This window comes from Streptomyces longispororuber, from assembly GCF_014656095.1.
Classification (GTDB): domain Bacteria; phylum Actinomycetota; class Actinomycetes; order Streptomycetales; family Streptomycetaceae; genus Streptomyces; species Streptomyces longispororuber.
In genome coordinates this window covers 1-114,138 of record NZ_BNBT01000003.1, presented here as the reverse complement: position 1 = coordinate 114,138, position 114,138 = coordinate 1, and the positions used below count along the sequence as shown (strand labels likewise).

The following is a 114,138-nucleotide window of genomic DNA, read 5'->3' as shown; positions in this document are numbered from 1 at the left end:
GTGACCTGCCACGTCCTGGCTGTCCGGAATCGTCCGGAGGCCTCGACGGCAAGCCGCCGCAGGAGCGGCAGCGGCCGTCGAAGCCACTGCCAAGGCGTGCGCTCGTCCACGACGACCTGCCCCTTTCGCGATCACACATCTGCGTGAGGGACACTTAATCACCCGAAGTATGTGCTGATCATGGAGGAGCCACCCGTGGAGTTCGACGTCACCATCGAGATCCCGAAGGGTTCGCGGAACAAGTACGAGGTCGACCACGAGACCGGCCGCATCCGCCTGGACCGTCGACTCTTCACGTCCACCAGCTACCCGGCGGACTACGGCTTCGTCGAGAACACCCTGGGCGAGGACGGCGACCCGCTGGACGCCCTGGTGATCCTGGACGAGCCGACCTTCCCCGGCTGCCTCATCAAGTGCCGGGCGATCGGCATGTTCCGGATGACCGACGAGGCGGGCGGCGACGACAAGCTGCTCTGCGTGCCGGCCTCGGACCCGCGCGTCGAGCACCTGCGCGACATCCACCACGTGTCCGAGTTCGACCGCCTGGAGATCCAGCACTTCTTCGAGGTCTACAAGGACCTGGAGCCCGGCAAGTCCGTCGAGGGCGCCGACTGGGTCGGCCGCGCCGACGCCGAGGCCGAGATCGAGGCCTCGTACAAGCGCTTCCAGGCCAACGGCGGCCACTGAGCCACCCCCGGGGGCCCGTGGCGGCCCCCGCGCACACGCGAACGGGCCGCGTGACCCCCTTCCGGGTCACGCGGCCCGTTCGCGTGCCCCGGGGCACGCGGCCCGGTCGCGGACCAGGAGCGAAGACGCCCGGACCGGGTATACGGCCGGGTGCGTGCGCACACCGACCTACGTAAGGTGCGCACGGGACCGTACGTAAGAGGAGCGAGGCGAACCGGTGGCTGACCCGGAGGAGGACGACCGCAAGCCGCAGTCGGACGAGGCGCGCAGCGCGTTCGCTCCGGTGGGCGGCGTCGAGCAGGCGGCCGCGCCCGAGGAGGACCACCCGTCCTCGGAGTTCACCATCCCGACGGGCCTGCGGATCCCCCCGGCGCCCGAGGAGAAGGAGACCTCGGCCTTCACGGCGCCGCACACCTACGACGCCCACCAGCCGCCGCCCGCGTTCACCCCGCCCGGCGGGGTGCCGGTGGTCCGCCTCACCAAGGAGGCGCCCTGGCAGGACCGCATGCGCACGATGCTGCGCACGCCGGTCGCCGAGCGGCCCGCCCCCGAGGCCACGCAGCGGTCCGAGGACGACGCAGGGCCCGCCGTGCCGCGCGTGCTCGACATGACGCTGCGCATCGGCGAGCTGCTGCTCGCGGGCGGGGAGGGCGCCGAGGACGTGGAGGCGGCGATGTTCGCCGTCACCCACTCGTACGGTCTGGACCGCTGCGAGCCGAACGTCACCTTCACGCTGATCTCCATCTCGTACCAGCCCTCGCTCGTCGACGACCCCGTGACGGCCTCGCGGACGGTGCGCCGCCGGGGCACCGACTACACGCGCCTCCAGGCCGTCTACCGGCTCGTGGACGACATCAGCTCCGAAGAGGTCGACGTCACCCTGGAGGAGGCCTACCGGCGGCTCGCGGAGATCCGCCGCAACCGCCACCCCTACCCGGGCTGGGCCCTGACGGCCGCGGGCGGGCTGCTCGCGGGCTCCGCCTCCGTGCTCGTCGGCGGTGACCTGCTGGTGTTCCTCGCGGCGGCCGTGGGCGCGATGCTCGGCGACCGGTTCGCGTGGCTGTGCGCCGGGCGGGGGCTGCCGGAGTTCTACCAGTTCGTGGTCGCGGCGATGCCGCCCGCCGCGATGGGCGTGGCGATCAGCCTGCTCGACCTGCCGGACGTCCGGGCCTCGGCGGTGATCACCGGTGGCCTGTTCGCGCTGATCCCGGGGCGGGCGCTGGTCGCGGGCGTGCAGGACGGCCTGACCGGCTACTACATCACCGCCGCGGCCCGGCTCCTGGAGGTCGGGTACCTGATCGTCGGGATCGTCTGCGGCGTGCTGATCGTGCTGTACCTGGGCGTCCAGCTCGACGCGGGCCTCAACCCGGAGACGTCGATCCACTCCTCCGACCGGCCGGTGATCCAGACCCTCGCGTCGATGGCGCTGAGCTGCGCCTTCGCGGTGCTGCTCCAGCAGGAACGTTCCACCGTGCTGCTCGTGACCCTCAACGGCGGCGTCGCCTGGGTCGTGTTCGGCGCCCTCGCCCGCGCCGGGGACATCTCGCCGGTCGCGGCCACCGCCGTGGCGGCGGGGCTCGTGGGGCTCTTCGGACAGCTCCTGTCGCGCTACCGGTTCGCGTCCGCGCTGCCGTACGTGACGGCGGCGATCGGCCCGCTGCTGCCCGGCAGCGCGACGTACTTCGGGCTCCTGGAGATCGCCCGCAACCATCTGAACCCCGGGCTCGCCTCGCTGTCCAAGGCGGCCGCCCTGGCGCTCGCCATCGCGATCGGCGTGAACCTGGGCGGGGAGCTGTCGCGGCTCTTCCTCAAGGCGCCGAGCACCGAGACGGCACAGGGACGCCGCGCGGCCAAGCGGACGCGCGGCTTCTAGGACGTCCTGGCGCGGCGCCGGTCCCGACCCCGGTGCTAGTACCGGGGGTGGCCGTGCCGGGGCTCGTCGGGGTGCTGCGGCTGCTGGTCCTGGTACCGGCCCTGCTGGTGCGGGGGCTGCGGGTGGTGACCCTGCTGGTGGTGACCCTGCTGGCCCTGCTGGTGCGGGTAGGGCTGCTGGGCCTGGTACTGCTGGTCGTCGGCGTACTGCTGGTCGTCCGCGGGGGCGCCGTACTGGTTCCGGGCGTCGTAGTGGTGCTGACCCTCGTACCGGTGCCGGCCGTCGTACTGGTTCCGGCCGTCGTACTGGCCCTCGTACTGGTTCTGGCCGTCGTACTGGTTCTGGCCCTCGTACGGGTACGCGGTCCGGGACGGGTCCCGGTACGCCTGGGCGTCGTACTGGGGCTGCGGGGTCTGCTGACCGGGGTACGGGTACTGCTGCTGGTGGCCGGGGTACTGGGGCTGCTGGGCCTGGTACGCGGACTGGTCGGGGTACTGCTGGTGCTGCCGGCCCTGTCCCTGGCCCGGGTACTGGTGCTGCTGGTGGTTCTGGTGGTTCTGCTGCGGCTGGTACCGGTGGGCGGTCTCGGGGGCGGGCTGCTGGGTCTCCGGGGCGGCGGCGGGCGCCTTCTTCTTCTGCGCGCGGGCCCTGAGGAGCTCGATGATGATCGGGACCACCGAGATGAGGACGATCAGGATCAGGATCGCCTCGATGTTCTTGTGCACGAACTCGTGCTTGCCGAGCCAGGCGCCGAGCAGCGTGACGCCCGCGCCCCACAGGACGCCACCGAGGATGTTGAACGTGATGAACGAGCGGTAGCGCATGCCGCTGACGCCCGCGATGATCGGCGTGAACGTCCGCACGATCGGCACGAAGCGGGCCAGGACCAGGGACTTCGGGCCGTGCTTCTCGAAGAACTCGTGCGCCTTGGTGACGTTCTCCTGCTTGAAGAGGCGCGAGTCTGGCCGCCTGAACAGCGCCGGGCCGACCTTCTTGCCGAACAGGTAGCCCGCCTGGTCGCCGAGGATCGCGGAGATCGAGATCAGCACGCAGGCCAGCCACAGCGGGACGTCCAGCTTGTCCGTCGTGATCAGCAGGCCCGTCGTGAACAGGAGCGAGTCACCCGGCAGGAAGAAGCCGATGAGCAGGCCGGACTCGGCGAACACGATCAGGAGCAGGCCCCAGAGCCCGAACTGGTTCAGGAGGTAGTCCGGATCCAACCAGCTTGGTCCGAGCGCAAGCGTCTGCACGGTTCCGGGCTCCTGTGGGTGTGAGGCGTACGGCGGAGGGCGGGGCGGGCCGGGCGTGGTGATGGGCTTCGGCGTCGCCGTCCCAAGCTATCAACGTGGGGCGGGAGGCAGGGGTTCCACCGGGTGGAACCCCGGGCCGCCGGGCCCGGCCCCCTCCATAGTGCCTGGCCCCCTCCGGCCCGGGCCCCGGACCCTGCCCCTAAAGCCCCCTGTTGCACGGCTGGGCGGCACCTGGGCTGTGCCCACCCGTCCCGCCCTGCGGGACGTCTGCCCACAGGGGAAGCCGACAGCGGTTAAGCCGTTGCTCGGGCGGCGTTGGCCTTCATGGCGTCGCGCATGTAGGTCGCCAGGCCCGGCTTGATCGACTCGTACGTCGCCGTGAAGCGGGGGTCCGTCACGTACATCTCGCCGAGGCCCGTGTGGATCTCGTACGTGCAGGTGTAGTAGTGGTCGGAGAGGAAGCGGCGGTGCTCCTCGGCGACGTCCGCCGCGCGCGGGGAGTCGGCCGGGACGCCGGCCGCGAGCAGGTCGGCCATGCGCGCGTGGATGGCGTCGAAGGCGTCGCGCAGCCGCTTCCAGTCCTCCTTCGTGTACGCGGCCGTGCGGCGGCGCGACGCGGCGTACGCCTCCGTGCCGCCCCAGCGGCGCTGTGCCTCCTCCTCGTACCGGTCCGGATCGGCGTCTCCGAAGACCTCGAACTTCTCCTCGGGCGTGAGGTTGATGCCCATGCGTCTCGCCTCCATGGCGGTCTCGACAGCGGCTGCCATCTCCTGGAGCCTGGCGATGCGCCCGGTCAGCAGCCCGTGCTGGCGCCGCAGGTGCTCCTGGGGGTCGGCCCCGGGGTCGTCGAGCAGGACGGCGACCTCGTCCAGCGGGAAGCCCAGTTCGCGGTAGAACCGGATGCGCTGGAGCCGGTCGAGGTCGGCGTCGCCGTAGCGCCGGTGGCCCGCGCGGCTGCGCTCACCGGGCACCAGGAGGCCGATCTCGTCGTAGTGGTGCAGGGTGCGCACCGTGACCTTGGCGAGGGCCGCCACCTGTCCGACGGAATAGCTCACCGCTGTCTCCTTCCGTTGCGACACCGACCACCCTGGGTCCTCACGTCGCGTGAGGTGCAAGCCGGTCAGGGGCCGCTACTTGCTCAGGGCCGTGAACCTCCGGATCGCCAGCGGGGCGAAGAGCGCCGCCAGGGCCAGGGGCCAGAGGACCGCCAGGAGGGCGGCGTGGTCCGCGGCCCAGGAGGTGGCCGGGACCCCGGGGTCGTTGCCGAACAGGTCGCGCACCGCCGCGGCCGTCGCCGACATCGGGTTCCACTCCACCACGGCCCCCAGCCAGTCCGGCATGGTCTGCGGCACGGTGAACGCGTTGGAGAGGAAGCCCACCGGCCACACCAGGATCTGCACCGCCATCACCAGCTCGGGCTTGCCCGCGACCATCGCCAGGTAGATGCCGAGCCACAGCATCGCGAAGCGCAGCAGCATCAGGAGGCCGACCGCCCCGGCCACCGCCGCGAGCGAGCCGTGCCAGCGCCAGCCGATCGCGAGGCCCACGCCCATCATGACGAGCAGCGAGGCGAAGGACTGGAGCATGTCCGCGACCGACCGGCCGACGAGGACCGCGCCGTTGGTCATCGGCATGGAGCGGAAGCGGTCCACCACGCCCTTGTTGAGGTCGCCGGTGACCGCGACCATCGTGGCGTCCAGGCCGAACACCATGGTCAGCGCGAACATGCCCGGGACGAGGAACTCCACGTAGTTCCCGGCGATGCCCTTGCCGCCGCCGATCAGGTAGTTGAACATCAGCAGCATCATCACGGGGAAGGCCAACCCCACGAAGACCTGCACGGGCTGGCGCGCCCAGTGGGCGAGCTCGCGCCGGGTCATGGTCCAGGAGTCGGCGACCGCCCAGCCCGCGGCCGTGCCCGCCCCCACGCCCGTCCCCGGGTCCACGCCTGCGCTCGTGGTCACGCTCATACGGTCTCCTTCACGTGCTCGTCGGCTCCGGTGTGTTCCGTACGCCCCGTCAGGCGCAGGAAGACCTCGTCCAGCGTCGGCCTGCGCACCGCGATGTCCTCCGCCTCGATGCCCTCCTCCTGGAGCGCCCGTACGACCCGGGTGAGGGCCTCCATGCGGTCGCTGACGGGGGCGCTGGCCAGGCGGCGGTCCGCGTCGACCGTGACGTCGCCGGCGTGCCCGGGGAGCAGCCGGGCCGCCCGCACCAGGTGGGCGCCGTCGCGGACGACGACGTCGATGCGGTCGCCGCCCAGCCGCGCCTTCAGCTCGTCCGCCGTGCCCTCGGCGATCACCCGGCCGCTGTCGATCAGCGAGATGCGGTCGGCGAGCTGGTCGGCCTCCTCCAGGTACTGCGTGGTGAGCAGCACCGTCGTGCCGCCGCCCACCAGGGAGCGCACCGCCTCCCACACCTCCGCGCGGCCGCGCGGGTCGAGCCCCGTCGTCGGCTCGTCCAGGAACAGCACCCGCGGCTCCGTGATGAGGGACGCCGCGAGGTCCAGGCGGCGCCGCATGCCACCGCTGTACCGCTTGACGGCCTTGCGGCCCGTGTCGGCGAGGCCGAAGCGCTCCAGGAGCTCGTCGGCCCGCACGCGCGCGTGGCGCGCGCCCAGGTGGTAGAGCCGCCCGAACATCTCCAGGTTCTGCCGGCCGCTCAGCTCCTCGTCGAGCGCCGCGTGCTGGCCGAGCAGGCCGATGCGGCGGCGCACCTCCCCCGCCTGGCGCCGCGCGTCGCAGCCGGCGATCTCCACCCGGCCCTCGTCCGCCGTGAGGAGCGTGGCCATGATCCGCACCGCCGTGGTCTTGCCCGCGCCGTTCGGGCCGAGCACGCCGTGCACCGTGCCGCGCGCGGCCACCAGGTCGAGCCCGTCCAGGGCCCGCTTCTCGCCGTACCGCTTCCGTACGCCTTCGAGGACGATCGCGTCCGTCATGCGTCTCCCTCCGTGCCCCCAGCCGTCCGCTAGTCAATGTTGACTAGCTGGAGGAAGGTACTGCCCTTCGGGGCGGTTAGTCAAACTTGATTAATGCGACGTGCGGAGGGGACCTTCGGTCCTGGAGGTGGGGGGACGGTCGGCTAGCGCTGATCCCCGGGGTGCTTCTCCCCGGTCGCGTAGGGGTTCTCCGCGTCCTCGGCGAGCACCCCGACGAACGGTTCGCCCTCACCGGAGAAGGTGTACGCGCCGTTCTCGATCCGCTCGACGAGGCTCTTGGTCCACTCCTCGCCCGCGTCGGCGGAGTGCACCCACAGGTTCATGATCTCGCCGATGTGGCCGAGCTGCCCGGGGCCGTCCTCGGGGATGTAGTACTCGGTGACGGAGTGGCGCCAGTCGTCGATGGCGCGCAGCCGCTGCTTGAGGAGCGAGACGACCTCCTCGCGCGGCAGGTCCACCATGAAGCCGACGGCCGCCGAGAGCACGTCCGGCTTCTGGTCGTGGGCCACGGCGGTCAGGCCTGCACGGAGAAGGGCGAAGTACTCCTCGGTGCCCTTCTCCGTGATCTCGTACTCCGTGCGCGGCGGACCGCCCGCCGTGGAGGGGGCGGTCTCGTGCTCGTGCAGCAGGCCCTGCTTCGTCATCTGCCGCAGCGCGTGGTAGATCGAGCCCGGCTTGGCGTTGGACCACTCGTGGGCGCCCCAGTACTCGAGGTCGTTGCGCACCTGGTAGCCGTGCGCCCGCCCGTGCATACGGACGGCCCCGAGGACCAGCATCCGGATCGCCGACATTCACCGCACCCTTCAGCCTGCTGTTCCGTACCATTCATCAACTTTGACTAGGGTACGGCCCGGGCGGCCCCCGCGTCCCGGCGGCTCACCCCCAGGACTGGCCCGACTCCTGCGCCACCAGCTCGAACGCCGTCTTGCCGTCCAGGGACTCGCGGATGATGTCGGCGTGGCCCGCGTGCCGGGCGATCTCCTCGACGAGGTGCAGCATCAGCCAGCGCATCGACACCGAGCCCTTGGGGAACCAGGGCGCCTCGGGCAGCGGGAAGGTGTCGTCCAGGCTCGGCACGGACCGGATGAAGGCCTCGGTCTCGGCGGCCACCTCCGCCCAGAAGGCCAGCACGCCGGCGAGCGTCTCGCCCTCGACGAGCCGGAAGCCGTCGCCCCAGGTCTCCTCGGTGCGCTGCCGCTCGTTCGGCTTCTGCTGGGCGAGGCGCAGCCAGTTCAGCTCCACCTCGGCGACGTGCTTGACGAGGCCGGCGAGGGTCAGCTCGCTGGCGCTCGGGCGGCTCGTCGCCTGCTCGTCGCTCAGGCCGAGCACGGAGCGGCGGACGCCGCCGCGCTGCGCCTCGACGAAGGCGATCAGCGCCCCGCGCTCGTCGCCGTGGGCTTCCGCGTTCACGTGAGTGGGCATGAGGTCCGCCTCTCCAGGGGTGCGCCGGGCTTTCCGACACCACAGACGTTACGGACCCTTGAGGACAGCTACGGTCCTCAAGGGTCCAGGGGATGGGTGCCGGGCCCGGTGTCCGGCGGCGGGCCTCAGAACGGGAAGCGGGAGCGCCCGTGCTGCACCGAGATCCACTTCGGCGTGGTGAAGGCGTCCACGGTCGAGTCGCCGTTCAGCCGGCCGACGCCCGAGTGCTTCTCGCCGCCGAAGGGCACGATCGGCTCGTCGTGGACGGTGCCGTCGTTGATGTGGATCATGCCGGTGCGGATGCGCCGGGCGAGGCGCACGCCGCGCTCGGTGTCGGCGGTGTGGACGGCGCCGCTGAGGCCGTACGGCGTGTCGTTGGCGAGGCGCACGGCCTCCTCCTCGCCGTCGAAGGGCAGGATGAGCGCCACCGGGCCGAAGATCTCCTGGCGCAGCACCGGGGCGTCGTCGGGCAGGTCGGTCAGGACGGACGGGAAGACGAGGTTGCCCTCGGTGCGGCCGTGCAGCAGCGCCTTGGCGCCCGCCTGGACGGTCTGGGTGACGAGCGAGGTCACGCCGTCGGCCTGCGAGGAGTTGATGAGCGGGCCGATGTGCGTCTCCGGGGACGCCGGGTCGCCGACCTTCAGGGTCTTGGCCTTGGCGACGAACTTCTCGGTGAACTCGGCCTCCACGGCGCGGTCCACCAGGATGCGGTTGGCCGCCATGCACACCTGGCCCTGGTGCACGAAGCGGCTGAAGACGGCGGCGTCCACGGCGTAGTCGACGTCCGCGTCGTCCAGGACGATCAGCGCGCTGTTGCCGCCCAGTTCGAGGACGCAGCGCTTGAAGTGCTGGGCGCAGACGGTGGCCACGTGGCGGCCCACGGCGTCGGAGCCGGTGAACGAGATGACGCCGGGCACCGGGTGTTCCAGCAGGGCGTCGCCGATCTCGGCGATGTCGGTGATGACGACGTTGAGGACACCGGGCGGCAGCCCCGCGTCCTCGAATATCTTCGCCACCAGGCTGCCGCCGAGGACCGGCGCGTTCTGGTGCGGCTTGAGGACGACCGCGTTGCCCAGCGCGATGGCCGGGGCGACCGACTTCACCGACAGCAGGAACGGGAAGTTGAAGGGGCTGATGACGCCGACGACCCCGACCGGGACGCGGTAGAGGCGGTTCTCCTTGGTGTCGTCGGGCGACGGGATGAGGTGGCCCTGCGGGGCGAGTGCCAGGTGCACCGCCTCGCGCAGGAACTCCTTGGTCAGGTGCAGCTCGAAGGCGGCCTTGACGAGCGTGCCGCCGAGCTCCGCGACGATCGCCTCGGTGATCTCCGCCTCGCGGTCCTCGATGATGCGCAGGGCGCGCTCGAAGACCTCCCGGCGCTTGTACGGGTTGGTCGCGCCCCAGGACTCCTGGGCGCGCTGGGCGGCGCGGTAGGCCTGGTCCACCTCGTCGGCCGTGGCGACCGTGATCGACGCCAGCTTCTCCCCGTCGTACGGGTTGAAGTCGATGATGTCCCAGGAGCCGGAGCCGGCCTTCCACTCACCGTCGATGTACTGGTGAGCGAGATCGGTGAAGAAGGACATGACGGGACCCCTTGCCGCACGACAGCAGACACCTGAATTTCCGTCATCCTACTGACGATTCAGGTCAGTTGGAGTAGACCACGCAGAAGGTCACGGCTGTCGGCCGGATCCGGACAGTCGTCCTGGAGCTCCGCCATCGCCCGCTCGTACTGGGCCACTTCCTCCCGCTTGTCCAGGTACAGGGCGCCGGTGAGCTGCTCCAGGTAGACGACGTCCGACAGGTCGGACTCGGGGAAGCTCAGCATCGTGAACGCCCCGCTCTCGCCCGCGTGGCCGCCGAAGGTGAAGGGCATGACCTGCAGCGTCACGTTCGGCCGCTCGGAGATCTCGATGAGGTGCTGGATCTGCCCGCGCATCACCTCCCGGTCGCCGTACGGCCGCCGCAGCGCCGCCTCGTCGAGGACGCACCGGAACTGCGGCGCGCGCTCCGACACGAGCAGCTTCTGGCGCTCCAGGCGCAGCGCGACGCGGCGGTCGATGTCGGCCTGGCTGACCTTGCCGCCCCCGCCCCGGCCTGCGGCGGCCTTCAGGCCGCGCTCGACGACGGCGTGCGCGTAGGCCTCCGTCTGCAACAGGCCGTTGATGAACTGGACTTCGTAGACCCGGATGAGCGAGGCGGCGCCCTCCAGGCCGATGTATGTCTGGAACCAGCCCGGCAGCACGTCGGAGTAACTGTGCCACCAGCCGGTGAGGTTGGCCTCCTTGGCGAGCGAGAGGAGCGCGGCGCGCTCGGCCTCGTCCGTGACTCCGTAGAGCGTGAGAAGGTCTTCCACGTCCCTCGACTTGAAGCTCACCCTGCCCAACTCCATGCGGCTGATCTTCGATTCGGACGCGCGGATCGAGTATCCGGCCGCTTCACGGGTGATGCCGCGTGCTTCCCTCAGGCGCCTCAGTTGCGAGCCCAGCAGAATGCGCCGTACCACCGAGCCGCTCGACTCCCCAGCGGTCACTTCGCTCAGTCCTCCCCAAGGTCTTGAGACTCGCAGTGTGCCATTAAACGCTTCGGGCGGTGCTCGTTCGGTTACGGAAAGGGAAAGCGTAAGGACAGTCTCCACAAGAGGCCGTAGGAAGAAATGGGCAAGAAGCGCCCTAGGAACGGTCAAGTCCGGCGCGTGCACGTGCATCTGCCCTTGCATCTGCTGTACGCATTCGGAACCATGGTCGGCGCGTCACTTGTTGTGCCCTTGCTGTACCGACCGCTGTACCGACCGCGCCACCGCTCGCTCGCTTTGTACCGCGAACCGCGAAAACCGGGGAGTGCCTCGCATGGGGACGAATGGATCAACCATGCTCGAGCCCTTGCGGCAGGGGCTTCCTCCGCTCGACCCCTCAGGGGTCTCCAGCGCGGCCTCCTGCTCCCTCCCGCCCCGGTACGAAGCGGTCGGCAGCGCACGGCAGTTCACCCGGAAGACGCTTTCCTCCTGGGAGCTCGACGACCGCTTCGACGACGTCGCGCTCGTGGTCTCCGAACTCGTCACCAACGCGCTGCGGCACGCCCTGCCCGCCCACGGCGCGCACGCCGAGGTGCACTGCGTGGTCGGCGAGGACGCGCCCGTGCGGCTGCACATGATGCGCTGGTCCTCGCGCCTGGTGTGCGCGGTACGGGACCCCAGCGACGAGAGCCCGGTGACGCGGGCGCCCGAGGACGCCTTCGACGACTTCTCGGCGGAGTCCGGGCGGGGCCTCTTCCTGGTGGACTCGTTCAGCGACGGCTGGGGCTGGCACCCGCTCGCGGGCGCGCTGAGCGGCAAAGTGGTGTGGGCGCTGTTCCAGCTCGCCTGAGGCGGCTCCGGCCGGCCACCGCATACCCCCGGGCCCTCACCGACACGAGGAGCCGACGGGGCACACGTATGTGATCAGCCACGCGACGTCCACACGCGCTCGGCCGCGAAGCGTACGGACGGACGCGGTCACCCTCCGGGGCGCACGCGCGTGATCAGCCGCTGAGCAGGTCGTCGAACTCGCCGTCCTTCATGCCGAGCAGCATCGCCTCTATCTCGGCGCGCGTGTAGACGAGCGCGGGACCGTCAGGGAAGCGCGAGTTGCGCACGGCGACGTCGCCGCCCGGCAGCTTCGCGAACTCCACGCAGGCACCCTGGGAATTGCTGTGCCTGCTCTTCCGCCAGACCACCCCGTGAAGATCCGTGGCCGCCATGCCGTTGAACACGTGGTGCACAGGTCGCTCCCCGGTGGTGCCGTGGCTGTTGTTGTAGCCGTCAACTGTCCCGGATCATAGCTGTGTTCATGTGCCGATGCATGGGCAGATGCACGTGCACGCGGTGTGGTGAGCTGGTTACAGCTCCTCCGGCCACCGCGTCGAACCCCGCATGACATGCGAACGCCAGCCCCCGTCCATGATCTTCCCGCGGTGTTCCCGCGCCGGGTCGTCCGGATCCGATTACCTCGTGCACTAGGTACAGACGCGTTCGGGGGCCATCTGGTGGCAGGCGTACCGGGAGGAGTTCACGACGACGGCAAGCGCTTGCCCCGGCACCGGGGGCGGCGGCCGTGTCAGCGGGGCGCGTACGGCAGCAGCGCCATCTCCCGGGCGTTCTTGACGGCACGGGCGAGCTGCCGCTGCTGCCGCACCGTCACACGGGTCACGCGACGGGAGCGGATCTTGCCCCGGTCGGAGAGGAACGTCCGCAGGAGTCCGACGTCCTTGTAGTCGATGTACGTGATGCCCGCCTGATCCAGGGGGTTGGGGCGGGGCTTCAGGGGCTTGCGGTCGGCGCGGCGGGGGGACACGGGTCAGACCTCCAGGAGGGAGTCGAAGGCGGGCGGCAGGTTCTTCCAGGCGTCGCGCCCGGCGGCGTACTCCTCGTCCGTGAGGAGGCAGGACTCCAGGACCCCGGCGAGCGCGTCGCGGTCGAGGCCGGGCGAGGTGAACACGAGGTGCTGGCAGCGGTCGCCGTGCTCCGGGTGCCAGTCGAGCGCGGCGGCGGCGCGGCGTACCGGCGGCACCAGCTCCCAGGCGGCGTCCGGCAGGGACGCCAGCCACGGCCCGGCGCTCTCCACGCACAGGGCGCCGCCCGCCGCGTCCCAGGCGAGCAGCGTGTCGGGCCGGTCGGCGAGCCAGAAGCGGCCCCTGCTGCGCGCGGCGGCGCAGGTCAGGTCCTCCAGGGCCGCGTACAGCCGCTCCGGGTGGAAGGGCCGCTCGCGGCGCCAGACCAGCGTGGTGACGCCGCTGTCGTCGGCCTCGGCGGGCAGCAGCGCGCACGCCGGGTGCTGCGCGGCGGCGGCCGCCTCCACGTCGAAGCCGGCGCGCGCGGCGCCCGCCAGGTCACCGTGGCCGATCGGGACCTGGCGGGCCGTCGGGTGGAGCTGGGCGAGCAGCGCGCGGTCGGCGTCGTCCACGGCCGCGGCGGTCCCGGTGTCGAGGACCGCGAGCACCGGCGGGTACTCGAGCTGCCGCGCCCAGGTGTCGGCGACGGTGCGCCGGTCGGCGGCGGCCGCGGCGAGCCCCGCCTCCGCCAGGTCGTCGCCGTTGGCGAGGTAGGGCAGCAGCAGGCTCGGGTCGACGGCCGTGAGCACGCCGCTCAGGCGCAGCGCGCGCGAGCCGTGCCCGGCGATGACCTCGGCCATGGCCTGGGGCTCGACGGAGTCCCACAGCTCGACCACCGCGAGCCGGGTGAGGCCGCCGGCGGCGAGCCGCTCCAGCTCCGGTACGAGGTCCTCGCGCAGGGCGCAGCAGGCGCAGTCGTTGACGAGCGGCGCTTCGCCCTCGGACAGGGGGCCGTTCGCGTCGCGCACGGTCCGGGTGACGCCGCCGCCGGGCGCGGCCGAGAGGTCGTGGTGCAGGGCGACGCTGTCGGGGACGGTGGCCAGCAGCCGGTCCACGGCCGCCGCGCGGGCCTCGGCGTGCAGCCCGGCCACGACGACCACGTCGAGGGGGGCGCCCATCAGCGCGACCCGCCCTCGGCGGCGCGGGAGCCGTAGCGGCGCTCGAAGCGCTCCACGCGGCCCGCCGTGTCGAGGACGCGCTGCTGCCCCGTGTAGAAGGGGTGGCTCGCGGAGGAGACCTCGACGTCGATGACGGGGTACGTACGGCCGTCCTCCCAGTCGATCGTCTTGTCGCTGGTCGCCGTCGAGCGGGTGAGGAAGGCGAAGCCCGCGGCCTTGTCGCGGAAGACGACGGGGCCGTAGGGCGGGTGGATGCCGGGTCGCATCGGGATCAGCGCTCCTCTCGGAAGTCGACGTGGCGGCCGGCCACCGGGTCGTACTTGCGCAGGGTGAGGCGGTCGGGGTCGTTCCTGCGGTTCTTGCGGGTGACGTAGGTGTAGCCCGTGCCGGCGGTGGACCGGAGCTTGATGACCGGGCGGAGTTCGTTGCGAGCCATGACGGCTAGTATATGAAAATGAATCCCGTTTCCAAATGGACGGGAGCGATTCCGACCGAGAGGTGCGTCACCGTGTCCGCCCACTGCCAGCTCACCGGCGCGAAGCCGGGCTTCGGCAAGAAGATCTCCCACTCCCACCGGCGCACCTCGCGCCGTTTCGACCCCAATGTCCAGAGCAAGCGCTACTGGCTGCCGAGCGAGGGCCGGTACGTGCGCCTGCGGCTGAGCGCCAGGGGCATCAAGACCGTCGACGTGATCGGCGTCGAGGCGGCCGTGGCCCGGATTCGTGCGCGCGGGGTGAAAATCTGATGGCCAAGAAGAGCAAGATCGCGAAGAACGAGCAGCGGCGCGCGACGGTCGCGCGGTACGCAGCACGGCGGGCCGAGCTGAAGGAGATCATCCGCCGTCCGTCCACGCCGGAGGCCGAACGCCTGGCGGCACGGCAGGAGTTGGCGCGCCAGCCACGTGACGCCAGCGCCACGCGCGTACGCCATCGCGACAGTGTGGACGGGCGGCCGCGCGGCTATCTGCGGACGTTCGGGCTCTCCCGGGTGCGGCTGCGCGAGCAGGCGCACGCCGGATTCCTGCCCGGCGTGCGGAAGTCCTCCTGGTAGCTTTGCGCGCGATTCCGGGCCGGTGGCCTGGGACGATGCTCGACAACAGCTCTGACGAGGGGGACTTCGTGCGCAGGCACGTCCGCGGGACGACGATCGGTGCGACGGTGGCGGGGCTCGCCGCCGTGCTCGTTCTGACCGGTTGCGGCAGCGACGACGGCGACAAGGGGGACGAGGGCGGCGACAAGGGGGCGGCTTCGGACAGCGCGTCCAAGGGGCCCGGCTCCGGCGGCTCCGGGGAGTCGGACGCCAAGGGCGGCAGCCTCGAAGGCAGTTGGATGACCCAGTCCAAGGGCAAGCCGGTCGCCCTCGTCATCCGGGGCGGGAACGCCTCGCTGGCCTCCGCCGGGCAGGTGTGCAGCGGCACCGCCAAGGAGGAGAGCGGCACGCGGATGATCAGGCTGAAGTGCAGCGACGGCTCCGCGGACCGCTCCGAGGGCCGCGTCGAGTCCGTGGACGGCACGAAGCTGAAGGTCGCCTGGGAGGGTTTCGGCACGGACGAGTTCAGCAAGGCCGAGGGCGGTCGCCTGCCCAAGGGGCTGCCGACGGCGGACCTGCCGCAGGGCTGACGTACCCGGCGGGCGCCGTCAGCGGGCCGTGGACCCCCCGGGGGGCCGCGGCCCGCCGCTGTCGGTGCCGTCCACCAGCATCGGCGGGGGCGTGACGTCCAGGGCGTCGGAGAGCTCACCGAGCGCGCCCAGGAGGAGGCCCGCGCCGCGGCGGACGACGCGGTCCGGGGCGCCCTCGTCGTCCCAGGCCGCCAGCGCCTCGCGGACCGGTTCCCAGGTGGGCACGCGGCGCTCGCGTACGGCCCTCGCGGCCCGGTCGGTGGCGGCGCTCAGGGCGTCCGCGAAGCGGGCGGCGGCCGGGACCGGGGGCGCCCCGCGCTCGGGCAGATGGGCCTCCATCAGCATGGCGACGCGGCCGATCTGCACCAGGGCGCGCTCGGCGTCCTGCGCGGCCGCGTGGGACAGGCCGCGGTGGCGCACGGGCTCGCGCTGGGCCCGAGCGGCGGCCTCCTGCCAGGCGATCCGCGCGTCGCGGGCGGCGAGCAGGGCCTCGCGCACGTCGGGGCAGGCCTTGCCCGCGGGGTCGGCGTAGTGCCGGACGACGGCGGCGGCGTACCGGCCGTCCGCGGCCAGCCAGTCCGCGAGCCGGGTGCGCAGCCGCGGGGTCTCCCAGGCCGGGAAGAGGGCGTACGCGAGCATCGCGAGAGCCCCGCCGAGCAGGGTCAGGACGGCGCGCTCGGGCACCGTCTGCGTCCACTCCTCGCCACCCATCCCGAGCAGGAACACGACGTACGCGGCGACGCAGGCCTGGGCGGCGACCTGGCCGGTGCGCATCAGCAGGTACATGAGCCCGGCGCAGACGACGGCGAGGGCCGCGGAAAGGTGCGTGCCGGGGTGCACGAGCTGGACCAGGCCGGTGGCCAGCGCCACGCCGACCAGGGTGCCGGCGAAGCGGGCCACCGCGCGGGAGTAGGTCTGCGAGAAGTCGGGGCGCATCACCATGACCGCGGCCATGGGCGCCCAGTAGGCGTGCCCGAGGGGCAGGCGCGTGGCCAGGAGGTAGCCGGTGACGGTGACCGCGGTGACACGCAGGGCGTGCCGGGTGACGGCGGAGTTCCGCTTGCGCAGTTCGGTGCGCATGGCCTTGCAGGCGGCGGGGATCAGGGCCAGCAGGCTGGGGCGGACGAGGTGGGCGGGGCTGCTTTCGCGGGGGGTCGCGGGTGGGGGCGGGGCGGTGGCGCGGTCGCCCGGCGTCTCGGGGTGCGCTTGCCCGCCCTCGGGCCTGCGCCCGCCCTCGGGCCCGTGGCCGTCCTCGGGTCCGTGACCGTCCTCGGGCCTGTGGCCGTCCTCGGGTCCGGGCCTGTTCCCGCGTCCGTCCTCGGGTCCGTGCCCGTGCCCGTCCTCGGGTCCGTGCCTGTTCCCGCGTCCCTCCTCGGGTCCTTGCCCGTCCTCAGGTCCGTTCCCGTTACCGTCCTCGGGCTCGCGCCCGCTTCCGTCCTTGTGGCCGCCCCTGTCCTTGTCCCTCCCGTCCCTGCCCTCGTCCTCGCTTCCGTCCCCGCCCGTGTTCCCGTCCCTGTTCCCGTCCCCGTCCCCGTCCCCGTCCCCGTCCTCTCCGCTTCGCCCGGACAGCGGGGACTCCTGTGGCCCCGCGGGGCGCTTGCCCGGGGCGGGGACGCCCGCGACCTCGACGACGTCGCGCAGGAGGGCTCCGAGGCGGGTCGCCGCTCGGTGGGGCGGGCCCGTGAGCAGGTCCTCCGCGTCGGCCGAGTCGAACGTGGCGGCCGCCGCGGGCAGGCGCGGGACGGGCGTGCCGTGGCGGACGGCCCGGGCGGCGGCGTCGACGACGTCGGCCGCCGCGTCCAGCAGCTCCCGGACGCGGTCGCGCTCCGGGCCCTCGGCGGGGACGCCCATCGCCGGGTCCGCGAGCGAGGCGAGCACCGGGCGGACGCGTTCGGCGAGGCCGCGGGTGCCGTGCAGGGCGGCCGGGCGGGTGCGCGCCTGGCGGGGTGTGATGGTCGCGGCGTCGCGGGCCGCCATCAGCGGGACCGGGTCGAAGGGCGCGACCGGGTCGTGGCGCAGGCGGCGCGCGTAGTCGGCCTCGGCGGCCAGCGCGTCGGCGAGGGCGTCGCGGTGGGGGCCCCAGCGGCGTACCGGGAACAAAATCACCAGGGCCGCCTGGACCAGGCCGCCCGCCACCATCATCGCGGCGTGGCCCGCGGCCTCCGCGAGCGAGCCGGGGAGCGTGATCGTGACTAGCATGATGGCCACGTTGGACGTGGCGATGAGGCCGATCGTGGGGCCCGCCGCCCAGCTCAGGCCCGCGAGGAAGGTCCACACGGCGAGCAGCGCCAGGAACAGGGGCTCGTGGGCGCCGGTCACGTAGCCGAGGAAGGTCGACACGGCGAGGCTGGTGCCGGAGGCGACGGCGAGCTCCGGGCGGGGGCGCCAGCTCCGCTGGAACGTGGCGATGGCCGCCTGGTACGCGCCGAACGCGGAGCTGGCGGCGACGGCGGGGCCGAAGAGGGCGAGGGCCGCGGTGATCACCACGGCCAGACCGGCGGCGCCGCGGAGGGCCACCAGGGGTTCGAGGCGGCGGCGCTCCACGGTCAGGCCCGTGCGGGTCGTCTGTCGCAGGGCTCGCCACCAGGTCACTCCGTGATGGTACGCGGGGATTTGGGGCATTTCTTCGATGAGGCCCTGGTGAGGGTGTTCCTGGTCGGGGCCCTGGTGGACGGTTGCTCGGCACCTGGGGCTGTGCCCACCCGTTCCGCCCTCTGGGCGGACCCGCTGCCCACAGCGAGGGCGGCCGGGGGACGGCACCCGCGGAGAGGACGGCGGACCCGCTGCCCACAGCGGGGGCGGCCAGGGGACGGCACGAGAGGACAGTGGGGGCGGCGCCCACAGCGAGGACAGCCAAGGGACGGCACCCGCGAAGAGGGCGACGGGGCGGCACCCACAGCCAGGACGGCCAGGGGCGGCGCCACAGCACGGGCGGCCGGGGGACGGCGCGGGCGGCACCCGTGGCGAAGGCGGCCAGGGGCGGTGCCCGCGGTGACGGGCGGGGGCGGTGCCCGTGGTGACGGGTGGGGGTGGTGCCCGTGGTGACGAGTGGGGGTGGGGTGTGCCGCCGGGGTTACGCGGGTTGTCGTGCGCGGGTCGCGCGGACCTCGTTCAGGTACTCCGCTATGGCGTCGCGGTTGCGGGTCAGGCAGGCGACGCGCTGGGTCATGCGGTCCCGTTCGCGTTCCAGGGTGGCGAGCATCTCCGGGGTGGCGTCCTCGAAGTGGATGGCGCGGGGCTTGTTGAGGCAGGGCAGGATCTGCTTGATGAGGCGGGTGGGGAGCCCCGCGTCCAGGAGGCCGCGGATCTGGAGCACGCGGTCGACGTTGGACTCGTCGTAGTCGCGGTAGCCGTTCGGGGCCCGGTCGGCGACGATCAGGCCCTGTTCCTCGTAGTAGCGCAGCAGTCTGCGGGACGTTCCGGTGCGTTCCGACAGCTCTCCGATGCGCATGTCACTCCCTCCGGTCCGGGTGGGTGTGCGGAAGCCTCACACGAGCGTGAAGGTTAGCGCCCGACGCGGCCGCGGCGCCCTCGGCCCAGCCCGCGCCGTCGTGGGCGCCGCGCACGCGGGTCGTGGTGGTCTCGGGGAACATGCGCTCCGCGCGGTCGGTGACGGCGACGTCCCGCGCGGCGAGGACCGGGAGCAGCGCGCCGTGGCCGCCCTCGTGCGTGACGGGCGCGGCCGCCGCCTCCAGGCGGGCCCCGACGCGGTGGGCGTACGCCAGCCAGAAGGCCTGGCGGAACGTCTTCGTACGCCGGCGGCCGCCCGCGCGCTGCTCCGCCTCGGCCGTGGCCAGCGCGGCGGCGCCCTGGACGAGCAGGGAGGTGTACAGCAACTCGGCCACCTCCAGGTCCGGTTCGAAGCCGACGAGGGTGGAGAAGGCGAAGGGCTCGTTCCACACGGCGCGGCAGCGGTTCGCCGTGGCCACGGCGTCGAGGAGGATCGCCTTGGCCGTCTCGTACGGGGCGTCGACGCCGACGCGGCAGGCGCCGGGCGCGTCCGCCGCGTGCGTGCGCGCGGCGAGCAGGGCCTCGTCGACGCTGTAGCGGGCCATCAGCTCCTGCGCCTTCGCGGTCAGCGCCTCCGCCTCCGGCGGGTACGCGGTCGCCTCGGCCTTGGCGAGCAGCGCGCGGACGCGGGTGAGGGCGCGCGGCTCGTCGTGCGCGGGCGCCGCGGTGAGCCGGGTGCGCGCGCTGCCCGGCGGCGGCCCCACCGGCTCGATCGGGGGCAGGCGCAGCAGGTAGCGGTAGAGGGTGAGCAGGGCGGTGGCCCGCGAGAAGCGGTCCGGGGCCCGCCAGGGCTCGTACCCGTCGAGGGCGGCGAGCTGGGCGGGCCAGCGGGCGGGCAGGTCGTCGGGGCCGTAGCGGCGGGTCTCGGCGCGGATCAGCTCGGCGGCGAGGCGTACGTGCTCCTCGTCGAGGTCGCGCCGCACCAGCCGCAGCACGTCCGCGGGGAGCCAGCCGCGCTCCCAGGCGCGGCGGACGAACTCCTCGCCCCGGCGGGCGACTTCGGCGTCGGCGGCCGGGTCGGCGGCGATCAGGGAGGCCGCGGTGTCCAGGGCGTGGTCGGGGGCGTGGGCGGCGTACCCCCCGCGCCCGCCACCACCCCCGCGCCCCCCGCGCCCGCCGCGGCCGCCGCGCCCGCCACGACCCGCGCGCCCCTCCCGGCCCCGGCTGCTCCGGCCGCCCCTCCTGCCCTGACTGCCCTTACGGGACGCCCCGTCCGGGCTGTCCTCGTGATCCTCTCCGGCGGGCGCCGCGCCCTCGTACAGCGCTGTCGCGAACGCCTTGTCGATCACCGAGTCCATACCCCTAAGGGTAGGTCTGGCCCTACCCTCGATCCGCCCGCCAGGGGGCGTGAGGCGGACAGCGGCGGAGGGTTCGCTGGGAGCATGATTCTCGCTTCGCTGCGTTCTCGTTGGGCCGGGTTCCTCGGGGCCTTCGTCGCCGTCGCCCTCGGGGTGGCGCTCACCGCCGCGGCGGCCGTGGGGCTCGCGGCCGCCGCGGGCGGGGCGGACCGGGCCCCGCAGCGGTTCGCGGACGCGGCCGTCGTCGTGGCGGGGCGGGACACGCTCAGCGTGCCGGTGCGGCGCGGGCCCGAGGGCGACCGCGTCACGAAGCGGCTCGCCCATCCACACCCTGTGGACAGCGCGCTCCTCGACGACCTGCGGGAACTCGGGACCGTACGCGTCCGGGAACCGCTGGACGCCGTCGGCGTGGACGCGCCGGAGCGCGCGGTGCGGGCGGCGGTCGCCGCCTCCGGCACCGGCGCCCGGGTGCTCACCGGCGCGGACCGGCGCCGGGCCGACCCGGAGGCCGAGGAGGACGGGCGGGCGCTGGTGGCCGTCACCGCGTTCCTCGGTACCGCGGGCGGTGTCGCCGTGTTCGTGTCGGCGTTCGTGACCGCGTCCACGTTCGCGTTCGTCGTGGCGCTGCGCCGCCGGGAGCTGGGGCTGCTGCGGGCGGCCGGGGCGAGCCGGGGCCAGGTGCGGCGGTGGCTGCTCGGGGAGGCGCTCGCGGTGGGCGCGGCGGCGTCGGCGGAGGGGTGCGCGCTCGGGGCGTGGGCGGCGCCCCGCTGCGCGCGGGCGCTGGTCGCGGTGGAGGTGGCGCCGCCCTGGTTCCGGGTGGCCGAGGGGCTGCGGTGGACCTGGTGGCCGTACCAGCTCGCCTTCTGGTCCGGGCTGCTCGTCGCCCTCGCCGGGGCCGGGAGCGCGGCCTGGCGCGCGGGGCGCGTGAGCCCCGTGGAGGCGCTCCGGGAGGCCTCGCTCGACACCGGCGTCATGCCGCGCGGGCGCCGCGCCGTCGGGGCCGCGCTGCTCGCCGGGGCGCTCGGGCTGCTCGCGTGGACGCTGTGGTCGGACCCCGCGGACCTGCTCAAGCGCAAGACGTACACGACGCAGCCGATGATCCTCGCGACGGCCGTCGCCGCCCTCGCGCCGCTCCTCGTACGCCGGGTCGTGGCGCTCTTCCGGCGGCCCGCCGCGCTGCGGCCGGGGCGGACCCGCCCTGCGGTCGCCCTCGTCCGGGTGGCGCGCGCCAACTGCGGTGCCGGGGTGCGCCGTACGGCCGCCGTGGCCGCGCCCGTCCTGGTCACCGTGGCACTCGCGGGCTGCTTGTTCGGCTCGGCCGCGACCGTCGGCGCGGCCGGGGCGGCCGAGGCGCGGCGGCAGACCGCCGCCGACCTCGTCGTCACCGGGGACGCGCTGCGCCCCGTCGGCTCGGTGCCGGGCGCGACCGTGTCGGCCTCCGCCGCCACGGCCGTCTTCGTCCGGGAGGACGACGGTGCCGCCCTTGTCCGCTCCGAGGCGCGGGCGGTCGCCGACCCGGCGGCGTTCGCGGCGGTGACCCGGCTCCCGGTGGTCGCGGGCGACGTCCGCGACCTCGACGACCGTTCGATCGTCGTCAACGAGGAGTGGCAGCGGCACCGCGTCGGCGAGCGCGTGACCGTGTGGCTCGGCGACGGGCGCCGGGCCCGACTGCGGATCGCGGCGGTCCTCGCGCGCGGCACCGGCGACAACGGCGCGTACGTGACCGCGCGCAACGCGGCCGCCCCCGTGGACCGGCTCGACGTACGGCTGCGCCCCGGAGCCGGGCGCGCCGCCGTGGCGCGGGCGCTGTGCGCGAGCGGCGGCGAGGTGCGGCCGGTCGCGGACTGGCTCGCCGCCGCGTACCCCGGCATGAAGGAGCAGACCCGTCTGGGGCTGCTGATGCTGCTCGCGATCTGCCTCGCGTACGCGGTGATCTCCCTGGCCGCCACGCTCCTGATGACCGCTCCGGTACGCGCCCCCGAGCTGCGCTCCCTGCGCCTGGTGGGGGCGACCCCCGCGCAGCTACGGCTCGTCGCGGCCGGGGAGGCGCTGCTCGCGGTGGCGGTGGGCGCGGTCCTGGGCCTCGCGGTGACGGCGGTCGGGCTCGGGGGCCTGGCGGCGGGGCTGGCGCGGCTCTCGGTGCCGGTGGGGGTTGGGGTGCTTGTGGTGCCGTGGGATGTCGTGGGGGTGTGCGTGGGGGTGTGCGGGGTGGTGGCTGTGGGGGTGGCGGTGGTGGGGGCTCGGGTGGGACGGGCGTGAGCCGGGGCCCTCGCGGGGCGCCCCAACCCCACCCCTTCCCGAACCCGGAGGCTGCCGCCCCCGACCCCCCGCCCATCTCATCTGGGGCTCCGCCCCTCTCCCCCTTTGTTGGCGCTCCGCGCCTCGTCCTCAAACGCCGGACGGGCTGAAAGTCCCCCTCGACTCGCCGTCATCGGCCGGAGGGGCTGGGGTGTCCTCGACTCGCCGTCGTCGGCCGAACCGGCTGGGGTGTCCTCGACTCGCCGTCGTCGGGTGTCCGGCAGCCGACGACGGCGCCCGGCGGACAGTCTCAGCCCGTCCGGCGATTGAGGACGAGGCCGCCAGGCCGATGGAAGGGCGGGTGGGTGGGGAACATCCGCCGCGCAGCGGTGGATCACCGGCAGGCGACGGCGGCGGGAGGCGGGCAGTCCCAGCCCGTCCGGCGTTTGAGGACGAGGCCGGAGGCCGATCGAGGCCCGGGCGGGGGTCGCGCTGAAGGCCCAGGGGCCAGAGCCAGTGTCAGTGGTGGATGCGATCGTCGTAGACATGGACGCGGAACGGTGGGTGGTCGGCGACGGCGGGGACGGAGGTGTCCTGGTCACGGCGGTGGGCGACGACGGCGTGCCCGTCGGTCCCGTGGAGCGGGAGCCCGGGCTCGTCGAGGCGGTGCGGCGGCGCCCCGGCGTGGGGCGGTGGGTGTGGCGGTCCACCGCCGACGCGTATCCGCGGCTGCTCGCGGCCGGCCTCCGCGTGGAGCGGTGCTACGACGTGGAGGCCGCCGAGGCCCTGCTCCTCGCGCACGAGGGCCGGCACGGCGAGCCCCGTTCGGCGGCGGCCGCCTGGGCCCGCCTGGAGCGAAGACCCGTGCCGCCGGACCCGCCGCCGCGCGCGGCCGAGCCCGGCGCGCAGGACTCGCTGTTCGACCCGGCCCCTGCGGCCCCACTGCCCTTCGAGGCGCTCCTCGCGGTCTACGCCGAGCAACTGAGGCGGCACGGGGCGGCCGAGCACCCGGGGCGGATGCGGCTGCTCACCGCCGCGGAGTCGGCGGGCACGCTCGTGGCCGCCGAGATGGACGCGGCGGGGCTGCCGTGGCGCGCCGACGTCCACCGCGACGTCCTCACCGAGCTGCTCGGCGAGCGGTACGGCGGCAGCGGCGAGCCCCGCCGCCTGGCCGAGCTGGCCGAGGAGGTCTCGGCGGCCTTCGGGCACCGGGTGCGTCCCGACCTGCCCGCCGAGGTCGTGAAGGCCTTCGCGCGGGCGGGCGTCAAGCTCCGCTCGACCCGGCGGTGGGAGCTGGCGGAGGTCGACCACCCCGCCGTCCGCCCCCTCCTGGAGTACAAGTCGCTGTACCGCGTGTGGACCGCCCACGGCTGGTCCTGGCTCCAGGACTGGGTGCGCGACGGCCGCTTCCGGCCCGGGTACACCCCGGGCGGCTCCGTCTCCGGCCGCTGGACGACCAACGGCGGCGGCGCCCTGCAGATCCCCAAGGTCATCCGCCGCGCCGTGGTCGCCGACCCCGGCTGGCGCCTGGTCGTGGCGGACGCGAACCAGCTCGAACCGCGCGTCCTCGCCGCGATCTCCCGCGACCGGGGCCTGATGGAGGTGGCGGGCAGCGCGGAGGACCTGTACACGCGCCTGTCGGACCGCGCCTTCTCCGGCGACCGCGAGCACGCCAAGCTGGCACTGCTCGGCGCGATCTACGGCCAGACCTCCGGCGACGGCCTGAAGAACCTGGCGGCCCTGCGCCGCCGCTTCCCGCAGGCCGTCGCGTACGTCGACGACGCGGCCCGCGCGGGCGAGGAGGGCCGCCTCGTACGGACCTGGCTGGGCCGGACCAGCCCGCCCGCCGCCCGCACCGGCGACGACGCGTACGGGGAGGCCGGGATCCCGCAGGAGGCCGCGGCCGACGCGGAGGGCAGCGAGGCCGAGTTCACCCCCGGCTACGCCTCCACCGACGCCCGCGCCCGCGGCCGCTTCACGCGGAACTTCGTGGTCCAGGGCAGCGCCGCCGACTGGGCGCTGCTCATGCTCGCCGCGCTGCGCCGGGCGACCGCGCACCTCCGCGCCGAGCTGGTCTTCTTCCAGCACGACGAGGTGATCGTGCACTGCCCTGCCGAGGAGGCCGACGAGGTCGCGGCGGCGGTGCGCGAGGCGGGGGACGTGGCGGGGCGGATCGCGTTCGGCGAGACGCCGGTGCGGTTTCCGTTCACCACGGGGGTTGTGCGGTGTTATGCGGAGGCCAAGTGAGACGCCTGACGCGGCCGCCGCCCGGGTCTCATCGCGCTGCGCGCTCGTCCTCAAACGCCGGAAAGGGGGTCCAGGGGGCGGAGCCCCATGGTTTCGGGAAGGGGCGGGGTCGGGGAGCCCCCGGCGAGGCCGCGCGAGGCTGCCTCACGTCACCGGCAGCCGGAGCGTGAACCGCGTGCCCCGGCCGACCTCGCTCTCCACCTCCACCTCACCACCGTGCGCCCGCGCGAGGTTCCGTACGATCGCGAGCCCGAGCCCGCTCCCCCCGGTGGCCCGCGTCCGCGACTTGTCCGCCCGCCAGAACCGGTCGAACACGTGCGGCAGGTCCCCGGCGGCGATGCCCGTGCCCGTGTCGGCCACCTCGATCGTCACCCAGCCCTCCCCGGCGGCCCGGCACGTGACGGTCACGCTGCCGCCCGCCGGGGTGTGCCGGATCGCGTTGGAGACGAGGTTCCCGACGGCCTGCCGCAGCCGCAGCGGATCCGCGGTCAGCCACGGGTCGCCCTCCGCGCGGGCGGTGAGCCGTACGCCCGCCGCGTCCGCGCGCGCCTGGTGCGCGGCCACCACCTGCTCGGCGAGCTCCCCGGCGCAGGCGGGCTCCCGGTGCAGCCGCAGCGTCCCGGCGTCGGCGGCGGCCAGGTCTTGGAGGTCGTCGACGATGTGCTGGAGCAGCAGCGCCTCCTCCAGGAGTGAGGTGACCAGCTCAGGATCGGTGGCGACGACACCGTCCTCGGCGGCCTCCAGCCACCCCCGGATGTTCGACAGCGGCGTACGCAGCTCGTGCGCCACGTCGCTGACCATCGCCTTGCGCTGCTCCTCCAGGGCCCTGCGGTGCGCGGCCATGTCGTTGAAGGCGGCGGCGAGCTGGCTGATCTCCCCGGCCGACCGGGCGGGCACCGGCTCGGTGGCCTCCCCGGTCTTCATCCGCTGCGTGGCGGTGGTCAGGGCCCGCAGCGGCCGGGTGAGGCGGGTCGCGGCGAACGCGGTGACCGCCACCGTCACCGCGAGGATCGCCGCGGCGAGCCCGACGAGCCGGGCGGTGTTGGCCCCGGAGAGCTGGAAGCCGCTCTCGGAGGGACGGCTGCCGTCCTGGCTGGTGATGAAGAGCAGCGCGGGCGACGAGACGTACTGCCCGAGCTGTTCGCGGCGCGCGCTGTCCACGCAGCTCGTGGCGAGGGCCTCGACGGGGTCGGGCGTGGCCTCGGCGGGCGGCTCGCTCGGGTCCGCGGGGGCGGGCTCGGCGGTCGGAGGGACGAGGGACGGCTTCTTGGGCGCGCCCGGCTCACCGGGCGCACCGGGCTGCCCCGGCGCGGTCTCCTTCGGATACGGCACCGCCGCCGGTCCGTCGAACCCCAGCGCGGCGAGGCGCGGGACGCCGCCGCGCGACATGGTCAGGCGCAGCACGGAGGGCTCGGTGCCCTTGCGGCGCATGCACGCCTCGGCCAGCCTGGTGATCTTGTCGAGCGCCCTGCGCTCGGTCCGCGTGGGCACGTTCAGGTGCATGGCCCCGCACTGCGGGTCGGTGAACTGCTCGCCGCGCCCGTCGGTCGTCTCCAGGTACGGGCGTCCGCTCGGGCCCTCGACGGTCTTCACCGTGACCCCGGTGTCCCGTACGCAGCCGACGTACTTCTCCGCCATCGAGCGCAGCTCCTCCCGCTCCTTCGCGGGCAGTCGGAACGGCCCCACCGCCCGCGGGTCGATGCGGTCCACCGCGCCCGTGCCGGTGCCGACGCCCGACGTCGCGCCGAGGCCCTCCGCCGTGTCGTCGTCCCGCCCCGCGGCCAGTGTCGAGTCGACGGCCAGCGGGTCGACGACGGCCGAGGCCCGGGCGGGCAACCGGGCCCCGCGCTCCCCTTCGCCCTCGGCCGAGTCGGCGATCACCTTGCGGTCCTGCGTGGTCAGGGCGATGCGCCGCCCGGTGTCGGCGGACAGCTCCCGCACGGTGCGGTCGGCGCCGCGCCAGTTCGGGGTGGTCGCGGCGAGGCCCAGGAGCCGGTCGTAGATCCGCGCGTCGTCCGCGAGCACCTGCCCCTGCTCCTGCCGGATCGCCCCGGACGTGGTCTGCGCGGCGAGCCAGGCGGTGGCGGCGATGGACAGCACGGACACGAGCACCGACACGACGAGCAGCCGCGACAGGAGGCTCTTGCGTACGGGGACACGCGTCGGGCGGCTCTTGCGCTTGGGGACGCGGGGGCGGGTGGGGCGGACTGGGCGGGTGGGCTTGGTGAGTCTGGCGGGTCTGGTGGGTCTGGTGGGTCGGGCGGGTCGGGCTGGGGGTGCGTCGGGTTCGGGGGACGTGTCGGGTGCGCCGGGCTCAAGGGACGTGTCGGGTGCGCCGGATGTACTGGATGCGCCGGACACATCAGGCATGCCGGACGGGTCCGTCACGGTGGACGGGTTCGTCACGGTGGATGAGTCCCGCGCGGTGGACGAGTCCGCCTCAGCCGTGCCGTCCGACCGGCCGCGCTCACGCCCCACGACGCCCCGCCGTCTCCCCCGTCGGCTTCGCCGCCCGGCCTCTCGTCCTGGTCCTCGGCCCCGGTCCCGCTCCCGGCTCCGGCCCCGGCCCCGGGCCCGGGCCCCGGTGGGCGACCAGCTTGTACCCGACCCCGAACACCGTCACGAGCCGTCGCGGCGCCCGCGGGTTCGCCTCGATCTTCTTGCGGAGGTTCAGGACGTGCACGTCCACCGTGCGCGCGGATATGTACCCCGACGACCCGTGGATGCGGTCCAGCAACTGGGGCCGGGTGAAGACCCGTTCCGGCTCCGCCGCCATCGCGGAGAGCAGTTCGAACTCGCCCGGTGTGCACTCCACGCGACGCCCGTCCACGGTCACCTCGTGGCGCAGCTCGTCCACGACCAGGCCCCCCGCGCGCAGCACCCGCGCCTCGGGGTCCGGCGGCGGCCGGTGCGCGGCTCCGCTGGCGCGGCGCAGCAGGGTGCGGACGCGGGCCATGAGTTCGCGGGGGCTGTACGGCTTGGTGAGGTAGTCGTCGGCGCCCAGGTCGAGGCCGAGCAGCAGGTCGTCCTCGGTGGAGCGGGCGGTGAGCATGAGGATGGGCAGCGTACCGGTGTCCCGCCCGGTCGCCGGGGCACCGGGCGGCGGGGCCGAGCGCAGCACGCGGGTCACCCCGAGCCCGTCGATCTCCGGCATCATCACGTCGAGGATGAGCAGGTCGGGGTCGTGCGTCCGGACCTGCTCCAGCGCGGTGCGCCCGTCGTGGGCGACGCCGACGGTGTGCCCCTCGCGCTCCAGATAGCGGCGGATGAGGTCGGCCTGCTTCTCGTCGTCCTCCGCGACCAGGACAAATGCGCACATGCGCCTGAGCATAGGCCGCGGCCACCCGCCCACCGGACTGTCAGCCTCCGCCCTGACAGGATCCTCATAACCTCAGGCGTCGGCGAGCAGGCGGCGCGGTCGCGGTCTCGGGGGGATGCGGGGGTGGGCTCGGGGTGATCGCGGGTGCGGGCTCGGGGGTGGTCTCAGGGGTGGTCTCAAGGGTGCGGTACGACGACGACCTGGACGTCGTCCTCGTAGACCACCCGCCCCGGATCGGCGGACCGCACCTCCTGGCACTCCACACCGTGCGCGGCGAGGATCTCCAGGTACCCGGGGACCCGCTCGACGAGGTGCGTGGCGGTGGTCCTGAACCAGGCGACGGCGCCGGGGTTCCGCTCCGGGTCGTAGACGGACGCGTCGGGCGTCGGGTAGGCGGCGTCGTACCAGTCGTTGTTCGCGCGCCGGAAGCGCTCCTGTTCGGCGGTCAGCTTGCCCTCCCTTGCCAGGCCGTTGACCAGGGCGAAGACGCCGGGGAAGTGGCCGCGTCCGTGGCGCAGGGGTGACTGGAAGCGTACGAACGCGGGCGCGGGCGTGCCCGCGGCGGTCGCCCCGGAGGCCGCCTCAGGGGCCGTCTCGGGGTTCGCCTCGGGGGCCGTCGCAAGGGCCGCCTCAGGGATCGTCTCGGGGGCCGTCTCAGGGACCGTCTCGGGGGTCGCCTCGGGGACCGTCTCGGGGGTCGCCTCGGGGACCGTCTCGGTGGTCATCACCGCATCCTCGCACCGCCGCCGTGAGCGCGGCCCGCGCGGCGGCCGCCCAGTGCGGGGCCCCGGCGCGGTCGGCCACGGCGAGCGCGTGGCGGTAGTGCGCGGCGGCGTCCGCGCGCCGTCCCAGGGCGGCGGCCAGGTCGCCCAGCTCCCGCGCCACGGGCCCGAGGGCGAGGAGCCCGCTCCCCGCGCCCGCCACCTCGTCCCGGCCCGGGAGGAGCTCCTGGTACGAGGCCTCCATACGGGCGGTGTCCCCGGCGCGGACGGCGGCGCGGGCGCGCAGACACAGCCGGAGGTCGAGAAGCTGCCCCGCCGCGGGTACGCCGTCCGCCGCGGGCTCCGGCGCGAGGCCCAGGCACATCAGGGCGAGAGGCAGCAGGTCCTCCCGCTCCATGCCGGTCATGCCGCTGCCGGGCAGTCGTGCCGCGGCGGCCCGGCAGGCGGCCGCGGCCTCGTCCGCGCGCCCGGCGACGGCGGCGCGCAGCGCGGCGTACCAGGAGGTGAACACCGCCACGAGCGGCAGCCCGTACCGCTCCGCGAGCCGGTCGGCGGCGGTGGCGTGGGCGTCGGCGCGGGTGAGGTCGGCGAGCGCGCTGTGGGCCTGGAGCAGCATGAGGTGGCCGAGGACCTCGAAGGTGACGAGCCCGTGGCGGGCGGCGAGTTCGACCAGTTCCGTGCCGATGCGGGCGCGCTCGGGGGCGAGGCCGGGGCGGTGGAAGGTGTGCAGGTAGCGCCCGTTGAGCGCGAACGCCAACAGCGCGGCTCGCTCCTTCGCGCGGCCCCGTTCTCCTTCCGCGCCGTCTTCGCCCTCTCCGCTTGGTCCGTCAGATCGGCCGAGTTCGCCGAGCCCGCGCGCCAGGGCCTCCGCCTCGCGGGCCGCCACGAGGCCCGAGCCCGTCGTGTCGCCCCGGCTCTCCATGGCGATGCCGGTCAGCAGGCGGCACCGGGTGACGCGGCGGGCGCGCGTCCCGTCGTCGGGCAGGGCGGCCAGGGCCCACCGGGCGGCGGCCACGACGCGCCGGGACAGGTCCTCGTCGTCGTTACGGGCCCAGATGCCGGGGACGTCGAAGGCGCCGAGGACGCGGGCGACGAGCTCCGGGTCGCCGCAGGCCCGGGCGACGGCGAGCGCGTCGCCCCGGTGGCGCCGGGCCTCGGCCAGCCCGCCGGTGACGGCGAGACTGCGGACGAGGCCCATGAGCAGGAGCAGCCGCCCGCGGGCGGCGGGCACGGTCGCCGGGTCCGGGGCGGCCGCCGCCTCGGTCCCGAAGGCGGCCCCCTCCCCGGCGGTCCCGGGGGCCTGCCGGTCGTACGCCGTGAGGGCCGCGCGCCACCACCGGCCCGCCCGGTGCGGCGCGCCCGACGCCTCGGCCCGGCCGGCGGCGCGGGTCGCGTACGCGAGGGCGCGGGCGGCCGTGGCGCGCGTCGCGGCCCGGACGTAGTGGTGGGCGACGGCCTCGACGGCGTCGGGCCGCAGTTGTTCCAGGGCCTCGGCGACGGCCGTGTGCAGGCGGGCGCGGCGTGGCCGCGACAGGTCCTCGTACACCGTCTCGTGGACCAGCGCGTGCGCGAACCGCACGCGCTCGGCGGCGCGTTCCCCCTCCTCCGGCTCGACCAGGAACCCGGCCGCCGTCGCCGCGTCCACCGCGTCCAGGACGGTCTCCTCGTCCCCGGTGACCGCGCCGAGCACGTCCAGGTCGGCCTCCTCCCCGACCACGGCGGCGAGGCGCAGCACCGTGCGCGTCTCCTGCCCGAGCGCGCCGAGCCGGGCGCAGACGAGGTCGCGTACCCCGGTGGGCACACGGGAGAGCGCGGCGGTGCCGCCCTCCGCGTGGAGCCGGGCGAGTTCCCGTACGAAGAAGGGGTTGCCGCCGCTGCGGCGGCACACGGCGCGTGCGGTCGCGGGGTCGGCGCCCCGCCCCGCGACGGCCGCGAGCAGCTCCGCGACCGCACCCTCCGCCAGCCCCCGTACCGGGACCCGCACCGGTTCGGCCCGTGCCGCGCGGGCCAGGAACTCGGCGAGCTGCGGCGGCACTTCGGTGTCGCGGTACGCCCCCACGAGCAGCACGGGCCGGGCGGGGCCCGCCGTCGCCAGCGCGGCGAGCACGTCGAGGGACTCCTCGTCGGCGCCGTGCAGGTCGTCCAGGACGAGCAGGAGGGGGCGGCCGGGCGGGACGAGGGCACCGAGCCGGTCAGCCACCCGGCGCACCGCCGCCCGACCACCACGGCCGACGGCGCCCCACCCGCGCTCGGTCCACTCCGCGTCCGGGCGTGCCGCCGCTGACGAGGACGAAGCCGGAGATTGCCGTACGGGTACAGGTACGGGTACGAGTACGGACGAGGGCACATCCAGGGCCTCATCCGCGGACGACACCGCTGCCTCAGCCGCGGCCGTGGCCGATTCAGGAGCCGCGGCCGAAGACGAAGCCGCGGCCGATGCAGGAGCCGGAGCCGCGGCCGAAGACGAAGCCCGGGTCACCCCCGCCACCCCCGCCACCCCCGGCCCCTCCAGCTCTGCGAACACCTCCTCCCACAGCCGCCCCACCACCCCACCCACCGGTCCACCCGCCGAACCACGCACCGAACCACCCGCCGGACCACTCACAGGACCCGCCGAACCCACCGAACCCACCGAACCCGCCGCGCCCTCCAGCCCCCGGCCCCAGGCCGTCACCCAGCCCTCCGCGCCCAGGCGTCCCGCCAGCTCCCGGGCCAGCGCGGTCTTGCCCGCGCCCGCCTCGCCCGGGAGCAGGGCGAGGACGAACCGGCCGTCGCGCACCGCCTCCCCGGCGGCGGCTTCGAGCACGGCGACCTCCGCGTCGCGCCCCACCAGGCACGTCGCCGACCGGCCTCGTACGGCGATCGGCCGCCGACGCGACCCGCCACCGGCCCCGGCCCCAGCCCCGGCCCCAGCCCCAGCCCCAGCTCCGGCCAACGGACCGACGCCGGCCTCGGCACCCGCGTCCCCCCGCACCGCCTGCGCCAGGATCTCCCCTTCGAGCCGCCGCAAACCCTCCCCCGGGTCCACCCCCAGCTCCCCCGCCAGCGTGTCCCGCGCCCGGCGGAGCACGGCCAGCGCGTCCCCCTGCCGGCCCGACCGGTACAGGGCCAGCGCGAGCAGCTCCCACGCCTCCTCGCGCCAGGGGTGGGCCCGGGCGTGGGACTCCAGGTCGAGGACCGCGTCGGCGGCGCGGCCGAGGGCCAGGGCGAGGCGGGCGCGGCGTTCCACGGCGAGGAGGCGGAGCCCGTCGAGGCGCGCGACCTCCGCGCGGGCCCAGTCGGCGTCGGCCCATTCGGCGTACGCGGGGCCGCGCCACAGGCCGAGCGCCTCGTCGAGCCCGGTGAGGGCGGCGAGCGCGGCCTCCGGCGCCGGGCTGCCGCCGTCGAGGAGCCGCCCGGCCTCCCGTACGGCCGTCTCGAACCGCCACGCGTCCACCGCGTCCGGCGCGGCCGACAGCGCGTACCCGGGCCCGGCCGTGACCAGGAGCCGGGCGGGCGCGCGCCGGGCCCGGCCGGGTTCGAGGGCCTTGCGCAGGTCCGCGACGAACGTACGGATGGTGCCGACGGCCGTCGGCGGCGGCTCGTCCCAGAGGTCGTCGACGAGCCAGGACACCGGCACGGCGCGGCGGCGGGCGACGAGCAGCCGGGCGAGGACGGCGCGGTGCCGCGGCCCCTTCAGGCCGAGGTCGTGCCCGTGCGCGTCGCGGGCGGCGAGCGGCCCGAGCACGTGGAACGTCACCGGACCGGGCGCCACCCCACCGCCGGACCGCGCCCCGCCGCCCGCCGCCACCGCCCGTGGCGTCGTCCGGGGCGTCACCGACCGGGCCGTCGCCGCCCGGCGCGGCACCGCCGCCGACGTCGCCTCTTCCTCCTCCCGCACCCCTTCAACGTACCTACGGGTGGGACGTACCACTGATCCACCACTGACCTGCCACTGTTCCACTGCTGATCCACTGCTGATCCGCGCCCCGCACGCTGGCCCCATGACCTCCTTCGCAGACTTCACCCACCACCGCGTCCCCGTCGCCGACGGCGTCGAGCTGAGCGCGGCCGTCGGCGGCGACCCGGACGGCAGCCCGGTCGTCCTGCTGCACGGCTTTCCCCAGACCCGCCTCATGTGGCGCCACGTGGCGCGGGACCTCGCCGCCGACCACACCGTCATCTGCCCCGACCTGCGCGGCTACGGCGCCAGCGACAAACCGGCCGAGGCGCCGGACGGGCTGACGTACGCGAAGCGGACCATGGCGGCCGACGTCGTGGCGCTGGCCCGGGCGCTCGGGCACGAGCGGTTCGCGCTCGCGGGCCACGACCGGGGCGCGCTGGTGGCGATCAGGGCGGGCCTCGACCACCCGGACGCGGTCACGCACCTCGCCTCGCTCGACGTGCTCCCGACCCTCGACATGTGGGAGGTGATGCGCGGCACGTCGGCCGCCGTCGGCTTCCACCTGTACCTGATGGCGCAGCCGCCCGGCCTCCCGGAGCGGATGATCGCGGCGGACCCGGACGGCTTCTTCGGCCACTTCCTGGACCTGTGGACGCGGGACCGGGACGCGATCCCCGCCGACGTCAGGGCGGCCTACCTGGCGGCCTGCCGGGACGCCGTGCCGTCGATCGTCGCGGACTACCGCGCCTCGGCCTTCGCGGACGTCGAGCACGACACGGCCGACCGCCGCGCGGGCAACGTCCTGCGGATGCCGGTGACCGTCCTCCAGCAGGACTGGGGCGCGGCCCTCGGCTTCGACGCGGCGGCCCTGTGGCGCGCGTGGGCCCCGGACCTGGTCCACAGGACCGTGTCGTGCGGGCACTTCATGGCGGAGGAGTCCCCGGAGACGGTCACGGCCGCGCTGCGGGAGCTGCTGCGCCGCTGACCAGGGGGCGGGGCGCGGTGGGCGTACCGGGGGGGAGCGCCGTGGCGCCGGTGGGGGCCGGGTCGGTTTCGAACGCCGTGTCGGGGGTCCCCTCCCTGGCGTAGGGGTTGTCAGCCATCGCCTACTAGCGAGCACGGCGATGTCGACCGCACTCTGTAACCGGGACACCACACAGAGCGAAAGGCCCTCGTCATGGAAGCGGTAACTCCCCACGACCGCGACGCCTTGGTCGCGCACGCCACTACGGACATCTACGGCCCCGGCAAGGTGCTCGGCGTCGACGGCGAGTACCGCCGCGTGCGGTTCGTCCACTTCGTGGCGACGGTACGGGCCGACGACCTGCGCCCCGCCGACCACCAGGAGCGCGCGGAGCTGACGGCCTGGCTGCGGGCGAAGGCGGAGCGGTACGGGGGCGACTGGTAGACGGGGAGCGGGGCCGGGGCCCGCGCGCCCCCCGCCGCCGCGCACGCCGGGGCCTGCCCGAGGGCCGGAGGCCGTCCGCTTCCAGCCGCCCGGGGCGACATGCGAACAGATGGCCAGGTCAGCTCGGACCGCCGCCGCGGTGGCGCGCCCTGAGGGACGCGCCGCCCGCCCGGGGCACGGCTCCCACCTGCGCGGAAGCGGAAGGGTGCCTCGTGGTTGAGGGGTTAATAACGTCTGAAATCAGGCCGTATCGGGATCACGGCACCCGCTTCTAGGCTGAGGCCGCGACGCACCACCGGTGCGTTCCCATGCCCCACTTCCGGGAGGCTGACGTGACAGCACTGTCCGAGGGCATCTACCTCTTCAAGAACGAAGCGAGCGGGCTGTACGCGACCGTGCAGCCCGGGGCCGGGGAGAAGCAGGGCGCGAAGGTCGTGCTGGAGGAGCTGCGCGGCGAAGGCCCGGCACGGCACGGCCAGTTGTGGCACCTGCGGCCGCACAGCGCGCGCGACGGCGCGTGGACGATCCAGAACGTCCTGAGCACGTTCCGGATGGACATCATGGCGAACCGCGGCCGCGCGGGCGCCGCGGTGCAGCAGTGCCCGGCGGAGTCGCGGGACGACCTGCTGGCCTCGCAGCTCTGGCGGCCGCAGGAGACGGCCGGGGCCGACGAGGACACGTACGCGATCGTCAACGTGAACAGCGGCAAGCACCTCGCGGTGCGCGGCGGGCGCCGCGAGGTCAACGCCGAACTGGAGCAGGCGGAACCGAGGACGGGCGTGGACCGGGGCACCCAGGTGTGGCGCCTGGAGCGCGTCCCGGCGCTCGGCCAGACGAAGGGCTTCGACGCGCTGACGGCGTCCGTGGTCTCCGGCACCGGCGGCGGCGTCCTCGGCACGGTCGTCAGCGGCCTGACCGGGGCGGCGAAGGGCGTCCTCGACGCGGGCGGCGGCGTCTTCGAGACGATGGCGAAGGTGGTGACGGACCCCAAGGCGCCGTACCTGCGGTTCGACGGCTTCCGCGGGGACGAGTTCATCCGCTTCTCGCAGCGGCACGGCATCGAGTCGGGCCCGAAGAAGATCACGGAACAGTTCACGCGCCCGCCGCGGGGCTTCCCCGAGCACTACGACGACGTCATGACGGCCCGCAGGGGCAGCGGCCACACGCACGCGGCCATCCTGACCGACACGATCTGGGAGTTCTCGGAGCGGTCGGCCAGCACGGCCCCGCGCCGCCTGGACGCGACCCTCGCCCCGCGCGAGAAGACGCACATCGACGCCGCGACCATCGGCGACGCCCAGGGCGAGACCGTCGTGCTGTTCCTGGGCGACCAGGTCGTACGCGCCCCGGCCGACGACTTCAGCCGCGTCCGCGACTTCCCCCTGAAGCACACACCCGAGGCGTTCCGCTCCGGCCTGGACACCGCGACCTCCACCGCCGTGGACGACGAGATGCACTACTTCCTCGTCAAGGGCGACGAGTTCGTGGTCGTCAGCGAGGGCCGCCTCATCCAGGACGCGACGAAACTCGCCGACGCCTATCCCTTCCTCAGCGGGGTGTGGATGTAGGACGCAGGACCGCGAGGACGAGGCCCGCGCGGCGCGCTCCCACCCCAGGGGCAACACAGCCAACACGAAACCCCAGGCCAGACGAGGTCTGACCTGGGGTCCCAGTGGAGCCGCCTTCGGGATTCGAACCCGAGACCTACGCATTACGAGTGCGTTGCTCTGGCCATCTGAGCTAAGGCGGCGCGCGTCCCGCACCTATGGTGCGATCAGCAACGTCAGCAAGTCTACACAGTTTCCGGGGGTGCTCCGCACACCCCTCCTCGAGGGGCGTGCGGAGCGGGGTGGGAGGGCCTGAGCTGGGGTTACGTGCAGCGCTTGGCGGTGCGGGGGGCGTGGCCGTGCAGGAGGTAGGCGTTGATCGTGTCGTCCACGCAGCGGCTGCCGCGGCCGTACGCCGTGTGCCCGTCGCCCTCGTAGGTCAGCAGGCGGCCCGAGGAGAGCTGGGAGGCGAGGGCCTTGGCCCAGCGATAGGGGGTGGCCGGGTCGCGGGTCGTGCCGGTGACGATGATCGGGGCGGCGCCCTTCGCCTCGATGCGGTGGGGCCTGCCCGTGGCCTTGACGGGCCAGTACGCGCAGTTCAGGGAGGCCCAGGCGAGGCCCTCGCCGAAGACGGGGGAGATCTTCTCGAAGGCGGGGAGGGCGGACTCCACGTCCTTGGGCGAGGTGAAGGCGGGCGGGAGGTCGAGGCAGTTCACGGCCGCGTTGGCGTACATGAGGTTCGAGTACGCGCCGTCGCCGTTCCGCTCGTAATAGCTGTCGGAGAGGGACAGCAGGGCCGAGCCGTCGCGGTCGCGCATGGCCGCCGCGAGGGCGTCGCGGAGCTGGGGCCACGCCGACTCGTCGTACATCGCCGCGATCACGCCCGTCGTCGCGAGCGCCTCGCCGAGCTCGCGGCCACCGGCCGGGCCCGGGTCGCCCGCCGCGATCGGGGCGCGGTCCAGAGTGCGGAAGAAGCCCTTCAGGCGGTGGGCGGCGTCCGCGGGGCCCTTCGTGCCGAGGGGGCAGTCCCGCCGCCGCACGCAGTCCTTCGCGAAGGACCGGAAGGCCGTCTCGAAGCCCGCCGTCTGCTCCTCGTTCATGCGCCGGGCCGGGATCGACGGGTCCATCGCGCCGTCCAGGACCAGCCGCCCCACCCGGTCGGGGAAGAGCCCCGCGTAGGTCGCGCCGAGGAACGTGCCGTACGACGCCCCGACGTACGCCAGCCGCCCGTCGCCGAGCACCGCGCGCAGGATGTCCATGTCCCGGGCCGCCTCCACCGTGGACACGTGGCCGAGGATGTTCCCGGAGCGCTTCGCGCAGCCCGCCGTGAAGTCCTTGTAGGCGGCGGCGAGGTCCTCCGTCTCCTTGGGCGTGTCCGGTGTCACGTCCGTCTGCGTGTACCGGTCCATCTCGCGGTCGTTCAGGCAGGTGACCGGCTCGCTGCGGGCCACGCCGCGCGGGTCGACCGCCACCATGTCGTACCGGGCGCGGACCTTCTCGGGATAGCCGAGCGCCGCGAACGACTGGAGGTAGCCGATCGCCGAGCCGCCCGGGCCCCCCGGGTTGACCAGGAGCGAGCCCAGGCGCGCGTCCTTCTTGCCCGTCGCCCGCTTGCGCGACACCGCGAGGCGTACGTCGCCCGCGGTCGGCTTCGCGTAGTCCCGCGGCGCCCGCAGCGTCGCGCACTCGAAGCCCGGCACGCCGCACTCGCGCCAGCTCAGCTTCTGGCCGTAGTACGACGTCAGCCCCTTGGGCGTGGCCCGCGGCAGCGCGGCCAGGGCCACGTCCGTCGACGCGCCACCGCCCGCACCACCCGACGAGCAGGCGGTGACGCCGGGTGTGGCGGCGAGCAGCAGGCCGGCGGTCAGCAGCGACAGGGCGGCTCTGCGGCGCGGCGGACGGGGGCGGGCGGGGCGACTGGGCTGGCCGGGGCGAACGGCGCGGCTGGTGGTTCCCATCCGGCGAGAGTAACCGTGCGGGGTTGAACGGTCACTCCGCGTTCTCGTGTGGGTGACGGAGCTCCCTTGCGGGCGACTGATTCCGGGGCCCCGTGCCGCGCGGCCCGCTCAGCCCGCCCGCAGTGCCACCGTCATGGCCTCCACCGCGAGCAGCGGCGCCACGTTGCGGTCCAGCGCCGTGCGGCAGGCGCTGATGGCCTCGATGCGGCGCAGCGTCGACTCGGGGCTCGTACCGCGCGCCATGCGCTCCAGCATGTCCCGCACCTCCGTGTTGGCGAGGGGCACCCGGGAGCCGAGCTGGAGGGCGAGGACGTCGCGGTAGACCCCGGTCAGGTCGATGAGGGCCAGGTCGAGGCTGTCGCGCTGGGTGCGGGTCCTGCGGCGCTTCTGTCTGTCCTCCAGCTCCTTCATCACCCCCGCGGTGCCGCGCGGCATGCGACCGCCCTGCGCCGCGCCGAGCGCCGTCTTCAGGTCCTCGGTCTCCTTGACGTCGACGTCCTCGGCGACCTGCTTGGCCTCCTCGGCCGCCGTGTCGATCAGCTCCTGCGCGGCCTTCAGGCAGCCGCCGATCTCCTCGACCCGCAGCGGCAGCTTCAGTACGGCGGCACGGCGCTGCCGCGCACGCTCGTCGGTGGCGAGCTGACGGGCGCGGCCGATGTGCCCCTGGGTGGCGCGGGCGGCGGCCGCGGCGGCGTCCGGCTCGATGCCGTCACGGCGTACGAGCATGTCGGCGACCGCCTCCACCGACGGCGTGCGCAGCGTCAGGTGGCGGCAGCGGGAGCGGATCGTGGGCAGCACGTCCTCCAGGGAGGGCGCGCAGAGCAGCCACACCGTGCGCGGGGCGGGCTCCTCCACGGCCTTCAGGAGCACGTTCCCCGCGCCCTCGGTCAGGCGGTCGGCGTCCTCCAGGACGATGACCTGCCACCGGCCGCCGGCGGGCGAGAGCTGGGCCCGGCGGACCAGCTCACGGGTCTCCTTGACGCCGATGGAGAGCAGGTCGGTACGGACCACCTCCACGTCCGCGTGCGTACCGATCAGGCTCGTGTGGCAGCCGTCGCAGAAGCCGCAGCCGGGCTCACCGCCGAGCGCGCGGTCGGGGCTCACGCACTGCAGGGCGGCGGCGAACGCCCGGGCGGCCTCGGCCCGGCCGGAACCGGGCGGGCCCGTGAACAGCCAGGCGTGCGTCATCTTCGACGACTCGGGCGGCGGGGCCGCGGCGTCGGCCGCGGTGACCAGGGCGTCGGCGTCACGCGCGGCGGCCGCGAGCTGCGCGCTCACCTTCTCCTGGCCCACCAGGTCGTCCCATACCGGCATGGGTCACCGCCTTTGCCTTGCCGTTGTTGCTGTTTTTGCCGCTGTTGCCGTTGCTGCTGTTTTTGCCGCTTGCTGTTGTTGCCGCTACCGCTGTTGATGCTGCTGTCGCTGCTCCTGCTACCGCTGTTGATGCTGCCGCTGTTGCTGCTGTTGGCGCCGTGCCGTCGTGACGGGTGCCGCGCCGCCGGGAGCGCGCCGGGCCACGGTCGGCCCGGCACCGCCACCGGGCCACGGCCGCCGGGGCGGGCGCTGCTCGCGTCCGCCACGCCGCACCGTCGTCAGTCACACCGCCGTCAGTCACGTCGTCCGTCGGAAATCATTGTGGAGCACGGCACTGACAACGCCGCCCACGGTCGGCCTGACCTGCGGTTTCGCCCTCGCCTCCGGAGTCGTGCCCCAGCTCGGGCGACCGACAGCCGCGCCCCCGCTCGGGCTCAGCGCCGGCGCCTGCCCTTGTCCTCCGGCTCGTCGTCGCGCGACCCGAGCAGCTCGTCCGCCAGGGACGGCTCGTCGTCCGCCGGCGTCCCCTCCGCCCAGGCGGGGCGGTCGCCGCCGCGCGGAGTGCCGTTCTCGTCGACCTGCGGCAGCTCGCGCGTACGGTCGTCCGGGCCCACGTCGTTCCGTACGGGCCGCTCGTCGCGGAAGAACCCCGGCGGCACCTTGTCCGACACGTCGCGGACGGCCGGGGCCTCACCGCGGGCGGCCGGTGCCTCGCCCCGTACCGGCGGCGGGGCGGCCCCGTCCCGCACCGGCGGCAGCACCGCCGTCTCGTCGGCGGCGCCGGGCTCCGGCACCCGCGGCAGCACGGCCGTCTCGTCCGCGGCGCCCGGCTCCGGCACCCGCGGGAGTACGGCGGTCTCCTCGGCGGAAGCGGACGCTCCGGGCTCCGTGGCGCGGGGCAGCTTCGCGGTCTCGTCGGCGGCGCGCAGCGCGTTCGGGTCCACGACCGGCGTCTGCACGGTCGTCTCGTTGTCGGGCGCGGTCGGCGCCTGCTCCTCGACAGGAGCGGGGGCGGTCGGGGCCGGGGCCGGGGCCGCGGGAGCCTTCTGGGGAGCCGGAGCGGCCTTCCCCGAAGCCGCAGCCGAAGCCGAAGCCGGAGCCGCAGCCCCAGCCGAAGGCGCCTTCGCCGGCGGCGCCGGAGGCGGCGTCACGGCCGACGCGGCCGCGGACGAGGCCGCCGCCTCGGCGAGCCGCCGCGCCTCCTCGGCCCGCCGCAGGGCCTCCTCGGCCTTGCGCTGCTTCTCCAGGCGCCGTGCCTCCGCCTCGGCCCGCAGCCGGGCCTCCTCCTCAGCCTTGCGCCGGGCCTCTTCCTCGGCGCGCCGCCGCGCCTCTTCCTCGGCCTTGCGCCGGGCGTCCTCCTCGGCGCGCCGCCGCGCTTCCTCCTCGGCCTTGCGGCGGGCCTCCTCGGCGCGCCGCCGGGCCTCCTCCGCCTGGCGTTCGGCCTCGCGGCGCTGGGCCTCCTGCAGCTCGCGCCGCTTGCGCTCCTCCTCCTCGGCGCGCAGCTTGGCGAGCTGCTCCTGGCGTTCGCGCTCCTTGCGCTCCTCCTCGGCCTTGCGCGCCGCCTCCTCCTCGGCGCGGCGCCGGGCCTCCTCCTCGGCCTTGCGGCGCGCCTCCTCCTGGGCCCTGATCTCGGCCTCGGAGAGCGGCAGGACGACGTCGAGGCGGTGCCGGATGACGGTCGTGACGGCCTCGGGCTCCTGGGCGGCGTCGACGACCAGGTAGCGCCCCGGATCGGCGGCGGCCAGCGTGAGGAAACCGGACCGCACGCGCGCGTGGAACTCGGCTGGCTCGGACTCCAGCCGGTCGGGCGCCTCCGTGAAGCGCTCCCGCGCGGCCTCGGGCGACACGTCGAGCAGGACGGTCAGGTGCGGTACGAGGCCACCGGTGGCCCACCGGTTGATGCGGGCCACCTCCGTGGGCGACAGGTCGCGGCCCGCGCCCTGGTAGGCCACGGACGAGTCGATGTACCGGTCGGAGATGACGACGGCCCCGCGCGCGAGGGCGGGCCGTACGACGGTGTCGACGTGCTCCGCGCGGTCGGCGGCGTACAGCAGCGCCTCGGCGCGGTGCGACAGGCCCGCGGAGGAGACGTCGAGCAAGATGGAGCGCAGCCGCTTGCCCACGGGCGTGGCGCCCGGCTCGCGCGTCACGACGACCTCGTGGCCCTTGGCGCGGATCCACTCGGCGAGCGCCTCGGCCTGGGTGGACTTCCCGGCGCCGTCGCCGCCCTCCAGGGCGATGAAGAAGCCGGACCCCGCGGGCACGGGCACCGGGTCGTCGCCGCCGCGCAGCGCGTCCCGCAGGTCGTGGCGGAGCGGCACGCCCTGGCGGTCGTCGGCCTTGGCCAGAACCAGGGCAGCCACCGGCAGGAGCAGCGCGCCGACCAGCATCAGCGTGAAGGCGGCACCCCCGTGGTCGAACACGAATTTGCCGTTGACCATGCGGTGCGGCCCGATGACGGCGGCCAGCAGGGGCGCCACCAGGACGGCGAGCGCCACGAAGAGGCGGGCGCTCGCCTGGAGGTGCTCGGTGGTGCGGCCCCTGCGGTAGTCCTCGACCTCCTGGTCGAGCAGCGCGTGCCCGGTGTTCGCTGCGACGCCCGCCGCGACGCCAGCGAGCAGCAGGAGCAGCAGCACGCTCGTCAGGTCCGGTACGAGGCCGGCCGCGAGCAGCGCGACACCGGTCATGGCGAGGGCGAGGGCGAGCAGCCGGCGGCGCGACAGGGACGGCAGCAGGGACGGCGCCAGACGGATCCCGGCGGCGGTGCCCCCGGTCAGCGCGCAGACGAACAGGCCGTACGTGACGGGCCCGCCCTGGAGGTCCTTGGCGTGCAGCACGGCGACCGCGACGGCCGCGGCGACCGCCCCGGCGACGGCCGTGCAGGCCGCGACGAGCAGCGGGATCGCGCCGGTGCGGCCCTTGTCGGGCCCGTTCCCGGTACGGGGCCTGCGCAGGCCCTCCAGGGGGCTGCGCGGGCGGGGCGTGTGGGCGCCGGGCAGCGCGAGGCCGTACACGACGGCCGCGGACGCGGCGAAGAGGCCGGCCGCGGCGAACGCGGCGAGGGCCACCTGGTGGGCGTCGAACCAGTCGACGCCCGCGCCCAGCAGGTTGCTCACCAGCGTGACGGCGACGAGCGCCACGGCGGCCACGGGCAGCGCGAGGAATCCCGTACGCAGCGTCAGGCGCCGCAGGGCGTCCAGGTGGTCCGGCAGCGGGCGTACGGCGGCGCCCTCCGGCGGGGGCGTGGGCAGCAGCGCGGGCGCGGCGCTCTCGCGGGCGACCGTCCAGAAGCGCTCGCTGACGCCGACGACGAAGGAGGTGACCAGGAGCGCCGCGAGCGCGTTGCCCGCCGTCCAGTCGATCCACAGGGGGGCGCAGACGAGGAGCGCGGCGCGTACGCCGTCGGCCCCGATCATGGTCCAGCGCCGGTCGAGCGGCCCGTCGGGCGAGGTGAGCGTCGTCAGCGGGCCGAGCAGCACCGCCCCGAAGAGCAGGGTGGCCAGGACGCGTGCCCCGAAGACCGTGGTGACGGCGACGGCGACCCCGCGGTACCCCCCGCCGAAGGCCCCTTCCGCGATGGCGGCCTGGAGCCCCAGGACGACGAGAACGAGCAGGGCCAGGGCGTCACCGACGCTTCCGGTGAGGTGCGCGGTCCACAGCCGCCTGAGCTGCGGTACGCGTAGCAGGGCACGCACGGCGCGTTCGCGGGAGTCCGCGACCAGCGAGTCGTCGGGAGCCGTGGTCATGGCGGGTGGCTGCTCGGCACGCGTCATCCGTCCAGCCTATCCGGACGCCGCCCCTCCCAGCCGTAGCGCCCGAACATACGGACACCGCCCGCGGAAGGCCCGGCAGCGGCCCACTCCGGCCACGCGCCCCGCCCGTGGACGCGCGCGCCCCGGCGTGTCCCGGGACCGGATGGGCGTGTCCCCGGAGCGGGGCGGAGCGCGCCCCGGGCCGAGCGGGGGTCCGCCGGTACCCGCGTGGCGGGCGCCCGGAGTGGCGGCGGGCGTCGGAACCGGAGCGACACGCCCGACGTGGCAGGTGCGGGGACGGGCCGGGGGCGCGATACGCGATACGCGACAGGCCGCCCGCGCGCCCCGGTCACGACCGGCCACGCACGCGGCCCGGCACGACCGGCCACACGCGAGCCCCGGCCGCGAGCCGTGCACCGGCGCGGCACTCCGTGCACCGGTGGGCACCGAACCGAGCACCCCGGACCCGCGCGGCCAGGGGTCACCCCTGGTGCCCCCTGGTCACGCGCGTCCGGGCGCGCCCTCGATCAGTCGGCCGTCTCCGCGGCCGCCGTCTTCTTGGCGGCGGCCTTCTTCGCAGGCGCGGTCGCGGTCGCAGTGGCGGTGGCGGACGCGCTCGCCGCCGTCGTCTTCTTCGCAGCCGTCTTCTTGGCCGTGGTCTTCTTCGCGGCCGTCTTCTTGGCGGTGGTCTTCTTGGCCGCCGCCTTCTTCGCGGGCGCCTTCTTCACCGCCTTCTTGGCGGTCTTCTTCGCGGGGCCCTTGGCCCGCTTCTCCGCGAGGAGCTCGAAGCCGCGCTCGGGGGTGATCTCCTCCACGGAATCGGCCGCCCGCAGCGTCGCGTTGGTCTCGCCGTCGGTCACGTACGGGCCGAAGCGACCGTCCTTGACGACGACCGGCTTCCCGCTGACCGGGTCCTCGCCGAGCTCCTTGAGCGGCGGCTTGGCGGCCGCGCGCCCGCGCTGCTTCGGCTTGGAGTAGATCTCCAGGGCCTCGTCGAGGGTGATGTTGAAGATCTGGTCCTCGCTCTCCAGGGAGCGCGAGTCCGTGCCCTTCTTCAGGTACGGGCCGTAGCGGCCGTTCTGCGCGGTGATCTCCACGCCCTCGGCGTCGGTGCCCACGACACGCGGGAGCGACATCAGCTTGAGGGCGTCCGCCAGGGTGACGGTGTCCAGGGACATCGACTTGAAGAGCGAGGCCGTGCGCGGCTTGACCGCGTTCTTGCCGGTCTTCGGGGTGCCCTCGGGGAGCACCTCGGTGACGTACGGGCCGTAGCGGCCGTCCCTGGCGATGATCTCGCGGCCCGTCTCCGGGTCCGTGCCGAGCTGGAAGTCGCCGCTCGGCTTGGCGAGCAGCTCCTCCGCGTACTCGACGGACAGCTCGTCGGGAGCCAGGTCGTCGGGGATGTCGGCGCGCTGGTGGTTCTCGGAGTCCTTCTCGCCGCGCTCGATGTACGGGCCGTAGCGGCCGACGCGCAGCACGATGTCGTTGCCGACGGGGAAGGACGACACCTCGCGGGCGTCGATGGCGCCGAGGTCGGTGACGAGCTCCTTCAGGCCCCCGAGGTGGTCGCCGTCGCCGTTCCCGGCGTCCGCGGCGCCGCCGGCGGCCTCGCCCTCACCGAAGTAGAAGCGACGCAGCCACGGCACGGCCTGCGCCTCGCCGCGCGCGATGCGGTCGAGGTCGTCCTCCATCCTGGCGGTGAAGTCGTAGTCGACGAGCCGCCCGAAGTGCTTCTCCAGGAGGTTGACCACGGCGAAGGACAGGAAGGACGGCACCAGGGCCGTGCCCTTCTTGAAGACGTAGCCGCGGTCCAGGATCGTGCCGATGATCGACGCGTACGTCGACGGACGGCCGATCTCGCGCTCCTCCAGCTCCTTGACCAGGGAGGCCTCGGTGTAGCGGGCCGGGGGCTTGGTGGCGTGGCCGTCGACGGACATGTCGTCGGCGGACAGCGCGTCGCCCTCGGCGACCTGCGGCAGGCGGCGCTCGCGGTCGTCCAGCTCGGCGTTCGGGTCGTCGGCGCCCTCGACGTACGCCTTGAGGAAGCCGTGGAAGGTGATGGTCTTGCCGGACGCGCTGAACTCGGCGTCGCGGCCGTCGGCGGCCCGGCCGGCGATCTTCACGGTGACGGAGTTGCCCGTCGCGTCCTTCATCTGGGAGGCGACGGTCCGCTTCCAGATCAGCTCGTAGAGGCGGAACTGGTCACCGGTGAGGCCGGTCTCGGCGGGCGTGCGGAAGCGGTCGCCCGACGGGCGGATCGCCTCGTGCGCCTCCTGCGCGTTCTTGACCTTCCCGGCGTACGTACGCGGCTTGTCCGGCAGGTAGTCGCCGCCGTAGAGCTGCGTGACCTGCGCGCGGGCCGCGGCGACCGCCGTGTCGGACAGCGTCGTGGAGTCCGTACGCATATAGGTGATGAAGCCGTTCTCGTACAGCTTCTGCGCGACCTGCATGGTGGCCTTCGCACCGAAGCCGAGCTTGCGCGAGGCCTCCTGCTGCAACGTCGTCGTACGGAACGGCGCGTACGGCGAGCGGCGGTACGGCTTGGACTCGACGGAGCGGACCGCGAAGTCCGTGTGCTCCAGGGCGGCGGCGAGCGCGCGGGCGCCGGCCTCGTCCAGGTGCAGCGTGTTCGCGCTCTTGAGCTGCCCGAGCGAGTCGAAGTCGCGGCCCTGGGCGACGCGCCTGCCGTCGACCGTGGTGAGGCGGGCCACGAGCTGGGAGGGGTCGCTCGGGTCGCCGGCGCGGCCGGTGCCGAAGGTGCCCGTGAGGTCCCAGTACTCGGCGGAGCGGAAGGCGATGCGCTCGCGCTCGCGCTCGACGACGAGCCGGGTGGCGACGGACTGCACGCGCCCGGCCGAGAGCCGCGGCATGACCTTCTTCCACAGCACCGGCGAGACCTCGTAGCCGTACAGGCGGTCGAGGATGCGGCGGGTCTCCTGGGCGTCGACCATGCGCTTGTTGAGCTCGCGCGGGTTGCGCACGGCGCCCTGGATGGCGTCCTTGGTGATCTCGTGGAACACCATGCGCTTGACGGGGACCTTCGGCTTGAGCACCTCCAACAGGTGCCAGGCGATGGCCTCGCCCTCGCGGTCCTCATCGGTGGCGAGGAAGAGCTCGTCGGACTCCTTGAGCAGGTCCTTGAGCTTCTTGACCTGGGCCTTCTTGTCGGCGTTGACGACATAGATGGGCTGGAAGTCGTGCTCGACGTCCACGCCGAGGCGGCGTACCTCGCCGGTGTACTTCTCGGGGACCTCCGCGGCGCCGTTGGGAAGGTCACGGATGTGCCCGACGCTCGCCTCGACGGTGTAGCCGGGGCCGAGGTAGCCCTTGATCGTCTTCGCCTTGGCAGGCGACTCGACGATGACGAGTCGGCGGCCGCCCTGTGCGGTCTCGCTGGTCGGGGACAACTTCGCTCTTCTCTCCGGTCGACGCTCGGTTGGCAGTGCGGTGCCGGCGCCCCCAGAGGGGTGCCGTGACGGCGCTCGCGGTCACGCTGTCGCTGACGGCGCGTGTGGTTGCGCTGTCGCTGCGGAGTGTGACGGTACATCCCGCCCCCGTGTCAAACGGGAAAAGCCCGCAACGGCCACTCGAACGGTAACCCGACTACCGTCATTCCTGCCGCCTGGGCTGGCCCCCGGCCCTGAGCGGGGCTCCGGGCCCGTGCTCACGCGGTGCCCGTCACCCGGACGGCCGTTCGTCGCGGCGCGCTCCCGTCCGCCCTCGCCGGAGCGGCCGGAACCGAGGTGGCCCGGCGTTTCGGGGCCGGGGCCGATGAGTCAGTTCCACGGTCCGGTGCGGGGTCCCCGTCCCGGGAACGGGCCGGTCCGTGGCGCCCCCGCCGGGTACCGGGACCGGCGTCGCGGCCCCTCACCGAGTCTCACACGCGTGTGAAGGACCACACCGCCAGGACCAGCGCGGCGCAGCCCGCCAGGGTGGCCAGGGTCGCGGCGGCGGTCTGGTGCACTCCGTGCGCCACCGGCGCGCGGTGGGCGACCCGGGTGCCGGTCCACACCAGCAGCGCGGCTCCGAACAGCGCGAACACCGTCCCGGCGAAGATCGCTGGTCCGCTCTCCATGACCTGGCCTCCCGAGCCCTCCGGCACGTGCCCCCTCGCGGGTGCCCCGGCTGCGGACGCTGGCACGCCCAGGCGGCGGAAGCGGGAAATCCGAGTGAACGGCGGGCTGCGGCACGCATCGACAATGGCTGGTTCCCGCCCCGGAAGGGCTGGCTCCGGGTGGGTACGGAGATCGGTTGGGGTGTGGCTACGGGTGAAGGTCACGGTGTGTACGTCGAGTACGTACGGGGTGTGAGGGTTACGGGGTGTGAGGAGGTGGATGGCTGGGGGCCGGGGGCCGGGGTGTCGGCGAGGTGGGGGCCGGGCTGAGTCTTCGGCGCGCTCGGGCGGCGCGGCCGGCCCGCGGCGGGCTAACCGGGACACGGGGCCGGTGACACGGGACTGGGGGCGGCGGGTGCGCTCGGGGGTGGGTGGGGGCGCTGCTGGGTGGGCGCGAGGTGGGCCCGGGGCGGGCGGCCGCGACTCGGGGGTGGGTGCCCCTGCGGGCAGGCACGCTCCGGGGGCGGCGGGTGCGCCCGGGGAGGTGCCCTGTGGGCGGCCACGCCCGGAGCCACACGCCCCGCCGGAGGCCCCCGGCCCTCCCCGCCCCAGTTGGAGGCCTTCCTGCCCGGCGGCCAAGGAGAGCACGAGCCGCGCTCGCGCACCCGGGCCGGGGGCGGCCCCGTACCTGTCGCACCCGAGCCGAGGGGCACCGGGCCAGGGGGCACCCGAACCCTCCCGCCCCCGGCCGGCAGGCCTACCGCCCCACCGGCTCCAGGAACCCCTGCTCCACCAGGAGCCGGATCTGTGCCGGGGTGCGGTCCCGGAGCGTGACCGGTTCCTCGCCCGTGAGCTGGGCGATGGCGTCCAGGATGCGGCCGGCGCTGAGCGTGCCGTCACACACGCCCGCGAAGCCCGCGCCCACCGTGTCCACCTTCGTCGCGCGCCGCATCCCGCGGTGCTGGCGCAGCACCACGTGCTCCGGGTCCTCCGCGCCGGGCAGGCCGACCTGCTCCTGCACCACTTCGGCGGCGAGGGTGAAGTGGTCGGCGAGCAGCGCGGCGTCGTCGTGCGTGCGCAGGTAGTCCTGGCGGGCGAAGTGGGCCCGTACCGTCTCGCCGAGGGGCTGCTCGACGGGGTGCGGCCACTCCTCGATCGTCACGGACGGCTCCGCCGAGCCGGACCTGCGCAGCGTGATCCAGCCGAAGCCGACGCCCTTGGTCTTGCGGGCCTCGAACTCGTCGAGCCACGCGTCGTACCGCGCCGCGTACTCCGCCGGGTCGGTGCGGTGGTCCCCGGCGTCGCGCAGCCACAACTCCGCGTACTGCGTGATGTCCTGCACCTCGCGCTGGACGATCCAGGCGTCACAGCCGCGCGGCACCCAGGAGCGGACGCGCTCGGTCCACTCCTCGCCCTCCACGTGCTGCCAGTTGGCCAGGAACTGCGCGTACCCCCCTTCGTTCAGTCTGTCCCCCGCCTGCTGAACGATCGAGCGGCACAGATCGTCCCCGCCCATCCCGCCGTCCCGGTACGTCAGCCGCGCGCCCGGCGAGATCACGAACGGCGGGTTGGACACGATGAGGTCGTACGTCTCCCCGGCCACGGGCTCGTACAGCGAGCCCTCCCGCAGGTCCGCCTCCGGCGCGCCGGAGAGCGCGAGCGTGAGCCGGGTGCAGTGCAGGGCGCGCGGGTTGAGGTCCGTCGCCGTGACCCGCGTCGCGTGCTGGGCGGCGTGCAGCGCCTGGATGCCGGACCCCGTACCCACATCAAGGGCGCTGGCCACGGGGGTACGCACCGTGATCCCGGCGAGCGTCGTGGAGGCGCCGCCGACACCGAGCACCACCCCCTCGTCACGGCTCCCGATACCCCCGGCCCCACCGACAGCGCACCCGAGGTCGGACACGATGAACCAGTCCTCGCCGTCGGGCCCGCCGTACGGCCGTACGTCGACGGTCGCCCTGAGCCCCGCGGCCACACCCGCGTCACCGCCCTCCCCGGGGAGCCCGTCCGTGCCCTCCACCAGCCAACCGCTCTGCAGAAGAGGCTCGACAGGCAGCACCCGCTCCACGCGCGCGCGGGGCACGGAACGCTGCAACAGAAAGAGCCGCACGAGCGTCTCCAGGCCGCCGTCGCCCCGCGTGGCCCGCAGCGCGGGCACGGTCTCGCTGCGCGCGAGCGCGGCGTACGCGGGCGCCCCGAGGAGTTCGAGCAGCCCGTCGGCGGTGAAGTCGGCCCCGAGCAGGGCCTCCCTCAGGCGCGCGGTGACATCGGAACGTTCAGGCAAAGGCAGACGGTTACTCACGTCCACATTGTGACCCGCTTTCAGGCCCGCGGTCCGCGCACGACGCCCGCGACCACCGTACGTACGACCTTCTCGACGGCCGCGGCCTCGGGGGGTACGCCCTTCCGGTCGGCGAACAGCAGGTGCCCGGCCCCGATCAGCGTGGGCGCGAGGGCGTCGATGTCGGCGTCGGCCGCGATCCGGCCGCGGTCGCGCTCGGCGGTCAGGTACGAGGCGACCATGGCGGTCGCCTCGGCCAGCACCGGGACGCCCGTCGGCCGCGCCTGCCGCAACCGGGCCCGCACCTCGTCCCGGGAGGTCACGAGGGACACGACCGCCACGGCCACCGACCCGAACACCTCCGCCAGGGCGCCGCCGAGGTTGCCCACGACGGTGCCGGTACCCGCGGACTCGCGCAACTCCGCCGCCTGGCGTTCCACCCGGGCGACGCGGTCGAGGACCAGGTCGGCCAGGAAGGCGTCGAAGTCGGTGAAGTGCCGGTGCAGCACCCCCTTGGCGCAGCCCGCCTCCGTCGTGACCGCGCGGCTGGTCAGCGCGCTCGGACCGTCCCGCAGCAGCACCCGCTCGGCGGCGTCGAAGAGCTGCCCGCGCACGTCACGGATGGCTACTCCTGTGGGCACCGTGCCCCTCCTTGTTCTCTGCGTTCACTGCGTTCGCCTGCGTTCATCTGCGTTCTCTGTGCCGTGCCGGACGTGCCGGACGTGCCGGGCGTGCCGGGCGTGCCGGGCGTGCCGGGCGTGCCGGGCGTGCCGGACGTGCCGGCTGTATCGGCTGCCGCCACGGCCATGGGCGCGGTGTCGGCCGTGTCGGCTACCGCTGCGGCCCTGGGCGCTCCGCGGCCTTCGGCAGCGGCGTGGCCGCGCCTGCCCCCATCTTCCTCCGGTCCGCCGAACCCCCTTCCGACGGTGTCGGCCACGTACCGGCCCCTTGACCAGTGGGCGAGCGCCCACTCATAGTGGGCACATGCCCACTCACGCCTCACACCCCTCCGAGCACGGGCCGTCATCCGCGTCCGCGCCGCACCAACACCGCGAGCTCGCCGAGTCGTTCGGCGCCGACGCCGCCCGATACGACCGGTCCCGCCCCCGCTACCCGCAGGCCCTGGTGGACCGCGTCCTCGCGGCGAGCCCGGGGCGTGCCGTCCTGGACGTCGGTACGGGGACGGGTATCGCCGCCCGGCAGTTCGAGGCGGCCGGCTGCCGGGTGCTCGGCGTGGAGGCGGACGCGCGCATGGCCGCGTGGGCGCGGCGGCGCGGCCTGGCGGTGGAGGTGGCGAGGTTCGAGGACTGGGACCCCGCGGGCCGGTCCTTCGACGCGGTCGTCTCCGGCCAGACCTGGCACTGGGTGGACCCGGACGCGGGTGCCGTGCGGGCGGCACGGGCCCTGCGGCCCGGCGGCCGCCTCGCGGTGTTCTGGAACGCGGGCCGACCCCCGGCGCCCCTCGTGGAGTCCTTCGCCGAGGTCTACCGCCGCCTCCTGCCGGACTCGCTCGCCGCGCGCCAGTGGGCGGCGCCGGAGGTGGACGCGTACGGAGCGTTGAGCGCCAGGGCCGCCGACGGGATGCGGGCGGCGGGCGCCTTCCGCGAGCCGGAGCTGTGGCGGTTCGACTGGGAGCGGCACTACACGCGCGACGAGTGGCTGGACCAGCTCCCCACCACCGGCGGCCACACCCTCCTCCCGGCGGCCCGCCTGCAGGAGGTCCTCGCCGGGGTCGGGGCGGCCGTCGACGCGGCCGGGGGCGGCTTCACGATGCGGTACACCACCGTGGCGGTCACGGCGGCGCGTTCCACGCGCCCGTAGGACCCGTACGCACGCCGCGCGCCCGCACAGAGGCGTACAGAGCGCGCACGCGGGGGCGGACGTCCGTACCGGTACCGGAGCGTGCGAGTGCGGGCGTACGGGTCAGGCACCGGGGGGCGCGCGGATGGGAAAAGGGGCGCCCCCTTCTGGGAGGCGCCCCACCAGGGCTGCTGCGGGTCCGTCGTCAGGACGCCGTGGGCGTGCTGTCGGACTTGCAGCTCTCCTGCTCGCGCATGGCCTTGCCGACGTCGCCGGCCTCCAGCTTCTTCTGGGCGGTGTTCTCGCTCTTGCTGAGCTTGCCCAGCTCCTCGGCGATCTTCGCGAGGTCGTCCGCGAAGGCCGACTGGTTCTTGGTGTCGAGCTTGTCGGTCTGCGTCTTGAGGTCCGCGTACGACTTGGAGAGGCCGTCGAGTTCCTTCACCGCGTCGTTCAGCTTCTTCTCGCCGTCGTCGACCGGCGGCGCGCCCGCCTCCTTCAGGGCGGTGCTGCGCTCCTTGTAGGCGTCGGAGATGTCCTGGAACGCCTGCGCGTCGGTCTCCTTCACTTCCTCCGGCGAGCTGTCCTGTGCGGCCTGCCTCTTGATCGCCGCGTTGGCGTCCTTGAGCTTCTTGGACTGCGGGCCGACGGCCGTGTCGCAGACCTTCTTGGCCCAGTCGTCCAGCTTCTTGTCACCGTCGTCGTCCGAGCACCCCGTCAGCGCCAGTACCAGTACCGCACCGCCGGACAGTGCGGCCGCGAGCTTCTTGTTCACCGGATTGGTCCCTTCCATGGCTCTCGGCCCCGGAACTTACACGCCGACCGGGTGGCGACCGCACGCCGGGCGTCCGGTAGCCCCGCTATTGCAGCCATTTGCACCAAGGGCCGTGGGGCGAGAGAAGCCTCACGACACGCCCGGGCCGATCCGGGGAAAGGCGAACGGGCGGCGCCCCAAGAGGCGCCGCCCGTCCGAGGGTTGGAACCGCAGGTGCTACGACACCACCGCCGGGTCCGGTGAACTGGCCACCTTCCCCGGGTTGTCCCCGTCGCCGACGGCGATGCCGCGGCGCTTGGAGACGTACACCGCGCCGACGATGACCGCGATGGACAGCACCGCGATCAGGACGCGCATCGCGACGCTCTTGTCCTCGCCGTAGCTGAACTTGACGACGGCGGGCGCGATGAGCAGCGCCACCAGGTTCATCACCTTGAGGAGCGGGTTGATCGCCGGTCCCGCGGTGTCCTTGAACGGGTCGCCGACCGTGTCGCCGATGACGGTCGCGGCGTGGGCCTCGCTGCCCTTGCCGCCGTGGTGGCCGTCCTCGACCAGCTTCTTGGCGTTGTCCCACGCGCCACCGGAGTTGGCGAGGAAGACGGCCATCAGGGTGCCCGTGCCGATCGCGCCCGCCAGGAACGCCCCGAGCGCGCCGACGCCGAACGTGAAGCCGACCGCGATGGGCGTGAGCACGGCGATCAGGCCGGGCGTGGCCAGCTCGCGCAGGGCGTCCTTGGTGCAGATGTCGACCACACGGCCGTACTCCGGCTTCTCCGTGTAGTTCATGATCCCGGGGTGCTCGCGGAACTGCCGCCGCACCTCGTACACCACGGCCCCCGCGGACCGCGACACCGCGTTGATCGCCAGCCCCGAGAAGAGGAAGACGACCGCCGCGCCGAGGACGAGCCCGACCAGGTTGTTGGGCTGTGAGATGTCCATCACCAGGTTCATGGGCGCGCCGTCGCCGAGCTTCTGGCCGACCTCGTCGGCGGCCTCCGCGATGGCGTCCCGGTACGACCCGAAGAGCGCCGAGGCCGCGAGCACGGCCGTGGCGATGGCGATGCCCTTGGTGATGGCCTTGGTCGTGTTGCCCACGGCGTCCAGGTCGGTGAGCACCTGCGCGCCGGCGCCCTCGACGTCGCCGGACATCTCGGCGATGCCCTGCGCGTTGTCCGAGACCGGGCCGAAGGTGTCCATGGCGACGATCACGCCGACCGTGGTGAGCAGGCCGGTACCCGCCAGCGCCACCGCGAACAGCGCGAGCATGATCGACGCGCCGCCCAGCAGGAACGCGCCGTACACCCCGAGCCCGATCAACAGCGCCGTGTACACCGCGGATTCGAGCCCCACGGAGATCCCCGCGAGCACCACGGTCGCGGGCCCCGTCAGCGAGGTCTTGCCGATGTCCCTGACCGGCCGCCGGTTGGTCTCCGTGAAGTAGCCGGTGAGCTGCTGGATCAGGGCGGCCAGGACGATGCCGATGGCGACGGCCACGACCGCGAGGATCCGCGGGTCGCCGGACTTCGCCAGGATCTCCGCGTCCGTCACCCCGTCCAACTTGGCGTACGAGGACGGGAGGTAGACGAAGACCGCCGCGGCCACGAGGGCCAGCGAGATCAGCGCCGAGATGAAGAAGCCTCGGTTGATGGCCGTCATGCCGCTGCGGTCGGCGCGCCGCGGGGCCACCGCGAAGATGCCGATCATCGCGGTCACCACGCCGATCGCCGGGACGATCAACGGGAAGGCGAGCCCGGCGTCACCGAACGCGGCCTTGCCGAGGATCAGCGCGGCCACCAGCGTGACGGCGTACGACTCGAAGAGGTCGGCGGCCATGCCCGCACAGTCGCCGACGTTGTCGCCCACGTTGTCGGCGATGGTCGCGGCATTGCGCGGATCGTCCTCCGGAATGCCCTGTTCGACCTTGCCGACCAGGTCGGCGCCGACGTCGGCGGCCTTGGTGAAGATGCCGCCTCCGACACGCATGAACATCGCGATGAGCGCGGCTCCGAGGCCGAAGCCTTCGAGCACCTTCGGTGCGTTGGCCGCGTATACGAGCACCACACAGGAGGCACCGAGCAGACCGAGCCCCACCGTGAACATGCCGACGACGCCGCCCGTACGAAAAGCGATCTTCATCGCCTTGTGCGAGACGGCGGTGAGATCCTTTTCCGGCTCGCCTTCCGCCGGTGTCGCCTCCCGCGCGGCGGCGGCCACGCGGACATTGCTGCGCACGGCGAGCCACATACCGATATAGCCGGTGGTCGCCGAGAAGGCCGCGCCGATCAGGAAGAAGACCGAGCGGCCGATGCGCTGATTCCAGTTGTCCGCAGGCAGCAGCATGAGCAGGAAGAACACCACGACGGCGAAAACGCCGAGCGTGCGCAACTGCCGCCACAGATAGGCATTCGCGCCTTCCTGCACCGCCGCCGCGATCTTCTTCATGCTGTCGGTGCCCTCGCCGGCCGCGAGCACCTGGCGCACGAGGACCCAGGCGACCGCCAGGGCCGCGATCGCGACGGCTGCGATGACCATCACGATGAGACGGTTGTCGTCCGTCAGTGAAGCACCCGCGAGGATTGAGGGGTGGTCAAGCTGATGAGGGGTAGAAAGCCCCGCCATTCGTCCTCCTTGACGCTTGGGCTGAGCTCAAGATGTGGACGGATTGTAGGGAGCCGGACCTGATCAAAACAGAGCGCCGCAAACCGAATTGGCGCGCAAGTGCGTGTCCGCAAAAGATCGTGCGCACGGATTGGCCCCGAAAGCGGTAACGCCCCAAAACCATTGACGCCGAGGCCACCCCCTCACTTCCCCGCTCCCACCCGCCGAAACAGACGACTTCGGCCGCACCACCTTTCCCGCTTGTCACATAAGCAGAATCCCTGGCGGGTTTTACGGCGGGGGCTTTTTTGTCACGTTGTCTCTGGGGGTACGCGCCGTCGCCGACCACCGCGGGGAGCGCTGTGTACGCACGGGCCGGGCACTCGGGGACGGGCCCCGGACCGCCGGTGGACGGGAGCAGGATGTGGAGCGTGGGGGAAGAGGGCATCCAGCCCGATGGCGACCTTTGGCCCATCGGAGTGGTCGACCGCCCCGGCGTCCGCTCCCATCACGGCGCCTCTCCCGGCAGCGACCGGCAGCGACTCTGCGGGGGGGCACCATCTACTGAGCCGTGGATAGAACGCTCGTTCCACATCGGTGCGGGCTCGGCATGGGTGGGCGCGGAGCCCTATCAACGGGCGCAGCGCAGGTCTGGCGAAGGGCGGGAGACCCGCGAGCCTCGCGGGAGAGGCGAATCCATGACAGCGCACAGCCGTCTGCCCGCGCAGAAGGTTGGAAGGCCTCGCGCCCGCCGGGGCAGGCGGTGCCGCCAAGCCCGCGCAAGGGCTGAGCCCACCTACAGGGGGCGACCCACCAGGGACTAAGAAGTCGTCGGCCAGCTCATGCGGATCAGCCCGCCGCTCTCGCTGGACGAGACCTCCACGTCGTCCACGAGGCCGCTGATCACCGCGAGGCCCATCTCGTCCTCGCCCTCGGCCTCGGGGTCCTCCGGCAGGGGCTGTCCGTCGGCGGCAGTCGGCACGGTCCGCGGTGCCTCGTCGCCGACCTCGATGGAGAACTGTTTCTCCTCCTCGACCAGGGCCACCCGCACAGGCGCGGTGATCCCCGCGGCCTGGTGCAGCCCCACGGCACGGGTGCAGGCCTCGCCGACCGCGAGCCTGACCTCGTCGAGGACGGCCTCGTCCACTCCGGCCCGTCGTGCCACCGCGGCCGCCACCAGTCGGGCGGTCCTGACGTGCTCGGGCAGCGCGCTGAAGCGGAGTTCAACGGTGGCCATGCATCCCCCTCGGACATACACGCGTGCTTTCGGGGGGCCGGGCCGCCGGCCCGGCCCCCCGCCGTACTGCCACTCCGGGACTGAGCCCGGAACCCCGGACCGAGCCGGGGCACCGGCTCAGTCGGTGGCCGCGACCGCTTCCTCGACCGAGGTGTGGATCGGGAACACCTTGGTCAAACCGGTGATACGGAAGATCTTGAGAATGCGCTCCTGGTTGCACACCAGTCGCAGCGAGCCCTCATGGGCCCGCACACGCTTCAGGCCACCGACCAGTACGCCGAGTCCGGTGGAGTCGAGGAAGTCCACTCGCTCCATGTCGACGACCAGGTGGAAACTGCCGTCGTTCACCAACTCGACCAACTGCTCGCGCAGCTTGGGCGCGGTATACACATCGATTTCGCCACCGACCTCGACGACCGTACGATCGCCGACGGTACGGGTCGACAGAGACAGGTCCACGGATCCTCCAGCACCTTGCTATCGAGCGGTCGCCCCTCGGGACACCTCGGCCCACGCCCCCGGGACGGATCGCCAGCCGCGATGGCATTCAATCACTTACGGGCAGGCGTGCACGACGCCTTCGGACCATTGTCCATCCAGCCAGTGACACACTCGATGCCGATGGCCAACTTTTCCCCTACCGGAGGACCCTCGGCGGGCACCCCGGCCCACGTCTCCCCGCGGGCGGTCCTGGACCGGCTGACCACGGGGCCGAGCCGGGCTGCGCGCGTCACTCATACGGAGCACCTGCCCCCGCGTGCCGCCCGCTATGCAGTCTGGCCCGATCGCATCCGCGCCGAGATCGTCGCCGCCGTCCGCAAGGCGGGAATCGAGCACCCCTGGGCCCACCAGGCCCGCGCCGCCGAACACGCGCTTGACGGCGAGTCCGTCGTCGTCGCCACCGGCACCGCCTCCGGCAAGTCCCTGGCCTATCTCACACCCGTGCTCTCCGCCCTGCTCGACGGCTCCGAGGCCCCGAACGGGCGCGGCACCACCGCCCTCTACCTGGCCCCCACCAAGGCCCTCGCCGCCGACCAGCGTCGCGCCGTGCGCGCCCTGGCCGAACCCCTCGGCACCGCCGTCCGACCGGCCGTGTACGACGGCGACACGCCCGTCGAAGAGCGCGAATGGGTACGCCAGTACGCCAACTACGTCCTGACCAACCCCGACATGCTGCACCGGGGCATCCTGCCGTCCCACCCCCGCTGGTCCTCCTTCCTGCGCGCCCTGCGCTACGTCGTCATCGACGAGTGCCACACCTACCGCGGCGTCTTCGGCTCCCACGTCGCGCAAGTCCTGCGGCGTCTGCGCCGCTTGTGCGCCCGCTACGGCTCCGACCCGGTCTTCCTCCTCGCCTCCGCGACGGCCGCCGACCCCGCCATGGCCGCGCAGCGCCTGACCGGCCTGCCCGTCACCGAGGTCGCCGACGACGCCTCACCCCGGGGCGAGGTCGTCTTCGCCCTCTGGGAGCCGCCGCTCACCGAGCTGCACGGCGAGAAGGGCGCGCCGGTCCGCCGCACCGCCACCGCCGAGACGGCCGAGCTGCTCACCGACCTCACCGTGCAGGGTGTCCGGTCCGTCGCCTTCGTCCGCTCCCGGCGCGGCGCCGAGCTGATCTCCGTCATCGCCCAGGAACGCCTCGCCGAAGTCGACCGCTCCCTGGCGCGCCGCGTCGCCGCCTACCGGGGCGGCTACCTCCCCGAGGAGCGCCGCGCCCTGGAACAGGCCCTGCACTCCGGCGAACTCCTCGGGCTCGCCGCCACCACCGCCCTCGAACTCGGCGTGGACGTCTCCGGCCTGGACGCCGTCCTCATCGCGGGCTATCCAGGGACCCGTGCCTCGCTGTGGCAGCAGGCGGGCCGCGCCGGGCGCTCCGGCCAGGGCGCGCTCGCCGTGCTCGTCGCCCGTGACGATCCGCTGGACACCTATCTCGTCCACCACCCAGAGGCGCTGTTCCAGCAGCCCGTCGAGTCCACGGTCCTCGACCCCGACAACCCGTACGTCCTCGCGCCCCACCTGTGCGCGGCCGCCGCGGAACTTCCGCTCACCGAGGACGACTTCGCTCTCTTCGGCCCGGCCGCCGAGGAACTGCTGCCGCAGTTGGAGGCCGCGAAGCTGTTGCGCCGCCGCACGAAGGCCTGGCACTGGACCCGCCGCGAGCGCGCCGCCGACCTCACGGACATCCGCGGCGAGGGCGGCCGCCCCGTCCAGGTGGTCGAGGAGGGCACGGGCCGGCTGCTCGGCACCGTCGACGCCTCGGCCGCGCACACGACCGTCCACGAGGGCGCGGTCCACCTCCACCAGGGCCGTACGTATCTCGTGCGGCGCCTGGACCTGGAGGACTCCGTGGCGCTCGTCGAAGAGGCCGTCCCGCCCTACTCGACGACCGCCCGCGACACCACCGCGATCTCCATCCTCGACACCGACACCGAGATCCCCTGGGGCCCCGGCCGCCTCTGCTACGGCTCCGTCGAGGTCACCAACCAGGTCGTCTCCTTCCTGCGCCGCAAGCTGATCACCGGCGAGGTGCTCGGCGAGACCAAACTGGACCTGCCGCCGCGCACCCTGCGCACCCGCGCGGTGTGGTGGACGGTCACCGAGGACCAGCTCGACGCGGCCCGCGTCAACCCGGAGATCCTCGGCGGCGCGCTGCACGCCGCCGAGCACGCCTCCATCGGCATGCTGCCGCTGTTCGCCACGTGTGACCGCTGGGACATCGGCGGCGTCTCCGTACCGCTGCACCCCGACACGCTGCTGCCCACGGTGTTCGTCTACGACGGCCACCCCGGAGGCGCCGGATTCGCCGAGCGCGCCTTCCACACCGCCCGCGAGTGGCTCACCGCCACCCGCGAGGCCATCGCCGCCTGCGAGTGCGAGGCCGGGTGCCCTTCCTGCATCCAGTCCCCCAAGTGCGGCAACGGCAACGACCCCCTGCACAAGCGCGGCGCGGTCCGGCTCCTCACCACGCTCCTGCGGGACGCCCCCTCCGAATGACGCCAGGGGCCCCTCACTTCCCTCACGTCCCCGACGTGCCATGGGCTGACCGGATCTCACCGACCGCGTAACTCTTGCCCGTCCCTGGCGTCCCACCTGCCGCACAGAACCCGTCACCGCCGTACGCCCCACCGCGCTCGCAGGCCCCGCCCGTGACCTCACCTCCGTCGCGAACGGCCCGAACTCCGCCACAGCCGTGACGTCCGACACCTGGCCCTCGACCTCACACCGCACGACCCGTGTGTTCTGGGCCCGAGCCACCCGTTCCGCCCGGGCGCAGGCGCCCTTGGGGCCTTGCGTCCAGTGGTCCGCGGCGGCCAGCGCCGCCAGGTCTGCCGCGCCGCCCGCCCGGTGCCGGGCCACCATCACCTGCCCCATCGCCAGAACGGCCCCGGTGACCACACCGAGCACGGTCATGACGACCACGACCCACACCGTGGCGGCGCCCCGGTCCCCGCCCGGCCCACCCGGCCCGTCCCTGGTCATGAGTCCACCCCTGGCACATCCGGGCCGGCTGCCGCGTCGCCCTGCCGCCCCGCCCCTACCGTGTCCTCCGCCAACGCCACGGCCTCCGCCCGCAGCCGCACGCCCAGTCCGAGCACCCGCGGCCCCGGAGCAGGCGCCACCACCTCGACGCGCACCAGGTCTCCGTCCCTGCGCACCGCGACACGCGTACCGGGTGGCGCCGCCTGGCGCGCCGCCGCCACGGCCGTGCCCGGTGGGTCCTGGCGGGCCATCGCCCGCGCCCCGGCCCGAGCCGCGTCCACGCACTGGATCTGCGCGGACGCGGCCATCAGGATCCACAGGAGGGCCATCGTGAACAGCACCAGGGTCGGCAGGACCACCGCCGCCTCCGCCGTCACGAACCCGGCGTCACGCCACCTGCCCGGACCGGCCCGGCCTCGGTAGGCGTCGCGCCGCCTCCCCGGGTCGGTCCGGCCGCGGCCGACGGCGCCCCCGTCGGCCGCACCTCCTTCACCGGTGCACTCGACACCGCTCGCCGCGCCCCCGTCAGAACCGCACATGGAGCGCCCTCTCCACCAGTGCCTGGAGCCCCGCCCGGACCGGCCCGCTCGTCACCACCTTGTAGAGCAGCCCGGCGAACCCCACTGCCGCGAGCAGCCCCATGGCGTACTCCGACGTCGCCATACCGGCATCCCCGGCGCCACGGCGCAGCCGCCGGACCCGCGGCACCACCCAGGCGAACCGTCGCCTCCGCCTCCGGACACCTACGCCCCCTGACGCGTGTGCCAGTTCCGCTCCAGGCCCCAGTGCCGGTGCCGATGCTGGTGCCGGTACCCGGTCCAGTGCCGATTCCCGTCCGTGCTTCTGTGCCGGTCCGTGTCCGTGGTTCCACATGACAACTCCCATGACGTGCTCCTCCTTTGCTGCCAGCCGCCTCCCTGTCCTGGCGGCCGTACGAGATGTCGTTCAGTCGGGTCCGGGGTGGCTGTTCGGCACGGCGCGGCCGGGCCGTTCGCCTGGGCGCCCCGGCGGCGCCTCAGCGGGTGGCCAGCAGTGCTCCGGCCAACCCCGTGATCACCGGCACCACTCCGAGCGCGATGAAGGCGGGCAGGAAGCACAACCCCACCGGCGCCGTCATCAGGACGGCCGCGTGCCGGGCCCGGGCGGTGGCCTCGCGTGCTCTCGCCGCCCGGCAGTCGGCGGCGAGCCGTGCCACGGGGCCGGCCGCGGGAGCCCCGGACTCACCGGCCCGTTCGAGGAGGCGGGCCAGCGCCGCGGCACCTGGCAGGGCGCCTAGCTGCCGCCAGGCCTCCGCGGGCTCGCCGCCCAGGCGCACCTGGGCGGCGCCCCAGGCGAGCCGTTCGCCGATCGGCCCTCGCAAGGTCTCCCCCACCGCCTGGGCCGCCACCACGGGCCCGGCACCGGCGGCCACGCAGGCCACGACCAGGTCGGCCGCCAGCGGCAGTTGCCGCGCGGCCTCCGCCTCGTCGAACTCCGCCACCGGCCCGCCGCCCCGCCGTATCCGCGCCACGGCGCATCCCACGCCCACGCCGACCACGAGCCCGGGCACCCCGCCGATCAGCGCCCAGCCGGCTCCGACCGCCCCGACGACGGCGAGGCCTCTGCGGACCGCCTCCCGGCGACCGGACGGCGCACCGCGTCCCTGCCCGAGCCGGTCCGGCCCGCGCAGCCGCTCCCGCAGCCGCCCCGGTCTGCTCTCGGTGCCCAGAACCGCCGCCACCCGGCGGCCCGCGGTCCGCTCACGCCGTGCCGTCGCCGCCATGAGCACCAGCCACAGCACGGCCGCCGCCGACCACGCGGCCACCCCCAGCCTGTGGACAACCTCCGCCTCGCCCATCACGCCTCCGCCCTTCGCACGATCCGCAGCGCCCACCAGGCGCCCAGGCCCTCCAGAGCCCCGCCCACGAGCAGGCACCCGAACCCCGCCGCCGTGTGCAGCAGCACCCACAGCGGCCGTGCGCCCAGCGCCGCGCCCATCAGCAGGCCCAGCGCGGGGAGCCCGGCGAGCAGCACCGCCGTGGCCCGGGCGCCGGCCAACTGGGCCCGCAGATCGGCCCGCTGGTCCCGCTCCGCCCGCAGGGCGCCCTCAAGGCGTTCGAGCCCGGTCGCGAGCCCGGCGCCCCGGTCGACGGCCACCCGCCAGCACGCCGCGAGCCCCAGGAGCCCTTCCGCGCCCGGCTCCCGGGCCGCCTCCCGCAGGGCCCCCGGCACATCCCCGCCGAACCGCGCCGCCGCCAGCACACCGGCCCACGCCTCACCAAGACCTCTTCCAGCGACCTCCGCGGGCCCCGTGGCTCTGCCCGCACCCACCGCGCCCGCCGCATGCGCCGACTGGTCCAGAGCCTCCGTAGCCGCCCGCAGGGCCCCTCCGGGCTGGCTCCCGGCGCGCACCTCACCCGCGAGCGCCCCGCACACGGCGATCACCGCGTCCGCCCGCCGCTCGCGCTCCCGACGCGCGTCCCGGGCCCTGCGCACCCGGCCTGCCAGGGGTACGCCCACCGCCCCCGCGACGAGCGGCAGCACCGAACCGCCCAGGACGGACACCGCCGCAGCCGCCACCAGCACCCACACCTCGTGTCCGGCCCGGGGGCCGAGCCGCCCTCGGGCCCGGACGACCGCCTGGCGCCATGCGGGCTCCGGTGGTGCCGTGCCGTCGATGGCGAGCGCCGACCTCGCCCGCTTCACGGCCCTGCCCCGGGCGCGACCGCCCAGGAGCCACACCGAGCCGCCCGCGCACAGAGCGGCGCCCCACACCGCCACCGCGCTCATGTGCCCTCACCCCGGCTTCCGAGCAGGGTGCTCAGCCGGCGCCAGCCGCTCTGCCGGACGAACCCGTGCTCACCCCACCGCAGCGCGGGCACCGTCGCCACCAGGCCGGACGCGTCCCGCTCCAGGACGTGTACCTCGGCGACACGGCGGCGCCCGGAGCGGTCCCGTACGAGATGAATCACCACCGAGAGCGCGGCCGCCACCTGGCTGTGCAGGGCCGCGCGGTCGAGGCCCGCGGCCGTGCCCAGGGCCTCCAGGCGGGCCGGTACGTCCGCCGCGGCGTTCGCATGCACTGTGCCGCAGCCGCCCTCGTGCCCGGTGTTCAGCGCGGCGAGCAGGTGAACCACCTCCGCGCCCCGCACCTCGCCCACGACGAGCCGGTCCGGCCGCATCCGCAGGGCCTGGCGCACCAGGTCGTCGAGGCCGACGAAGCCCACGCCCTCCTGGTTCGCCGGCCGGGTCTCCAGGCGCACCACGTGCGGATGCTCGGGGCGCAGCTCCGCGGAGTCCTCGGCCAGCACGATCCGCTCCCCCGGCCCGACCAGGCCGAGCAGCGTGCTCAGGAGGGTCGTCTTGCCGCTGCCGGTGCCGCCACTGATCACGTACGACAGGCGGGCGTCGAGCAGCGCCCGCAGGAACGGCTCGCCGCCGGGCGGCACCGTGCCCGCCTCGGTCAGCTCCGCGAGGGTGAAGGCCCGTGGCCGTACGACGCGCAGCGACAGGCACGCCGAGCCGACGGCGACCGGGGGCAGGACCGCGTGCAGCCGGGTGCCGTCGGGCAGGCGGGCGTCCACCCAGGGACGGGCGTCGTCCAGGCGCCGTCCCGCGACGGCCGCGAGGCGCTGGGCGAGCCGCCGCACCGCCGCCGCGTCCCCGAAGGACACGTCCGTCAGCTCCAGGCCGCCGCCCCGGTCCACCCAGACGCGGTCGGGCGCGGACACCAGGACGTCGGTCACCGACGGGTCGGTGAGCAGGGGCTCCAGCGGGCCCGCGCCCACGAGCTCGGAGCGCAGTTGCTCGGCCGCGCCGAGGACCTCGGCGTCCCCGAGGACCCGCGCCTGCGCCCGCAGGGCTTCGGCAACCCTTGCCGGAGTCGGCTCCGTGCCGCTCGCGGCGAGCCACTCTCGTACGCCGTCGAGCATGCGGGCGCCCACGACCGCGCTCATACGCGCCCTCCCGTGGCGTCCGCGGGAAGCTGCTGCCAGAAGGCGGAGCAGAACCGGGCGAGCGGCCCGCGCGCCAGTCCTCCCGGCGGCCGCCCGCCGTCCTGGGCCGCCACCAGGCCGTGCTCCCACGGCAGCTCACCGACGAGGGGCAGTTCCAGGAGGCGCGCGACCTCGTCCGCGTCGAGGCCGTCCGCGTCGAGACCGCCACGTCCCCGCCCGGCGGCGGCCACGACCCGCAGGTCCCGCAGCACCATGCCCATCGCGGACGCGACGCGCCGCGCCCCGGCCACGGCGCGCAGCTCGCGCGGCACCACCAGCAGGCCCAGGTCGAGCTGGGCCAGCGCTTCGCCCACCGTCTCGTCCACGCGGCGGGGCAGGTCCACGACGACCACACCGCCACGCCTGCGGGCCGCGGCGAGGACCGCGCGCATGGCGGGCGGGGCCACGGCCACGGTGTCCCCGCGGTCCCAGCTCAGCACCCGCAGGTCGTGCAGCTCGGGCAGGGACTCCTCCAGGGCGCTGCCGCCGACCCGGCCGCGCGACTGGGCGAAGGCGGGCCAGCGCAGACCGTCCGCCGCCTCCCCGCCGAGCAGGACGTCGAGCCCGCCGCCCAGCGGGTCGGCGTCGACGAGCATGGTGCGCCGCCGCTCACGCGCGGCCGTGACCGCGAGGGCGCACGCCAGTGTGGAGGCCCCGGCACCGCCGCGGCCGCCGATCACGCCGATGGTGACGGCGGGCCGTCCCACGCCCTCGGTGACGTCGGCGATGCGGTCGACCAGCCACTGCTCGCCGTCCGGCAGGAGGAGCACCTGCTCCGCGCCGATCTCCACCGCCCGCCGCCAGACGTCTGAATCGTCCTGATCCCGCCCAACCAGCACGACTCCGCGCCGCCGTGCGGCCCCGCGCACCCGGTCCGCCGCGTCGTCCCCGACCAGGACGAGCGGTGCCGCCTCCCAGCCGCCTCCGCGCTCCGGCACCCCGTGGTGCACCTCCGGCCGTGCGCCCGCCGCGGCGCACAGCCGCAGCAGGTCATCCAGCAGGTCCGCGTCCTCGGTGACGATCAGCGGTGCCCCCGGCCGCCCGTCGGACGGCGGCGACACGTCCCCCGCAATGACTCCGGTCACGATCTCCAGCCCCCTCTCGCTGCGAGTCCTCCGAATACGCCCCGTGCGCATCCGGATCCGCGCCCGTGAAGCCCGGTCAATGGAATCCGGCCATGAACTGCACGAGCGGAATCAGCGTGCGGCGAACCGGGAAATCGTGTGGATCTTGGTCAATAACTGTGGAGAAGGCGGTAGCTGTGAATATCTCCGTCACCCATACCGGTGAGGACCCGAACGACTTCCGCAGCGCAGCGCTACACCTACACAGAGTGACCAACCGTGGGCATGGCTCATCGGCGCCGCGACGGCGCACAACGGCGCCCGGCGATCACCGGAGATCGAAAAGAGGGGAGAAAAACCCACCCGGACATGCGACGACCCCCGCCGGGGGGGAGAGCGGGGGTCGTCCCCACGGTCCGACTCGGGGGGGGAGGAGCCAGACCGGGTTAGCACGGTCGCGAACGATCCGTGACTTCCATGGTGTACCCGAGAGCCTTCTCAGGCAAACCCACGCGCCTCAGCTTACGCCGAATGGTGGGCGCCTATGCTCTGGCTCGTGGAAAACCACTCCTTGCCTCGCACAGCCGCCTTCTTTGACCTGGACAAGACGGTCATTGCGAAGTCGAGCACCCTCACGTTCAGCAAGTCGTTCTACCAAGGCGGCCTGATCAACCGCCGGGCGGTACTGCGCACCGCGTACGCCCAGTTCGTGTTCCTCGCCGGCGGCGCCGACCACGACCAGATGGAGCGGATGCGCGCCTACCTGTCCGCCCTGTGCCGCGGGTGGAACGTCCAGCAGGTCAAGGAGATCGTCGCCGAGACCCTGCACGACCTAATCGACCCGATCATCTACGACGAGGCGGCCTCACTCATCGAGCAGCACCACACCGCAGGCCGGGACGTGGTCATCGTCTCCACCTCGGGCGCGGAGGTCGTCGAGCCGATCGGCGAGCTGCTCGGCGCGGACCGGGTCGTGGCCACCCGGATGGTCGTCGGCCCCGACGGCTGCTTCACCGGGGAGGTGGAGTACTACGCGTACGGGCCGACGAAGGCGGAGGCGGTCAAGGAGCTGGCCGAGTCCGAGGGCTACGACCTGGAGCGCTGCTACGCCTACAGCGACTCGTTCACCGACATGCCGATGCTGGAGGCCGTGGGCCACCCCCACGCCGTCAACCCGGACCGGGCACTGCGCCGGGAGGCACTGGCACGCGAGTGGCCGATCCTGGACTTCCACCGTCCCGTACGGCTCAAGCAGCGGCTGCCCGCACCACCCCGCCCGGCGCTCGTCGCGGCGGCGGCCGTGGTGGTGGCCGCGGCCACCGCGGGCCTCGTCTGGCTCGCGAGCCGGCGCCGCGCCGCAGCGGCGGCGGCGGCCAGTTGATCCCGAGCGCCCAGTGCCCTGGTGGCGCCCCCGCCACCACACACCTCCGGCCGCGACCGGAAAGCCGCGCCCGATTCACCCTTTTTTGAACCTAAAAGTAAAGAAGTGCGGTCAGGGGTTTCGCTCGCCGGGCGACAGGAGTACAAAGGAGTCAACGGCCCGCGAGACCAAGGACATCCGAGAGGATTACCTTCAACCGCACGAACTGGCCCCACGGACCGAGCATGCACGCCGAGCACCCACGCGACGTCGACCCGTCGATTACGGGCCAGCCGCACCAGGTGACGGGCAAAGTTCCCGACCTGATGGGCATACATCGAGGACGCTTGGTAACTCGGCGGACATGCCAGCGGCGGTACGCATCGCTCGTACCGCCGCACTTCTGCGCCCTACCGCCGCACTTCCGTGCCGTACCGCCGCAGCGCCGGGACCGCCCCTAGGCCGCGCCCCGCTGCAACGCCTCGCACACCGCCGTCGACTCCCTGACGCCCAGCTCAACAGCCCTGCCGCAGTGCGCGATCCAGGCGGCCATGCCCTCCGGCGTGCCGGAGGCGTAGTCGGAGAGGGCGGCCACGTAGGCCGCGCGCCCCAGTTCGGCGTGGCCCGCCTCGGCCGGGCAGACCGACTTCGGGTCGAGCCCGCTGCCCACCAGGACGACGCGCTCGGCCGCGCGCGCCACCAGGCCGTTGTGCGAGCCGAACGGCCGCAGCACGGCCAGCTCGCCGTGCACGACGGCCGCGAGGACCAGAGCGGGCGCCGAGCTGCCCGTGAGGACCAGCCGGGACAGCCCGTCCAGGCGCCCCGCCACCTCCTCGGCGTCCGGCAGGTCCAGCTCCACCAGCGGCTCGTCCACCGGCTCGCCCGCCAGGCGCGGGCGCCCCGCCGCCTCGTCGGAGTCCGCCGCGGCGACCAGGTGCAGCCGCGCCAGGACCCGCAGCGGCGACTGCCGCCAGACGGACAGCAACTGTCCTGCCTCGGCCGTCAGCCGCAGGGCTGCGCCCATGACGCGCGCCTCGTCGTCGGTGCCGAAGTCGCTGCGCCGCCGCACCTCCTCGAGCGCCCACTCGGCGCCGGACAGCGCGGCCGACCCGCGGGCGCCACGGAGGGCGGCCTCCGCGGTGATCGCGTTGCTGCGGCGGCGCATGATCCGGTGCCCGTAGACGCGGTCCACGGCCTTGCGCACGGAGTCCACGGCTTCCGGGACGCCGGGCAGCGAGGCCAGGGCGACCAGCGGATCGGGTGTCGTACTCATGAGTACGACCCTACGCACTCGACGCCACCGCCCCACGAAGGAGTGGTCTTCTTCACTCAAGGGCCAGTCCGCCACGGGGGCCGCCACTACGCTAGACGACTATGAAAATCGCTTTCGTGGGGAAGGGTGGCAGCGGCAAGACCACGCTGTCCTCGCTCTTCATCCGACACCTCGTCGCCACCGGCGCGCCCGTCCTCGCCGTGGACGCCGACATCAACCAGCACCTCGGTCCCGCGCTCGGCCTCGACGACGAGCAGGCCGCGGAGCTGCCCGCGATGGGCGCGCGGCTGCCGCTGATCAAGGACCACCTGCGGGGCGCCAACCCGCGGATCGCCTCCGCCGAGACGATGATCAAGACGACGCCACCGGGCGAGGGCTCCCGCCTGCTGCGGATCCGCGAGGACAACCCGGTGTACGAAGCCTGTGCCCGGCCGGTGGAACTCGACGGCGGCGCCGTGCGTTTGATGGTCACCGGGCCGTTCACCGAAGCCGACCTCGGTGTCGCCTGCTACCACTCCAAGACCGGAGCGGTGGAGCTGTGCCTGAACCACCTGGTCGACGGCCGTGACGAGTACGCCGTCGTCGACATGACCGCGGGCTCGGACTCCTTCGCCTCCGGGATGTTCACCCGCTTCGACATGACGTTCCTCGTCGCCGAGCCGACCCGGAAGGGGGTCTCCGTCTACCGCCAGTACCGCGACTACGCACGGGACTTCGGGGTCTGCCTGAAGGTCGTGGGCAACAAAGTGCAGGGCCAGGACGACATCGACTTCCTGCGCGAGCAGGTGGGCGACGACCTCCTGGTCACCGTCGGGCACTCGGACTGGGTGCGCTCCATGGAGAAGGGCCGTCCGCCCCGGTTCTCCCTCCTGGAGGACGCCAACCGCCGTGCCCTGAAAGCCCTTCAGGACGCCGTCGACGCCACGTACGAGCACCGCGACTGGGAGCGGTACACGCGCCAGATGGTGCACTTCCACCTGAAGAACGCACAGAGCTGGGGCGACGCCAGGACCGGGGTCGACCTCTCCTCCCAGGTCGACCCCGACTTCGTCCTGCGCGAGGAAGCGGTCGCCACGGCCTGACGCATCGGCGCCGCCCCAGCCGGGACGGGCTGACAGCCGCCTCCGGCCAGGCACGCCCTGAGCCCGACCGAGCCCCCACGACCGACCGCGCCCCCGCGAGGGCTACTCCTTCGCCGGCTCGGCCCCCGGCACTCCCTTGGGCGCCGGGGCCGGGCGGGGCGACAGGAAGGCCGGCCAGCCCCGCTCGGGCGCCTCGCCAACCCCGAGCTTCGCAAGCCTGGCGAGGACCTGCGGGTCCTGCGCGTCCAGCCAGTCCACGAGCTGCCGGAAGGAGACGCACCGCACCTCGCGCTTGGTGCACACCCGCTCGATGGTCTCCTCGATGGCGCGCATGTACGTGCCGCCGTTCCAGGACTCGAAGTGGTTGCCGATGATCAGAGGTGCGCGATTGCCGTAGTAGGCCCGCTTGAAGCCCCGCAGCAGGCCGTCGCGCATCTGGTCGCCCCAGTACTCGTGCTGGGACGGATCACCCTGGGAGGTCGAACCGGACTGGTTGACCATGAAGTTGTAGTCCATGGTGAGCGTCTCGAAGCCGCGGCCCGGGACGGGGACGAGCTGCATCGACAGGTCCCACAGCCCTTTCTTCTTCTTGGGCCACTTCTGGTCGTTCACCCCGCTGGTGTCGTAGCGGAAGCCGAGGTCGCGCGCCGCGCGCAGGAAGTTGGTGCGCCCCTCCAGGCAGGGCGTGCGGGCGCCGATGAGCTCCTTGTCGTAGTCGAAGGGCAGCGGCTGGGCGCCGGTGAGTCGCGCGTTGGTCTTCCAGGCCTTCACGAACGACTTGGCCTGGCGGATCTCGCTCTTCCACTCGGCGACGGACCACTCGCCGACACCGCGGCCGGGGCCGCAGAAGTGGCCGTTGAAGTGCGTCCCGATCTCGTTGCCCTCGAGCCAGGCGGCACGGAGCTGCTTCACGGTGTCGCGGATGCCCTCGCGGTCGTTGAAGCCGATGTCCGAGCTGCCCGGCGCGTGCTGCGGGGGCTTGTAGAGGGCACGCTTCTCCTCCGGGAGCAGGTACACGCCGCTGAGGAAGTACGTCATGGTGGCGTTGTTGCGCTTGGCGACCTTGCGGAAGTGCGAGAACAGCCGCTGACTGTCCTCGCCCGCGCCGTCCCAGGAGAAGACCACGAACTGCGGCGGCCGCTGGCCCGGACGGAGCCGCTCCGGCCGCGGCAGCAGCGGTTGCTTGCCCGTGAACGCGGTGGAGCCGTCGCCGATCAGGCGCACCGTGGTCTTGGGTGCCGCGGCGCCCCGCGGCTTCTTCGCCCCGTGAGCGCCCTCACGCTCGCCCTTCTCGGTGTCGGACTCGCCGCCGCATCCGGCCAGGGCCGTGACGCAGACGACGAGGGCGGCCAGGCCCGCGGTGGCCCGCCGCCCTCCGGTTCCGCCCGGTGGCCCGGCCACCGTCCCGGGCGCGGCGGCAGTCCTGTGGTGGGCAGCCATCTCCCGCTCACCTTCTTCCGTTCATCCGTGCGAGTCCCGCGAGGTCAGCGAGGTCAGCGAGTTCTGCGAGCCCACTGAGCCCAGTGAGTCCACTGAGCTCGGAGTGCCCTGTGAGCTCCGGGAGCCCTGCGAGCTCTGCGAACCTCAGCGACACCTGCGGACCCCGCGAACCCTTCAATTCGGGACATACCGCCTGAAACCTCGCACGGGTACCGAACGGCCGCGTAACGACAAGCCGATGAAAAGATTTATTCACTCGTCGGAGTGGACGCTTGCCCCATTTGCACCAAAAATCCTGCCGCGACCTTTACTCTGCATTACGATCCGTTTACCGAGAGTTGATTTATCCCGCCGCTGTTACGCCGTGACCCACGGCCGCGACCCGCCCTCCGGCATCGCGTCGGAGGACCCCCTGTTCCGCGACCGCGCCGCCCCGGAGGAGACGGGAAATGTCTGCCAGCGTCCCGCCACGCGTCACCGACTCGGCCCACGCATCGGGCTCCGTACAGCAGCCCCACGCGCCCCCGCCGCGCCGTCGGCTCTCCCTCGCGGGCGCCGACATCTCGGCGTCCGTCGCCGTCTTCCTGATCGCCCTGCCGCTGTCGCTCGGCATCGCCCTCGCCACCGGCGCGCCCCTCCAGGCGGGCCTCGTCGCCGCGGCCGTCGGCGGCGTCGTCGCCGGACGTCTCGGCGGCTCACCGCTCCAGGTCAGCGGCCCCGCCGCCGGTCTCACGGTCGTCACCGCCGACGTCATCCAGCGCTACGGGTGGCGCACCACCTGCGCCATCACCGTCCTCGTCGGCCTCGCCCAACTCGGCCTGGCCTGCCTGCGCGTGGCGCGTACCGCCCTCGCCGTCAGCCCGGCCGTCGTGCACGGCATGCTCGGCGGGATCGGCGTGACCATCGCCGTCGCCCAGTTGCACATCGTGCTCGGCGGCACCCCGCAGAGCTCGGTCGTCGACAACCTCCGCGCGCTGCCCGCCCAGTTGTCGGACCTGCATCCGGCCGCCCTGTCGATCAGCGTCCTGACCCTGGTGCTCCTGCTGCTCTGGCCCCGCATCCCCGGCCGTGCCGGACGGGCCGCCCGCGTGCTGCCCGCGCCCCTGGTGGCCGTCGCCGTGGCCACGGCCATCGCGGGGCTCACCGCCCTGCCCCTGGCCAAGGTCGAGCTGCCGTCCTGGCGCAGCCACGCGCTCGCGGGGCTGCCGGAGGGGCCCGCGCTCGGCCTCGTCGCGGCCGTCCTCACGGTGACGCTGGTGTGCAGCGTGCAGTCGCTGCTCGGCGCGGTCGCCATCGACAAGCTCACCTCAGGCCGCACGGACCCGGCCGACGGCGTGGGCCGTTCCGACCTCGACCGGGAGCTGCGCGGCCAGGGCGCGGCGAACATCGTCTCGGGCGCGCTCGGCGGCCTGCCCATCGCCGGGGTCGCGGTGCGCAGCGTGGCGAACGTCCGCGCCGGCGCCGTGAGCCGGAACTCCACGATCCTGCACGGCTTCTGGGTGGTCGGAGCCTCCCTGCTGCTCGTGCCCGTCCTGGAGCTGATCCCGCTCGCCGCCCTCGCCGCGCTCGTCATGGCCGTCGGCATCCAGATGGTCAGCCTCAACCACATCCGCACCGTCACCCGCCACCGTGAGATCGTCGTCTACGCCGTCACCACCCTCGGTGTGGTCGTGCTCGGCGTCCTCGAAGGCGTGGCGCTCGGCATCGCCGCGGCCGTGGCGGTCGCGCTGCACCGCCTCGCCCGTACGCGCATCATCTGCGAGGAGGACGCGGAGGGCGTCCACCACATCCACGTCCGGGGCCAGTTGACCTTCCTCGCGGTGCCCCGGCTCAGCCGCTGCCTGCACCACGTGCCCCGCGGGGCGCACGCCGTCGTGGAGCTGGACGGCTCGTTCATGGACCACGCGGCGTACGAGACGCTGCAGAGCTGGCAGGACACGCACGCCGCGCACGGCGGTACGGCGGAGATCACCGGCCGCGGCGGGCAGCGCATCGCCGAGCCCGCGGGCGTCGCCCAGTGCAGTTGCCGCCCCTGGACACCGTGGCGCAACCACCACTGCGAGGCGCCCCCGCAGGCCACTACCGACGACCGGGCGGCGCCGGACCCCCAGGCCCACCACCAGCACCCCCTCGCCAAGGGCATCAGCGCCTTCCAGCAGCACACGGCCCCGCGCGTGCGCGGCGAGCTGGCCCGGCTCGCGCGCGAAGGGCAGCGTCCCGTACAGCTCTTCCTGACATGTGCCGACTCCCGGGTCGTCACCTCGATGATCACGTCGAGCGGGCCGGGCGACCTCTTCGTCGTACGGAACGTGGGCAACCTGGTGCCGCTGCCCGGCGCCGAGAGCGGCGACGACTCGGTCGCCGCGGCCATCGAGTACGCGGTGGACGTCCTGGAGGTCAAGTCCATCACCGTGTGCGGGCACTCGGGCTGCGGCGCGATGCAGGCGCTGCTCAGCTCCCCGCCCGCCGGGGCGCAGACCCCGCTCAAGCGGTGGCTGCGGCACGGCCTGCCGAGCCTGGAGCGGATGGCCGCGTCGGCCGCCGGGCGGCCGTCCGACAAGCTCGCGCCGCGCCTCGCCGGGCGGGCGCCCGCGGACGCGGTCGAGCAGCTCTGCCTGACCAACGTGGTGCAGCAGTTGGAGCACCTGCGGGCCCACGAGGCCGTCGCCCGGCGGCTCGCCGAGGGCACCCTGGAGCTGCACGGGATGTACTTCCACGTGGGCGAGGCCCAGGCGTACCTGCTGTCCGAGGGCCCCGGGGACGCCTCCGGCGCGGTCGGCCCCTCCCTGCCGCACGAGGTGTTCAGCCAGGTCAGCCCGACACCCCCGGCGGAGGTCACACGCGCCGGCTGAGCGCCGCGGCCGAGCGCGCGGGCCCCGCCGCCGAAACCGGAACGGCATCCTCCCGGCGGCTCGGCCCGCGCGCCGCCTTGTCCCCGGCCACCCGGCACCCCGCCCTTCCCACCAGCACCCCTAGAGGTCTAAACCAATTGTCCGGAAACCCTTGTCACCATGGCCGGGTGTCTGATGAGCTGTGGCCTGGGACACAACGGACACCCTGGGAAAGGGAGATGTCGTGAGCAACGAAAGCCTGGCCAATCTTCTATGGGAAGGGATGGGCAAGTGAGCGAAAGTTCTTCCCTCTCCAACCTTCTCAAGGAGGAGCGTCGCTTCGCGCCGCCGGCCGCCCTGGCCGAGCACGCCAATGTCACCGCGGAGGCGTACGAGCAGGCCAAGGCTGACAGGCTCGGCTTCTGGGCCGAGCAGGCCCGTCGGCTGACCTGGGCCACCGAGCCGACCGAGACGCTGGACTGGTCGAACCCGCCGTTCGCGAAGTGGTTCGCGGACGGCAGGCTGAACGTCGCCTACAACTGCGTCGACCGCCACGTCGAGGCGGGCCACGGCGACCGGGTGGCCATCCACTTCGAGGGCGAGCCCGGCGACAGCAGGGCCCTCACCTACGCCGAGCTCAAGGACGAGGTCAGCCGCGCGGCCAACGCCCTGACGGAGCTGGGGATCGGCAAGGGCGACCGCGTCGCCGTCTATCTGCCGATGATCCCCGAGGCGGTCGTGGCGATGCTGGCCTGCGCCCGCATCGGCGCCGCGCACTCGGTGGTCTTCGGCGGCTTCTCCGCCGACGCGATCGCCGCGCGCATCAAGGACGCCGACGCCAAGCTCGTCATCACCGCCGACGGCGGCTACCGCAGGGGCAAGCCGTCCGCGCTGAAGCCCGCCGTCGACGAGGCGCTGGGCCGCGAGGGCGTCGAGGGCGTCCAGCAGGTGCTGGTCGTCCGGCGCACCGAGCAGGAGGTGGCCTGGACCGAGGGCCGCGACCTGTGGTGGCACGAGGTGGTGGGGCGCCAGCCGGCCGAGCACACCCCGGAGGCGTTCGAGGCCGAGCAGCCGCTGTTCATCCTGTACACGTCCGGTACGACGGGCAAGCCGAAGGGCATCCTGCACACCTCCGGCGGCTATCTGACGCAGGCGGCCTACACCCACCACGCCGTCTTCGACCTGAAGCCGGAGAGCGACGTCTACTGGTGCACGGCCGACATCGGCTGGGTGACGGGCCACTCGTACATCACGTACGGGCCGCTGGCCAACGGCGCGACGCAGGTGATCTACGAGGGCACCCCCGACACCCCGCACCAGGGCCGCTTCTGGGAGATCGTGCAGAAGTACGGGGTGACGATCCTGTACACCGCTCCCACGGCGATCCGTACGTTCATGAAGTGGGGCGACGACATCCCCGCGAAGTACGACCTGTCCTCGCTGCGCGTGCTCGGCTCGGTCGGTGAGCCGATCAACCCCGAGGCGTGGATGTGGTACCGCAAGCACATCGGCGGCGACCGGTGCCCCATCGTGGACACCTGGTGGCAGACCGAGACCGGCGCGATGATGATCTCGCCGCTGCCGGGCGTGACCGAGACCAAGCCGGGCTCGGCCCAGCGCCCGCTGCCCGGCATCGCGGCCACCGTCGTCGACGACGAGGCCAACGAGGTGCCCGACGGCGGGGGCGGCTACCTGGTCCTGACCGAGCCGTGGCCGTCGATGCTGCGCACCATCTGGGGCGATGACCAGCGGTTCCTCGACACCTACTGGTCGCGCTTCGAGAACCGGTACTTCGCCGGGGACGGCGCCAAGAAGGACGAGGACGGCGACATCTGGCTGCTGGGCCGGGTCGACGACGTGATGCTCGTGTCCGGGCACAACATCTCCACCACCGAGGTGGAGTCCGCGCTCGTCTCGCACCCGTCCGTCGCCGAGGCGGCCGTCGTGGGCGCCGCCGACGAGACCACGGGCCAGGCCATCGTGGCCTTCGTGATCCTGCGCGGCACCGCGTCGGAGACGGCGGACCTGGTCACCGAACTGCGCAACCACGTGGGCACGACGCTCGGCCCGATCGCCAAGCCCAAGCGGATCCTGCCGGTCGCCGAGCTGCCCAAGACCCGCTCCGGGAAGATCATGCGGCGGCTCCTGCGGGACGTCGCGGAGAACCGCGAGCTGGGCGACGTCACCACCCTCACGGACTCCTCCGTGATGGACCTCATCCAGACCAAGCTCCCGACGGCGGGCAGCGAGGACTAGCACGCGCCGCCACGCCTCTGCGAGGCCTTGGCGAAGGCCCCACCGGGGCCCGCTCCCCGGGCCGCTCCGGGCCTGCTCCCGCAGCCGCCCCCGAGCCCCCTCCAGGCACCCGGCGCCCCGCGCGCCGGGTGCCTTCTCATGTGCGCGGGCACCGGCGCGCGCCTGCCGAGTGCCGGATTCGCCCCTAAAGTGGCTTTCACCGGGTCCTCCCGCCGCACGCCCGTCCAAGCGATTAGGTAGGCTAAGGATCAACGTCAACAACGCGACAAGAACCGTGGCGAGATCCGCGGCGGACAGCGCGCGACATCACCCATAGGTGCGCCGGGAAGTCTGGTCGGCATGTGTTCAGCCCTGCCTACCCGACCGGAGGTCGACTCCCGTGGCCGCGTCCACCCCCCGCAAGCACACGTTCCTCGGACGCCTCTCCCTGCCCGAGCGCACCTTCGTGGCGAACGCGCTGCGCGCCGAGACCGTCGGCGGCGTCCTGCTGCTCGTCGCCGCCATCGCGGCCCTGATCTGGGCGAACACCCCGCTCAAGGAGAGCTACGCGACCGTACGGGACTTCCACCTGGGCCCCGGCTCGCTGGGGCTCGACCTGTCCGTGCAGCACTGGGCCGCCGACGGGCTGCTCGCGGTCTTCTTCTTCGTCGCCGGCATCGAGCTCAAGCGCGAGCTCGTCGCGGGCGACCTGCGCGACCCCAAGGCGGCCGCGCTGCCCGTCATCGCCGCGCTCTGCGGCATGGCCGTACCGGCCCTGGTCTACACGCTGGTCAACACGGCGGGGGGCGGCTCCCTGGGCGGCTGGGCGGTGCCCACCGCCACCGACATCGCCTTCGCGCTCGCGGTCCTCGCGGTCATCGGCACCGCGCTGCCCTCCGCGCTGCGCGCCTTCCTGCTGACGCTCGCCGTCGTCGACGACCTCTTCGCGATCCTGATCATCGCGGTCTTCTTCACCAGCGACCTGAACTTCGCCGCGCTGGGCGGCGCCGTCATCGGCCTCGCCGTCTTCTGGCTGCTGCTGCGCAAGGGGGTGCGCGGCTGGTACGTCTACGTACCGCTGGCCGTCGTCGTCTGGGGGCTGATGTACAACAGCGGCGTCCACGCCACCATCGCCGGTGTCGCCATGGGCCTGATGCTGCGCTGCCACCGCAGGGAGGGCGAGGGCCACTCCCCCGGGGAACACATCGAGCACCTCGTACGCCCCCTCTCGGCGGGCCTCGCGGTGCCGCTGTTCGCCCTGTTCAGCGCCGGGGTCGCGATCTCCGGCGGGGCGCTCGGCGACGTCTTCACGCGGCCCGAGACGCTCGGCGTGGTCCTCGGCCTCGTCGTCGGCAAGGCGGTCGGCATCTTCGGCGGCACCTGGCTCGCCGCCCGCTTCACCCGGGCCGAGCTGAACGATGACCTGGCCTGGGCCGACGTCTTCGCCGTCGCCTCGCTCGCCGGCATCGGCTTCACCGTCTCGCTGCTCATCGGGGAGCTCGCCTTCGGCGACGACCCGGCCCTCACCGACGAGGTCAAGGCGGCGGTCCTCGTCGGCTCCCTCACGGCGGCCGTGCTCTCCGGCGTCCTGCTGAAGATACGCAACGCCAAGTACCGCGCGATGTACGAGGAGGAGGAGCGCGACGAGGACCTCGACGGCATACCGGACATCTACGAACAGGACAACCCCGAGTACCACTTGCGGATGGCCGAGATCTACGAGAAGAAGGCTGCCGAACACCGCAGGCGGGCGGAAACAGCGGCCGGATCGGGCGAACCGGACCACGGTCCGGCATGATCTGACCAGGAACCTTCCGCAGGGCGCCGGGGTGCGCCCGCCGAGCCGCACCCCGCCGGGCGCACCCCGGCGCCCGCGCGGACCGGCAGACAGAGAAATGAGGAGCACGCGATGAGCGCACCCGACGGTCCCGTCGGCACCGAACGCAGCCTCGGCCAGCTCGTCTCCGCGGCGAGCAAAGAGATGTCGGAGCTGGTGCACGACGAGATCGCACTGGTCAAGGCGCAACTGACGCAGGACGTCAAGCGCGGCGCGATCGGCAGCGGCGCGTTCGTCGCGGCCCTCGCCGTGCTCCTCTTCTCGCTGCCGATGCTGAGCTTCGCCCTGGCCTACGGCATCCACACCTGGAGCGACTGGAACCTGGCGGTCTGCTTCCTGCTGTCCTTCGCCGCCAACGTCCTGGTGGCCGGGCTGCTCGCTCTGATCGGCGTGGTCTTCGCGAAGAAGGCCGCCAAGGGCAAGGGCCCGCAGAAGGCCGCCGCCGCGGCCAAGGAGACGGCCGCCGTGCTCCAGCACGCCAAGCCGCACCCGCGCCGGCTGCGCCCGACGACCGGCGCTCCTGAGCTCGAGGCCGGTGAGCGGGCCGACGCTGTGGCACGCTCGACTTCATGACGGACCCCGGCACCACCCCCCAGCACGCGTCCGCGACCTCGTCGGCCGTGCGCATCGACGGCCCCTGGACGCACCGGGACGTCGCCGCCAACGGCGCCCGCTTCCACATCGCGGAGCTCGGTGACGGCCCGCTGGTGCTGCTCCTGCACGGCTTCCCGCAGTTCTGGTGGACCTGGCGGCACCAGCTCGTCGCGCTCGCCGACGCGGGCTTCCGCGCGGTGGCGATGGACCTGCGGGGCGTCGGCGGCAGCGACCGCACCCCACGCGGCTACGACCCGGCCAACCTGGCCCTCGACATCACTGGCGTGGTGCGCTCCCTCGGCGAGCCGGACGCCGCGCTCGTCGGCCACGACCTGGGCGGCTACCTCGCCTGGACGGCCGCCGTGATGCGGCCCAAGCTGGTGCGCCGCCTCGCCGTCTCCTCCATGCCGCACCCGCGGCGCTGGCGCTCGGCGATGCTGCGCGACAGGAAGCAGACGGCCGCCGGGTCGTACGTGTGGGGCTTCCAGCGGCCCTGGGTGCCGGAGCGTCAGCTCGTCGCGGACGACGGGGCCTTGGTGGCGCGCCTGGTGCGGGACTGGTCGGGGCCGCGGCTGCCGGACGACGAGGCCGTGGAGACGTACCGCAGGGCGATGTGCATCCCGTCGACGGCGCACTGCTCGATCGAGCCGTACCGCTGGATGGTGCGCTCCCTCGCCCGGCCCGACGGCATCCAGTTCAACCGCCGCATGAAGCGACCGGTCCGGGTGCCGACGCTGCATCTGCACGGCTCGCTCGATCCGGTGATGCGCACCCGCAGCGCGGCCGGGTCCGGCGAGTACGTCGAAGCGCCGTACCGCTGGCGGCTGTTCGACGGGCTCGGGCACTTCCCCCACGAGGAGGACCCGGTGGCCTTCTCCCACGAGCTGGTGAGCTGGCTCAAGGACCCCGAGCCGGACCGCTGAGGCCCCGCGCCGGGCGGCCGGGGGCCCGCAACCGGGCCGCCGCAGGGCCCTGGCGCGCCCTGCCGTCACCCACAAGCGGGAACATCAGTCGTACGAACGCCACTTGCCCGGCGCATAGGCCAATTGGGGCCCCTGTGCGCGGTTACCGACCTTGAGGCACGGGCACACGTCCGGGTATGGGCTGGACGCACGACTACAGTGACGTAGCACGCAAGCGCCGGGCAGCCACCGTGGTGAACGGCCACGAGCGAGGCGCCCCGCAGGACGCGGGGTACGCGGGACCCGCTCGGGAAGTGATCGGCATCCCGCGCATCCTTCGCCGCCGGGCCCGCTGGGTCTCCGCGCGGCTGCGGCACACCCGCGCCTGACCCGCGTACGCCCGCGCCTTCCCGCCCCGCACCCCGAGCGGTGACGGCCGCCCGCCCGTGACCGGGGCCGGCGTCCCGGCCGCCGGCCGGGACGCACGCCCCGCGCCCGGATCAGAGCGCGCAGCCCTGGCTGTCGACCTCCTGGTTGGCGGTGCGGCCGCGCTCGATGTCCTCGCGGACCTCGTCCACCGTCAGGGCGTAGCCCGTGTCCGGGTCGTCGAGCGACTTGGCGAACACGACGCCGTAGACCCGTCCGTCGGGGGTCAGCAGCGGGCCGCCGGAGTTGCCCTGGCGGACGGTCGCGTACAGCGAGTACACATCGCGGCGGACCGTGCCCCGGTGGTAGATGTCCGGGCCGTTGGCCGTGATGCGGCCGCGCACGCGCGCGGGGCGCACGTCGTACGGGCCGTCCTCAGGGAAGCCCGCCACGATGGCGCTCTTGCCGCTCACCGCGTCCTCGGAGGCGAACTTCAGCGCGGGCGCGGGCAGCGTCGGCACGTCGAGCACGGCGATGTCGCGCTTCCAGTCGTAGAGCACGACCTTGGCGTCGTACTTCTCGGCCTCGCCGCCTATCTGCACCCGGGGCTCGTCCACACCGCCGACGACGTGCGCGTTCGTCATGACGCGGCGCGGCGCGAACACGAAGCCGGTGCCTTCGAGGGCCTTGCCGCACCGGTGCGCGTCGCCGCTGACCTTCACGATGGAGCGCTTGGCGGTGACGGCGACCTGGCTGCGGGCGAGCTTGGGGTCGGGGGGCGAGACCTCCTTGATCGGCTCGTTCGAGAACGGGCTGAAGACCTGCGGGAAGCCGTTGCGCGCGAGGACCGAGGAGAAGTCCGTGAACCAGGTGTCCGCCTGGCCCGGCAGGGCCCGGTCGACGCCGAGCAGCACCTTGGAGTTGCGGACCTCCTTGCCGAGCGTCGGCAGCGTCGTGCCCGCCAGCAGGGAGCCGATCAGCCAGGCGACGAGGAGCATCGCGACGACGTTGACGAGCGCGCCGCCGGTGGCGTCCAGGGCCCTGGCGGGCTGCCAGGTGATGTACCGGCGCAGCTTGTTGCCCAGGTGCGTGGTGAAGGCCTGGCCGACGGAGGCGCAGACGATCACGACGACGACGGCGATCACCGCCGCGGTCGTGGTGACCTTCGCGCCCTCGTCGGTCATGGCGTCCCAGACCACGGGCAGCAGGTACACCGCCACCAGGCCGCCGCCGAGGAAGCCGATCACCGAGAGGATGCCGACGACGAAGCCCTGGCGGTAGCCGACGATCGCGAACCACACCGCGGCGAGCAGCAGCAGGATGTCCAGCACGTTCACCGATTCAGTCCTCGCCTCGCATGATTCCCCGCCTCGCGTCACGGTCGCCGCCGCGCGCCGCGCCGCACGCGGCCCGCGCCGTCCTCGGCCCCGGTGGCCTCGGTCCCCGCAACCTTGTCATGAGCCCCAGTCGAGCGGGACGCGGCGGTCCCTGTCCCACGGGCGCTCCCAGCCGGCGAAGTGCAGGATCCGGTCGATGACCCCGGCGGTGAAGCCCCAGACCAGCGCGCGCTGCACGAGGAAGGCGGGGCCCTGGTGACCGGCGGGGTGCACCGCCATCGCGCGGTTCGCCGGGTCCGTGAGGTCGGCCACGGGCACCGTGAACACCCGGGCGGTCTCGGCCGGGTCGACGACGCCGACGGGGCTGGGCACCCGCCACCAGCCGAGCACGGGCGTCACGACGAAGTCGCTCACGGGGATGAACAGGCTCGGCAGGACACCGAAGAGCTGGACGCCGGCGGGGTCGAGGCCGGTCTCCTCCTCGGCCTCCCTCAGCGCGGCGCGCAGCGGGCCCTCGCCGCGCGGGTCGCCGTCCTCCGGGTCCAGGGCGCCGCCGGGGAACGACGGCTGGCCCGCGTGCGAGCGCAGCGATCCCGCGCGCTCCATCAGCAGCAGCTCGGGGCCCCGCTCGCCCTCGCCGAAGAGGACGAGCACCGCGGACTGGCGCCCGCCGCCGCCCTCCGGCGGGAGGAAGCGGCTGAGCTGGTCGGGCCGGACGGTGGCCGCCGCCCGGGCCACGGGGGTCAGCCAGGCGGGCAGCCCCTCGGTGGTGACCGGGACGGGGGCGGGGGCGGGACCGTGGCCGTTCCGGAGGGCACCCCGGGCGGGCGCGGCAGGCTCGTCCGAGGAAGGGCCCGAGGCGGGGGCGGGGGCAGGGCCCGAGGCGGGGGCGGGGGCAGGGCCCGAGGCGGGGGCGGGGGCAGGGCCCGAGGCGGGGGCGGGGGCAGCGACAGGAGGCTCCTCGGAGGCGGGGACAGGGGGCCGGTCGTGTGGCTCGCCGTTCTCGGTCATGTCCCTGCCGCCTGTGTGCCCTGTGTGCGTGTCGCTCGCGTGCGTCATCGGCCCCCGGCCCTTGGTCCCTGGTCCCCCGTCGGTCCCCATGCACTCATCCGTTCCTGCACAACGCCCCGGCCCCCGTGGATGGTTCCTCCCTCACCCGGCGGCGCCGAGCGGCGGCGCGGCCTTGCCGGGGTAGTCCGGCGGGGGCTTGAGGCGCTGTCCGGGCATGCCGCCCTTCTCGTACTTCAGGAGCTTGCTCGCCTTCTCGGGGTCCGTCTCGCCCTCCCCGTACGACGGGCAGAGCGGGGCGATGGGGCAGGCGCCGCAGGCGGGCCTGCGGGAGTGGCAGATGCGGCGGCCGTGGAAGATCACCCGGTGCGAGAGCATCGTCCACTCGCTCTTGGGGAAGAGCGCGCCGACGGCGGCCTCGACCTTGTCCGGGTCCGTCTCCTCCGTCCACTTCCAGCGGCGGACGAGACGGCCGAAGTGGGTGTCCACGGTGATGCCGGGGACCCCGAAGGCGTTGCCGAGGACCACGAAGGCCGTCTTGCGGCCCACGCCGGGCAGCTTCACCAGGTCCTCCAGGCGCCCCGGCACCTCCCCGTCGAACTCGTCCCGCAGCGCGGCCGACAGGCCCATGATCGACTTGGTCTTGGCCCGGAAGAAGCCGGTCGGCCGGATCAGCTCCTCGACCTCCTCGGGGTTGGCGGCGGCCAGGTCCTCCGGGGTCGGGTACGCGGCGAACAGGGCGGGCGTGGTCTGGTTCACCCGCAGGTCCGTGGTCTGGGCCGACAGGACCGTGGCGACCAGGAGCTGGAAGGGGTTCTCGAAGTCCAGCTCCGGGTGGGCGTACGGATACACGTCGGCGAGCTCGCGGTTGATCCGCCGGGCCTGCCGCACGAGGCCCGTACGCGTCCTGGGGGCGGCGGGCGCCTTGGCGGACACCGCCCTCCCGCCGGAGGCCTTCCCTGCCGGGGCTCTCTTCGCGGGCGCCTTCTTCGCGGGCGCCTTCACGGCTGCCTTGGCCGCCGTCTTGTTCGCGGCCGTCTTCTTCGCCGCCGTCCTCTTCGTCACCGGACCGGCCGCTCGTTCCGTATCCGCCGTCCGGGACGTCCCGCTCCGCTTCGCGGGGGCGGCGGGGGACTCCCCCGGGCCCTCGGCGGCGGCCGGCTCCGCAGGGGGCCGAGCGGCCCGTGAAGCGCCTTCATTCGCCATGCGGCCAGCGTACGGGCCCCCACTGACACCGATGGCGGAGATACGCACTTGTCACCGCGACGAAGCCCGGCGCGGGGCGCACGCCGGGGCACGCCTCCTTCCGCTCACTCCCCGAGCCCCCGTTCCGCCCCCGTGCGCGGTGCGTCGGGCACCTCGCGGACCACGACATCCGCCCGGTTTGTCCGGTTCACCGGGGTGGCGGAAGCGTGTTCGCCCACAGCAGAATTATCCGGGGCAACCCCGTCCCGCGCCGCCCCGGCCTGTGCTCTCACGGGCCCTGGGGCGGATGTCCGGGCCGTGCGCGGGTAGCGGTATGCGGAGCCGATGCCCCGGATCAGCCCCCAATTGGCCCCCTTCCGCATTGCCTCCGACGCAAGTGCGGCAGACTTGAGTGACTGATCACACTGTTTGAACCGTCCGGCAAACTGGGGGCACGGTCCCCTGATGCAGGTCGACAAGGAGAGAACTCGTGGACGACGTTCTGCGGCGCGCCCCGCTCTTCGCGGCGCTCGATGACGAGCAGGCCGCGGAGCTCCGCGCCTCCATGAGTGAGGTGACCCTCGCCCGCGGAGACGCGCTCTTTCATGAGGGCGACCCCGGAGACCGCCTGTACGTGGTCACCGAAGGCAAGGTGAAGCTCCACCGCACCTCCCCCGACGGCCGCGAGAACATGCTGGCCGTCCTGGGCCCCGGTGAGCTCATCGGCGAGCTGTCGCTCTTCGACCCGGGCCCCCGCACCGCCACCGCCACCGCGCTCACCGAGGTCAAGCTCCTCGGCCTCGGCCACGGCGACCTCCAGCCGTGGCTGAACGCGCGGCCCGAGGTGGCCGCCGCCCTGCTGCGCGCCGTGGCCCGGCGCCTGCGCAAGACCAACGACCAGATGTCCGACCTGGTCTTCTCGGACGTCCCGGGCCGTGTGGCGCGCGCCCTGCTCGACCTGTCGCGCCGCTTCGGCGTGCAGTCCGAGGAAGGCATCCACGTGGTGCACGACCTCACGCAGGAGGAGCTCGCCCAGCTCGTCGGCGCCTCCCGCGAGACGGTCAACAAGGCCCTCGCGGACTTCGCGGGCCGCGGCTGGCTGCGCCTGGAGGCCCGCGCGGTGATCCTCCTGGACGTCGAGCGGCTCGCCAAGCGCTCGCGCTGACCCGCCACCTCGTGCGTACGGAGCCGGGGTCGCCCCCTGCCGGGGCGGCCCCGGTTCCGCGTACCCGGGGCATCCGGCCCGCCCGGCCCCGCGCCGCCGCGGAACACACCCCCGGACCTGCTCGCCCCCCGTGCCCCCCGCCTGCACAGTGACCCCATGACCAACGACAGCCGTGGACTCGACAGCCGTGGGCTCGAACGCCGTGGACTCGACAGCCAGGGGCTCGACAGCCGTGGCCTCGACAGCCAGGGGTACATCGCGCGCGAGGGGTCGCTCGGGCGGATCCAGGACGCCTTCCGGCCCGTCGTCGCCGCCGCGCGCGACCGGGTCGCGGACGTCTTCGGCAAGCGGCTCGACAGCGCGTACCTGTACGGCTCCGTGCCGCGCGGCACCGCCCGCGTCCGCCGCTCCGACCTGGACCTGCTGCTCGTCCTGCGCGAGGAGCCGACCGCGGCCGACCGCGCCGACGCGGACGCCGTCGCCGCCGCCGTGGACCGGGAGTTCCCGGAGGTCGACGGGGTCGGCGTGCTGCTGCTCGGCCGCGCCCGCGTCCTGAGCGAGCAGGAGACGTACGACCACGGCTGGTTCCTGGCCTGCCTCTGTACGCCGCTGCTCGGCGAGGACCTCGCGGAGTTCCTGCCCCGCTACCGGCCCAGCGGCCTGCTCGCCCGGGAGACCAACGGCGACCTGGCCCTGCTGCTGCCCCGCTGGCGCGCGGCCGTCGACCGGGCCGTGGCGGACCCCGGCGGCGCGGACGAGCTGCGCGCGCTGTGCCGCCGGTTCTCCCGGCACCTCGTCCGCACCGGCTTCACCCTGGTCATGCCCCGCTGGGGCGGCTGGACCAGCGACCTGGCCACGATGGCGGAGGTCTTCGGCCGGTACTACCCCGGGCGGGCCGCGCGGATGCGGGCGGCCGCCGCCGTCGCGGACGAGCCCGTGGCCGACGCGGAGGTGCTGCGCGGGCTCGTGGACGACCTGGGCCCGTGGCTGGCCGCGGAGTACACCGCCGTGCACGGCGAGAAGGCACCCCGGTCCACCGGGGCCTGACCGTCACCCACGCCCGGGACCACGCGCCCCGGCCCGGCGGCGCGGGGGCCGGTCACCAGATCAGGCCGTGCTCCTCCAGGTAGTCGAGCTGCGCCCGTACCGACAGCTCGGCCGCGGGCCACAGGGACCGGTCCACGTCCGCGTACACGTGCGCCACGACCTCGGAGGGCGTCGTGTAGCCGTCCTCGACGGCCGTCTCCACCTGGGCGAGGCGGCTGGCGCGGTGGGCCAGGTAGAACTCGACCGCGCCCTGGGCGTCGTCCAGGACCGGGCCGTGGCCCGGCAGGACCGTACGGACGCCGTCGTCGACGGTCAGCGAGCGCAGCCGGCGCAGCGAGTCCAGGTAGTCGCCGAGGCGGCCGTCGGGGTGGGCGACGACGGTGGTGCCGCGGCCCAGGACGGTGTCGCCCGTCAGGACGGCCCGGTCGGCGGGCAGGTGGAAGCAGAGCGAGTCGGCGGTGTGGCCCGGGGTGGGCACGACGCGCAGCTCAAGGCCGCCGGTGGTGATCACGTCACCGGGGGCGAGCCCCTCGTCGCCGAGGCGCAGCGCCGGGTCGAGCGCCCGGACCTTGGTGCCGGTCAGCTCGGCGAAGCGGGCGGCGCCCTCGGCGTGGTCGGGGTGCCCGTGCGTGAGGAGGGTGAGCGCGACGCGCTTTCCGGCCTGGGCGGCGGTCTCGACGACGCGGGCGAGGTGGGTCTCGTCCAGCGGCCCCGGGTCGATGACGACGGCGAGGCCGGAGTCCGGTTCGGCGACGATCCAGGTGTTGGTGCCGTCCAGGGTCATGGCGGACGGGTTGGGGGCGAGGACGTTGACGGCGCGGTCGGTGGCGGGGCCGCCGATCACCCCGCCCCTGGGCCGGCCCGGCAGGGCCGCTGCTTCGGTCATGCGGGGGTGGCTCCCGTCGGGCTGGGGGGCGGCGGACGCGCGCGGGTCGCTCACGCCGCGCCGCCGGAGGGGATGTGCTTGGTGAACTCGTCGTGGCCGGGCCAGGTCAGCACCAGCTCGCCGTCCTCGATCCGGGCCCGGGCCAGGATCGGCGTGAGGTCGCGCCCGGAGGCGGCGGCCACGGCGTCGGCGGCGGTCCGGTACGGGCCGAGCTGGCGCAGGGTCGCGATGGTGGGCGGCATCATGACGAGCTCGCCGCGGTCGTAGCCGTCGGCCGCCGCATCGGGGCTGATCCACACCGTGCGGTCCGCCTCCGTGGAGGCGTTGCGGGTGCGCTGGCCCTCGGGGAGCGCGGCCACGAAGAAGAAGGTGTCGTAGCGCCGGGGCTCGAACTCCGGAGTGATCCAGCGGGCCCACGCCCCCAGGAGGTCGCTGCGCAGCACGAGGCCGCGCCGGTCGAGGAACTCGGCGAAGGACAGGTCGCGGGCCACCAGGGCCTCGCGGTCCGCCTCCCAGTCGTCGCCCGTGGTGTCGCCGACGACGGTGTCCGGGGTGGGGCCCGCGAGCAGGACGCCCGCTTCCTCGTACGTCTCGCGGACGGCCGCGCAGACGGTGGCCTGGGCGGCGGACTCGTCGAGGCCGAGGCGGGCGGCCCAGGCGGCACGGGAGGGGCCCGTCCAGCGGACGGCGCGCTCGTGGTCGCGGGGGTCGACGCCACCACCCGGGTAGGCGTACGCGCCCGCCGCGAACGGCATCGACGTACGCCGCCGCAGCATGTGGACCTCCGGCCCGCGCGGGGTGTCCCGCAGGAGCAGCACCGTGGCGGCGGGGCGTGGCGGTGCCGGGGTGAGCTCGCCGCTCGCGAGTGCGCGGACGCGGTCGGGCCATTCCGGGGGGTACCACTGCCCATTCGCCATGGGCGGAGGCTATCTGGTGTGGAGCGGATGTTCGAGAGCCACCTGGGCCGGCCGGGGGCTGGCCGAACGGTTGCTCGGCACCTGGGCGCTGTGCCCACCCGTCCCGCCCAGCGGGACGATTGCCCACAGCGGGAAGCTGACGACGGCGGGAAAGCGCTCCGCGTCGGGGCCGGGCAGGCAGAGCCGGGCAGCACGGGTGGGCGGGCGGGAAACGGCCCCGCCAGGCAACGGCGGGAAAGCGCTCCGCGCCCGGGCCGGGCGGGCAGAGCCGGGCAGCACGGGTGGGCGGGTGGGAGAAAGGCCCCGGCCCGGCGGCAGCAGGCCTCACCCCCGCCCCGGCCGCCCGCCAGGGCTACGCCTCCAGTTCGACCTGGATCTCGACCTCCACCGGCGCGTCCAGCGGCAGCACCGCCACCCCCACCGCGCTCCGCGCATGCACCCCCGCGTCGCCCAGCGCAGCGCCCAGCAGCTCGCTGGCGCCGTTGAGGACGGCGGGCTGGCCCGTGAAGTCGGGCGCGGAGGCGACGAAACCGGTCACTTTCACCACGCGCACGATCCGGTCCAGGTCGCCCGCGACGGACTTCACGGCCGCGAGGGCGTTGAGCGCGCACAGCCGGGCCAGGTCCTTGGCCTCCTCGGGCGTGACCTCCCCGCCCACCTTGCCGGTGACGGGCAGCTTGCCGTCCACCATGGGGAGCTGGCCGGCCGTGTACACGTACACGCCGGACCGCACGGCGGGCTGGTACGCCGCGAGCGGCGGGACGACCTCGGGCAGCGTGTGCCCGAGCTCCGCCAGCTTCGCCTCGACAGCGCTCATGCCTGCTTCTCGCGCTTCAGGTAGGCCACGAGCTGCTCGGGGTTGTTCGGGCCCGGGACGACCTGGACGAGCTCCCAGCCGTCCTCTCCCCAGGTGTCCAGGATCTGCTTCGTGGCATGGACGAGCAGCGGCACCGTTGCGTATTCCCACTTGGTCATACGGCGACTGTAATGCCTGGGACCGGCCCCCTACGGACAGCCTCATGCGTAGCCCGCGGGCGGACTGGTTAGGCTCGAAGACGTGAGCAGGCTCCAGGTCGTCAGCGGCAAGGGCGGTACCGGCAAGACCACGGTCGCCGCGGCCCTCGCGCTCGCCCTCGCGACCGAGGGAAAGCGCACCCTCCTCGTGGAGGTCGAGGGCAGACAGGGCATCGCACAACTCTTCGAGACGGAGGCGCTTCCGTACGAGGAGCGGAAGATCGCCGTGGCCCCGGGCGGCGGGGAGGTGTACGCCCTGGCCATCGACGCCGAACTGGCACTCCTCGACTACCTCCAGATGTTCTACAAGCTCGGCGGCGCCGGCCGCGCCCTGAAGAAGCTCGGCGCCGTCGACTTCGCGACCACGATCGCGCCGGGCCTGCGGGACGTCCTGCTCACCGGCAAGGCCTGCGAGGCCGTACGCCGCAAGGACCGGAGCGGGCGGTTCGCGTACGACTGCGTGATCATGGACGCGCCGCCCACGGGCCGCGTCACGCGGTTCCTGAACGTGAACGACGAGGTCGCGGGGCTCGCCAAGATCGGCCCGATACACAACCAGGCGCAGGCCGTGATGCGCGTCCTCAAGTCCCCCGAGACCCAGGTGCACTTGGTGACCCTCCTGGAGGAGATGCCCGTCCAGGAGACCACCGACGGCATCGCCGAGCTGCGCGCCGCCGGACTGCCGGTGGGCCGCGTGATCGTGAACATGGTGCGCCCGGCGCTGCTCGACGAGGCCGCCCTCGACCTGGGCCTGGGGGGCGCGCCGCGCACCGCCATCGCCGCGTCCCTGTCGGCCGCGGGCCTCGGCGGCTCCCGCGGGGCCGCCGCCCGCCTCGTCGACCCGCTCCTGGACCAGGCCGCCGAGTACGCCGAGCGGCACGCCCTGGAGGCCTCCCAGCGCTCGCTCCTCGCCGATCTGGACCTGCCCCTGCACGAACTCCCGCTGCTGAGCGAGGGAGTGGACCTGGCGGGCCTGTACGAGCTCGCCGCGGAGCTGCGGCAGCAGGGGGTCTCGTGACCGCGGAACCCCCCGACACCCGGAAGCCTAGGAACTCATGAGCCTCGACCCGGCACGTGACCCGCTCGACGTCGACGCCCTGCTCGACGACCGCTCGACGCGCATCGTGGTGTGCTGCGGCTCGGGCGGCGTGGGCAAGACCACCACGGCCGCCGCGCTCGGCCTGCGCGCCGCCGAACGGGGGCGGTCCGTCGTGGTGTTGACCATCGACCCGGCGCGCCGCCTCGCGCAGTCCATGGGCATCGACTCGCTGGACAACGTGCCGCGGCGGGTGGAGGGCATCAAGGGCGAGGGCGAGCTGTGCGCCATGATGCTCGACATGAAGCGCACCTTCGACGAGATCGTCGAGGCGCACGCGGACCGGGAGCGCGCGAAGGCGATCCTGACCAACCCCTTCTACCAGTCGCTCTCGGCGGGCTTCGCGGGCACGCAGGAGTACATGGCGATGGAGAAGCTCGGGCAGTTGCGGGCCCGGGACGAGTGGGACCTGATCGTCGTCGACACGCCGCCCTCGCGTTCGGCGCTGGACTTCCTGGACGCGCCCAAGCGGCTCGGGTCGTTCCTGGACGGCAAGCTGATCCGGCTGCTCATGGCCCCGGCGAAGGTGGGCGGCCGGGCCGGGATGAAGTTCCTGAACGTCGGCATGTCGATGATGACGGGCGCCCTCGGCAAGCTGCTCGGCGGGCAGCTCCTGCGGGACGTGCAGACGTTCGTGGCGGCCATGGACACGATGTTCGGCGGCTTCCGCAAGCGGGCCGACGCCACCTACCGGCTGCTCCAGGCACCGGGCACGGCGTTCCTGGTGGTGGCGTCGCCGGAGCGGGACGCGCTGCGGGAGGCGGCGTACTTCGTGGAGCGGCTCGCCGCGGACGCCATGCCGCTCGCCGGCCTCGTACTGAACCGGGTGCACGGCAGCGGGGCGGCGGAGCTGTCCGCCGAGCGGGCGCTCGCGGCGGCGGAAAATCTTGAGGAGCGCCGCATTGTGGATCAGGAGGGCGGGAAGATTGGAGTGCGTAGCTCCTTCGAGGCTCCCTCCTCCGGGGCTCCCGCCACGCAGGCTCCCGACTCCCCCGGGACGCCCGGTGGTTCACCGTCCACCGGCACCCCGTCCGAAGGAACCGAGCCCGCGCCCGTACCGGAACCGGACACGTCCATAGCCCCGCCCGCGGAGCCGCCCGCGGATTCGTCCGTCGAGCGGCTGACCGCGGGCCTGCTGCGGCTGCACGCGGAGCGGATGCGCCTGATCGCCCGCGAGCGGCACACGCGCGACCGCTTCACCGCGCTGCACCCCGAGGTGGCGGTGGCCGAGGTGGCCGCGCTGCCGGGAGACGTCCACGACCTCGCGGGCCTGCGCGCCATCGGCGACCAGCTCGCGGCGGCCACCGGCGACCCGGCCCGCTGAACCCGGGGCACCCGGCCACCGGAAACGGGCGCCCGGTACGGCCGCGTGCGGCACCACCGGGCCGGCGGGCCGCAGCGGTGCCCGGCATGCCCGCCGGACGAAGCGCTGCACTGTGCGGCGTACCGATGGCGCACGGTGGGAGCCCGTGACCCGCCACGGTGGGAGCCCGCGACCCGCCGGGGTGCCGGGGCGGCCCGACCCGGCTTCCGGGGGCCGCCCGTGACCCGGCTCCGGGGCCGCCCGTGAGCGCGGCGGCACCCCGGAGAGCCGGTGGCCCGCTGAACCGGTCAGGCGGTCAGGCGGTCAGCCCGTACTGCTGAAGCTTTGACGTGGGGTCAGCCCACGGCGGCGTAGCTCTCGTACGTCTCCTCGTTGTCCAAGTCCACGGGCAGCAGGCCCGCGCCACGCTCGTACTCGGAGCGCGCGGTCTCAAGGAGCCTGCGCCATGAGGTGACCGTGGGGCGCCTGCGCAGCAGTGCGCGCCGCTCCCGCTCCGTCATGCCACCCCACACGCCGAACTCGACGCGGTTGTCCAGCGCGTCGGCCAGGCACTCGGTCCGCACCGGGCAGCCGGTGCACACCGCCTTGGCCCTGTTCTGCGCTGCTCCTTGTACGAACAGTTCGTCCGGATCGGTAGTGCGGCAGGCGGCCTGCGCACTCCAGTCGGTTACCCAGCCCATACCGGCGCCGTCCTCTCCCGAATCGAGGCTCCCCCACGGCGGCAGCGGCATATTCACCGCCGCCAGTTGAGGACGTTACGGAAGGTGGGCACAGCGCAACACCCCCTTCGGGCCCAATCTTGGATGGCCCGAACGGACTATGCGTAAGCGGCAGATCACCCGACGGAGTGAGCTGGCGACATGCACGACCTACCCGGCAAATGCGGGCAGTTGAGCTGCGGCGCGGCGGACACACGCGCCGGTTGGGGCGGATTCGGTCACGGATCCGCCAGAGACCCGACACGGATGCGCCAAAGGCCGCCAGGGACGACGCACGGACGAACCGCGCACCACCCCCCGGCCGGACCACACCCGCTCCCGGGACCGACCCCCCGCCGGCCCGGCCGGACCATGCGGGCTTCCGGAGGAGCCGCACGAAGCTGAACGAACAGCGAGGGAACGACGTAGGAAAGGGTACGGAGCCATACTGCCGTGACAGTTGAGAGCAGCTTAGGCCAATGCATCTCCGCCTGTCCGGCGAATCGATACGTAGGCACCGCCCGTCGCCCTGCCGTCAAGACGGCCCGCGGAGGTGTTCTTCGGGCAGCGGCCGCTTTCGCAGCCCGCGGGCGCAGGCGGGACCGGCGGGCGCACCTGGGACCGCGGGCGCACGCGGGACCGGCGGGTGCACCTGGGACCGGCGGGCGTGGGCGAGACCCGCGGGCGTACGCGAGTCGCGGCCACGGCAGCGGCGTACGCGAGAAGTGACCACGGCAGCGGTGTACGCGGGACGCGACCACGGCAGTGGCGTACGCGAGACACGGCCACGGCAGCGGCAGCGGCCCGGCCCCACCAGCCCCGCCCCCCGCCCCTCCCCGGATGTCACGATCCGGCACTCGAACATCCCGAGATCCACTTGCTCCCTCGGAACGCCCTTATCTACGGATTAGGCTGCACCCATGGGAAACAAGCGATCGGGGGGCGGCCTCTCCCCAGCGCAGCAGGCCGCCAAGTTCCTCGGCGTCAGCGTGCTCGCGGGCGCGGTGCTCGCCGGGATCGCGCTGCCCGCCGTGGGGGTGATCGGCCTCGCGGCCAAGGGTTCGGTCGAGGGCTTCGACGAGCTCCCGGCCAATCTGAAGCAGCCGCCGCTGAGCCAGCGCACCACCATCCTGGACGCCGCGGGCGGCCCCATCGCCACGGTCTACTCGCGGGACCGCACGGTGGTCCCGCTGAACCGCATCTCCCCGTACATGCAGAAGGCGATCGTCGCGATCGAGGACTCGCGCTTCTACGAGCACGGCGCGGTCGACCTCAAGGGCATCCTGCGCGCCCTGAACCAGAACGCGCAGAGCGGCGGCGTCTCCCAGGGCGCCTCGACGCTCACCCAGCAGTACGTGAAGAACGTCTTCGTGGAGGAGGCCGGCGACGACGCCGCGAAGGTCGCCGAGGCCACGCAGCAGACGCTCGGCCGCAAGATCCGCGAGCTGAAGTACGCGATCCAGGTCGAGGAGGAGCTCGGCAAGAAGAAGATCCTCAAGAACTACCTGAACATCACGTACTTCGGCCAGCAGGCGTACGGCGTCGAGGCGGCGTCCCAGCGGTACTTCTCCAAGCACGCCAAGGACCTGAAGCTGCAGGAGGCCGCGCTCCTCGCGGGCATCGTGCAGTCGCCGAGCCGCTACGACCCGGTGAACGACGCCACGGAGGCCAAGCAGCGGCGCAACGTCGTCCTGCAGCGCATGGCCGAGACCCGCGACATCTCGCAGGCCGAGGCCGACCGCGCGAAGCGCAGCCCGCTCAAGCTGAACGTGAGCCGCCCGAAGAACGGCTGCATCACCGCCGTGAAGGGCGCCGGGTTCTTCTGCAAGTACGTGGAGAAGGTCTTCCTCAACGACCCGGTCTTCGGCAAGACCAGGGAAGCCCGCGCCAAGCTCTGGAACCGTGGCGGCCTCAGGATCAGGACCACCCTGGACCCGCAGACCCAGCGCTCCGTACAGGACTCGATCAAGGACCACGTCTACCAGACCGACGACGTGGCCACCGCCGCGACCATCGTCGAGCCGGGCAGCGGCAAGATCCTCGGCATGGGCCAGTCCCGCCCCTTCGGCTACGGCAAGAACGAGACCGAGATCAACCTGTCCGTCGACCGCGCGATGGGCGGCGGCGCGGGCTACCAGCCGGGCTCCACCTTCAAGCCGATCGTGGCGGCCGCCGCCCTGGAGCGCGGCATGTCCGCGGGCAAGCGCTACTCCGCCCCGTACGAGATGCCGTACCCGGAGCGGATCTCGGCCTGCGACGGCAAGACCTGGGTGAACACCGGCGGGCAGAAGCTCACCAACGAGAACGAGTCCGAGGTCGGCCCCTACCGCCTGCGGGAGGCCACCGCGAAGTCCGTGAACACGTACTTCGTGCAGATGATCGACGACATCGGCATCTGCCCGGTCACGGAGCTGGCCGGCAAGATGGGCGTCGAGCGGGCCGACGGCAAGCCGATGGACCAGGCCCCGTCGATCGCGCTCGGCACCCAGGAGGTGTCGCCGCTGACGATGGCGAGCGCGTACGCGACGTTCGCCGCGCGCGGTGTGTACTGCACGCCGATCGCCATCGAGTCGATCAGGACGATCGGCGGGAAGTCCCTGCCGGTGCCGAAGTCGAAGTGCTCGCGGGCGATGTCGGAGCGGACCGCCGACACGGTGAACACGCTGCTGCGGGGCGTCGTCGAGGACGGCACCGGCCGCCAGGCGGGCCTCGGCTCGCGCGCGAGCGCGGGCAAGACCGGTACGACGGACTTCCGGTACGCCGCCTGGTTCGCGGGCTACACCCCGAACATGTCCGGCGCGGTCTGGGTCGGCGACCCCGCCCACGAGCGCAAGATGATCGACATCTCCATCGGCGGCCGCCCCTACGCCCGCGTCTTCGGCGGCGAGGTCCCCGGCCCGATCTGGCGCGACGCGATGAGCGGCGCCCTGGAGGGCAAGCCCGCACCGGGCTTCGAGCGGGTGCACCTGCCGGGCGACGGCGACGACGGCCGCGACGGCGGCGACGGCCATGACGGCGGCCGGGGCGGCGACGGGGACGACGACAAGCCGGGCGACGGCAACGGCGACGGCAACGGCGACGGCGACGGCGACGGAGATGGCAACGGAGATGGCAACGGCAGCCCGTGGCCGGGCGTGATCGGCGGCGGGGACGGCTTCGGCGGCCGGGGCGACTGACCCCGCTGATACGGCTTCCGTTACGTCTACGGGGGCGGCCCCGAGCTCTTGGGCTCGGGGCCGCCCCCGTTCACGTACGAGTAGAGGGAACTCGTACGAGTAGAGGGAACTCGTACGAGTAGAGGGAAAGGGAAGCGGACGGGGAAGGGAACGCGGATCAGCCGCCGGCGAGCAGGCGCTTCACCGTGGCGGCGACGCGGCCGCCTTCCGCCTGACCGGCCACCTTCGGGTTCACGATCTTCATGACCTGGCCCATGGCCTTGGGGCCCTCCGCGCCCGCGCCCTTCGCCTCCGCGACGGCGGCGGCGACGATCTGCTCGAGCTCGTCGTCGGAGAGCTGCTTGGGCAGGTACGCGGCGAGGACCTCGCCCTCGGCGCGCTCGCGCTCGGCCTGCTCGGGGCGGCCGCCCTGCGCGAAGGCCTCGGCCGCCTCGCGGCGCTTCTTCGCCTCGCGGGTGATCACCTTCTGCACCTCGTCGTCGGAGAGCTCGCGCTTCTCCTTGCCGGCGACCTCCTCCTTCGTCACGGCGGCGAGGGTCAGCCGGAGCGTCGAGGAGCGCAGCTCATCGCGCTCCTTGATCGCGGCGTTGAGGTCGTCCTTGAGCTTCGACTTGAGCGTGGTCATGCGGCAATTGTGGCAGGTGGGCAGGGCGGTTGGCCCCTTCATTTCCGGGCCGGGGCCGGGCGCCGGGCGCGGGTTCGTACCGGGTTGGTCTCCCGGGGCTCGCCGTCCGGAGGGCGTACGGGGTCTGACACGATGGAGGTATGCGCGCGCGATACGCAGTACCTCTGGGAATCACGGCGACGGCCGCGGCCGGGATCGCCTACTCGGCGGGCATCGAGACCCGCCTCTTCCGCCTCCGGCGAGTGACCGTCCCCGTGCTGCCGCCGGGGATGCGCCCCCTGCGCGTCCTCCAGGTCTCGGACATCCACATGGTGTCGGGCCAGCGCAGGAAGCAGCGCTGGCTGCGCTCGCTTGCGGGCCTGCGCCCCGACTTCGTGATCAACACGGGCGACAACCTGTCGGACCCGGAGGGCGTCCCCGAGGTCCTGGACGCGCTGGGGCCGCTCATGGCCTTCCCCGGGGTGTACGTCTTCGGCTCGAACGACTACTACGGCCCGAAGCTCCGCAACCCGGCCCGGTACCTGCTCGAGAAGGTGCAGGGGCGCCACGGCCTGAACGGCAACCCGCCCGCCGTGGGCGTGATCCACAACCCGTGGGAGGACCTGCGCGACGGCTTCGACGCGGCGGGCTGGGTGAACCTCACGAACACCCGGGGCAGCCTCAAGATCGACGGCTACGAGATCGCGTTCACGGGCCTGGACGACCCGCACATCAAGCGGGACCGGTACGAGCGGGTGGCGGGCGGCCCCGACGAGGCCGCCGACTTCTCCCTGGGCGTCGTGCACGCCCCGTACATCCGCTCCCTGGACGCCTTCACCGCGGACGGCTACCCGCTGGTCCTGGCCGGCCACACCCACGGCGGCCAGCTCTGCGTCCCCTTCTACGGGGCCCTGGTCACCAACTGCGACCTGGACACGGACCGCGTGAAGGGCCTCTCCACGCACCAGGCCGGGGGCCACACCTCGTACCTGCACGTCTCGGCGGGCTGCGGCGCCAGCCGCTACACCCCGCTGCGCTTCGCCTGCCCGCCCGAGGCCACACTCCTGACCCTCACGGAGCGCTCCGAGTGGACCTGACCCGGCCCCGCCGGGAAACCGGATTTCGTCTCCGGCCGCCGGTCCGCTAAAGTAATCGATGTCGCCGCGACCTGCACAGCAGAGCTGACAGGCAGCGGAGCATCGACATCGGGGTGTGGCGCAGCTTGGCAGCGCGCTTCGTTCGGGACGAAGAGGTCGTGGGTTCAAATCCCGCCACCCCGACAGTGAAGTACCAGATCAGGGGCCTGATCCGCATCGCGGGTCGGGCCCCTGAGTGGTTTCCGAAGCCTCTCGGGAGAAATCTGGGAGAAGATCTTGAACACATCCTTGCCAGGGCCGCCGATCGAGACGTCACCAAGCACCTCTCCCTCACCCGTTCTCTAATTCAGTCGCGCCGCCCATAGGGGGACGAGTAGGGTGATCCCGACAAGGGCTACCGCTCTTGTCGGGACTTCTAGGGCTGCGGTTCTAGGAGAGAAGGGGGCAGACATGCCCAGGTACGTACATGTGCCCACAGAGGCCACACCCCATCTCATCCGCCAGGCGTACGAAGCCGGCGGGCCCTACCAGTGGGCGCGAGAGGCGTGGAAGAACTCCGAGGAGAGCGGCGCGTCGATCATCCATTTCGGGATCGAGGAGCAGGCCGCAGAACGACAGGGCGTTCTCCGCCGCACGATCATGGACAACGGCACCGGGATGCGTCCGGAGGACCTCAAGGTCTTCCTCACGACCTTCGGCGGCGGCGGTAAGCCCATCGGTGTTGACGGCAACTTCGGTCAGGGTTTCAAGTCATCAGTCTTGCCATGGAACCCGTACGGCGTCGTCGTCATCAGCTACACAGCCGAAGCTCCGGACGGCGCCATGCTGTGGATCTACCGTGACGGCGACGGCAACTACGCCCTCAGGGAGTGGTCCGCCGAGGACGAGAACGGTGAGTTCGTCAGTCTCACTGACGTCGTGCAGCCGTTCATAGACGATGAACACGGCTGCGACTGGAGTCGCATCCGTCCCCCGTGGATGACGACGGGAACAATCATGGTGCTGCTGGGGTCGGGCCCCGACAGCGACACGTGGATGGGAGATCAGGAGCCCTCCCGTAAGGAAACGGTCGACGACCTCATTCGGTACCTCAACAGCCGATTGATCGAAGTACCGAAGAGGGACGGCACGCCGATCGAGACCACGGTCGTCGACCTGTACGCCAAGCGGAGCAGCGACCGTCGGGATACCCGAGACAAGACTGTTGCCCTGCCCGACGGCAGGGCCATGGTGTGGCGCCCTCGGCGCGTCTATGGTCTGCGGCACTACATCCCTGATGCTGCCGTGACAGGCACAGTCACCGTCGACGAGCACGGGACCGAGGTGGACTGGTTCTATGTTCCGGAGCCGGAGGACCCCGTCGGCGGTACCTCCGACTACATCGTCCAGCGCCCCAACGTGGTTGTGGACTATCAGGGCGAGGCCTACCACGCGGACCGGAGCAAAAGCCGATACCGCTTGTTCGGCATCACCGACGAAATCATGGGACGTACCTGGCTGATCGTCCGCCCGCCGATCTACAGCGACAGCCGGCCCACCCAGTGGGGTGTGATCACTCAGGCATCCCGCCACATGCTTTTCGGCAAGGGCGGCCTGGAGTTGCCGTGGGAAGAGTGGGGGGACGCCTTCTTTGACAACTTCCCAGAGGAGTTGGCCAAGGCGCGGGAGGCCGCCCGGGCTCGTGACACCACCCAGACGGACCCGTCGATGGCCAAGAACCTTGCACGGATCCTCGACCGGCTGAACCCTCGCTTCAAGGCATCCCGGGTTCTCAGCTCATCTCTCGGCAAGGTACTTGGTAATCCGACTGGCTCGTTCGCCGGCAGTCCAGGCTCCCGCGGCCCGCGGCCCGCCGGGGGTACCGGGCGGCCTGGAGGCACGGGCGGAACGTCGGGGCCTCGGCACGTGTTGGTACCTGCGACGGCCGGTTCGATGCAGGGGTCTCCTTCGCGAGTACGGGGCGGATACCCTGCGTTCATCTGGAAGCGCTTCGACCCCGACGAGTGCAGGCACTTGGGGCAGTACGTACCCAACGATGTGCACACCATCGACCAGACGGTGTACCGGGGCGTCGTGTACCTCAACTCCGCTCACCCTGTTTTCGTACAGGAGTTCAATCACTGGGCCGACCAGATCTGGCCGAAGGCCGATCCGACCAAGGTGCAGGAGTTGGTGCAGCGGGTCTACGGCGAAGAGGCTGTCGCACATGTAGTGCATGCCCAACGGCTTAACGGAACTCTCGTGGGCAAGACGGAAAACGATGAACCGATTCGCATCGGCGAGGAGGACGTCCGACAGCTACTTGAGCCAGCTGCCCTGTCCGCCGCGCTGCTGGGACTCGTCAACGTCGAGCAACGAATCCTGACCCAGGGCGGCGGGCTCTTCGGGCGTCGCGCCGACTCGTAAGGAACCTCAGACAACGCCAGAGTGGGGGGGTACCTACCCGTTCGGGTAGGTACCCCCCCACTCTGTACGACCCATGTCAACCTATCGATGCTCCACAAGACGCTGATGCAACAGGTCGTTGAGCACCGCGACCGGCGACGTGGGGCACATGGCCAACCGGGCGTCCAGGGACGCCTTCCACTCAACGGTGAGGTTCGCCATCAGCTCCTCGCGCATCTCTCGGGTGATGTGGGTGTAGCGCGCCTGTACCGATCCGTCGATGTGCCCCATGCGCTCATCCATGAGCTTGGGCGGGGTACGGAACCCCTCCATGCGCGTCTTGTGCGTGTGGCGCAGCCCGTGGGGGGTGAGCCCCTTCGCGATCGGCACCCAGCAGGAGTCAGCGCGGGCTTGGGCGCCTCTCCCCCGCGCAGGGACACCGGGCCAAGGTTGGGCGAGTACAGGTACGGGCCGCGCTTCCTGGGGTGCCTTCTTCGGGTACCAGCCGGAAGCGGCTGGGGTGAAGAGCCACGTGGCGAAACCGTTCCGGCGCCAGTGCTCGGCCTGGTCCACGGCGCCTCCTCCGCGGGTGAAGCCGAGAGCTTCGATGGCCTCCCGTACGCGCGCCCGGGTGGCTTCGGCTACGACGTCCGGCCGATTGAGAACGTTGGACACAGTGCCGGTGGAGACGCCGGCGCGTCTCGCCACGTCCACAACCTTCGCGCCGGTCTCCCCTGTGCGGGACACACCCTGTCCTCGGAACAGGTACGTCCTGCCGTGGCAGGCGCAGGGCTTCGGCTGCGTACGGGCTATATGGCTGGCCCACAGACGAACGAGCCATGGCGGAGCGTCGATGGTGCGGTAGCTGTCGTCCTTGGGCGGGCAGTGCTCGAACACTCCGGAGTCGAGTTCGTAGAGCTGCCATTCCACGCGTACAGCCTTGGGGCGGATGAACTCGGTCTCCAAGCCCACGATTTCGGCCCACCGCATGCCCGTGTAGCCCTTGGTGACAAGGGCCACGAATTCATCGTCACGCCCGGAGAGGAGGGAGGCTCGCTCGGCACAGAGCAGCATGCCGAGCGGATCGGTGACGACCTTCTCCGGCCCACGGTTACGCGAACGCCCAGCGCGCTTTCCCCTGCCGCGACGCTTCGTGGCGGGGTTGGCGTCTATGAGCCCGTCGTCGACGGCGTCTTCGAGCACCAGGTGGAGGGTGCCCCGCCACGTCTTCACGCTCGATACGGCGTAGAGCGCCTTCTCCTTCTTCTCCCACTTGTCGACGTCCGTGCGTTGGATAGACGCGAGTGACCGGTCCTCGAACTCGGGGAGTAAATGCTCTTCGAGGTGACGGCGGTAGTTCTGCATAGTGGAGGCAGCGAGATCCTGGGCCGCGTACCAGCGTGAGGCGTACTCACCAAAGGTGATCTGTCCAACCGCCGGGTCCTTCCATGTGCCGCCCCGCACCTTCGCTTCTTCAGCGTCGCCAGCTTGCTTGGCCTCGCGCTTCGTTCGGAAACGGATGGTGTTGCCATCCTCGTCCGCCACGGTGCCGTACTTGCCCGGCGATATCTTGTAGCGGCCACGCCAGTACGTGCCGCGGTTCTCCGCGAACCCCATGCTCCCTCTCAATGCAAAGCAGTGGGTGGGAGTCGTCGTACCGACTCCCACCCACTGCGAACTGTTCGTTTGTCAGGCGGCGTTTCGCGCGCGCCGTGGGCGACGCGCCCGGAGGTGCACCACGGGCACGCCCGATCGAGCCTGCGAGCGTCGCCGAGGTAAAGTCCCCTGTTCCTCCGAGACGTTCACGTGGTCGGGCCGCTCCTCAAGAATGTGGAAGATTTCCTCCACATGACTCTTCGTGAAGCGGTAGCCGCTGCCGCTCCGGATGAACGGGATACGACGGCGGCGCGCCTGTTCCTTCACCCACCACTCCGAGCAGTCGAGCGCCTCAGCGATTTGGGCAGGTGAGTACGTCGGGGGAAGGGCGTGATTCTTCTGACCCGAGTTCATGGCTCCTCTTCTTGGAGTCGACAGGCAGGAAGGCGGGCGGGGCCCCCTCCCTGTCAGGTCCGCTACTTCCGCTACCTCCGCTACCGCCCTGGTCAGGGGCATGATCGAGGTAGCGGATAGGGGTGCGGGTAGCGGATGGAGCCGCTAACGCCCCGGGTTCGTGGCCGCGGGACGGGTAGCGGATGGGGCGGCGCGGTAGCAGATACGGAAGGGCGATCCGCTACCGCTTTTAGGGCTCTGACGTGCCCGGTAGCGGAGGTAGCGGAAGTAGCGCACTTCCCGCGGGGGGTGGGCAGTACCGCTGCCATGCGTCGTGCAGGTCGCTCGCGTAGTAGCCCTTCATGACGCTTCCGCCTGCCTTGATGTTGCGGGCCGCGATGGGGGTGTTGTCCGCGGTCATGTACTCCCGCAGCATCCTTGAGAGCCCGCGCGCATCGAGCGGCTTGCCGCTCATGTCCGCCCACGGCGCCTCTTCGAGGCTGTGCAGCCTGTCGAGGATGGCGACGGTGGGCAGGCGGTCGATGCCGTTGAACACGTAGTCGCGCAGGTCCGTGAGGAGGCGGATGCCGATGCTGCCCTTGTCGCTGCTCTTCGCCGCGTTCACCAGCTCGATGCAGGCGGCGCGGGCCCGCTCCGGCCAGGCGCCGCCAGCCGCGTCGGCAACGGCCAGGAGGGGTTCCCACACGTCCGCGGGCCGGTCGCTGATGCCCTCCGGGAGTTCCGGGAACACCCCGTCGACCACGTGGCGGACGGACTGCGCCCACGCGGCGAGCCGGTCGCGCAGCGCGTGCCCCTCCTTCTCGTGGATGCGCTGCCGGAACGGCTCCACATGCTCGTTCGGCGCGCGGCGGCGCATGCGCACGATGACGGAGCGGGTCAGGATCGTGTCCGGCAGCGAGCCGAGACCGGCGACCGCGACCCCGCAGAACGACGGGAACTCCTGTACCTGCTGATTGGAGCCGTCCCCCACGCAGCGCCACATGACGCCGGAGCGCCGGTGACCGGCGTTCAGGAAACCGCGGAGCTGTTCGTTCTCTCCGGCCTTGGGCCCGAAGACGGTGTCGATCTCGTCGAACAGGATCGTGGGCCGTCCCTCCATGCCCGAGACCGCGCGGAAGAGCGCGGAGGCGGAGGCGTTGACCGCGACCATCGGTTGCGGCACGAGGGTTTCCACGATCTCCAGCGCACGGGACTTACCCGAACCCGGCTCCGGCGACAGGAACGCGAGCCGCGGTGTGGAGTCGAAGCAGTCGAGCAGGTGCGCGTGCGCGTCCCACAGCGTCACGGCGACGTACGCGGCATCGAGGGGGAAGATGTTGAAGCGGCGGTGGAAGGCTTCGACCTCATCGAGCAGTGCGGAGCCGTCCATGACGGGTGCCGGCGGATTGGTGTTCATGCCGCCTGCCCCCCTTCCTGGTTGCTGCGGAGCGGGCATGTGTCGCGGTGGGCGGTGTGGGCTTCGATCAGCGCAAGCACCTTGGTGTGGCCGACGGCGCTGTGGTCCCTCCCGCACAGGCACTTCGAGGTGGCCGTCGGTATGGCGCCGCGCGGCGCGCAGATGCACAGCCACGCGACCGGGAAGCGTCCGTCGCCACGGTGCGGGTCAGAACAAAGAGCAGAAGGGACCCCCTTGCGGGCGGCGCCTTTCGGTTCGCCCACGGCCGGACCATGCGCGGCGAGCGTGGCAGCGCGCGGGCCGGTCGGGGTGGCGGGAAGGCTCTTCAGTGAGGGGCGGGGCGCGCTGCTCATGCCACCCTCCGCTGACCGTTGCGGGCAATCGACCAGTTCAGACCGCTGCGAATGGTCGCCTCACAAGATCGCGGCGAAAGGCCAGCCTGCTCCCCCGCCCACTGAAGAGCCTCCTCAACCTGCTCCCTGGGAAGGTCGCCCCACGCGATGAACCGCCCCAAGGCTCGCGCCGCCCGGAGCAACGTGGCGTTGCGCTCGCCCTCCGGAGCATGCCGCACGGACGCGGTTTCCGCGTTCAAGCCCGCTGCCGCGTAGCGAGAGGCTCGTACGGCCGACGGTGCAGTCATCAGTGCCCGCGAAGCCTGACGAGCCGTCAGGCGGGCGCTCAGCCATTCTGGCAGAGGGGCGGGCGGCAAGTCGTTGACGACCGCGTAGGCGCCCATGGGGGTGAGGCTGCCGGGGGCAACGATGTAGCCGCCCCATGCGCGGGTGTCGATGCGCTTGCCGAGTCGGCCGGCCGTGTTGCAGAGCCGGACGCCGGACGGGGCGGTGAAGTACAGGTGGACCCCGCCGCTCGCGGTCCGCACCGTGCGGGTGGCGGGTACGGCCTGCCCGGCGCGCTCGCAGAGCGCCGTGAAGGTCGTCACGCCGTTAGGCGTGTCCGTACTGCTCTTCCGCTTGGGCATGTCGAGGTCGACGACGACCAACCCGGACGGACCGGTCGCGATGCCGACGTTGAACGGCAGGTCGCCCCACGCGCGGTGGATGCGGTCCGGATCGATGGTGGCGCGCTCTTCCCACTTGCGGTGACCGCCAGCGCAGTCCCCGATGCCGGGACAGACGTCTTCACCGTGAAGGGCCGGACGCTTGTCGCCGGGACGGAGCGGGAGGACGGCCCATCCCCGCTCCGCGGCGTCCAGTGCTGCGTACAGGAGGTGACGGTTCATGCCACCACCTCCAGCGCCTTGAAGGCGAGGAAGGCACGCCCGATCCACTCCGCGTAGGCGGGAGGGATGGCCTCAGTCAGTTCCTCGCGCACGTCGGTCCACGTGATGCCCATCGCGGCCTGAAGCTCCGGGACGGACGGCTTGCCCCCGCCGCTGCCGTAGGCGGCGACGTACGGACCGTCATAGAACCGGCCGTGCCGGTAGCCGCGCACCCGCCCGCGGTGCGGCACGTGAGTGGGCCGCTCGATGTTCCAGCCACCCAACTCGAAGTTGCGGTGGCGGATGACCCCAAGCCCGAACATCTCGCCGCACAAGGTCAGATCCTTCCGGATCTCGGCGCGGCCGTTGGGCTGCTCGATGACGTACGGCAGGCCCGTCTTGTCGAGCAGGTCGCGAGTGGGCGCCACGAGGTCTTCGTGAGTGCCGCCCCATCCCTGGGAGGCGTTGGTTCCCACGGTCAGGGCGCATCCGTGTTGGCAGGGCGGGGAGGCGTGAACGAACGCGTACCGCTCAATGCCCCCGGACAGGATCAGCGCGGCGAGCCGTTCGAGCGCGTCGCCCCGGTGGTACGGGAAGGGGTAGTTCGGCCGGTCGGCGATGTCGACACCGTCCACGACGAAACCGGCGCGGGCATAGCCCACGGCGGCGCCGCCGGCGCACGAGAACAGATCGAGCAGGCGCGGCCGGGGACGACCACGCCTCGTTGGGGTGGCATGGGCCGGACGGCCCTCGCCGAATAACGTTCGTTGGGTCATGCTGGACGTCTCCTGCTCTCTTGGAGGGACTGGAGAACCGGGGCGGGCGCAGGCTTGTGGTGAGACGGCGCCCGCCTCGGGCGTAGCTAGCCGTGGAAGTGGTTGCGCTTGATGACGGCCTTGCGGATCTGGACCGTGGTCCCGCCGCTCGGGCGGGACGCTCCGAGCACCTGCACGGCCACCCAGCCGCCGAAGATGACGGCGGCGAGGATGACGAGCTGGGTGATCAGCGCGGTCAGGGCGGTGATGAACGCGGTGAGCAGGAACAGCCCGCCGCACACCGCGCTGAACCCGATGCCCCCGAGGGCGATGTTCACCGCTGCGCGGGAGACGGGTGGCTTGACCCTGACCGGTTCGGGCTGGGTGGGGATGACGGCGTAGCCGGTGACGATCCGGCCGTCCGGCAGGACCACGCTCGTCACCGTCGGGATGGCGGCGGGCTGCGCCGGGATGAGCGGTGCCGCGTGGGCGGGGGTGATCGGGGTGGGGTGGTGGACTTCCACAGCCGCCGCGTCGCGGGCGGCCGGGTGGCGGTACTGGTTCATGTTGGGTGTCCTTCCTGGTCAGTCACCGAATTCGGCGAGGGCGTCGGCGGCGGCCTGGACGAGGTTGTGGATGGGCTCGTATGCGCCGGTCCCGGCGGTGAAGAAGCCGAACAGGAACAGCGCGGTGGCGGCGGCACCCCCGGCAGCCCTGGTCCTGACGGCGAGGGCGGAGGCGGCGCCGAACAGCAGCACGGCGGAGATGTTGAGGATCATCGGGAGCCTTCCGGGCGGGGGGTGTCGGTGCCAGCGCGGTAGATGCGGGCCCAGCGGTTGTAGAGCCAGCGGCCGACGCGGATGCGTTTGCCGGTCGCCTTGCAGCGGCGGCAGTCCTGGCCGCGCTTGAGGCGCCCTTGGCGGTCGGTGGTGAGTTCGTGGCCCATGCCGCGGCACTTGCGGCAGTTGCCGAACGGCGAGACCGCACACACGCTGACGTAACAGAGGGTGACCGCAAGGGGCAGAGCGATAGCGAGCAGGACGGGGGTCATGAAAGCCCCTCCCAGCGGGTTTTCGGAGGTTTCCGCAGGTGGGCCGCTATCCGCTAGCGGACTGATCAGAGCGGGTTTGGGGCGCTAGCGGGGCCGCTAACGTTAGCGGGGTGTACCGCTAGCGCTAGCGGCCCCGACGAGTCATCCCGCGTCCCGGTTTCCGTCACGCTCCGAAATCGCGGCGACGATGTGGGAGCGGTCGATGCCGCGCCGGTTGACCACCTTGCCGTCCACCCGCCGGCCCACCTGGATGGTGGACACACCGTGCGGCTTCAGGGCCGCGGCGAGCGCGTCGGGCGTCCAGCCGTCGTAGACGTCCTCGCGCAGTTCCGCGAGCCGGGCCACGACCGTTTCGGACCACACCTTCGGCTCCTCTGCCGGGACCACGGCGAGGATGTCACGCAGCAGGTCATAGCCCGCGCCTGCCTCGGCGGGGGGGTCCTCGCCGAGCGCGTGACCGGTCAGCAGACCGAGGCTTTCGCGCAGGGCGCGGGCGCGGTCGGCGACGGCTTCGGCGGTGGGGGCGTCGACGTAGGTGGAGCAGACGATACGGGCGTCGGAGCCCTCGCCGAGGAAGTAGTGCACGCCCTTCTCGGCCCAGTTGAACATCGTGGCCCGCACCCCGCGCTTGTAGGCGGAGGTGCCCAGCACCATGTCGTTCTCGGTCTGGCCCATGACCTTCAGGCAGAACCGGGCGGAGGCGTTGGCGCTGATCGCGGTCGGGATGCTGTCCTTGTCCGGGCGCTGCGTGGCCAGCAACAGCACGATCCCGGTGGCGGGGCCGCGCTTGACCAGGTCGGTGCAGATCTCTTCGAGTTCCTTGCCGTACTTGTCGTGCTCGAACCACACCTGGCACTCGTCCACCCCGACCACGATCGGGTGCAGGGCCAGGCTCTTCTTGTCGGCGAGGTCGGAGGTCACCTTCGACTCCGGGCAGATATCGCGCGGCAGGGAGCGGATCATCCTCGCCCGGCGGCGCAGTTCCTCCCGCAGGGCGCGCAGATCCTTGACTGCGTATTCGATGTCCTCGTCATCGTCCCCGGCGCGGTGGCGGTGGGCGACGCGCTCGCCGACCGGGTCCAGGTCACCGGTCCCCTTCAGGTCGTACGAATGGATCTCCGCACGCGGGTCCAGGGCCGCGATGAGCAGCAGCAGGCGCAACAGGAACGTCTTGCCCATGCGGGGGATCGCGCCGATGATCCCCGCGATGTACATCAGGGTGATCTCCACCCAGCGTCCGCGCTGGTCGGTGCCGTAGGCGACCGGGGCGAACAGGTCCACCTTGCCTGCCCTCAGCAGCGGCCACGCGGGCTTCTTCGCCTTGGTCAGGTCCTGGTCACCGACCCACAGCACCAGACGCCCGGTGTGCTCCTCCGCCACCGCTTCCGGCCATACGCAGCTCAGCGGGCGGCGCAGACCTGAGGCGAGGCGTTCGCGCCGCTCGATGATGTCGGTGACCGTCACGCCGTAGGGCAGGTCGCCCTCGGCGCGCCAGCCGGGGCCGTCGCGGGTGATCGGGGCGGTGAAGGTGAACCCGTCCCGCCCCTTGGCCTGCGCCTGATTGATCGCGGAGATGCCCAGCGCGCCGAGCGCGCGCAGGACGATGTCGGACGTGAGCCGGGTCGCCTTGGGCAGCTCCACCGCCCGGTGGATGACGGGCGCGTCGGCGCGGCGGCCGGCGTTGCCCAGGGCGAGGACGACCGCGGCGACCGACAGCGTTTGGAGCCAGCCGGGGGCGAGGACATAGATGGCCAGCGCCGCGCCGAGACCGACGAACATGGCGAGCACGGTCACGAGGGTGCGCAGTCGGACCCGGCCGTCGCGCTGCCGCGACAGCTTCAGGTAGTCGGCCGCGTCCTCACGGCGCACCGCGGCGAGGCGGACCGGCTCGCCCTCACGGTCGGCCACCCACCGCATCGTCCCGCCGACGAACCGGGCGGCGCCGGTCGGGGCCTGGAGGGTGAGGCGGGCGGCATAGACCGGGGCCCGGAGGGCGTGGTAGCCGACGGTGTGGGCGTAGTGGCGGGCCACCCACGCCGACGCCGTCCGCAGCTCCGACAGCGACCGCAGCCACGCCGGGATGACCGGACGGCGCCGCGCGCCCTGGAGCCGACCGAGGTAGCCCGGTCCGGCCGCCCGCGCGGTCGGCGAGTCGACCAGCGCGGCCGTACTCGGGGCGGCCGACCCGGTACCCGACGGGTCGGTGTCGGAGTCGGGCGACTTGTCGGCGCCGGGTCGGGTGGTGGAGTCGGCCGACTCGGCGCGAGCCGACCGTGCCTTGGCGAGGTCGACCACCTCGCCGCCGGAGTCGGCGGCCATCTCGGCTTCCAGTCGGTTGAACAGTTCGTTCTCGTCGTCGGGGTGCTTCACTGAGACTTCCTTCCGGAAACGGCGGGAAAAAGGGCCCGGCCGACGCTGTAGGAGGTGGGCGGCCGGGCCCGTGCAGTGATGGTGCGCGCCCTACCGGGCGGTAAGGGGCAGGATTCCTGCCCCCTTGTTGAGGGGGTACAGTTCTTACCCCCCACGCGATCAAGCCGCGTTGCCAGCAGAGCGGCCTAGGGTGGCGGTGACGTATCCGCCGAGCGGCGCGCTAGGGGCACCGGTCACCACCAACTGGACGACTTCTTGGCGGCCTTCGCGGTGGCGGCCTCCGCGACGACGCGCGCCCGCTCCTTCTGCAACGCCTTCAGCTCCGACTCCAGTCGGGTCACGACGGATACCGCGACGGAGTCGAGGTTGTGTTCGGCGCGGGCGGTGGACCGGCCCCGCGCGGCCCGGTAGCCGCCGGCGGCCAGGTTCCGCACGACCTTGCGCCGCTCGGCACCGGTCAGCGGCCACATCTCGCCCTTGCGGACAGCCTCCAGCTTGCGCGTCGTCAGCTTGATCTCGCGGTCCAGCTTGCTCGTGTTGGGCTTGGCCATCTCTCAGGCACTCCTCGGCATTTCGCAGGGTTCGGGGTAGGCGCAGGACACGCACATGCCGAGCGAGACGGGGATGACGTATCCGGCATCCGTGCGGCACTGCGGGCAGGTACGGCGGGCGAGCATCGCGAGGGCGAGCGCACCCCACTTTCGAGAGGTCATCGGCCGCACCGGCTTCGCGCGGTCGACGCGGTAGAGGTAGGCGACCTGAACCCCGGACTTACGGCCTCGGTGGCGGCGCATCACCTGAGCCGCGACCGGCTGTCCGCCGGGGCGCAGTCCGGCCGCGCGCAGCTGGCGGCGGGTGGCGTAGCCGTCCGGGGCGAACCGCCACGGGTAGGTGGGGAGTCCGAATCGGTCGCCGGTCGGGTCGAAGCACTTGCCGTAGGCGGACATCAGGCAGCCACCTCGACGACCGGAGCATCGGAGCGGACGCCGGTACGGCCTGCGCGGCGTCCGGCGAGGGTGGCGAACAGCCGCCCCAGCCCCGCCCGGCGCATTCCGGCGCGGGCCTGCTTGGCCGCGTACATGGCCTCATCCGCCCGCCGCAGCAGGGCGGACAGGTCGTCTGCGGGGAAGTCCGCGGCGCGTACCCAGCCGAGACTGACGGTGGTGCGTGCGGCCGGGTCCTGGCCGCCGACCGGCCGGGCCAGCACACCGTGCAGGACAGCGAGCGTGTCCCCAGCGGTGCCTTGGTCGTCGATGAAGACGGCGGCGAACTCATCGCCCCCGAGCCGCCCGGCAACGCCGGAGCGACCGACGTGGTGAGCGAGCCGGTCGGCGGTCGCCTTCAGCAGCGCGTCCCCAGCGGCGTGCCCGAAGGTGTCGTTGATGTGCTTGAACCTGTCGACGTCGGCGAGGACGACGACCGCGCGCGGGTCCTTCAGCAGGACCTGAGCGCGACGAGTGAAGCCCTCGCGGGTGCGTAACCCGGTGAGCGGGTCGCGCCGGGCGGTGCTCAGACAGCCACGCAGCCACCACACATGCACCGCCCACCCGGCCGCGAGCGGCAGCGCGGACAGCAGAACCGTGGCCAGGGTGTTCACGCCGCCACCCCCTCGGCGCCATCGCCGGACGCCGTTGCGTCGCAAGCGTCCACGGAGTGCAGCGCACGGCCGTCGGCCCGTTCGCTCTTGAGGGCGTCGCGCAGCGTGCGGGCGTTGGCCTGCGACACATGCAGCGTGGTGCGCAGACGGTCCGCGGTCAGCTCCGCGTCCGTCCACTCAGCGGTTACCGTGCGCGCCTCGGTCAGCAGTTCCTCGAGGGTGCGCTGCGCCCTGGCCTTGGCGGGGGCCCGGCGGCGCGGGCGCGGCTTGGCGTCGACCGGGGGTGCCGGCGGATTCTCTGCCGGGGGCGGTGCGGGCGTCTCCTGATCGGTGGCAGGGGCCAGTTCTCCCATCCGCAGCATCACCCGCTCGCGCCGCGGGGTCTTCGAGCGCCACTTACGGCCGTAGCGCTCGCGCAAGTCCGCGCGGGCCAACTGCCGTTCCTTCTCCCGCGCCAGCGCCTCGGAGTAGGAGGTGACCTCCCACAGCGTCATGCGGCGCCACAGCGCGAAGGTGGAGGGGAAGGCGAGCAGCCAGCGGGAAAACCGGATCTTCTCCATGCGGCGACCGGTGACGGCGCCGATCCGCACGGCGTAGATGTGCGCGCCGATCTCGGAGAACACCACCCACAGCAGCGGCATCGTGCCGTGCGCGACCTTGGCTGACAGGGAGTGTCCGGCCGCGATGTTCAGCCCGCACGTGATCAGCGTGAGCGCCCAGGGCACGAACCGCACCCACGCCAGCGCCATATCCATGCGGATCAACAGCAGGTTGGCCACGGTGAAGACGGGGATGGCCACGTCGATCCCGACCGGCAGCATCCACGGCTCGCCGAAGCCCCAACGAGCCGCGGCAGCGGACACGGCGTCGAAGGAAGAGATCAGACCGAGCGCGCCGACTCCAGCCGCGGCGAGCGCACCCAGTCCGGCGAGGCCCGTTTCCGGGCGGGTCAGCGGCGGCACGGCCGAACGCTCGATGGCCTGCGTCGTCATGCCGCCACCGCCTTACGCGTCGCACGGCGCCGGGCGGGGCGCGGCAGCGGAACGACGTCGAACAGCTCCGGGTGCATATCGATGACCTCGGCAGCGATCCGGGCCACGTCGTCGGCGAGGCCGGGGTTGTCGGCGAGAATGTCGCGGGCCGCATCCAGGCGGGCCGCACGCTCCTCCTCGGTCTCGCCCTCGACTCCGAGCCACAGTTCGACCGGAGTGCCGAGTGCAAGTTCCACGAACTCATCGGTGGAGACGGCCTGCTGATGGCCAATGAAGGTGCGCATGTCAGGGCTCCTCGTTGGAGGGACAGGCAGCCGGAGAGCCGCAGGCGTGTTGGTGAGACGGCGGCTGCTCCGGGCCCCGGCCGCGAGCGCGGCAGGGGTGAGTGCCCCGGTCGGGAGTCGAACCCGGCCTTCGACCATCGGGGCGGTGGGGCTCAACGCTGGACGACGGGCTTGTCCAGGTCGCGGTGGTGGACTGTCACGTCGTGTCCGGCGTCGCTCAGCACCTCGGCAAGGGCGCGGGCGAACACCGGGGCACGGTGCCGGCCGCCTGCGCATCCGTCGGCGACTGCGATGACTCCGGCCGACGGTCCGGATGCGAGTGCTTCGACCGCGGATGCGGTCGCCAGAACCAAGGCCGCGACCCCCGGGGTGCTCAGCACCGCGGCACGGACCGGCTCGTCGTTGGCGGTCATGTACCGCAGCTCCGGCGACACGTGCGGGTCACGGAAGTGGCGCAGGTCGACGGTCAGGTGTGCGGTCGGCGGTTCGTCATGCAGGTATCCGAACGAGGTGATCTCAACTTCAGACATGAGTACTCCCAGGAAGTGAAGGGATGCTCCGGCTCCCCTCGGCCCCGCTCGTACGGGACGAACGGAGGAGGCAACCGGCGCCGGAAGAGAACCGGCGAGGTTGAACGGGGCGCGGGTCGTGCTCCGCGCGGGCCGCCTTCTTGTCGCTGAGGACAGGCGGTAGATCCTCAGTCCACTGTTGAGTTCTCAAGGTGCGATCAGCCCGGGGCCCGCGGCGCGCGGCCTAAGCCGCCTTCCGACCGCCGCAAGCGGCAGCCATACGGGCAGTCCCGAACCATTCGTGCAGGTCAAGCAGCCGCTCTCCCGAAGCTCGGGCGGGCTCTCACTGACTAGCCTGTACTAGTCTGCTGTGGTGCACAACCCCTGTGAGGTGATGCGCTCTAGTTCGCTGTGGTGGGTACGCTCAGAGCATGACTGTCACAGGAGGGCCGAAGCCGAAAGCGGTGCAGGTCGCGGACGCACTTCGCGACGACATCAAGAAAATGAAGCCGGGAGACAAGCTCCCGTCACAGCGCGAGTTGATCGACCGCTTCGGATTCGCGAGCCAGACCATCCAGAACGGCTTGGCCGCGCTCCGGGCCGAAGGGTTGATCGTGTCGGCCGGAAACCTCGGCAACTTCGTCAGCGACGGGGCTTCCCCCAGCAGCGACGTGCGCGACGACATCAAGGAAATCCGCTCCCAGATTCAGGCGTTGGCTGAACGGGTCGCAGCGCTCGAAGAACGCTCCGCCCCGAGTGGTGCGTGATCTGCAACCAGCATGCAGAGAACGGGAGTTGTGACGTAAGTGACAGCCAGGGGACGGCGAAGCGGGAGTGGGGACATGTCCAGTGACACCCCTGTGTCCCCTTCCCTGTCCCCCTGGCCCGCGGGTGAGACTCGGAGTAGGCACTCGGAGGAGGGCGCATGACCGACGACAGGCCCGCATGGGCGCGACGCATTGCTGCCGAACGAGCGGCCCGTGACTGGTCGCAGCGTGACGCCGTAAGAGCGCTGCGGGCGCACGCTCCCACGGAGCTGCCGGCGGAAGACAGCATGATTCGGCAGTGGAAGCGCTGGGAGTCAGGCCAGATGCCGAACGACTTCTACCAACCGATCATCGCTGCCCTCTTCGGCACCGTGACGCACGCGCTCTTCCCGGCGCCCTCGCGGCGCGACGGAGACAGGGAGATCCTGGCAGCGTCCGGCATGGAGACGCTGGAGATCGTGAGCCGTCTCAACCGGTCCGACGTCGACAACGCCACGCTTGACGCCCTTCGGATTACGGCAGACCGGCTCGCCTCGGAGTACCCGTTCATGCCGAGCGAGCAGCTCCTCATCGAGGGGCGACAGTGGCTCCGTCGCGTCGTTGATCTCCACAAGAAGAGCCTCACGCTCGCGCAGCACCGCGAGGTTCTCGCGCTGTCAGGGTGGCTCGCGCTACTGGTCGGCTGCGTCGAGTACGACACGGGCGACCGCCACGCGGCTGAGTCGACGCGACAGGCGGCGCTCTCGCTGGCGACCGAGGCCGACCATGCGGAGGTCGCGGGGTGGGCCTACGAGATGCGGGCATGGTTCGCCCTGACGACCGGCGACTATCGCGGCGTCATCGCGGCGGCGCAGGCCGGCGCTGAGACGGCGCAGCACCATGGCGTGGCTGTGCAGCTCGCGGCGCAGGAGGCCAAGGCGTGGGCGCGGATCGGCGACCGCCGGCAAGTCGAGGTGGCCTTGGACAAGGGGCGACGGTTGCTCGAAGGAATGCCGTACCCCGGGAACCTGGACAACCACTTCGTGGTGGACCCAGCCAAGTTCGACTTCTACGCAATGGACTGTTACCGCCTTGTCGGCGAAGACAAGCTTGCACGCACGCTCGCCGAAGAGGTGCTGAGGGCAGGAACAGATTTCGACGGCACCGAGCGTTCCCCGATGCGGAACGCGGAAGCGCGGGTCACGCTGGGAGTCACGGCGGCGCGTGAAGGGGACTTGGAGCAGGCACTCATCATGGGTGAGCGGGCTCTCGAAGGGGACCGTCAGTCCGTGCCGTCGCTGATCATGACCAGCCGCGAACTCGCCGCCGAGATGCGGCGTCGGTACAGCTCCGAGCCTGCGGCACAGGACTACCTCGCGCGACTAAGCACTCTTGGACAAGAAAAACCAGGATTCTTGCCGCAGTGATGGGGCAAAACAAGCTCCGTTGAGCGGATCAACGTTAAGGAACAGAACCGCGCGGCACCACCCACTCACCTTTCTGGCCGGTAAATTCTACGATGCGATCGAAATCCGAGTCGTAGTGGAGGAGCGTGAGCCCATATCGTTGAGCGACGGCAGCGATCACCAGGTCCGGAACCTTAGGGCCTCTGTGCTGTGATTTCGCGGCGAGTTCACGCTGAACACTGAGCGCTTGTTGCCAGTCGTCTTCTTCTGTTTCGACGTACGTGAAGGCGGCGCCACGCATTGCACGAATCCGCTCATACTCAGCCGGACTCTGCGCAGAATAAAGCGCCTCAATGTCCAATGCTCCGCAAGTGGCAACAACTCCACCGCGAATCAAAGGCTCAAGCCGGGCGGCAACAGTGGCGTGCTTATACCGGTTCATCGCACTGTTGTCCACCATGTACAACGGATCTAGTGCCACGCCTCGTTCCGTAGCCTTTCAAGCTCTTCCGGATCTCTTGAAGACATGAACTCAAGGAAATCGTCGACGAGCTTTTGACGCGCAACTTCCCGGAGTGCTGCATTTACTGTATCGCGACGGTTTGTAGTACCGAGGACCCGTTGAGCCTCATTGAGTGCCGACTCATCGACGTCCTCTACGCTTGGCCCCATTTCTCTTCCTCCGCGGCTTCTCGGTGGTCTCCATGCTACGCTTTGAGCAGGTTCGACACAATCCGCCATGCAGAACAAAAGTCCCGATGCGAAGAATCAACGGCTCAAGTTCATTTTTCACAGTGCGGCAATGGTCGCACGTAAAATCCTCTTGAATGCTAAGAGGAGAATTTCCGCGAACGATTTCCTGACCCTGGTATTCCCAGCACTGGTTACACCACCATCTTGTGTCACCGAGCAGGATGTTCCAGGTCTGAGCCGAATCCACGTGCAAGTGGCCACACTTCGCTGTCGACTCCGCAAGCTTTTGATCCAGGAGCCGACGGCCCCACGTCTCGAACTTTCTGTTGCGGATCATCCGCCGTGAAGGCGCTTTCTCCTCCACTCTCAACCGCGTGGCTTTACTAGCAGCGGCGTAGATGTCATCGGCTGAAGTGGATCCACGCCGCTCACGGAATCCTCGAAGTTGCGGCAGGAGATTTTCATCCGAAGCAGGGCAGTTGCGGCGGTGAGCAATGATTGCGGCCACAGCTTCAACGCCTTCAAGCTGCCCAAACGGGTTCGCGTCCAGCGAGGCATTACATTCTTCGCAGGTGCCGGACAGAACGGCGTCTCTACGAACTCGAAGCGCGTACTCCAACTCAGGAGGAGCGCCCGCCGGCACGGCTGGCAACACGAACATTGCGCTGCCCATACCCCAGAGCTCGTCACCGTTGTCAGCAACGGATATAAATTTCGGCTCGCTGCCATTGGCATACGCTTCTGCCAGCGCGGCCTTTAACTCCGACATCCCCATGTCTGTGTCCCACACCCCCCACCTCGCAGCCGTAACAGTCTGCCAGGCTTGTGCTCCCGCGAGAAGGTGTCAGAGCGGGCATCACGACCGGATGGCCGAACACACGTCCGCAAAGCGCCGTGAGCTGCACCCTTCGCTTAGCAATCTGCGCCCCGGAGGGCGGCAGTCGGGGGTCAAATGAGGTGGACCGCACCCTGAAGGTCCCCGACGGCAGTGGAGTGTCCGGAGGCGAACAAGCAGGACTGCTGGCGCAGATCCAAGGTCACGAGGTGCCTGATGGCCTTCGGGAACATGTCGTCACGAAGCGAAGCGGCACCGTCGCAGAGCTCCCGTAACGAGCAACGCACAGGGGCGCCCCGCGATGTGGGGCGCCCTACGGCCTACCCGGGGTCTCTGCGTCTTCGTCGGCGCCCGCCAGTCCCCTCGTGTCGTGCTGATCCAACTCTCGGACATTCAAGCCCCGTTGGTCGTACCGTCACAGCACAGACCCACCCGAAACGACCAGGAGAGAGCGTGATCGAATACGTCGCCCGATCCGGGCCCCCGGAAGCCATGAACTGCCCGGCCTTCATCTGCGACGCATGCCGCCAACAGGTCGTCGGCGCAGGCATCGTCACCTGGGCCACAACCATCGGAGACGGCCGCAGTCGGACCCACAGCCAGTCCCCCTTGTACGTCGCCCACAAAGGCGAGTGCGGACGCAAGGTCGAGGCCATGCTTCACGCCGGCTACCCGGCGAGCGACGGATGGATCGATCTGTGGGACGACATCGGCGACTTTCTCAAGCAGCTCACCCACAACGCCACCAACGCATTCACCGACGATGCCGACGGCGAATACCACCAGCATCGACTCGAAGGCGCCAGCACCAACGGGAGGATGCAGTGACAGGCAAGCAGCTCACACCGCAGAACGCGACGATCACCACCGCAGCCATCCAGGTACAGGCCCTGACCATCGGCAAGAAGCAGGTCACCCTCGCTGTCTTCCGGCAGCTCGAAGACGAAGCCATCATCAAGCCCCTCGACGCTGGCTTGGCCGGCGAACCCTGGGGGCGCGTCAACTACCACCCAGACAAGTGCGCTGACGGGAAAGAGCACATCCACGTCGTCTGGCAGAAGGGCGACGAGCTGCGCCGCGCCACCGTATACGCACCGTCAGTTGCCGCGTACAAGCACCCGACCGCCGGCCTGTACGTCGAGGCCCTCATAGCCGAAGGGCTCGACCACCGGGACCCCCGAGCTAGCAGCGCTGGCCGAGCCGATCGCATTCAGGTGGTCAAGGCTGGGCGAGAGGGCGGAGTGGGCATCACGCGCTTCACGCATCACGGCGTGCAGTTCCACGGGCCAGTCCGGTCCGACTTCCTCACCGTGTTCCACAACCACTACCTCCGGCGCGACGGGGGCGAGGACCTCTGGCACCGAGTACGGCATGTAGCTGGCCCAGAAGCTACGTCGGAGAGCATTGCTACCGCCCTCCCGGCCCTCGCCTACAACACCTCGTGGCGGCAACTGAAAGATCTTCCGCAGCTGTTCATCGCGGTCTAACAGCGCGACGGCGGGGCCCGACCGAGCCAGACCTCAAGCACCTCCCCGGTCTCTCCAGCCCTTCACCTGATAGGGCAGATACAACAGTCAGCCACCCCATATGGGGGCCAAACAGGGGGCCAGACGCAGCGACTCCGCCGAAACGGTCCCCGACGAGCGTGAGCTTGGCGTGGGCGCCGGCGCCCACGCCAAGCTCAC

100 protein-coding genes, 2 tRNA genes and 2 pseudogenes (1 of these 104 only partly in view) are annotated in these 114,138 nt (G+C 72.7%); 34 read left to right on the top strand and 70 right to left on the bottom strand.

The genetic code is table 11. The features are described 5' to 3' along the window. On the bottom strand, positions 1 to 110 hold the start of the coding sequence (dacB, locus tag IE330_RS01850; RefSeq protein ID WP_190134011.1) for a D-alanyl-D-alanine carboxypeptidase/D-alanyl-D-alanine endopeptidase. The gene continues 1,414 nt to the left of window position 1, outside the view; the window shows 110 of its 1,524 coding nt (coding positions 1-110); its start codon is at positions 108 to 110; its stop codon lies beyond the left edge, outside the window. Between the two features lie 85 nt (positions 111 to 195). On the opposite strand from dacB, the gene IE330_RS01845 reads away from it, so the two are divergent. Continuing rightward, entirely contained in the window at positions 196 to 687 is a 492-nt protein-coding gene (locus IE330_RS01845; protein ID WP_190134044.1) for an inorganic diphosphatase, read from the top strand. Between the two features lie 217 nt (positions 688 to 904). Next, positions 905 to 2,560, top strand: a complete 1,656-nt coding sequence (locus IE330_RS01840; RefSeq protein ID WP_190134010.1) for a threonine/serine exporter family protein — start codon at positions 905 to 907, stop codon at positions 2,558 to 2,560. Positions 2,561 to 2,595: 35 nt separating this feature from the next. Here IE330_RS01840 and IE330_RS01835 read toward each other — a convergent pair whose 3' ends face one another. From IE330_RS01835 to IE330_RS01800, 8 genes are all read right to left on the bottom strand, one after another. After that, positions 2,596 to 3,810, bottom strand: a complete 1,215-nt coding sequence (locus IE330_RS01835; protein WP_190134009.1) for a DedA family protein — start codon at positions 3,808 to 3,810, stop codon at positions 2,596 to 2,598. Positions 3,811 to 4,103: 293 nt separating this feature from the next. Further along, positions 4,104 to 4,865, bottom strand: a complete 762-nt coding sequence (locus tag IE330_RS01830; RefSeq protein ID WP_190134008.1) for a MerR family transcriptional regulator — start codon at positions 4,863 to 4,865, stop codon at positions 4,104 to 4,106. 75 nt (positions 4,866 to 4,940) lie between these two features. Continuing rightward, positions 4,941 to 5,780 carry an ABC transporter permease gene (locus IE330_RS01825; protein ID WP_190134007.1) on the bottom strand — a complete coding sequence of 280 codons (840 nt, stop codon included), beginning with the start codon at positions 5,778 to 5,780 and terminating at the stop codon, positions 4,941 to 4,943. Beyond that, on the bottom strand, positions 5,777 to 6,748 hold the full coding sequence (locus IE330_RS01820; RefSeq protein WP_190134006.1) for an ATP-binding cassette domain-containing protein: 972 nt from the start codon (positions 6,746 to 6,748) through the stop codon (positions 5,777 to 5,779). The genes IE330_RS01825 and IE330_RS01820 overlap by 4 nt, the downstream gene beginning before the upstream one ends. A gap of 143 nt (positions 6,749 to 6,891) precedes the next feature. Next, positions 6,892 to 7,539, bottom strand: a complete 648-nt coding sequence (locus tag IE330_RS01815; RefSeq protein WP_190134005.1) for a PadR family transcriptional regulator — start codon at positions 7,537 to 7,539, stop codon at positions 6,892 to 6,894. An 85-nt stretch (positions 7,540 to 7,624) separates the two neighbouring features. Beyond that, positions 7,625 to 8,170: a DinB family protein gene (locus IE330_RS01810; RefSeq protein WP_190134004.1), complete on the bottom strand. Its 546-nt coding sequence runs from the start codon at positions 8,168 to 8,170 to the stop codon at positions 7,625 to 7,627. A 125-nt stretch (positions 8,171 to 8,295) separates the two neighbouring features. Further along, on the bottom strand, positions 8,296 to 9,753 hold the full coding sequence (locus IE330_RS01805) for an aldehyde dehydrogenase family protein (RefSeq protein ID WP_190134003.1): 1,458 nt from the start codon (positions 9,751 to 9,753) through the stop codon (positions 8,296 to 8,298). Positions 9,754 to 9,812: 59 nt separating this feature from the next. After that, positions 9,813 to 10,703 carry a Sco1979 family transcriptional regulator gene (locus tag IE330_RS01800; protein WP_190134002.1) on the bottom strand — a complete coding sequence of 297 codons (891 nt, stop codon included), beginning with the start codon at positions 10,701 to 10,703 and terminating at the stop codon, positions 9,813 to 9,815. Positions 10,704 to 11,019: 316 nt separating this feature from the next. On the opposite strand from IE330_RS01800, the gene IE330_RS01795 reads away from it, so the two are divergent. Beyond that, positions 11,020 to 11,535: an ATP-binding protein gene (locus IE330_RS01795; RefSeq protein WP_190134001.1), complete on the top strand. Its 516-nt coding sequence runs from the start codon at positions 11,020 to 11,022 to the stop codon at positions 11,533 to 11,535. Between the two features lie 154 nt (positions 11,536 to 11,689). On the opposite strand, the gene IE330_RS01790 is transcribed toward IE330_RS01795, so the two are convergent. From IE330_RS01790 to rpmG, 5 genes are all read right to left on the bottom strand, one after another. Further along, positions 11,690 to 11,929: a DUF397 domain-containing protein gene (locus IE330_RS01790; RefSeq protein WP_190134000.1), complete on the bottom strand. Its 240-nt coding sequence runs from the start codon at positions 11,927 to 11,929 to the stop codon at positions 11,690 to 11,692. Positions 11,930 to 12,264: 335 nt separating this feature from the next. Continuing rightward, a complete protein-coding gene (rpsR, locus tag IE330_RS01785; RefSeq protein ID WP_190133999.1) occupies positions 12,265 to 12,501 on the bottom strand; it encodes a 30S ribosomal protein S18 in 237 nt (78 codons plus the stop codon). 3 nt (positions 12,502 to 12,504) lie between these two features. Further along, complete coding sequence (locus IE330_RS01780) at positions 12,505 to 13,656, bottom strand: CobW family GTP-binding protein (protein WP_190133998.1); 1,152 nt, start codon at positions 13,654 to 13,656, stop codon at positions 12,505 to 12,507. Further along, positions 13,656 to 13,922: a type B 50S ribosomal protein L31 gene (locus IE330_RS01775; protein WP_190133997.1), complete on the bottom strand. Its 267-nt coding sequence runs from the start codon at positions 13,920 to 13,922 to the stop codon at positions 13,656 to 13,658. The genes IE330_RS01780 and IE330_RS01775 overlap by 1 nt, the downstream gene beginning before the upstream one ends. A 5-nt stretch (positions 13,923 to 13,927) precedes the next feature. After that, positions 13,928 to 14,092, bottom strand: a complete 165-nt coding sequence (gene rpmG, locus IE330_RS01770; protein ID WP_030361075.1) for a 50S ribosomal protein L33 — start codon at positions 14,090 to 14,092, stop codon at positions 13,928 to 13,930. 72 nt (positions 14,093 to 14,164) lie between these two features. On the opposite strand from rpmG, the gene rpmB reads away from it, so the two are divergent. The 3 genes from rpmB to IE330_RS01755 are packed head-to-tail and all read left to right on the top strand — an operon-like array spanning position 14,165 to position 15,275. After that, entirely contained in the window at positions 14,165 to 14,401 is a 237-nt protein-coding gene (gene rpmB / locus IE330_RS01765) for a 50S ribosomal protein L28 (protein ID WP_190133996.1), read from the top strand. Continuing rightward, positions 14,401 to 14,706 (top strand): 30S ribosomal protein S14, encoded by a 306-nt coding sequence (gene rpsN, locus IE330_RS01760; RefSeq protein ID WP_190133995.1) that lies wholly within the window; start codon positions 14,401 to 14,403, stop codon positions 14,704 to 14,706. Before rpmB ends, rpsN begins: the two co-directional genes overlap by 1 nt. A 35-nt stretch (positions 14,707 to 14,741) precedes the next feature. Beyond that, positions 14,742 to 15,275 carry a hypothetical protein gene (locus IE330_RS01755; protein ID WP_229925267.1) on the top strand — a complete coding sequence of 178 codons (534 nt, stop codon included), beginning with the start codon at positions 14,742 to 14,744 and terminating at the stop codon, positions 15,273 to 15,275. A gap of 18 nt (positions 15,276 to 15,293) precedes the next feature. Here the strand turns inward: IE330_RS01755 and IE330_RS01750 are convergent, their stop codons facing one another. The 3 genes from IE330_RS01750 to IE330_RS01740 form a co-directional block, all read right to left on the bottom strand. Then, positions 15,294 to 17,867, bottom strand: a complete 2,574-nt coding sequence (locus IE330_RS01750) for an FUSC family protein (RefSeq protein ID WP_229925266.1) — start codon at positions 17,865 to 17,867, stop codon at positions 15,294 to 15,296. A 481-nt stretch (positions 17,868 to 18,348) separates the two neighbouring features. Continuing rightward, positions 18,349 to 18,726, bottom strand: coding sequence for a MerR family transcriptional regulator (locus tag IE330_RS01745; protein WP_190133994.1), 378 nt, complete (start codon positions 18,724 to 18,726; stop codon positions 18,349 to 18,351). Position 18,727: 1 nt separating this feature from the next. Further along, a complete protein-coding gene (locus IE330_RS01740; protein ID WP_229925265.1) occupies positions 18,728 to 20,083 on the bottom strand; it encodes a DUF2786 domain-containing protein in 1,356 nt (451 codons plus the stop codon). Positions 20,084 to 20,167: 84 nt separating this feature from the next. Here IE330_RS01740 and IE330_RS01735 point away from each other — a divergent pair, with 84 nt between their 5' ends. After that, positions 20,168 to 22,342, top strand: coding sequence for an FtsX-like permease family protein (locus IE330_RS01735; RefSeq protein ID WP_190133993.1), 2,175 nt, complete (start codon positions 20,168 to 20,170; stop codon positions 22,340 to 22,342). 525 nt (positions 22,343 to 22,867) lie between these two features. Further along, positions 22,868 to 24,568, top strand: coding sequence for a bifunctional 3'-5' exonuclease/DNA polymerase (locus tag IE330_RS01730; protein WP_190133992.1), 1,701 nt, complete (start codon positions 22,868 to 22,870; stop codon positions 24,566 to 24,568). Positions 24,569 to 24,712: 144 nt separating this feature from the next. Here the strand turns inward: IE330_RS01730 and IE330_RS01725 are convergent, their stop codons facing one another. From IE330_RS01725 to IE330_RS01710, 4 genes are all read right to left on the bottom strand, one after another. Next, a complete protein-coding gene (locus IE330_RS01725) occupies positions 24,713 to 26,686 on the bottom strand; it encodes a sensor histidine kinase (protein WP_190133991.1) in 1,974 nt (657 codons plus the stop codon). A 349-nt stretch (positions 26,687 to 27,035) separates the two neighbouring features. After that, positions 27,036 to 27,887 carry a response regulator transcription factor gene (locus IE330_RS01720; protein WP_190133990.1) on the bottom strand — a complete coding sequence of 284 codons (852 nt, stop codon included), beginning with the start codon at positions 27,885 to 27,887 and terminating at the stop codon, positions 27,036 to 27,038. A gap of 176 nt (positions 27,888 to 28,063) precedes the next feature. Further along, positions 28,064 to 28,405, bottom strand: a complete 342-nt coding sequence (locus IE330_RS01715) for a hypothetical protein (RefSeq protein ID WP_190134040.1) — start codon at positions 28,403 to 28,405, stop codon at positions 28,064 to 28,066. A gap of 136 nt (positions 28,406 to 28,541) precedes the next feature. Further along, complete coding sequence (locus IE330_RS01710; RefSeq protein WP_444546226.1) at positions 28,542 to 32,348, bottom strand: ATP-binding protein; 3,807 nt, start codon at positions 32,346 to 32,348, stop codon at positions 28,542 to 28,544. Between the two features lie 244 nt (positions 32,349 to 32,592). On the opposite strand from IE330_RS01710, the gene IE330_RS01705 reads away from it, so the two are divergent. From IE330_RS01705 to IE330_RS01695, 3 genes are all read left to right on the top strand, one after another. Then, the gene (locus tag IE330_RS01705) at positions 32,593 to 33,477 is read left to right on the top strand and encodes an alpha/beta fold hydrolase (RefSeq protein ID WP_190133989.1); all 885 of its coding nucleotides are present in this window, start codon (positions 32,593 to 32,595) and stop codon (positions 33,475 to 33,477) included. Positions 33,478 to 33,669: 192 nt separating this feature from the next. Then, positions 33,670 to 33,900, top strand: a complete 231-nt coding sequence (locus tag IE330_RS01700) for a hypothetical protein (RefSeq protein WP_190133988.1) — start codon at positions 33,670 to 33,672, stop codon at positions 33,898 to 33,900. Positions 33,901 to 34,232: 332 nt separating this feature from the next. Beyond that, positions 34,233 to 35,468, top strand: a complete 1,236-nt coding sequence (locus IE330_RS01695) for an RICIN domain-containing protein (protein ID WP_190133987.1) — start codon at positions 34,233 to 34,235, stop codon at positions 35,466 to 35,468. A gap of 105 nt (positions 35,469 to 35,573) precedes the next feature. Here IE330_RS01695 and IE330_RS01690 read toward each other — a convergent pair. From IE330_RS01690 to IE330_RS01680, 3 genes are all read right to left on the bottom strand, one after another. Then, positions 35,574 to 35,650 (bottom strand) — tRNA-Thr (locus IE330_RS01690). A gap of 120 nt (positions 35,651 to 35,770) precedes the next feature. After that, positions 35,771 to 37,405 carry an alpha/beta hydrolase gene (locus IE330_RS01685; RefSeq protein ID WP_190133986.1) on the bottom strand — a complete coding sequence of 545 codons (1,635 nt, stop codon included), beginning with the start codon at positions 37,403 to 37,405 and terminating at the stop codon, positions 35,771 to 35,773. Between the two features lie 108 nt (positions 37,406 to 37,513). Further along, positions 37,514 to 38,719: a DNA polymerase III subunit delta' gene (locus IE330_RS01680; RefSeq protein ID WP_190133985.1), complete on the bottom strand. Its 1,206-nt coding sequence runs from the start codon at positions 38,717 to 38,719 to the stop codon at positions 37,514 to 37,516. Positions 38,720 to 38,736: 17 nt separating this feature from the next. Here IE330_RS01680 and IE330_RS01675 point away from each other — a divergent pair, with 17 nt between their 5' ends. Next, positions 38,737 to 38,889: a hypothetical protein gene (locus tag IE330_RS01675; protein WP_190133984.1), complete on the top strand. Its 153-nt coding sequence runs from the start codon at positions 38,737 to 38,739 to the stop codon at positions 38,887 to 38,889. Between the two features lie 264 nt (positions 38,890 to 39,153). On the opposite strand, the gene tmk is transcribed toward IE330_RS01675, so the two are convergent. The 5 genes from tmk to IE330_RS01650 form a co-directional block, all read right to left on the bottom strand. Further along, positions 39,154 to 42,492, bottom strand: a complete 3,339-nt coding sequence (tmk, locus tag IE330_RS01670; RefSeq protein WP_190133983.1) for a dTMP kinase — start codon at positions 42,490 to 42,492, stop codon at positions 39,154 to 39,156. Between the two features lie 506 nt (positions 42,493 to 42,998). Next, entirely contained in the window at positions 42,999 to 45,878 is a 2,880-nt protein-coding gene (gene topA, locus IE330_RS01665; protein ID WP_190133982.1) for a type I DNA topoisomerase, read from the bottom strand. A 470-nt stretch (positions 45,879 to 46,348) separates the two neighbouring features. After that, positions 46,349 to 46,546: a hypothetical protein gene (locus IE330_RS01660; RefSeq protein ID WP_190133981.1), complete on the bottom strand. Its 198-nt coding sequence runs from the start codon at positions 46,544 to 46,546 to the stop codon at positions 46,349 to 46,351. 736 nt (positions 46,547 to 47,282) lie between these two features. Then, on the bottom strand, positions 47,283 to 48,815 hold the full coding sequence (locus IE330_RS01655; protein ID WP_190134038.1) for a DUF7059 domain-containing protein: 1,533 nt from the start codon (positions 48,813 to 48,815) through the stop codon (positions 47,283 to 47,285). Positions 48,816 to 48,847: 32 nt separating this feature from the next. Next, entirely contained in the window at positions 48,848 to 49,447 is a 600-nt protein-coding gene (locus IE330_RS01650; protein ID WP_190133980.1) for a TetR/AcrR family transcriptional regulator, read from the bottom strand. Positions 49,448 to 49,790: 343 nt separating this feature from the next. On the opposite strand from IE330_RS01650, the gene IE330_RS01645 reads away from it, so the two are divergent. Further along, positions 49,791 to 50,627 (top strand): class I SAM-dependent methyltransferase, encoded by an 837-nt coding sequence (locus IE330_RS01645; RefSeq protein WP_190133979.1) that lies wholly within the window; start codon positions 49,791 to 49,793, stop codon positions 50,625 to 50,627. Between the two features lie 184 nt (positions 50,628 to 50,811). On the opposite strand, the gene IE330_RS01640 is transcribed toward IE330_RS01645, so the two are convergent. From IE330_RS01640 to bldG, 4 genes are all read right to left on the bottom strand, one after another. After that, entirely contained in the window at positions 50,812 to 51,396 is a 585-nt protein-coding gene (locus IE330_RS01640; RefSeq protein ID WP_190133978.1) for a small secreted protein, read from the bottom strand. Positions 51,397 to 51,594: 198 nt separating this feature from the next. Then, entirely contained in the window at positions 51,595 to 53,997 is a 2,403-nt protein-coding gene (locus tag IE330_RS01635) for a sodium-translocating pyrophosphatase (protein WP_190133977.1), read from the bottom strand. A gap of 799 nt (positions 53,998 to 54,796) precedes the next feature. Beyond that, on the bottom strand, positions 54,797 to 55,213 hold the full coding sequence (locus IE330_RS01630; RefSeq protein WP_190133976.1) for an ATP-binding protein: 417 nt from the start codon (positions 55,211 to 55,213) through the stop codon (positions 54,797 to 54,799). Between the two features lie 117 nt (positions 55,214 to 55,330). After that, a complete protein-coding gene (gene bldG, locus IE330_RS01625; RefSeq protein ID WP_030359667.1) occupies positions 55,331 to 55,672 on the bottom strand; it encodes an anti-sigma factor antagonist BldG in 342 nt (113 codons plus the stop codon). An 81-nt stretch (positions 55,673 to 55,753) separates the two neighbouring features. On the opposite strand from bldG, the gene sftH reads away from it, so the two are divergent. After that, positions 55,754 to 58,207, top strand: coding sequence for a DEAD/DEAH box helicase (gene sftH, locus IE330_RS01620; protein WP_190133975.1), 2,454 nt, complete (start codon positions 55,754 to 55,756; stop codon positions 58,205 to 58,207). 153 nt (positions 58,208 to 58,360) lie between these two features. On the opposite strand, the pseudogene IE330_RS01615 reads toward sftH, so the two are convergent. From IE330_RS01615 to ssd, 7 genes and pseudogenes are all read right to left on the bottom strand, one after another. After that, a pseudogene (locus tag IE330_RS01615) lies at positions 58,361 to 58,693 on the bottom strand (Rv3654c family TadE-like protein); the annotation flags it as partial. Then, positions 58,690 to 59,070: a TadE family type IV pilus minor pilin gene (locus tag IE330_RS01610; RefSeq protein WP_268257253.1), complete on the bottom strand. Its 381-nt coding sequence runs from the start codon at positions 59,068 to 59,070 to the stop codon at positions 58,690 to 58,692. The gene IE330_RS01610 and the pseudogene IE330_RS01615, both read right to left, overlap by 4 nt. Positions 59,071 to 59,218: 148 nt before the next feature. Beyond that, positions 59,219 to 59,566 carry a DUF4244 domain-containing protein gene (locus IE330_RS39590; protein WP_268257255.1) on the bottom strand — a complete coding sequence of 116 codons (348 nt, stop codon included), beginning with the start codon at positions 59,564 to 59,566 and terminating at the stop codon, positions 59,219 to 59,221. Between the two features lie 142 nt (positions 59,567 to 59,708). Then, a complete protein-coding gene (locus IE330_RS01600) occupies positions 59,709 to 60,530 on the bottom strand; it encodes a type II secretion system F family protein (protein WP_190133972.1) in 822 nt (273 codons plus the stop codon). Beyond that, the gene (locus IE330_RS01595) at positions 60,530 to 61,462 is read right to left on the bottom strand and encodes a type II secretion system F family protein (RefSeq protein ID WP_190133971.1); all 933 of its coding nucleotides are present in this window, start codon (positions 61,460 to 61,462) and stop codon (positions 60,530 to 60,532) included. Before IE330_RS01595 ends, IE330_RS01600 begins: the two co-directional genes overlap by 1 nt. Beyond that, positions 61,459 to 62,628: a TadA family conjugal transfer-associated ATPase gene (locus IE330_RS01590; RefSeq protein WP_190133970.1), complete on the bottom strand. Its 1,170-nt coding sequence runs from the start codon at positions 62,626 to 62,628 to the stop codon at positions 61,459 to 61,461. The genes IE330_RS01595 and IE330_RS01590 overlap by 4 nt, the downstream gene beginning before the upstream one ends. Then, positions 62,625 to 63,752, bottom strand: a complete 1,128-nt coding sequence (gene ssd, locus IE330_RS01585) for a septum site-determining protein Ssd (protein WP_373314537.1) — start codon at positions 63,750 to 63,752, stop codon at positions 62,625 to 62,627. The genes IE330_RS01590 and ssd overlap by 4 nt, the downstream gene beginning before the upstream one ends. A gap of 523 nt (positions 63,753 to 64,275) precedes the next feature. Here ssd and IE330_RS01580 point away from each other — a divergent pair. After that, on the top strand, positions 64,276 to 65,112 hold the full coding sequence (locus IE330_RS01580) for an HAD family hydrolase (RefSeq protein WP_190133968.1): 837 nt from the start codon (positions 64,276 to 64,278) through the stop codon (positions 65,110 to 65,112). 436 nt (positions 65,113 to 65,548) lie between these two features. Here the strand turns inward: IE330_RS01580 and IE330_RS01575 are convergent, their stop codons facing one another. Further along, on the bottom strand, positions 65,549 to 66,364 hold the full coding sequence (locus IE330_RS01575; RefSeq protein WP_190133967.1) for a Fic family protein: 816 nt from the start codon (positions 66,362 to 66,364) through the stop codon (positions 65,549 to 65,551). Positions 66,365 to 66,465: 101 nt separating this feature from the next. Here IE330_RS01575 and IE330_RS01570 point away from each other — a divergent pair, with 101 nt between their 5' ends. Further along, positions 66,466 to 67,446: an ATP-binding protein gene (locus IE330_RS01570; protein WP_190133966.1), complete on the top strand. Its 981-nt coding sequence runs from the start codon at positions 66,466 to 66,468 to the stop codon at positions 67,444 to 67,446. Positions 67,447 to 67,548: 102 nt separating this feature from the next. Here IE330_RS01570 and IE330_RS01565 read toward each other — a convergent pair whose 3' ends face one another. Further along, entirely contained in the window at positions 67,549 to 68,886 is a 1,338-nt protein-coding gene (locus tag IE330_RS01565) for a polysaccharide deacetylase family protein (RefSeq protein ID WP_229925264.1), read from the bottom strand. A 449-nt stretch (positions 68,887 to 69,335) separates the two neighbouring features. On the opposite strand from IE330_RS01565, the gene IE330_RS01560 reads away from it, so the two are divergent. The 6 genes and pseudogenes from IE330_RS01560 to IE330_RS38645 all read left to right on the top strand — a co-directional run bounded on the left by IE330_RS01560 (position 69,336) and on the right by IE330_RS38645 (position 77,674). Then, positions 69,336 to 71,738 carry a bifunctional SulP family inorganic anion transporter/carbonic anhydrase gene (locus IE330_RS01560; protein ID WP_190133965.1) on the top strand — a complete coding sequence of 801 codons (2,403 nt, stop codon included), beginning with the start codon at positions 69,336 to 69,338 and terminating at the stop codon, positions 71,736 to 71,738. A gap of 181 nt (positions 71,739 to 71,919) precedes the next feature. Further along, positions 71,920 to 73,973, top strand: a pseudogene (acs, locus tag IE330_RS01555) (acetate--CoA ligase). 379 nt (positions 73,974 to 74,352) lie between these two features. After that, the gene (nhaA, locus tag IE330_RS01550; RefSeq protein WP_190133963.1) at positions 74,353 to 75,750 is read left to right on the top strand and encodes a Na+/H+ antiporter NhaA; all 1,398 of its coding nucleotides are present in this window, start codon (positions 74,353 to 74,355) and stop codon (positions 75,748 to 75,750) included. A 111-nt stretch (positions 75,751 to 75,861) separates the two neighbouring features. After that, complete coding sequence (locus IE330_RS01545) at positions 75,862 to 76,362, top strand: phage holin family protein (protein WP_190133962.1); 501 nt, start codon at positions 75,862 to 75,864, stop codon at positions 76,360 to 76,362. Further along, positions 76,359 to 77,306 carry an alpha/beta fold hydrolase gene (locus tag IE330_RS01540; RefSeq protein WP_190133961.1) on the top strand — a complete coding sequence of 316 codons (948 nt, stop codon included), beginning with the start codon at positions 76,359 to 76,361 and terminating at the stop codon, positions 77,304 to 77,306. Before IE330_RS01545 ends, IE330_RS01540 begins: the two co-directional genes overlap by 4 nt. 176 nt (positions 77,307 to 77,482) lie before the next feature. Continuing rightward, positions 77,483 to 77,674: a hypothetical protein gene (locus IE330_RS38645; protein WP_229925263.1), complete on the top strand. Its 192-nt coding sequence runs from the start codon at positions 77,483 to 77,485 to the stop codon at positions 77,672 to 77,674. A gap of 111 nt (positions 77,675 to 77,785) precedes the next feature. Here the strand turns inward: IE330_RS38645 and IE330_RS01535 are convergent, their stop codons facing one another. From IE330_RS01535 to nth, 3 genes are all read right to left on the bottom strand, one after another. Further along, positions 77,786 to 78,988, bottom strand: coding sequence for a MarP family serine protease (locus IE330_RS01535; RefSeq protein WP_190133960.1), 1,203 nt, complete (start codon positions 78,986 to 78,988; stop codon positions 77,786 to 77,788). Positions 78,989 to 79,105: 117 nt separating this feature from the next. Then, positions 79,106 to 79,747, bottom strand: coding sequence for an NUDIX hydrolase (locus tag IE330_RS01530; protein WP_190134036.1), 642 nt, complete (start codon positions 79,745 to 79,747; stop codon positions 79,106 to 79,108). 393 nt (positions 79,748 to 80,140) lie between these two features. Then, entirely contained in the window at positions 80,141 to 81,202 is a 1,062-nt protein-coding gene (gene nth, locus IE330_RS01525; protein WP_229925262.1) for an endonuclease III, read from the bottom strand. 469 nt (positions 81,203 to 81,671) lie between these two features. Between nth and IE330_RS01520 the strand changes: the two genes are divergently transcribed. Both IE330_RS01520 and IE330_RS01515 read left to right on the top strand, forming a co-directional pair. Next, positions 81,672 to 82,346: a Crp/Fnr family transcriptional regulator gene (locus tag IE330_RS01520; protein ID WP_006382668.1), complete on the top strand. Its 675-nt coding sequence runs from the start codon at positions 81,672 to 81,674 to the stop codon at positions 82,344 to 82,346. Positions 82,347 to 82,502: 156 nt separating this feature from the next. Then, on the top strand, positions 82,503 to 83,393 hold the full coding sequence (locus IE330_RS01515) for a nucleotidyltransferase domain-containing protein (protein ID WP_229925261.1): 891 nt from the start codon (positions 82,503 to 82,505) through the stop codon (positions 83,391 to 83,393). A 52-nt stretch (positions 83,394 to 83,445) separates the two neighbouring features. On the opposite strand, the gene IE330_RS01510 is transcribed toward IE330_RS01515, so the two are convergent. The 4 genes from IE330_RS01510 to sp36 all read right to left on the bottom strand — a co-directional run bounded on the left by IE330_RS01510 (position 83,446) and on the right by sp36 (position 86,171). Next, on the bottom strand, positions 83,446 to 84,279 hold the full coding sequence (locus tag IE330_RS01510; protein WP_190133959.1) for an MBL fold metallo-hydrolase: 834 nt from the start codon (positions 84,277 to 84,279) through the stop codon (positions 83,446 to 83,448). Positions 84,280 to 84,329: 50 nt separating this feature from the next. Next, entirely contained in the window at positions 84,330 to 85,196 is an 867-nt protein-coding gene (locus IE330_RS01505) for an NUDIX hydrolase (protein WP_190133958.1), read from the bottom strand. A gap of 352 nt (positions 85,197 to 85,548) precedes the next feature. Continuing rightward, entirely contained in the window at positions 85,549 to 86,013 is a 465-nt protein-coding gene (locus IE330_RS01500) for a RidA family protein (RefSeq protein ID WP_190133957.1), read from the bottom strand. Beyond that, a complete protein-coding gene (gene sp36 / locus IE330_RS01495) occupies positions 86,010 to 86,171 on the bottom strand; it encodes a Sp36 family protein (RefSeq protein WP_003975360.1) in 162 nt (53 codons plus the stop codon). Before sp36 ends, IE330_RS01500 begins: the two co-directional genes overlap by 4 nt. A gap of 82 nt (positions 86,172 to 86,253) precedes the next feature. On the opposite strand from sp36, the gene bagA reads away from it, so the two are divergent. Then, complete coding sequence (bagA, locus tag IE330_RS01490) at positions 86,254 to 87,228, top strand: ATPase BagA (RefSeq protein WP_190133956.1); 975 nt, start codon at positions 86,254 to 86,256, stop codon at positions 87,226 to 87,228. Between the two features lie 37 nt (positions 87,229 to 87,265). Continuing rightward, positions 87,266 to 88,630: an ATPase BagB gene (gene bagB / locus IE330_RS01485; protein ID WP_190133955.1), complete on the top strand. Its 1,365-nt coding sequence runs from the start codon at positions 87,266 to 87,268 to the stop codon at positions 88,628 to 88,630. A 335-nt stretch (positions 88,631 to 88,965) separates the two neighbouring features. On the opposite strand, the gene IE330_RS01480 is transcribed toward bagB, so the two are convergent. After that, a complete protein-coding gene (locus IE330_RS01480) occupies positions 88,966 to 89,310 on the bottom strand; it encodes a WhiB family transcriptional regulator (RefSeq protein WP_190133954.1) in 345 nt (114 codons plus the stop codon). Positions 89,311 to 90,248: 938 nt separating this feature from the next. Between IE330_RS01480 and IE330_RS01475 the strand changes: the two genes are divergently transcribed. Continuing rightward, on the top strand, positions 90,249 to 92,504 hold the full coding sequence (locus IE330_RS01475) for a transglycosylase domain-containing protein (protein ID WP_190133953.1): 2,256 nt from the start codon (positions 90,249 to 90,251) through the stop codon (positions 92,502 to 92,504). 157 nt (positions 92,505 to 92,661) lie between these two features. Here the strand turns inward: IE330_RS01475 and IE330_RS01470 are convergent, their stop codons facing one another. After that, positions 92,662 to 93,129, bottom strand: a complete 468-nt coding sequence (locus IE330_RS01470) for a GatB/YqeY domain-containing protein (protein ID WP_190133952.1) — start codon at positions 93,127 to 93,129, stop codon at positions 92,662 to 92,664. Between the two features lie 140 nt (positions 93,130 to 93,269). Here IE330_RS01470 and IE330_RS01465 point away from each other — a divergent pair, with 140 nt between their 5' ends. The 3 genes from IE330_RS01465 (at position 93,270) to IE330_RS01455 (ending at position 96,611) form a co-directional block, all read left to right on the top strand. Beyond that, complete coding sequence (locus tag IE330_RS01465) at positions 93,270 to 94,205, top strand: metallophosphoesterase (protein ID WP_190133951.1); 936 nt, start codon at positions 93,270 to 93,272, stop codon at positions 94,203 to 94,205. A gap of 109 nt (positions 94,206 to 94,314) precedes the next feature. After that, a tRNA-Pro gene (locus tag IE330_RS01460) sits at positions 94,315 to 94,388 on the top strand. 267 nt (positions 94,389 to 94,655) lie between these two features. After that, positions 94,656 to 96,611, top strand: coding sequence for an ATP-binding protein (locus IE330_RS01455; RefSeq protein ID WP_190133950.1), 1,956 nt, complete (start codon positions 94,656 to 94,658; stop codon positions 96,609 to 96,611). Positions 96,612 to 96,692: 81 nt separating this feature from the next. On the opposite strand, the gene IE330_RS01450 is transcribed toward IE330_RS01455, so the two are convergent. From IE330_RS01450 to IE330_RS01375, 16 genes are all read right to left on the bottom strand, one after another. Continuing rightward, positions 96,693 to 98,207, bottom strand: coding sequence for a LacI family DNA-binding transcriptional regulator (locus tag IE330_RS01450; protein WP_190133949.1), 1,515 nt, complete (start codon positions 98,205 to 98,207; stop codon positions 96,693 to 96,695). A 72-nt stretch (positions 98,208 to 98,279) separates the two neighbouring features. Continuing rightward, the gene (locus tag IE330_RS01445; RefSeq protein ID WP_190133948.1) at positions 98,280 to 98,600 is read right to left on the bottom strand and encodes a helix-turn-helix domain-containing protein; all 321 of its coding nucleotides are present in this window, start codon (positions 98,598 to 98,600) and stop codon (positions 98,280 to 98,282) included. A 229-nt stretch (positions 98,601 to 98,829) separates the two neighbouring features. After that, complete coding sequence (locus IE330_RS01440; protein WP_190133947.1) at positions 98,830 to 99,996, bottom strand: DUF3631 domain-containing protein; 1,167 nt, start codon at positions 99,994 to 99,996, stop codon at positions 98,830 to 98,832. Continuing rightward, positions 99,993 to 100,349 (bottom strand): hypothetical protein, encoded by a 357-nt coding sequence (locus tag IE330_RS01435; RefSeq protein WP_190133946.1) that lies wholly within the window; start codon positions 100,347 to 100,349, stop codon positions 99,993 to 99,995. The genes IE330_RS01440 and IE330_RS01435 overlap by 4 nt, the downstream gene beginning before the upstream one ends. Then, positions 100,346 to 101,236: a bifunctional DNA primase/polymerase gene (locus tag IE330_RS01430; protein ID WP_190133945.1), complete on the bottom strand. Its 891-nt coding sequence runs from the start codon at positions 101,234 to 101,236 to the stop codon at positions 100,346 to 100,348. The genes IE330_RS01435 and IE330_RS01430 overlap by 4 nt, the downstream gene beginning before the upstream one ends. Beyond that, positions 101,233 to 101,991: a DNA cytosine methyltransferase gene (locus IE330_RS01425; protein WP_229925260.1), complete on the bottom strand. Its 759-nt coding sequence runs from the start codon at positions 101,989 to 101,991 to the stop codon at positions 101,233 to 101,235. Before IE330_RS01425 ends, IE330_RS01430 begins: the two co-directional genes overlap by 4 nt. Before the next feature lie 86 nt (positions 101,992 to 102,077). Further along, positions 102,078 to 102,536, bottom strand: a complete 459-nt coding sequence (locus tag IE330_RS01420) for a hypothetical protein (protein ID WP_190133944.1) — start codon at positions 102,534 to 102,536, stop codon at positions 102,078 to 102,080. An 18-nt stretch (positions 102,537 to 102,554) separates the two neighbouring features. Further along, complete coding sequence (locus IE330_RS01415; protein WP_190133943.1) at positions 102,555 to 102,749, bottom strand: hypothetical protein; 195 nt, start codon at positions 102,747 to 102,749, stop codon at positions 102,555 to 102,557. Further along, the gene (locus tag IE330_RS01410; protein WP_190133942.1) at positions 102,746 to 103,021 is read right to left on the bottom strand and encodes a hypothetical protein; all 276 of its coding nucleotides are present in this window, start codon (positions 103,019 to 103,021) and stop codon (positions 102,746 to 102,748) included. The genes IE330_RS01415 and IE330_RS01410 overlap by 4 nt, the downstream gene beginning before the upstream one ends. Before the next feature lie 141 nt (positions 103,022 to 103,162). Continuing rightward, positions 103,163 to 105,391, bottom strand: a complete 2,229-nt coding sequence (locus IE330_RS01405) for a cell division protein FtsK (protein WP_190133941.1) — start codon at positions 105,389 to 105,391, stop codon at positions 103,163 to 103,165. A gap of 233 nt (positions 105,392 to 105,624) precedes the next feature. Continuing rightward, positions 105,625 to 105,942, bottom strand: a complete 318-nt coding sequence (locus IE330_RS01400) for a hypothetical protein (protein WP_190133940.1) — start codon at positions 105,940 to 105,942, stop codon at positions 105,625 to 105,627. Positions 105,943 to 105,945: 3 nt separating this feature from the next. Continuing rightward, a complete protein-coding gene (locus tag IE330_RS01395; protein WP_190133939.1) occupies positions 105,946 to 106,338 on the bottom strand; it encodes an RRQRL motif-containing zinc-binding protein in 393 nt (130 codons plus the stop codon). Then, on the bottom strand, positions 106,338 to 106,988 hold the full coding sequence (locus IE330_RS01390; protein WP_190133938.1) for a GGDEF domain-containing protein: 651 nt from the start codon (positions 106,986 to 106,988) through the stop codon (positions 106,338 to 106,340). Before IE330_RS01390 ends, IE330_RS01395 begins: the two co-directional genes overlap by 1 nt. After that, positions 106,985 to 107,980 (bottom strand): DUF2637 domain-containing protein, encoded by a 996-nt coding sequence (locus IE330_RS01385; protein WP_190133937.1) that lies wholly within the window; start codon positions 107,978 to 107,980, stop codon positions 106,985 to 106,987. The genes IE330_RS01390 and IE330_RS01385 overlap by 4 nt, the downstream gene beginning before the upstream one ends. Then, positions 107,977 to 108,264 carry a hypothetical protein gene (locus tag IE330_RS01380; protein ID WP_190133936.1) on the bottom strand — a complete coding sequence of 96 codons (288 nt, stop codon included), beginning with the start codon at positions 108,262 to 108,264 and terminating at the stop codon, positions 107,977 to 107,979. Before IE330_RS01380 ends, IE330_RS01385 begins: the two co-directional genes overlap by 4 nt. A 152-nt stretch (positions 108,265 to 108,416) precedes the next feature. Further along, positions 108,417 to 108,794: a RapZ C-terminal domain-containing protein gene (locus tag IE330_RS01375; protein ID WP_190133935.1), complete on the bottom strand. Its 378-nt coding sequence runs from the start codon at positions 108,792 to 108,794 to the stop codon at positions 108,417 to 108,419. Between the two features lie 410 nt (positions 108,795 to 109,204). On the opposite strand from IE330_RS01375, the gene IE330_RS01370 reads away from it, so the two are divergent. Beyond that, positions 109,205 to 109,540 (top strand): GntR family transcriptional regulator, encoded by a 336-nt coding sequence (locus IE330_RS01370; protein ID WP_229925259.1) that lies wholly within the window; start codon positions 109,205 to 109,207, stop codon positions 109,538 to 109,540. A 158-nt stretch (positions 109,541 to 109,698) separates the two neighbouring features. Further along, entirely contained in the window at positions 109,699 to 110,946 is a 1,248-nt protein-coding gene (locus IE330_RS01365) for an NsdA family TPR-like regulatory protein (protein ID WP_190133934.1), read from the top strand. Between the two features lie 34 nt (positions 110,947 to 110,980). Here IE330_RS01365 and IE330_RS01360 read toward each other — a convergent pair whose 3' ends face one another. Genes IE330_RS01360 through IE330_RS01350 form a run of 3 tightly spaced genes read right to left on the bottom strand, consistent with a single transcriptional unit; the run spans position 110,981 to position 112,387 of the window. Continuing rightward, a complete protein-coding gene (locus IE330_RS01360) occupies positions 110,981 to 111,385 on the bottom strand; it encodes a PIN domain nuclease (protein ID WP_190133933.1) in 405 nt (134 codons plus the stop codon). Between the two features lie 11 nt (positions 111,386 to 111,396). After that, positions 111,397 to 111,597: a type II toxin-antitoxin system VapB family antitoxin gene (locus IE330_RS01355; protein WP_190133932.1), complete on the bottom strand. Its 201-nt coding sequence runs from the start codon at positions 111,595 to 111,597 to the stop codon at positions 111,397 to 111,399. Further along, a complete protein-coding gene (locus IE330_RS01350) occupies positions 111,569 to 112,387 on the bottom strand; it encodes a hypothetical protein (protein ID WP_190133931.1) in 819 nt (272 codons plus the stop codon). Before IE330_RS01350 ends, IE330_RS01355 begins: the two co-directional genes overlap by 29 nt. 519 nt (positions 112,388 to 112,906) lie before the next feature. Between IE330_RS01350 and IE330_RS01345 the strand changes: the two genes are divergently transcribed. Both IE330_RS01345 and IE330_RS01340 read left to right on the top strand, forming a co-directional pair. Next, positions 112,907 to 113,281 (top strand): hypothetical protein, encoded by a 375-nt coding sequence (locus tag IE330_RS01345; RefSeq protein WP_190133930.1) that lies wholly within the window; start codon positions 112,907 to 112,909, stop codon positions 113,279 to 113,281. Further along, on the top strand, positions 113,278 to 113,940 hold the full coding sequence (locus tag IE330_RS01340; RefSeq protein ID WP_190133929.1) for a hypothetical protein: 663 nt from the start codon (positions 113,278 to 113,280) through the stop codon (positions 113,938 to 113,940). Before IE330_RS01345 ends, IE330_RS01340 begins: the two co-directional genes overlap by 4 nt. Positions 113,941 to 114,138 lie beyond the last annotated feature (198 nt).

Bases quoted from the DNA above. Each gene is read 5' to 3' on its own strand.
- IE330_RS01825 (WP_190134007.1), bottom strand. From the start codon at position 5,780: ATGAGCGTGACCACGAGCGCAGGCGTGGACCCGGGGACGGGCGTGGGG.
- IE330_RS01820 (WP_190134006.1), bottom strand. From the start codon at position 6,748: ATGACGGACGCGATCGTCCTCGAAGGCGTACGGAAGCGGTACGGCGAG.
- IE330_RS01815 (WP_190134005.1), bottom strand. From the start codon at position 7,539: ATGTCGGCGATCCGGATGCTGGTCCTCGGGGCCGTCCGTATGCACGGG.
- IE330_RS01810 (WP_190134004.1), bottom strand. From the start codon at position 8,170: ATGCCCACTCACGTGAACGCGGAAGCCCACGGCGACGAGCGCGGGGCG.
- IE330_RS01805 (WP_190134003.1), bottom strand. From the start codon at position 9,753: ATGTCCTTCTTCACCGATCTCGCTCACCAGTACATCGACGGTGAGTGG.
- IE330_RS01795 (WP_190134001.1), top strand. From the start codon at position 11,020: ATGGGGACGAATGGATCAACCATGCTCGAGCCCTTGCGGCAGGGGCTT.
- IE330_RS01780 (WP_190133998.1), bottom strand. From the start codon at position 13,656: ATGGGCGCCCCCCTCGACGTGGTCGTCGTGGCCGGGCTGCACGCCGAG.
- IE330_RS01775 (WP_190133997.1), bottom strand. From the start codon at position 13,922: ATGCGACCCGGCATCCACCCGCCCTACGGCCCCGTCGTCTTCCGCGAC.
- rpmG (WP_030361075.1), bottom strand. From the start codon at position 14,092: ATGGCTCGCAACGAACTCCGCCCGGTCATCAAGCTCCGGTCCACCGCC.
- rpsN (WP_190133995.1), top strand. From the start codon at position 14,401: ATGGCCAAGAAGAGCAAGATCGCGAAGAACGAGCAGCGGCGCGCGACG.
- IE330_RS01755 (WP_229925267.1), top strand. From the start codon at position 14,742: ATGCTCGACAACAGCTCTGACGAGGGGGACTTCGTGCGCAGGCACGTC.
- IE330_RS01745 (WP_190133994.1), bottom strand. From the start codon at position 18,726: ATGCGCATCGGAGAGCTGTCGGAACGCACCGGAACGTCCCGCAGACTG.
- IE330_RS01740 (WP_229925265.1), bottom strand. From the start codon at position 20,083: ATGGACTCGGTGATCGACAAGGCGTTCGCGACAGCGCTGTACGAGGGC.
- IE330_RS01735 (WP_190133993.1), top strand. From the start codon at position 20,168: ATGATTCTCGCTTCGCTGCGTTCTCGTTGGGCCGGGTTCCTCGGGGCC.
- IE330_RS01730 (WP_190133992.1), top strand. From the start codon at position 22,868: ATGGACGCGGAACGGTGGGTGGTCGGCGACGGCGGGGACGGAGGTGTC.
- IE330_RS01720 (WP_190133990.1), bottom strand. From the start codon at position 27,887: ATGTGCGCATTTGTCCTGGTCGCGGAGGACGACGAGAAGCAGGCCGAC.
- IE330_RS01705 (WP_190133989.1), top strand. From the start codon at position 32,593: ATGACCTCCTTCGCAGACTTCACCCACCACCGCGTCCCCGTCGCCGAC.
- IE330_RS01700 (WP_190133988.1), top strand. From the start codon at position 33,670: ATGGAAGCGGTAACTCCCCACGACCGCGACGCCTTGGTCGCGCACGCC.
- IE330_RS01685 (WP_190133986.1), bottom strand. From the start codon at position 37,405: ATGGGAACCACCAGCCGCGCCGTTCGCCCCGGCCAGCCCAGTCGCCCC.
- IE330_RS01680 (WP_190133985.1), bottom strand. From the start codon at position 38,719: ATGCCGGTATGGGACGACCTGGTGGGCCAGGAGAAGGTGAGCGCGCAG.
- tmk (WP_190133983.1), bottom strand. From the start codon at position 42,492: ATGACGCGTGCCGAGCAGCCACCCGCCATGACCACGGCTCCCGACGAC.
- IE330_RS01660 (WP_190133981.1), bottom strand. From the start codon at position 46,546: ATGGAGAGCGGACCAGCGATCTTCGCCGGGACGGTGTTCGCGCTGTTC.
- IE330_RS01645 (WP_190133979.1), top strand. From the start codon at position 49,791: ATGCCCACTCACGCCTCACACCCCTCCGAGCACGGGCCGTCATCCGCG.
- IE330_RS01640 (WP_190133978.1), bottom strand. From the start codon at position 51,396: ATGGAAGGGACCAATCCGGTGAACAAGAAGCTCGCGGCCGCACTGTCC.
- IE330_RS01635 (WP_190133977.1), bottom strand. From the start codon at position 53,997: ATGGCGGGGCTTTCTACCCCTCATCAGCTTGACCACCCCTCAATCCTC.
- IE330_RS01630 (WP_190133976.1), bottom strand. From the start codon at position 55,213: ATGGCCACCGTTGAACTCCGCTTCAGCGCGCTGCCCGAGCACGTCAGG.
- sftH (WP_190133975.1), top strand. From the start codon at position 55,754: ATGGCATTCAATCACTTACGGGCAGGCGTGCACGACGCCTTCGGACCA.
- IE330_RS39590 (WP_268257255.1), bottom strand. From the start codon at position 59,566: ATGTGGAACCACGGACACGGACCGGCACAGAAGCACGGACGGGAATCG.
- IE330_RS01600 (WP_190133972.1), bottom strand. From the start codon at position 60,530: ATGGGCGAGGCGGAGGTTGTCCACAGGCTGGGGGTGGCCGCGTGGTCG.
- IE330_RS01595 (WP_190133971.1), bottom strand. From the start codon at position 61,462: ATGAGCGCGGTGGCGGTGTGGGGCGCCGCTCTGTGCGCGGGCGGCTCG.
- IE330_RS01590 (WP_190133970.1), bottom strand. From the start codon at position 62,628: ATGAGCGCGGTCGTGGGCGCCCGCATGCTCGACGGCGTACGAGAGTGG.
- IE330_RS01580 (WP_190133968.1), top strand. From the start codon at position 64,276: ATGCTCTGGCTCGTGGAAAACCACTCCTTGCCTCGCACAGCCGCCTTC.
- IE330_RS01575 (WP_190133967.1), bottom strand. From the start codon at position 66,364: ATGAGTACGACACCCGATCCGCTGGTCGCCCTGGCCTCGCTGCCCGGC.
- IE330_RS01570 (WP_190133966.1), top strand. From the start codon at position 66,466: ATGAAAATCGCTTTCGTGGGGAAGGGTGGCAGCGGCAAGACCACGCTG.
- IE330_RS01565 (WP_229925264.1), bottom strand. From the start codon at position 68,886: ATGGCTGCCCACCACAGGACTGCCGCCGCGCCCGGGACGGTGGCCGGG.
- IE330_RS01560 (WP_190133965.1), top strand. From the start codon at position 69,336: ATGTCTGCCAGCGTCCCGCCACGCGTCACCGACTCGGCCCACGCATCG.
- IE330_RS01545 (WP_190133962.1), top strand. From the start codon at position 75,862: ATGAGCGCACCCGACGGTCCCGTCGGCACCGAACGCAGCCTCGGCCAG.
- IE330_RS01540 (WP_190133961.1), top strand. From the start codon at position 76,359: ATGACGGACCCCGGCACCACCCCCCAGCACGCGTCCGCGACCTCGTCG.
- IE330_RS38645 (WP_229925263.1), top strand. From the start codon at position 77,483: ATGGGCTGGACGCACGACTACAGTGACGTAGCACGCAAGCGCCGGGCA.
- nth (WP_229925262.1), bottom strand. From the start codon at position 81,202: ATGGCGAATGAAGGCGCTTCACGGGCCGCTCGGCCCCCTGCGGAGCCG.
- IE330_RS01515 (WP_229925261.1), top strand. From the start codon at position 82,503: ATGACCAACGACAGCCGTGGACTCGACAGCCGTGGGCTCGAACGCCGT.
- IE330_RS01510 (WP_190133959.1), bottom strand. From the start codon at position 84,279: ATGACCGAAGCAGCGGCCCTGCCGGGCCGGCCCAGGGGCGGGGTGATC.
- IE330_RS01505 (WP_190133958.1), bottom strand. From the start codon at position 85,196: ATGGCGAATGGGCAGTGGTACCCCCCGGAATGGCCCGACCGCGTCCGC.
- IE330_RS01500 (WP_190133957.1), bottom strand. From the start codon at position 86,013: ATGAGCGCTGTCGAGGCGAAGCTGGCGGAGCTCGGGCACACGCTGCCC.
- sp36 (WP_003975360.1), bottom strand. From the start codon at position 86,171: ATGACCAAGTGGGAATACGCAACGGTGCCGCTGCTCGTCCATGCCACG.
- bagB (WP_190133955.1), top strand. From the start codon at position 87,266: ATGAGCCTCGACCCGGCACGTGACCCGCTCGACGTCGACGCCCTGCTC.
- IE330_RS01480 (WP_190133954.1), bottom strand. From the start codon at position 89,310: ATGGGCTGGGTAACCGACTGGAGTGCGCAGGCCGCCTGCCGCACTACC.
- IE330_RS01475 (WP_190133953.1), top strand. From the start codon at position 90,249: ATGGGAAACAAGCGATCGGGGGGCGGCCTCTCCCCAGCGCAGCAGGCC.
- IE330_RS01470 (WP_190133952.1), bottom strand. From the start codon at position 93,129: ATGACCACGCTCAAGTCGAAGCTCAAGGACGACCTCAACGCCGCGATC.
- IE330_RS01465 (WP_190133951.1), top strand. From the start codon at position 93,270: ATGCGCGCGCGATACGCAGTACCTCTGGGAATCACGGCGACGGCCGCG.
- IE330_RS01455 (WP_190133950.1), top strand. From the start codon at position 94,656: ATGCCCAGGTACGTACATGTGCCCACAGAGGCCACACCCCATCTCATC.
- IE330_RS01450 (WP_190133949.1), bottom strand. From the start codon at position 98,207: ATGGGGTTCGCGGAGAACCGCGGCACGTACTGGCGTGGCCGCTACAAG.
- IE330_RS01445 (WP_190133948.1), bottom strand. From the start codon at position 98,600: ATGAACTCGGGTCAGAAGAATCACGCCCTTCCCCCGACGTACTCACCT.
- IE330_RS01440 (WP_190133947.1), bottom strand. From the start codon at position 99,996: ATGAACACCAATCCGCCGGCACCCGTCATGGACGGCTCCGCACTGCTC.
- IE330_RS01435 (WP_190133946.1), bottom strand. From the start codon at position 100,349: ATGAGCAGCGCGCCCCGCCCCTCACTGAAGAGCCTTCCCGCCACCCCG.
- IE330_RS01430 (WP_190133945.1), bottom strand. From the start codon at position 101,236: ATGAACCGTCACCTCCTGTACGCAGCACTGGACGCCGCGGAGCGGGGA.
- IE330_RS01425 (WP_229925260.1), bottom strand. From the start codon at position 101,991: ATGACCCAACGAACGTTATTCGGCGAGGGCCGTCCGGCCCATGCCACC.
- IE330_RS01420 (WP_190133944.1), bottom strand. From the start codon at position 102,536: ATGAACCAGTACCGCCACCCGGCCGCCCGCGACGCGGCGGCTGTGGAA.
- IE330_RS01415 (WP_190133943.1), bottom strand. From the start codon at position 102,749: ATGATCCTCAACATCTCCGCCGTGCTGCTGTTCGGCGCCGCCTCCGCC.
- IE330_RS01410 (WP_190133942.1), bottom strand. From the start codon at position 103,021: ATGACCCCCGTCCTGCTCGCTATCGCTCTGCCCCTTGCGGTCACCCTC.
- IE330_RS01400 (WP_190133940.1), bottom strand. From the start codon at position 105,942: ATGGCCAAGCCCAACACGAGCAAGCTGGACCGCGAGATCAAGCTGACG.
- IE330_RS01395 (WP_190133939.1), bottom strand. From the start codon at position 106,338: ATGTCCGCCTACGGCAAGTGCTTCGACCCGACCGGCGACCGATTCGGA.
- IE330_RS01385 (WP_190133937.1), bottom strand. From the start codon at position 107,980: ATGACGACGCAGGCCATCGAGCGTTCGGCCGTGCCGCCGCTGACCCGC.
- IE330_RS01380 (WP_190133936.1), bottom strand. From the start codon at position 108,264: ATGCGCACCTTCATTGGCCATCAGCAGGCCGTCTCCACCGATGAGTTC.
- IE330_RS01375 (WP_190133935.1), bottom strand. From the start codon at position 108,794: ATGTCTGAAGTTGAGATCACCTCGTTCGGATACCTGCATGACGAACCG.
- IE330_RS01370 (WP_229925259.1), top strand. From the start codon at position 109,205: ATGACTGTCACAGGAGGGCCGAAGCCGAAAGCGGTGCAGGTCGCGGAC.
- IE330_RS01365 (WP_190133934.1), top strand. From the start codon at position 109,699: ATGACCGACGACAGGCCCGCATGGGCGCGACGCATTGCTGCCGAACGA.
- IE330_RS01360 (WP_190133933.1), bottom strand. From the start codon at position 111,385: ATGGTGGACAACAGTGCGATGAACCGGTATAAGCACGCCACTGTTGCC.
- IE330_RS01355 (WP_190133932.1), bottom strand. From the start codon at position 111,597: ATGGGGCCAAGCGTAGAGGACGTCGATGAGTCGGCACTCAATGAGGCT.
- IE330_RS01350 (WP_190133931.1), bottom strand. From the start codon at position 112,387: ATGTCGGAGTTAAAGGCCGCGCTGGCAGAAGCGTATGCCAATGGCAGC.